Raw genomic sequence first — 113,295 nt, 5'->3', positions numbered from 1 at the left:
GGGTGTGGAAGTGCGCTATGTAGCGTTCCCGCGTCAGGGCCTGGGTTCGCCGGGTGACGAACAGCTGCAGGCAGTCTGGTGTTCGGCGGACAAGAAAGCCGCCATGGACAAGATGGTCGACGGCAAGGAAATCAAGGCCGCCAAGTGCGATAACCCGGTGTCCAAGCAATTCGCCCTGGGTCAGTCGATCGGCGTCAATGGCACGCCGGCCATCGTCCTGGCTGATGGCCAAGTCATTCCCGGCTACCAGCCGGCACCGCAGATCGCCAAACTGGCCCTGGGTGCGAAATAATCCTGCATCGTCACGCTAGCCTTTGACGATCATGCTCCTCCGGTTGCAACCGAAGGGGCATTAATAGAGAGCCGTGCTGTTTGCGGCTGTTTTCCACGGCCGGCCTTGAGTCGGCCGTTTTATGGGGAGTTCAGAGTGAATCCGGTCAAAGTAGGCATCTGTGGGCTGGGTACTGTCGGTGGCGGTACCCTAAACGTACTTCAGCGCAACGCCGAGGAGATTGCCCGCCGTGCCGGGCGTGGAATCGAAGTAGCGCAAATTGCTACCCGTACGCCAAAGCCTCAGTTCCAGACGACCGGTATTGCGATTACCAACGATGTCTTCGCCGTGGCCACCAACCCTGAAATCGATATCGTTATCGAGCTGGTGGGCGGCTATACCGTGGCCCGTGAGTTGGTGCTCAAGGCCATCGAGAATGGCAAGCATGTGGTTACCGCGAACAAGGCGCTGATTGCCGTCCACGGTAACGAGATTTTCGCCAAGGCCCAGGAGAAGGGCGTGATCGTGGCCTTCGAAGCCGCCGTGGCCGGTGGCATTCCGGTGATCAAGGCAATCCGCGAAGGGCTCTCGGCCAACCGCATCAACTGGCTGGCGGGGATCATCAACGGCACCGGCAACTTCATCCTCTCGGAAATGCGCGAGAAGGGCCGTACCTTCGAAGACGTGCTGGCTGAAGCCCAGGCCCTGGGTTATGCCGAAGCCGATCCGACCTTCGACGTTGAAGGCATCGACGCCGCGCACAAGCTGACCATCCTGGCGTCCATCGCCTTTGGTATTCCGCTGCAGTTCGACAAGGCCTACACCGAAGGCATCACCAAGCTGACCACGGCCGACGTGAACTACGCCGAAGCCCTGGGCTACCGCATCAAGCACCTGGGTGTGGCGCGCCGCACCGAGGCCGGCATCGAGCTGCGAGTGCACCCGACCCTGATCCCGGCCGACCGCCTGATCGCCAACGTCAACGGCGTGATGAACGCGGTGATGGTCAATGGCGACGCTGCCGGTTCGACCCTGTTCTACGGCGCTGGCGCCGGCATGGAGCCGACCGCTTCGTCGGTGGTGGCCGATCTGGTGGATGTGGTTCGCGCCATGACCAGCGATCCGGAAAACCGCGTGCCGCACCTGGCCTTCCAGCCTGATTCCCTGTCCGATCACCCGATCCTGCCGATCGAGTCCTGCGAAAGCGCCTACTACCTGCGCATCCAGGCCAAGGATCACCCGGGCGTACTGGCCCAGGTGGCGAGCATTCTTTCCGAGCGCGGCATCAACATCGAATCGATCATGCAGAAGGAAGTGGAAGAACAGGATGGCCTGGTGCCGATGATCCTGCTGACCCACCGCGTTCTGGAGCAGCACATCAACGATGCGATTACCGCGCTGGAGGCCCTGCAGGGCGTTGTCGGCCCAGTGGTCCGTATCCGCGTCGAACATTTGAATTAATGAAGCAGCCGCAAGTGGCGAGCGGCAAGCGCCAAGTCAGAAGCTGATGTGCTTTGACTTGAGGCTTGAAGCTTGCGGCTTGAGGCTCAAACCGAAGGTTTGTCCCCATGCGCTATATCAGTACTCGTGGCCAGGCACCGGCCCTGAATTTCGAAGATGTGCTGCTGGCCGGTCTGGCCAGTGATGGCGGTCTCTATGTGCCGGAGAACCTGCCGCGCTTTACCCAGGAAGAAATCGCTTCCTGGGCCGGCCTGCCGTATCACGAGCTGGCGTTCCGGGTCATGCGCCCGTTCGTCACCGGCAGCATTCCGGATGCCGACTTCAAGAAGATCCTGGAAGAAACCTACGCGGCCTTCTCACACAACGCCATTGCCCCGCTGCGTCAGCTGAACGGCAATGAGTGGGTGCTGGAGCTGTTCCACGGCCCGACCCTGGCGTTCAAGGACTTCGCCCTGCAACTGCTGGGGCGCCTGCTGGACTACGTGCTGGAGAAGCGCGGCGAGCGCGTGGTGATCATTGGCGCCACTTCCGGTGACACCGGTTCGGCGGCCATTGAAGGCTGCAAGCGTTGCGACAACGTCGATATCTTCATCCTGCATCCGCACAACCGTGTCTCGGAAGTGCAGCGCCGGCAGATGACCACCATCCTCGGCGAGAACATCCACAACATCGCCATCGAAGGCAACTTCGACGACTGCCAGGAAATGGTCAAGGCCAGCTTCGCCGACCAGGGCTTCCTCAAGGGCACCCGTCTGGTGGCGGTGAACTCGATCAACTGGGCGCGGATCATGGCCCAGATCGTCTACTACTTCCACGCGGCCCTGCAGTTGGGCGGCCCGGCGCGCTCCATCGCGTTCTCGGTGCCCACCGGCAACTTCGGTGACATCTTCGCCGGCTACCTGGCACGCAACATGGGCCTGCCCATCAGCCAGCTGATCGTCGCCACCAACCGCAACGACATCCTGCACCGCTTCATGAGCGGCAATCAGTACGTCAAGGAAACCCTGCACGCGACCCTGTCGCCGTCCATGGACATCATGGTCTCGTCGAACTTCGAGCGCCTGCTGTTCGACCTGCACGGTCGCAATGGCGCGGCGCTGGCGGGGTTGATGGAGAGCTTCAAGCAAGGCGGCGGTTTCAGCGTCGAAGAAGATCGCTGGAGCGAAGCGCGCAAGCTGTTCGACTCCCTGGCGGTGAACGACGAGCAGACCTGCGAGACCATCGCCGAAGTCTTCGAGCAGACCGGCGAGGTGCTCGACCCGCATACCGCGATTGGCGTCAAGGCCGCCCGTGAGTGCCGTCGCAGCCTGGATACACCGATGGTGATCCTGGGCACGGCGCACCCGGTCAAGTTCCCGGACGCGGTGGAGAAGGCCGGTGTCGGCAAGGCTCTGGAACTGCCGGCACACTTGTCCGACCTGTTCCAGCGCGAAGAACGCTGCACGGTCCTGGCCAATGACCTGAAAGCGGTGCAGGCTTTTGTCAGCCAGCACGGCAATCGTGGCAAGCCACTCTGATCCCTTGGTCTTGTCGTCCACGAAGCCCGTCTCCTGACGGGCTTTGTTTTTTCATGCGCAAGCTTGGCCCGTCAGGGGCAGGGAGGCCCGGATGATGCTTCGTCAAACGTACAGGGTAGGGCGCGTCCTGGGCCTGCTAGTGGCGGGCCTGCTGGCCTGGGCCGTGCTCTGGGGTGTCGCGCTGGCCGGCACGGCGAAGAACCTGCCCTTCAAGCTGGTGCCGGCGTTCGCCGATCTGCAGCCTCTGGCCTTGGCGCCTGCCGAACAGCAATGGTTGGCGAGGCATCCGCGCCTGAGGGTGGGGATCGCCATTGATGACTACCAGCCCATCGACATCACCCGTGACCGCAATCGCTATCAGGGCATCAGCGCCGATTACCTCGGTCTGGTGGGCGAGCGATTGGATGTGACAATGGAAGTCCTGGGGTTTTCCGAGCGCGAGCAGGCGGTCGAAGCGCTGCGTAACGGCACCATCGATGTGCTGACCAGCGCCAATGGCTATGAGCGCGGCCTTTCGGGGCTGCGCTTCACCAGCGACTACATGCCCGACAGGGCGGTGGTGGTGGTGCGCCGCGACGGGTCGAGCCCCAGTGATGATCTGGCCGGCAAGAAACTGGTGTTGTTGGACGGTTATGCCAACGCCGAACAGGTGCATGCGGCGTATCCGAACAGTCAGATCATGCTCTCGCCCAATCTTTACAGCGGCCTGGAGGCATTGAACCAGGGCGACGCCGACGCCTTCATCGGCAATGAGATCATCGTGCGTGCCTACAAGGCCCTGCGCCCTTACCTGGCGGTGCGGATTCAGGATGAAAGCCGTTTGCCGCCGACGGGCTTCGCTTTTGCCACCCGTGATGACAACGCCCTGCTGGCAGGCCTGCTGGAGCAGGCACTGCAGAGCATTGACGAATCCCTGCAGCGGGAAATACAGGCGCGCTGGACCACCGGCCTGGGGGCGAATATCTCCGGTGAGCGGATCGAGCTCAGTGCCGAGGAGCAGGCCTGGATTCTTCAGCATCCCCACGTGATGGTGGCGTCCCAGCAGTACCCGCCTCATGTGTTCAAGGACAAGGAGGGGCGCTGGGCCGGTCTGAACATCGACCTGCTCAACCGTATCTCGCGCATGACCGGCCTGCATTTCGTGCACAAGGAGAGCCTTTCCACAGCACAGACCCTGGAGTGGCTGGAGAGTGGGCAGGCGCAGATGACTTCTACCCTCACGGCCAGTGAGGACCGGCGGTTGTTCCTGAATTTCTCCCATGCCTTCGGTGGTGCCGCCTGGGTCTTTGTCGTGCGTCCCGAGGATCGCCGCCTGAGCAGTCTGGAGCAGATGGCCGGTGAGGTGCTGGTGTTGCCGGCGCGGCACACCCTTGAGAGCTACATCCGGCGCTACTATCCCGATATTCGGCTGCGCAGTGTCGACAGCTATGAGCAAGCCCGGGCCCTGGTCAGCAGTGGTGAAGCCATGGCCACCATTCAGAACGAGGTCCAGGTCCAGGCGCTGGGGTTGGGGCCCGCTGACGATGGATTGCGGGTGGGACGCAGCGTTGAAGGTACCTGGTCGGCCGACGAGTTTTCCGTGCGCAAGGATCAACCCGAGCTGCTGAGTATCCTCAACAAGTCGCTGGAGGCGCTGCCCGTGGCGGAGCTTAGCGCCATCCGTCTCAAGTGGCTGGGGGCCACGCCGGTGCCGATGCCGGTCTGGCAGCGAGTGCCGACCTGGGTGTACTGGGCCATTTCCACCGCGCTGCTGTTCGGTCTGATTTCCCTGGCCTGGAGCAGTCGGCTCAAGCTGCAGATTCAGCAGCGATTGCAAGCCGAGCAACGGCTCAACGATCAATTGGTGTTCATGCGGGCCCTGCTTGACGGCATTCCCAACCCGATCTTTGTCCGTGATCTGCAAGGGCGCCTGATCACCTGCAACAAGAGTTATGAACAGCAGTTGGGGACGAGCCTGGAACAGATTCGGGGGCGACAACTGACAGAGCTGGATCTGCTGCCTGCAGCCACCGCGCGCCAGTTGCATGGCGAGATCATGCAGTTGCTGGCGTCCGAGGAGTCGGTATTCGCCGACCGCCAGGTGCAGACGCGCAACGGATCGATCCACGCCTATCAATGGACGGTGCCGTTCTACAGTGCCGAGGGCCGTCTGCAGGGCTTGCTGGGTGGCTGGATCGATATCACCGAGCGCAAGCGTCTGGAGAACCAGTTGGTACAAGCGCGTCAGTCCGCCGACCAGGCCAATGCCGCCAAGAGCGCTTTTCTCTCCACCATGAGTCATGAGATTCGCACGCCAATGACCGCCATCGTTGGCTTGCTGGAACTGGAGAAAGAGCAGGCCAGGGTGCGTGGCGCGCCTTTTTCCGAGGCTCTGCGGGTGGCTTATCAGTCTGCCCAGGAGTTGATCAGCCTGATGGGGGACAGTCTTGATCTGGCCAAGATCGAGGCCGGCCATATGCAACTGGTGCCGCAGGTCACCGCCCTCAAGCCTTTTTTCGACAGCGTCCGGCAGCTCTTCGAGGTGACTGCGCGCAACCAGGGCGTGCATTTGCAACTGGTCTTCCACGAGGAAGCCCGGGGGCGTTATCTCTTTGATCCGTTGCGCTTGCGCCAGGTGCTGCACAACCTGTTGAGCAACGCCTTGAAGTTCACCGCTGAAGGTGAAGTGCGGGTGACGGTGGAGCGCCAGCCGGATGAGTCCGGTATCCCGTGTCTGCGTATCAGCGTCGCGGATACCGGCCCGGGAATCAGTGCCGAGCAGCAAGCGAGGATATTCACGCCCTTTGTCCAGGCCGATGCCATGACCTCTTCAACCTATGGCGGCACCGGGCTGGGTCTGAGCATCTGCCGGCAGTTGATCGAGTTGATGGGCGGGCGCATTCACCTGCTGAGTGAGCCAGGAGCCGGAACCGTTGTTGTCATCGAGCTGTATCTGGAGCGGGTCAGCGAGGATCTCGATCCGCAAGTCTCGCCGCCTGCCGAGCGTCCGCCGAGCCGCAGCATCGAAGTGCTGGTGGTGGATGACTTGAGCGCCAACCGCATGGTCCTGAGCCAGCAGCTGATGTTTCTCGGGCATCGGGTCGTGGCCTGTGACAACGCCCGTGAGGCGTTGCAGCGCTGGCGCTCCGGGACCTTTGATGTGCTGATGACCGATTGCAACATGCCGGGCATGAGTGGCTACGCCCTGACCGAGGCCATCCGCCAGATCGAGGCGCAGGAAGGGCGTTCGCCCTGCCCGGTGATCGGTTGCACGGCCAACGCGTTCGAAGACGAGCGCGAGCGTTGTGAGCGCGCCGGCATGGATCAGTTGCTGGTCAAGCCGGTGACCCTGGATCAGTTGGCCCAGTCTCTGGCCCGTTTCCTTCCGTCGCCATCCTTCAACATCCAGACCTTGCGCGGCATGACCCAGGCCGACGAACACGTGTTGCAGCGCATGTTGCAGGAGCTGTTGCGCAACCTTGCCCAAGAGCAGCAAGCGCTGGAAGAGGCTTTGGCGGTGCTGGATTGGGAGCGCCTGAGAGGCACCTTGCATCGGCTCAAGGGTGTGTGCTGCCTGATCGACGCCTTGCCCCTGGCCAAGGCCTGTATCGAGCTGGAGGTGCTGGTCAAGGAGCGCCAGGAGCAGGCGCTGGGCCGTCAATGGCCGCTGCTGCTTGAGGTCATGGGGATTTTACGCAGCGATATTCAGATGGCTCTGGACGAATAAGACTTGTCCTATGTGTGATTAGGACTTGTCTGATTACCGTATCGGCCCGTAGTGGACTGTTCCCACCTGCGCCGATCGGAGGTTGCCCCCATGCATTCGCTAAAAGTGCTGATTCTCGAAGACAACTCGTTCCAATTGATGGCCTTGCACCAGATGCTCAACGCCAATGGTGTCTTCAACGTGCTGACCGCCGAGAACCAGCAGTCCGCGCGGCGCTCGCTGGACAGCAAGGGGCCGGTGGATATCGCCATCTGCGATCTGTACCTGGAGCAGACCGATGGCCTGGAGTTGATCCGCGAACTGGCCCAGCAGCAACTGGCCAAGGCCCTGATCATTCTCAGCGACGCAGAGCCGGATGTCCTTGAAGGTACAGCCGGCATGGCTCGCGAGTTGGGCTTGAAAGTGCTCGCGTGCTTGCCCAAGCCGGCTTCGGCTGCTGTGCTCGGCGACTTGCTCTGTGCCTATCAACAGCACGCCAGGGCAGCCGGCCCCGAACTGAACCAGACATTGCTCCGGGACTTGCTGGGCCTTGAGCCCTTTGTCTTCGAGGACGTGACTCAGGATGAGGGGCTTGCGGCGGTGCTGGGTTGTGGGGTTGCGCATTTTCAGCCGGTCATCCATGAGCATGGCGAGCTTCAAGGTGTCGAGGCGCTAGCACGCTGGCAGCATCCTGAGCGGGGCCTGCTGATGCCCGGCGAATTTCTTCCGCTGATCGAGTTCGCCGGCCTGCAAGAGGTCTTCACCTGGCACATGCTGGAGCAGGCACTGGAACTGGTGGCCGGGGTGAAACTGGTGCTGGGCTACTGGCTGCCGGTTGCCGTGAACATTCCCACCGGCATCCTCGAGCGGCCGTTGTTCCCCCGTCAGTTGGAGGCGTTGCTGAGGCGCTTCGAAGTGCCGGCCCGGATGCTGACCCTGGAAGTCATCGACACCACGCAACTGCAGACCGATACCGCCCATGTGGAGGCGCTGCTGCGCCTGCGGATGATTGGTTGCAAGTTGTCCATCGGCGATTTCGGCACCGGTGGAACCAGCCTGCAGCGCTTGCTGGAGTTGCCGTTCACCGAGCTGAAGATCCCTCCGGTGTTTGTCGCCGGCATGGCCGCGGATGAGCGCAAGCGGGCGCTGGTCGGCGGTGCGATGAACATGGCGCGACGCATGTCCCTGGGGGTGGTGGTGACCGGTATCGAGACCGAGTCCGACTGTGTGGCGGCCAGGGGCCTGGGGGCGGCTCATCTGCAGGGTTGTTTCATCGCCCCGCCGATGAGCGCCGTCCAGATGCGCCAATGGCTGGCCGAGACCCCAGGCGTGGGCAGCAATGGCCTGGATGGGCAGGCCGCCGGTCTGTGTGCTTAAGGTCGCTGCCCGTAGCGCCTAGGACAGCCCGTGTTCCTGGACATAGATGTACAGCGCGGCTTCGCTGGCCAGGCCCAGTTTGCGCATGGCGCTGACTTTCTGCGCGCTGACCGTCTGTTTGCTGCGGTTGAGCTGAGTGGCGATGGTTCCCACTGCATGGCCGGCGGCCAGCAGGCGGATCACTTCCAGTTCCCGGGGCGACAACTGATCCTTGGAGACCAGTCGATCCGGTCCCACTTCACCGGCAAGGCTCAATGCTCGCTTGATGGCCTGGGCCACATAGCGTTTGTGCTGTCGCGCATGGGCAATGGCTGACGGCAGTTCATCGGCCAGGCTGGCCTTGCTCAGCAACCCCATCACCCCCAGGTCGAGGATCGAGCGAAACAGCCCGGCGTGATTGAGCATGGTCACCACCACGATGGGCAGGTCGGGATGATGCCGGCGCAATTGCTCGATCAGGCGCAGGCCGTCGTTCTGCTGCTCCTCGGGCATCATGAAGTCCGTGACCAGCACGTCGCACTCGACTTCCTGCATCAGCTGGCTCAGGGCAGAAGGCGAGCGGGCTTCACCGACAATGGCCAGGCTGTCGTCCTGCTCCAGCACGGCACGCAAGCCAATCAGGAAGATCGGATGATCGTCGGCAAGGATGATGCGCAATTTGTTGTTCGACATTGCTTTCAAAGCTTGGGCTCCAATGCAACGGCGGCGTGGTTTGCGCCTGGTCGGCCGTTTTATATCTGTCATGTTACCCGTGCATGCTCGAATGACTCAGGTCGGCAGCAGTAGGTGTGGCGAACTTTCTTCTCTGAGCGATGGTCACTTGAATGTCAGAAAGCTACCGGCATTTTTGTTTTCGAACCTCTAATTCGAGCTATTGAGTGGTGATCTAGATGGAAAGTATCAGTCTTTTGTTGAGCGAGTCGCTGAGTCCGTACCAGGTCACACTGACGCCTTGCGGCGGCCATGGCGAATGCCTGGTGACCCTGAAGAACGCGGCTGGCGCCATGGTCTTGGAGCGTGAGGTCAATCAGGCCCAGCTCACCGACAAGCGCCTGCTTACCGACGTAGTCGATGGTCTGCACCGTGACGTGCTGATCGCCGAAGGCCGGCTGGAACCCTGTGTGATCGCCGCGTTGCGCCATGCAGCTGAAGGCAAGGTGTTCGATCAGCGCAACTGATGCAAATTTTTGCGGAACCTTCCTGTCACCCGGTCAGTCAGACTCAGTATCAGCAGGATCAGGCATTGTGCTCCGGTGCTTGTAGCCGGCTGATACCGGTCGTCAAAGACCGCGTTTAACCCCGAGTCGTCTCCCCACTTCTCGGGGTTTCTTTTTGCCCGGGATTTGTCAGTGGTCGTGCAGATCGCGGAAATAGGCCCGGGCGTCGGCACGGTATGGGGCGCGCATCTCCGGCTCCAGCCAGGCGGCATACAGCTCAACCAGGCGATCCTCACGCAGCTTGAGCAGGGCCTGGTTGATCCGGGCTATGGCTTGTCGCCCTTGGGCGGTCTTGCTGCAGCCGATATGGATCTCCTGATACTGCTGGGTGCCCTGGATCGGATAGAACTCCAGCTCCTGCGGGTCCATGCCTTGCTGCATTGCCTGGTAGCGAATTTCCGGCCAGTAGCCCAGCAACACACGCAGGCGCCCCAGGCGCTGCATCTGCAACAGGCTGCCCAGGGCGTCGTTGCCGTGGTGGGCATTGACCGAGTCCGCGGGGGCTGCTTGCAGCAGGTTATCGACTTGCTGGCCATAGCTGCGCTCGGCAACCACTCCGACTTTTTCCTGGCCGCTGGCGAGCAGGGCGCGCAGATCGACCTTGCCCTCCCGGACGAACGGGGTCAGGTGTTCATGGTCGGCGCGGCGGATCACCAGGCCATTGCTCAGGACTCGGAAGCTGGTGATGGAGAAGGTCACCCACTGTTCGCGCTCCTTGTTCATGATCAGCGACGGGTCGCAGACGAAGGTCGGCTCGCGCAGCATCTGCAAGCCCCGGGCGCGATTGACCCGCACTATCTGTTGTGGGTACTCCGGCAGGCTGGCGATCAGTTGCGGCATCAGCAGGTCGATGACCCCTTGTCCTTTCTGCTCACCCTCGAAAATGCTCAGCGGCGGCAGGTCTCGCAGCAGCCAGAGCAGCGTCTCCTTGGGTTCGCTGAAGGCGTTCGGCAGCCACAGCAGGGCGAGCAGAAACGTCACGCAGCACCTAAGGCGACGGCGTAGGAAGGGTGGATGGGCGCCGGACAGGGCGCTGATGGAAAACCGGCTTTTCAGCTTAGATCGCCCCAGAGTTGCGCAAGTGTTGGATCTGTTCGCTGCTGTAGCCCAGGCTCGCCAGGACTTCTGTCGAATGCTCGCCGAGCTCGGGGCCGACCCAGTCCGCGGAGCCGGGCGTCTCAGAGAGTTTCGGCACGATGCCGGGCATCTTGAAGGGCTTGCCGTCGGGCAGTTTGGCCTGGAGGAACATTTCCCGAGCGAGGAACTGCGGGTCGTGGAACATGTCCTCGGCGCTGAAGATCCGGCTCGCCGGGACGTCAGCCTGATTCAGCTGCTGCAGTACCTGGTCCAGGGGCAGGGAGGCCACCCAGCGGTCGATCACGCCATAGAGTTCATCGCGGCGGGTATCGCGTCCGTCGTTGCTGGCCAGGGCGGGATCGTTGGCCAGGTCGTCGCGACCGATAAGCAGCATGAAGCGCTTGAAGATCGCATCGCCGTTGGCGCCGATCTGCACATGCTTGCCATCGGCGCTGGTGTGGATCGAAGACGGGGTAATGCCGGGCATGATGTTGCCGCTGCGCTCGCGGATAAAACCGAACACATCGAACTCCGGAACCATGCTTTCCATCATGGCGAAGATCGCCTCATACAGCGCCACGTCCACCACTTGCCCCTGGCCGCCGTTGACCTCGCGATGACGCAGGGCCATCAGCGCGCCGATCACGCCCCACAGGGCCGCGATGGAGTCGCCAATGGAAATCCCGGTGCGTACCGGCGGACGATCCTCGAAGCCGGTGATATAGCGCAGGCCGCCCATGGATTCGCCCACGGCGCCGAAGCCCGGCTGGTCCTTCATCGGGCCGGTCTGGCCGAAGCCCGACAGGCGCACCATCACCAGTTTCGGGTTGAGGGCGTGCAACACGTCCCAGCCCAGGCCGAGCTTCTCCAGGACCCCGGGGCGGAAGTTTTCGATCAGGATGTCGGCTTCGGCCAGCAGTTGCTTGAGCACCGCCAAGCCTTCGGGATGCTTGAGGTTCAGGGTCAGGGATTTCTTGTTGCGGGCCTGGACGAACCACCACAGCGAAGTGCCTTCATACAGCTTGCGCCACTTGCGCAGCGGATCGCCGCCGTCCGGAGACTCGACCTTGATCACCTCGGCACCAAACTCGGCGCAGATACGCGAGGCGAATGGGCCGGCGATCAGGGTGCCGAGTTCGATCACTTTCAATCCGGCGAGGGGCTTGCTGAGGCTGTTCATGGGGCATCCGCTGGGCAGGAAAATCCGCCTAGCCTAGACCATTGGTTGCCATTAAGGCAGCGCTGGACGGTGGCCTTCATTCATTATTTTCAGGTCGATGGCGGGATAATTGTGCTTCTCATTCTCTTGGGTGGCGGGTTTAATGGCGCCTTTCATGAGAAGGGCGGTTGCAAATCCTTCGATCTGGTCTATGCCCCGTGACAGGTTCGACGTTTTGTTCCGAGTGGATTGATAGAAAACTATTGTTACAAATACCCCATTAAAAAATTACATGTGATGAATTGAAAGTCTTACATGTGATGCTCTAGTCTGTGCGCCATGGAAAACAAATCCTCAGCCCATTACCAACGTTTATTCCGCCAGCGCCTGCGTGATCAGGGCTTGGTGAAAAAGGAAGTCTGGATACTGCCCGAGAACGCCCAGGCGTTGCTGGCGGTTGAACGCAAACTGCGTCAGCCCTTTGACGGGCTGGCTCCTGTGGAAAAGGATGGAGAAATGAGCATGCCGCAGATCTGGAATGCCCGATCGCTGTGCCAGGCCCTGATGGCCACCGAGTTGTTCAGCAGCGGCGAAGCCAGCATTGAACTGCTTGAAGGCGCCGAACCGAGCTTGCACGTGACCATGCGCGAATACGGCGACCTGCCGCTGTTTGTCGCCCTGTCCGGCGAGCAGATCCTGGTCGAAGCCCTGCTCTGGCCGCAAAGCGAAGTCACCGATGTGCAAGCCTTCAATGAAGAAGTGCTGCTCAGCCGCCAGTTGTTCCCGCTGTCGAGCATCGGCCTGGAAACCGGCTTGGGCGGCGAGCGCTTCTACATGATGTTCGGTGCGCTCAGCGCCACCTCGATCCTCTCCAACGTGCTTTACGAGATCGAAACCCTGGCCAGCAACGTGATCAGGGCTACCGAGGCCTATGAAGGCTACCTGAAGGCTCAGGCCTGACCTGGAGGAATGCACATGAACGTATGGAGCAAGTTGCTTACCGCCCTGCGCGGTGGCGCCAATGAGGCGGGCGAAGCCATGGTGGACAGCCAGGCCCTGAGGATTCTCGATCAGGAAATCCGCGACGCCGACCAGGAACTGCGCAAGTCCAAGGAAGCCCTGGCCGAAATCATGGCCCGGCAGAAACTCGCCGCCGAGCGCGCCAACGGCAGCGCGGCGAAGATCGCCGAGTATGAAAGCTACGCCCTCAAGGCCCTGGAAGCGGGTAATGAAAATCTTGCCCAGGAAGTGGCGCAGAAGATCGCCAATCTGGAAAATGACCTGGCGGTCGAGCGCGAGCAGGCCGATGGCTTTGCCGCCAGCGTGGTCCAATTGCGCAAAGCCGTGACCCAGGCCGAAGGCAATATCAAACATCTGAAACAACAGGTGGATACCGTCAAGGCCACCGAGAGCGTGCAGAAGGCCCAGCAGGCCGTGGCCCAGCGCTATGGCGGCTCGCAGAGCAAGCTGCACACCGCGGTGGAGTCCCTGGAGCGGATCAAGCAGAAGCAGGCCGAGCGTGCGGCGAAGATGGAAGCCGCAGCGGAGCTGGCCAGCACCAGCAACCCCGACGATGCCCTGGACGCCAAGTTGCGCGAGGCCGGGATCGTCGCCGGCAGCACCAGCGCCGACAGCGTGCTGGCGCGCCTCAAGGATCGCAACAAGTCCTGATTCATCGTCGAGTTGTAAGGGCGGGGCCGATGGGCCTTGCCCGGCTTTTTCAGGGATAGGAAAGCAATGGAAATCTTCCTGCAGACAGTGTTGTCGTTCCCCACAGTGCTGTTCAGCTTCATGCTCTGCCTGGCGGTAATCTACTGGGCCGTGGTGGCCATGGGCATGCTCGAGGTCGATCTGCTGGACTTCGAGGCTGATTCGCTGCTCGAAGGCGCCCATGCCACTGAAGGCCTGGCCGGGCTGCTGATCAAGTTCAAGCTCAACGGGGTGCCGGTCACCCTGGTGCTGACCCTGCTGATGTTCTTCAGCTGGTTTTTGACCTATTTCGCCGAACTCTACGTCCTCAGCCACCTGCCCCTGGGTTGGTTGCGTTATCCCCTGGGCCTGTTGCTGGCTGTGGTTGCGCTGTTTCTGGCGGCCCCCATCAGCGCGGCCATCTGCCGTCCGCTGCGTCCGCTGTTTCACAAGATGGAAGCCACCAGCAGCCAGTCGGTGCTGGGGCAGACCGCCGTGGTACGCAGCGGCAGAGTCACCCTGGAACACGGCGAAGCCGTGCTCGAGAACGGCGGCGCGGGCCTGATCCTGCGTGTGCGTGCCGATGAGGCGCGAGCTTTCAAACGCGGCGATCGCGTCGTGTTACTGGAGTATCTGGAGGCGCAACACGCCTATCGGGTCATTACCGAGGACGAGTTTCGCGGCCTCTGAGCCCGGGCTTCCTCAGAATCAAAGGAGATTGATTGCATGAATTTACCGTCGCTGCTGCCCATCCTGCTCGGGATCGGCCTCGTCGTCCTGGTGGTCTTCGGCCTGCTGGCCCTGTTCAAGGCCTTCTATATCAAGGTCCCCCAAGGCACGGCGCTGATCGTCAACGACATGTCCTCGACGCCCAAGGTGCACTTCACCGGCGCCCTGGTGTACCCGGTCATCCACCTCAAGGAGTTCATGCGGATCTCGCTGATCACCCTGGAAGTCGACCGTCGGGCCAAGGATGGTCTGATCTGCCGCGACAACATGCGCGCCGACATCACCGTGGCTTTCTACCTGCGGGTCAATGAAACCCAGGAAGACGTGCTCAAGGTGGCCAAGGCCATCGGTGTCGACCGTGCCTCCGACCGCGCTGCGGTCAACGAGCTGTTCAACGCCAAGTTCTCCGAAGCGCTGAAAACCGTGGGCAAGCAGTTCGACTTCGTCCAGCTGTTCGAAAACCGCCAGGACTTCCGCGACCGCATCATCGAGATCATCGGCAACGACCTCAACGGCTATGTGCTGGAAGACGTGGCCATCGACTACCTGGAGCAGACCGCCAAGCATTCCCTGGACCCGAGCAACATCCTCGACGCCGAAGGTATCCGCAAGATCACCGAGCTGACCGCGGCGCAGAACGTCATCACCAACGAACTGGAGCGCAACCAGGAACTGGCGATCCAGAAGAAGAACGTCGAGACCCGCGAAGCCTCGCTGTCGCTGGAACGCCAGCAGGCCGACGCCGAAGCGCGGCAGAAGCGCGAGATCGAAACCATCCGCGCCCGCGAGGAAGCCGAGACCGCCAAGGTCAAGGAAGAAGAGCGCCTGAAGGCCGAGCAAGCACGCATTCAGTCGCAGCAGGAAATCGACGTGCGCACCGAGAACCATCAGCGCGAAGTCGAAGTGGCCCAGCAGAACCGTCAGCGTGCGGTGGTCATCGAAGTGGAGAAAGTCACCCGCGCCAAGGACCTGGAAGTAGTGGCCCGCGAGCGTGAAGTGGAACTGCAGCGCATCGAGAAAGAAAAGGCTCTGGAAGAGCAGCGCAAGAACATCGCCACCGTGATCCGTGAGCGGGTAGCGGTCGAGAAGACCGTGGCCCAGGAAGAAGAGCGGATCAAGGAAGTACGCGAAATTTCCGAAGCCGAACGCGCCAAGCAAGTGGTGGTGATCCAGGCCCAGGCCGAAGCCGAGCAGGATCTGGTGCGTCAGGTCAAACAGGCCGAAGCCGACGAGACTCGCTCCAAGCACAAGGCCGTGGAGATCAACAACCTGGCCCAGGCCGAACTGGAAGCGGCGGCCAAACAGGCCGAAGCCAAGAAGCGCCTGGCCGAAGGCCTGGAAGCCGAGCGCGCCGCGCCTGGTCTGGCCGATGCCCGCGTGCTGGAAATCACCGCAGCGGCCCAGGAAAAAGAAGGCCTGGCGCAAGCCCGCGTCCGCACCGAGCAGTTGATTGCCGAAGCTCGCGGCGAGCAGGAAAAAGGCCTGGCCGACGCCCGCGTCATGGAAGCCCAGGCGGCTGCCAAAGAGAAGGACGGCCTGGCCGAAGCCAAGGTCATGGAAGAGAAGCTCGGTGCTCAAGCCCGTGGCGAAGAGCAACTGGGCGCGGCCAAGGCCAAGGCCACCAAGGACCTGGGTTCGGCCGAAGCCGAAGTGCTGCTGCAGCGTCTGAACGCCGAAGCCGAAGGCCTGGGCAAGAAGTTCGGTGCCCTGGATTCCCTCAGCGACAGCGCTCGCCAGCACGAAGAGTTCCGCATGCAACTGGAGAAGAACTTCGAGGAAGCGATGGCCGCCATCGCCGCCAACAAGGACATCGCCAAGGACCAGGCCGAAGTGCTGTCCGCCGCCCTCAGCAAGGCCAAGATCGAGATCGTCGGCGGCGAAGGCGACTTCTTCAATTCCTTCGCCAAATCGCTGTCGGTGGGCAAGGCCATCGAGGGCGTGGTGGGCAAGAGCCCGGTGGTCCAGGACGTCCTGGCACGCCTGCTCAACGGCAAGGGCGCACCGGCCGTTGCCGCTGAACTGGCCGCTGCTGCCGTCTCGCGCAAGGCCGAGGCGCCGTCTGCCGAAGCCTGACCCACACCTGACACACCTGTAGCCGCTGCCGAAGGCTGCGACCGACTCCGTAGGAGGCGCAGCCCTTGAGGGCCTTCGGGCCCTCAAGCACGCACCCAGCCCGCGGCAGCGGCTACCGGCCTTGTGTCGGGTACCGGGCTCCAGGTTTGAGGAGCCCGCTTTTTTTGCACACCGCCGTAGATCCAGGAAGGCCACGATGTCGGACGCTCAAGTCGCAACTCCCCCGCAGGACGTATTGGACAAGGCCGTCGCCGAAGGCGGCGCCTATGAGGTGCTGCACAAGCGCCTGCTGGACCAGGGCCAGCGCCTGCGGGCCACCACCGACGACCTCAACCAGAGGCGTCTCGACGAGTTCGGCAACAGCCGCATGGAAGTGGTCGGGCGGGTGCGCATCCGTACCGAGAACAACTGCATCGCCCGGGACATCGTCCAGGTCGGCGACTGCCTGTTGTTCGGCTACAACGTGTTCATCGGCCTGAAGAAGGAAACCAGCGTCGCCGACGTGTTTTCCCTCTATCGGCTGGTGGAAGAGGGCGAAGGCTACGAAGCCGAGCCCGTGCCCCTGGAAGGCAGCTTCCTGGCGGCCCAGGGCTTCCTCAACGATTTCAACGAGCTCTACACCTATTACAAGAACACCCGCCTGCTGCAACTGGCGATCCGTGACGGCAAGCTGCTGGCGAGTTTCCAGATTGGCGAGCGCGTCACCGATGTGCGGGTGTTCCGCTGGTCGATCTCGGTGGACGGACGGGATGTCCGGTACATCGACAACCGCGGCGAGCGGGATATCGCCCTGCCGGCGCCCTTCGATTTCGAATGGAAGAAGGCCACCCGCGAGATGGTGGTCGAAGGCCGCTTCCCGCACCTGAACATCCTCGACACGGTGTTCGTCGAAACCATCGGCGGCGACCTGACCATCAAGGTCGAGAACAACACCGAGTCGGGCCTGGGCATCTACCGCGAAGAGGTGCTGGACAAGACCCAGTCCCTGGACGATTCGCAGATCGAATTCGCCCGCCTGGGCAGCCTGATCCTGCTCAAGGTCCTGCCGTACCGCGAAGAGCAGTGGCGCTACCTGGTGTTCAACAGCCTGACTCGCCAGGTGGAGCGCATCGACGCCATCGGCCTGGCTTGCGTGCAACTGCCGGAAGACCACGGGATCATCTTCCCCGGTGGCTATTACCTGCAGAGCGGCGAGTACAAGACCTTCGAACAGTCCATGGAAGGCATGCGCTTCAAGCGCTCGGTACGCTCGCCCAACGGTGAAGATGTGCAGTACATCTTCTACCACCCGGAGCAGGGCCGCTCGGTGCTGCTGACCTACAACATGATCAACCGCCAGTTGCAGAACCCGTTGTTCGGCCACGGTTACGCGCGCCTGGAAGACGGGCGCATGGTGATCTTCGCCGCCGAAGGCGACGAGCCGACCCGGGTCCACCCGATGCAGGTCTGGCAGACGCCGTTCTTCACCGAGGAATACGCCGCGCGGCAACCGACCCGCAGCGGTTTCCTGGGGCGCATTGGCAATGCCGAACTGGTGCGCAGCGTTTCCGATCTCTACGACCTGTGCCGCGAGATCGACACCCCGGCGGTGTCGGTGCAGCGCTATTCGTTGCTGTGCCAGAACACCCGGCGCCTGTTCGATGTGTATCACTGGCTGGGCAGCGCCGAGCTCGAAGGCCTGGCCCCATTGCTGCGCGAGGTGGCCTCGACCTCGGAGCTGGTGCTGGATGAATACGAGAAAGTCGAAAGCATCCGCCGCCAGTCGGACCAGGCCATGGTGGCCGCCGAGGCCAAGCAGAAAGCCCTGCTCGACAGCCTGCTGGTGGACAGCTGGGACCAGGTGCAGAGCTTCGTCGATGCGCTCAACGGCATCACTGCCCAGCGCGGCCTGCTGCTGACCATTCGCGACTACCGCTACATCGACGTGGCGCGCATCGACGCCATGGAAGCCGATTTGCTCAAGGCCCAGGAGCGCACCGCCGCCGGCACCGCGACCTTCCTGGCCAGCGATCAGGCTCTGCAGCCCTTCGTCACCCAGCTGGAAACCCTCGACGCCCAGGCGCAGAAAGCCGAGACCGTGGCTCAGCTCAGCGAGCCCTTGGGGGCCTTGCAAGCCATGGCTGGCGATCTGGACATGCTGTCGAGCCTGATGGCCTCGTTGCAGATCGAAGACGCCACCCAGCGCACCCGGATCATCGAATCCATCTCGCAGATCTACGCCCGCCTGAACCAGGCCAAGGCCCGCGCCGAACAGCGGCGCAAGGGCCTGGGCTCGACCGAGACCGTGGCCCAGTTCGGGGCCCAGTTCAAACTCTTCAGCCAGGGCATCACCAATGCCCTGGCCCAGGCCCAGGACCCCGAGCGCTGCGACGAGCAACTGTCGCGCTTGTTGGTGCAGTTGGAGGAGTTGGAGAGCCGTTTCGGCGATCACGAACAGTTTCTCGGCGACATCCTCGGCAAGCGTGAGGAGTTGCTGGAAACCTTCGAGGCCCACAAGCAATCGCTGCTCGACGAGCGCCAGCGCAAGGCCCAGGGCCTGCTGGATGCGGCGCGGCGGATTCTCGACAGCCTCGGCCGGCGCACCGCCAAGTTCACCCAGGCCGAGGAGCTCAATGCGTTCTTCGCCGCCGACCCGCTGATCCTCAAGCTGCGGGAGCTGGCCGAGCGCCTGCGCGAGCTCAAGGACAGCGTCAAGGCTGACGACGTCGAGTCGCGCCTCAAGGGCGCCCGGGATCAGGCCGTTCGGGCCCTGCGCGACAAGACCGAGCTGTTCGAAGAGGGCGGCAACGTCATCAAGCTGGGGCCGCGTCATCGCTTCAGCGTCAACACCCAGGAGCTGGACCTGACCCTGATGCCCCGGGGCGACGAACTGCACCTGCACCTCACCGGCACGGATTTCCTCGAACCTCTGCGCGACCCCGAGCTGGAAGCCCTGCGCGACTTCTGGCAGGTGGCCCTGGAGTCGGAATCGGCCCAGCTGTACCGCGCTGAGTACCTGGCCGGGCAAGTGCTGGACGCCGCCGACCGGGGCGTGGAAGGGCTGAGCCTGGAAAGCCTGAAACCCTTGCTGGCGCAGCCTGAGGAATTGGCGCGGGTGATCCGCGACTTCGCCGCGCCGCGCTACAAGGAAGGCTACGAAAAGGGCATTCACGACCACGATGCGGCGGCGATTCTGTTGCAGTTGCTACCGCTGCGCGACAGCGCCGGCCTGCTGCGCTTCGGCGCGGCGGCGCGGGCCTTTGCCACGCTGTTCTGGGGCCGCCAGCAGCACCAGCCGCAACCGCAGCAATGGGTCGAGCGGGCCCGCACCAGCCGGCATATTCAGCAGCTGTTCGGGCGTCGAGAAGGCTTGCTGCAGTTGCAGGAGGAAATCCTCGCGGCACTGAGTGACTGGCATCAGCAGCACGCCTTCACCCTGGCCGCCGAGCTGTTGCCCGAAGCCGCCGAGTACCTGGTTCAGGAACTGGCCGCAGAACGCATCGAATTCACCTTCAGCAAATACGCCAAGCAACTGCAGGAAGCCCTGACCTTGCGTCTGCAGGGCGCGCGGATGTGGGACGACTACCAGCAGGCCTTGGCGCGGCTGGTGGAGCGGCCTGCTGCACAGTGGGCATTGACCGAGAACTGGCTCTCGGCCCTGTGCGCCGAGGGCGAGTTCGCCGAGTGGAGCGACTACGTACCCGAGGCGGTGGCCCTGTCGCTGCTGCGGGAAGACTTTGCCAAGCGCATCACTGAAGTCGACCTGCGGTTCAGCGTCGGCAACCTGATGGGCGAACACCCGCGCATTCACGAGCGCAGCCTGTCTCTCACCGTGGATGGTTTCTTCGCTCGCCTGCGGGCCCACCGCGAGCAGTTCCTGCCCGGCCTGCAGCGCTACCAGGCGCTGCGCCAGGGCATCATCAGTCGTGAGCGCTCGGCCCTGCGCCTGAGCGAATTCAAGCCGCGGCCGCTGAGCTCGTTCGTTCGCAACAAGCTGATCAACGATGTGTACCTGGGCTTTATCGGCGACAACCTGGCCAAGCAGATGGGCACCGTGGGCGAGAACAAGCGCACCGACCTGATGGGCCTGTTGATGCTGATTTCGCCACCGGGCTACGGCAAGACCACCCTGATGGAATACGTGGCGCACCGCCTGGGCCTGATCTTCATGAAGATCAACGGCCCGGCCCTGGGTCACCAGGTGCGTTCCCTGGACCCGGCCCAGGCGCCGGACGCTACTTCGCGCCAGGAACTGGAGAAACTCAACCTGGCCCTGGAGATGGGCAACAACGTGATGCTCTATGTCGACGACATCCAGCACACCCATCCGGAATTCCTGCAGAAATTCATCTCGCTGTGCGACGGCACCCGGCGCATCGAAGGCGTGTGGAAAGGTCGCACCAAGACCTACGACATGCGCGGCAAGAAGTTCTGTGTGGTGATGTCGGGCAACCCGTACACCGAGTCCGGCGAGGTGTTCAAGATCCCTGACATGCTGGCCAACCGGGCCGACATCTATAACCTCGGCGACACCCTGGGCGGCATGCAGGAAGCCTTCGCCCTGAGTTACATCGAGAACGGCCTGACCTCCAACCCGGTGCTGGCGCCCCTGGCCACCCGCGATATGGCGGATGTCTACCGCTTCGTCGCCAAGGCCGAAGGCAAGGCCTTCTCCAGCAACGAACTGAGCCATAGCTACAGCGGCGCCGAGATCAACGAAATCACCACCACGCTGCAACGCCTGATGCAGGTGCGCGACGTGGTGCTGCGGGTCAACCAGCAGTACATCGCCAGCGCCGCCCAGGCCGACCAGTACCGCAGCGAGCCGCCGTTCAAGCTGCAGGGCAGCTACCGCAACATGAACAAGATGGCCGAGAAGATCTCGGCGGTGATGAACGACGCCGAGCTGCTGCAACTCTTGGCCGACCACTACCAGGGCGAATCCCAGTTGCTGACCACCGGCGCCGAGGAAAACCTGCTCAAGCTCGCCGAGCTGCGCGGCAACCAGACCCCGGAACAGAGTGAACGCTGGGCGCAGATCAAGCGCGACTTCGTGCGCAACCGCTCCATGGGCGGCAGCGACAGCGATGTCGGCACCCGGGTCGTGGCCCAGCTCAACGATCTGGTGGAAGGCGTACGCGGCCTGGCCCGGCCCGCGCAGCAGCATGACCTGCGCGCGGTGCTGGAAAACCTCTCCGAGCACCTGGAGAACAGCTTCCTGCCGCTGATCAAGGTCATGCACAAGAAGATCGACGTCGATCTGCACAGCCACCAGCGCATTGGCGACATCGCCACGCGGGTGGACGAATTGAGCCGCATGCTCAGCCACGGTGATGTGCCCACCCTCAAGGACTCCCAATAGTAGGAGCCGGCTTTGCCGGCGAACAGCCAAGGATCACGACATGGATTTTGCCCACCTGGACCAGCAGCTGCGCGACAGCCTGCTGGACCTGAAACTGAGCAACGAAGAACGGGACGAACTGCGCCAACTGGGCAGCGAACTCAGTGCCGATCAGGTGCGTTACCTGCGCAATCGAGCTTTCGATCTGGTACGGGAACTGAGCCTGGCAGACAGCGCCAATGTGCTGCCGGCGTTGAAATGGCTGGAGCAGGTGGTCAAGACCCTGGACGCCAACAGCGCCCCGGTGCGCGACATGGCCAGCGCCCACTTCAGCCCCGGTGAAGACTGCCGGCGCAAGATCCGCGACCTGTGCCGCCAGGCCCGGATCTCGGTGGATATCTGCGTGTTCACCATTTCTGACGATCAACTGAGCGACGAAATCCGCGCCTGCCACCAGCGCGGCGTGGCCGTGCGGGTGATCAGCGACAGTGAAAAGCAGTTCGATGTCGGCAGCGATATCGCCGGGCTACGCGAGGCCGGGGTGCCGGTGCGGATCGACGACACGCCGTTCCACATGCACCACAAGTTCGCCGTGTTCGATGGCCGGACCCTGCTCAACGGCAGCTTCAACTGGACCCGCAGCGCCACCACCGGCAACGAGGAAAACCTGCTGGTGATCGACCATCCGCAACTGGTGGCCAGTTACCTCAAGGAGTTCAACGAACTCTGGGCCCGCTACGCACCGCGTTAAGGCGTGCAGCGGCGGGCCAGTACTCGGCCTCAGGCGGCGCTCGGCTGACTCCAGAGGCTGTTCTCGGCCAGCCTGTCGAGGAGTTTCTGGCGCAACTTATGGGCCTGTTCGGGGGCGCTCTGGCTCAGGGTTTCCAGGGCCAGGTGCAACTGCTGCAGCGGGTTTTCGCTGTTAAACAGGCTGCCCAGTTCCAGGCCGGCAATGGCTTCTTCGAAACGTTGCTGGCGGATATGGTTCAGCAGCGTGGCGTGGCTCAACTGGTTGGCATAGGACAGGTTCTGTTCCAGGCGGCTCTTGAGCTCGGCGGCCTTTGCCTGCTCGTCGATGTAGAGGTAGACCAGTGCCAGCTGTGCCAGGTGGTAGTTTTTTTCCGCTGGGTCCAGCGCCGCAGTCTGAGCTTCGTCGTCGAGCGCTTGCACGGTCTGGTCCAGCAGTTCGATGGCTGGCCGGGTCTGTTCCAGGTCGTGCAGCAATTTGGCCTGTGCTGCCTGTTTCACCGGGCGATCGGCGTATTCGAGCTGGGTGTTGAGGTGCGCCACTTCCTCAAGGCCGTTGCGGATCAGCTCGCTGTCGCGGCGCTCGGGCGCCAGGGCAGCTTGCACCCACAACTGGGTTTCCACGATCAGCAGGCGATGCCACGGCCATTGCTCAGCGCCACGCCAGGTCTCCAGTGTCAGCAGGGCCTGCTCCAGCAGGTGGGCGCACCAATGCGGGTGCTCCTCGAAGTAGGTGCGCCACACAGAGAGCAGGCACCAGAGACGCTGCGAGGGCGCGACCGCGCAGGCCTGCAAGGCCGCCTCGGCCTCGGTCAGCTCATGGCGCGCGACATGCCAGTGCAACAGGCTCAGCAGCATCTCGCTGGCGTGTCTCACCGGCACCTGGGCGATCAGCTGTGCCGCCAGATCCGGGCGGCTGGCGTCCAGGATCAGCTTGAGCAGCGGTGGGTAGCCGCAGTAGTCCTCGGGCTCGGGGTTCTGCGCCAGCAGTTCGAATCCGGCGTCGAATTCCCCGGCTTGTATCAGCAAGACCACGACGATGATCTGGGCCGACGCGGGCAATTGCGCGGCCATGGCCGGGAACTGCGCGTCCTGCCCCTGGGCACGGTACTCGCGCAGGGTCTGTTCCACTTCATACGGGTCCAGTTCGTCGGTCGGTTGTTTGAGCAGCAGTTGCCAGGCCAGGCCGAGGCTGATGGCGGCTTGCTCGGGCAGGCCCACACTGCGTTGCAGGGTCGCCAACTTTCGGTGCTCACTGGCAGAGCCCTGGTTCAGCTGCTCGACACCGAAGGTCACCAGCAAGGCGCGGGCCTGCTCAAGTTCACCGCTGGCCAGCAACAGCGGGATGCGCAGCAGGGGCGCTGACGGCAGGGGCTGATGCAGGCGCTCCAACAGGCTCAGCACCGCCTGTGGGCCGTCCTTGTCGAGCAGGGTTTCGAGCAGTCGGTACAGCGCCATGGGCTGGTAGGTTTCATCGAGCTCGGCCAGGACTTCCAGGGCCTGGGCCTGGTTGCCTTGCCGGTACAGTGCGGCGGGTATCTGCAGCAGCCCCTGTTGCCGGGCTTTGCCCGTCAGGCGCTGGGCCAGTTGCAGGGCCACCTGCGGTTCGACGGCGCTCAGGTACGCCGCGCGATAGATCTGCGCCTCCTCGTCCAGGTTGATGTCCAGGCTGCTGCCCTGGTCATTGCTGCTGCCCTTGTGGGCATAGACCACCAGCAGCGAGATCACGCCGGTGATGAGCAGCAGGATGATAAACACTTCCATGATTCGGTTTTCCTTGGGGGCGAGAACTGAGCCTGGCGGACCGCGGCAATGTGCTGCCGGCATTGAAACGGCTGGAGCCGATGGTCAAGCCCTTGGACGCCAATGGCGCCCCGTTGGTGGGGGCGCAAAAGGCCGCTGGGTCAGTTCGCCTGGAAGGCGCGCCAGGCCATCCCGCTGCTGAATCGCTCCAGCAGCTGTTGCTGGAGTTCGCTGGCCCGCTCGGGGGCCCGTTGCTGCAGCTCCTCAAGGGCCTGATACAGGCGTGACAGAGGCTTCTTGTCGCTGAGCAAGACGCTCAGGGTCAGGGCCTCGATGGCCTGGGCGTAACGCTGGTGCTCGATGTGATTGAGCAGCAGGTCCTCTTCCAGGTCGCGACTACCGGCCTCCAGGCTGTGCAATCGATCCTGCAGGGCCTGGGCCTGCTCTGCTTCGTCGATGCTCAGGTAGGCGCTGGCGATGTCCTCCAGATAGAAGGTTTTGTCCATCTCATCGACCTCCGGCAGGCTGTCGCTGTCCAGCAATGCCAAGGCTTGCTCCAGCAGGGTCCTGGCCTGGGCGGTCTGACCCAGGTCGTGCAGCAGCTGGGTCTGCTCGCGAATGCACAGCAATTGCTGTTCGCCGTCTTGTTGCTGGTGCAGGCGGTGCAACTCCTCAAGGCCGCTGCGTACCAGCCAGCTGTCCCGACGATGGGCCGGCAGTCGGCTTTGCAGCTGTAGCTGGGTTCGCAGCGCCTGGATGCGCATGCCGCTCCAGAACTCATGGTCATGCTTGTAACCGTCGATCTGTTGCAGCGCCTTGGCCAGCAGTGCCTCGGCCCATTGCGGCTGCGTGGCGTGGTGCTGTTCACAGAGGCTGAGCATCAGGCCGGGATGCTGGCTCGGTTCAGGTTCCAGGGTCAGTAACAGAGCTTCGGCTTCAGCGGTCTGGCCTTGTGTCGCCATGTGGTTCAGCAGGCTCAGCAGCAGGCTGTAGCGATGCAGGTCGGGGGCCTTCTCCAACAGGCGCAGGGCGTTGTCGATCGGCGGCAGGGCCAGGGTCAGGTCCATCAGTTCGCTGTGCGTGGTGGAGTAGAGCGCGTCGCTGATGGGGGCCAGCAGGTTGAGGGCTGAGTCCAGCTGAGCGGCCTTGATCAGGGCGGCGACTGCCTGGGCCTGTTCTTCTGCCGGCAATGGCGCGGCCCGGGTCAGGATCGTGTCGAACTGACCCAGGGTTGCGCAGGCTTCGAACAGGCTGCGCAGCGTCGACTGGCGATGGCCCTCTTCGGTTTCTTCAAACGCCGACCATGCCTGTTCGACGCTGGCCAGCGCCGCGTCCTGCATCCCGGCCTGATGCTGCAGGCGCGCCAGGATCAGCAGGTTGCCGATGCTCTGGCGTTCCTGGGCGGCCGCTTGGCGCGGGTCGCTCAGTTCGCCCAGCACGGCCAGGGCCTGGTCCTGTTCGCCGCGGGCCTGAAGGATACGCACTTGCAGCAGCGGCCAGCTGGGCAGGGCTTCACCCCAGTTATCCAGGAGTTCCAGGCAGGCTTGGGTATCGTCGGAATCGAGCAGGGTTTCGATCAGGGTATTGAGCACGTAGTCCCGGGCGTGGGGCGGCAGTTGCTGGTAGATCGCCAGAGCCTGGGCCTTGTGTCCTGCCAGGTAGAGCTCGCTGGCCACCAACTGCAAGGCCAGTTCCCGGGCCTCGCCGGGAAGTGTCTCTGCCAGTTTCAGCGCCAGCAGCGGCTCGGCCTTGCTCAACAGCAGGGTCTGATTGATCTGGGCGGTGAGGTTGCTGGTCATTACCAGACCCTCGCTCTGTTCGGCGATTTTTCGGCGGGAGTACAGAATCAGTGCGATGAACACCAGCACGATGACAAGCAGGATGACAAAGAGGGTCATGGACGTCCTTTTCTATTGAACTGCGGCGTTGGCGCGTTACGCGCCAGCCGGTTTGCGCGGGGTTATAAAGCCATGGCTACAGGCTGGCAACCGACTTTACCCAGCCAATGCGTTTCAGCGGATGTCACCCAGAGCAGGGTTGGCCCGGTCAGTGGTCGGGCAGGGCGGCAGGTTTCGGGTTAGACTTGCCGCCTTTTCGCACACTCAAGAAGCCCGCACATGGCCCAGCCGTCCACCACCTACAAATTCGAACTGAACCTGACCGACCTCGACCGCGGGGTCTATGAAAGCGTCAAGCAGACCATCGCCCGTCACCCTTCGGAAACTGAAGAACGCATGACAGTGCGGCTGCTGGCCTACGCCTTCTGGTACAACGAGCACCTGTCGTTCGGTCGGGGTCTGTCGGATGTGGACGAGCCCGCCCTGTGGGAAAAGAGCCTGGACGACCGCGTCCTGCACTGGATCGAAGTCGGCCAGCCGGACGCCGATCGCCTGACCTGGTGCTCGCGCCGCACCGAGCGCACCAGCCTGCTGGCCTACGGCAGCCTGCGGGTCTGGCAGACCCGGGTGCTGGACGCGGTGAAGAACCTGAAGAACCTCAATATCGCCGGCGTGCCCCAGGACGTCCTTGAGACCCTGGCCAAGGACATGCCGCGGGTCATCAAGTGGGACGTGATGATCAGCGAAGGCACGATCTTCGTCACCGACGATCGCGGCCAGCACGAAGTGCAGCTGGAATGGCTGCTGGGCGAGCGCGGCTGATCGCCCGCTCTGCCCCTGAACGATCCACCGTCCCCCCAGAGAAGTTGCTGTTAGCCCATGCGTATCGAACCCCGTGAGTTGCCCGCCGTCCTGCCCTTTCTTGGCGATCTGCCGCCACTGCTGACCCGCCTTTATGCCGCCCGTGGCGTGCAATCGGTGGAGGAGCTGGACAAGAGCCTGGCGCGGCTGATCCCGTATCAGCAACTCAAGGGCATCGACGCCGCGGTGGACCTGCTGGTGACCGCTCTGGACCAGCGCCAGCGCATCCTCATCGTCGGCGACTTCGACGCCGACGGCGCCACCGCCAGCACCGTGGGCGTGCTGGGCCTGCGCCTGCTGGGCGCGGCCCACGTCGATTACCTGGTGCCCAACCGCTTCGAATACGGCTACGGCCTGACCCCGGAAATCGTCGCCGTGGCCCTGCAGCGTGAGCCGCAGCTGCTGATCACCGTGGACAACGGCATCTCCAGCGTCGAAGGCGTGGCCGCAGCCAAGGCCGCAGGCTTGCAAGTGCTGGTCACCGACCACCACTTGCCCGGCCATGAACTGCCGGCGGCGGACGCCATCGTCAACCCCAACCAGCCGGGCTGCGAATTCCCCAGCAAGGCCCTGGCCGGGGTCGGGGTGATCTTCTATGTGCTGATGGCCCTGCGTGCGCGCCTGCGCAGCCTGGGTCGCTATGAAACCCGGCCGCAGCCGAACATTGGCGAGCTGCTGGACCTGGTGGCCCTGGGCAGCGTGGCGGACGTGGTGCCCCTGGACGCCAACAACCGCATCCTGGTGCATCAGGGCCTGGAGCGGATTCGCGCCGGTCGCGCGCGGCCGGGGCTCAAGGCGATTCTCGAAGTGGCCAAGCGCGATCACTCGCGCATCACCTCCACCGACCTGGGCTTTATTCTCGGCCCGCGGCTCAACGCCGCCGGGCGCCTGGACGACATGAGCCTGGGCATCGAGTGCCTGCTCAGCGACGACGTCTCGGCGGCCCGGGCCATGGCCGCCCAGCTCGACGAGCTGAACCAGGACCGCAAATCCATCGAGCAGGGCATGCAGCGCGAGGCCCTGGCCCAGCTCAAGGAACTGCCGGTGGAGTCCATGCCGTTCGGCCTGTGCCTGTTCGATGCCGACTGGCACCAGGGGGTGATCGGGATTCTCGCTTCGCGCCTGAAAGAGCGTTATCACCGGCCGACCATCGCCTTTGCCGATGCCGGCGAGGGCATGCTCAAGGGCTCGGCCCGTTCGGTGCCGGGCTTTCATATCCGCGACGCCCTGGACGCCGTGGCCGCGCGCCATCCGCAACTGATCAGCAAGTTCGGCGGCCACGCCATGGCCGCCGGCCTGTCCCTGCCGGAGCAGAACTTCCCGGCCTTTGCCGAGGCCTTCGACGCAGAAGTGCGGCGCCAGCTGCGCGAAGAAGACCTCACCGGGCGCCTGCTGTCGGACGGCACCCTGGCGGTGGAAGAGTTCCACCTGGAACTGGCCCGCGCCCTGCGCCATGCCGGCCCCTGGGGCCAGCACTTCCCCGAGCCGATGTTCCACGGGGTGTTCGAACTGGTGGAGCAACGCATCGTTGGCGAGCGTCACCTGAAAGTGGTGCTGCGCAGCGAATGCGGCTCGCTGAAGCTGGACGGCATCGCCTTCGGCATCGACCGCGAAGTCTGGCCCAACCCGACCATCCGCTGGGTGGAACTGGCCTACAAGCTTGACCTCAACGAGTTCCGTGGCCAGGAAACCGTACAGTTGATGATTGCCCATATCGAACCGCGCTAACCTGCAAAAGGGCCGCCGAGCCGTGCCCGGCGCCCTCCCGCCGCCCCTGTAGCCGCTGTCGAGCCTATGGCAAGGCTGCGAAAAGGCCCGCCGAGCTTTGCCCGGCGCTCTCCCGCCGCCCCCTGTAGCCGCTGTCGAGCTTATGGCGAGGCTGCGAAAAGGCCCGTCGAGCTTTGCCCGGCGCTCTCCCGCCGCCCCCTGTAGCCGCTGTCGAGCCTATGGCGAGGCTGCGAAAAGGCCCGCCGAGCTTTGCCCGGCGATCTCCCGCCGCCCCTGTAGCCGCTGTCGAGCTTATGGCGAGGCTGCGAAAAGGCCCGCAGGGCCTTGCCTGGCGATCTCCCGCCGAACCTCTGGCAGCCTTCAAATCCCGCGACTGCTGCGTCGGAATGCCGCCCAAGCCGGTCGCAGCCTGCGGCAGCGGCTACAGGGGCCGGTGGGGCAGTTTTTTGCTCGGGCACTCTGTCGGCGGCAGTGTTGTCGACTAGTCTCTAAGCACTGTCTGATTGGCCTTGTGACCTTTTGTCATTCTTCTACCCGCGGGGGCGGGCGCTTCACTTCGCAGTCACTCGTCGACCGTTCAAACAGAACCCTGGAGCCTGACCATTGATCGAGAGGTGCCCCATGAGTCTGCTGCTTGAACCCTATACCGTGCGTCAACTGACCCTGCTCAACCGCATCGCCGTGTCGCCCATGTGCCAGTACTCGTCGGTGGACGGGCTGGCCAATGACTGGCATCTGGTGCACCTGGGCAGCCGTGCCGTCGGCGGCGCCGGTTTGATCTTCACCGAGGCCACGGCGGTCACCGCCGAGGGCCGGATCACCGCCCAGGACCTGGGCCTGTGGAACGACGCCCAGATCGAACCCTTGCAGCGCATCACCCGCTTCATCACCGCCCAGGGCGCGGTGGCGGGTATCCAGTTGGCCCATGCCGGGCGCAAGGCCAGTACCCATCGGCCCTGGCTGGGCAAGTCCGGCAGCGTCAAGCCCGAGGACGGCGGCTGGGTGCCGGTGGGGCCATCGCGGATTGCCTTCGATCCGCAGCACACGCCGCCCACACAACTGGACCAAGGGCAGATCGACGAGATCATCCAGGCCTTCGTCGCGGCCGCCAAGCGGGCCCTGGTGGCCGGCTTCAAGGTGGTGGAGGTGCATGCCGCCCACGGCTACCTGCTGCACCAGTTCCTCTCGCCCTTGAGCAATCAGCGTCAGGACCTGTACGGCGGTTCGTTCGAAAATCGCATTCGCCTGGTGTTGCAAGTGACCGAGGCGGTACGAAAAGTCTGGCCCGAAGAGCTACCGCTGTTTGTGCGGGTGTCGGCTACCGATTGGGTGGAGGACGGCTGGAACCCGGACGAGACCGTGGAGTTGGCGCGGCGCCTCAAGGATCTGGGGGTGGATTTGATCGATGTGTCGTCCGGCGGCACCGCGGCCAATGCCGAGATTCCCACCGGGCCGGGTTATCAGACGCGCTTTGCCGAGCGAGTGCGCAAGGAGTCGGGCATGGCCACCGGCACCGTGGGACTGATCACGGAACCGGCCCAGGCCGAGCACATTCTGCGCACCTGTCAGGCGGACATCATCTTCCTCGCCCGGGAGCTGCTGCGCGATCCTTACTGGCCACTGCATGCCGATGATGACCTGGGCGGGCGCAAGGCAATCTGGCCGGCGCAGTATCAGCGGGCGACCCACAGGGACCAGCCGATTCATGAGTCGGACTTGCGCGATTAAGGTTGTGTCGATGTAAAAAAAACCGGCCCGTGTGGGCCGGTTTTTTTGTGTCTGACTGCTGGCCGCCTTCGCGGGCAAGCCCGCTCCTGCGGAGGCGGTGCGATCTGTAGGAGCCGGCTTGCCGGCGAAGAGGCCCCTGGGGTGTGCCGGGGGCTGTCAGCCGATCAGGGGTATTTGCGCTTGTCCGGCGCCGGGGGGAAGTACTGGTACAGCCAGGTTTCGCTCAGGGTGCGGTCGTGGGTGCGGATGAACAGCCGCAGTTCCACCGGATCGACGCTGTCGTTGGTCGGGTACCAGTCGAAGAGGATGCGGTAGCCCTTGATCTCGTCCAGCACCAGGATGCTGAAGTCCTTGACCTCGCCGTTGGAGGCGGTGACCACCGGTTCGATGCCAGTGCCAGCGGGCAGACGATCGAGGCCGCCGCCAGTGAAGTCCACGGCAAAGCGTCGGGCCCAGACTGGCGGGTAGTGCTCGCCCGGGGCCCAGCCTTCGACGAAGCCGCCCATGCCGGAACGGGTGGCGTGGACCCGGGCCAGTGGCGTGCCGACCGGCGGCAGGGCGCTCCAGTAGAGCTTGTAGCCGTAGTTCAGGGAGTCGCCGGCGGCCACGGGTTTTTTCGGGGTCCAGAAGGCCACGATGTTGTCCATGGTTTCGCCGGTGGTGGGGATTTCCAGCAGGTCGATGCTGCCTTCGCCCCAGGCGGTGGTGGGCTCGACCCACAGGCTCGGACGACGACTGTACCAGTCCACGGTGTCCTGGTAGCTGGCGAACTCGTGGTCGGTCTGCACCAGGCCGAAGCCCTTCGGGTCCTTGTCGGCGAAAGCGTTGAACTGCAGGTTGGCCGGGTTGTTCAACGGGCGGCAGATCCATTCGCCATTGCCGCGCCACATGGCCAGGCGGTCGGAGTCGTGGATCTGCGGGTGGATGGTGTCGCACATGCGCCGTTCATGGGTGCCGCAGCTGAACATGCTGGTCATGGGGGCGATGCCCAGTTGTTCGATGGCGGTACGGGCATTGATGTGGGCGTCGATTTCCATCACCACGCGCTCGGCCTGGCAGTCGATGTCGAAGCGGTAGGCACCGGTGGCGCTTGGCGAGTCCAGCAGGGCGTAGACCACGAAGCGGGTGCTGTCCTTGTCCGGGGTCTCGAACCAGAACTGGGTGAAGTCGGGGAATTCCTCGCGACGTTTGGCGTAGGTGTCGATGGCCAGGCCCCGGGCCGACAGGCCGTACTGGCCGGTGGCGTCCACCGCACGGAAATAGCTGGCGCCGAGGAAGGACACCACGTCATGCCTGTCCAGTTCCGGTGCCTTGAACAGCTTGAAGCCGGCAAAGCCCAGGTCGCCCTTGAGCTGGGCGGTGTCGACGCTGGTGTTCTGGTAGTTGAACAGCGCGGGACGGAAGTGCACTTCCCGCGCCTGGCGGGTCTTGGGGTCGACGCTGTGCATGCGCACCGGTTGCTTGAAGCCCATGCCCACATGGAAGAACTGCACATCCAGCTGGCCGTTCAGGTCATTCCACAGCGAGTGCTGGCTGTCGTACTGGATGGCGTTGAAGTTCTGCGGCGTCATCTGCGCCAGGGTCGGTGGCAGCACCTGCTTGGTGTCCACGTATTGCTGGCTGGCCAGTTGCTTGGCCTGGGCCTTGAGACGCTCGAAGTCGAATGCCTGGGCTTGGCCATCAGCGGCGCCTGCCCAGGCCCTGGCTGCCAGCAGACCGCTGGCCGAGAGGCCGGTGTAGGCCGCCAGGGCCATGGAGGCTTTGAGGAGATTCCTGCGGTGCATAGGTGAACCTTATACGGGGAAAGATCCCCAGCCGTTCCTGGCTGTATGAGGGGATCGCGAGGTGAGGTTCGGTCATGCCATCGGCCAAACGCAACTGAATGTAAACAGACGGCGGATAGAATAAACGGTTCGCCAGGGGCAGAAAAATGATTAGCTTGTGTCCATTGGTAACCACTGATCAGCTCCAGGAACCTGTCCCATGCTGCACCCGCGCCTGCTCACCGACGACGATATCCAACGGCTCAAATTGATCGACCGCGCCGAGGTCATCGATGAGTTCTACCGCCTGCAGGAGGGCGTTCTGCTGCGTTATGCCCAGCATGAAGTGGTGGAGGGCTGGCCGGAGGGCGAGGCCGAGCATGACGCGCTGATCTTGCAGCAGTGTTACCAGCGCGGCGGCTGGTTGTACGGGGTGTTCGATGGCCCGGCTCTGGTGGCCGCGGCGGTGGTGGATTGCCTGCCCATCGAGGCTGCCGGGCTGGATTTGCGGCAGTTGAAGTTCCTGCATGTGAGCCGGGCTTATCGCGGCCTTGGCCTGGGCCGGCAACTCTTCGCCCTGGCTCGGGAGCAGGCCCTGATCATGGGCGCCCAGGGCTTGTATGTGTCGGCTACGCCGTCGCGGCACACCGTGGATTTTTACACCGGCCTGGGCTGTGAGCTGCTGGCCATCCCGGACCCGGAGCTGCTGCGCCTGGAGCCCGAGGATATCCACCTCTATCTGCGTCTGGTTTAAGCCTGGAGGGGCTTGCGCCAGTTCGGCCAGGCACCGATGGTCAGCGCCCGCAGCAGCCACTCGCAAGGGCCGTACTGATGAGTACGCAGCCACAGGGCGCTGAGTTGCATCTGCAGCCAGTAGATGGCGATGACCAGGACGGGCATCCACAGCGGCGACAGATGGTTGATCAGCCCCAGTCCGTAGCCGGTGAACAGCAGGCAGAGGATCAGTGATTGCAGCAGGTAGTTGCTCAGGGACATCCGGCCCAGAGGGGCCAGGCGTTGGCACAGACGCTGGCCCAGAGGGGAATGAAAGGCCCTGAGCAGCAGTATGGCGTAACTGGCCGAGAGCAGCGGCGCGGTCAGTTGGCTGATGCTGTAGCCGATGACTTCCAGACCACCACCGGGGGCGTAGGCTGCCCAGTATCCGTAAAGCAGGGCGCCGCCCAGACCCAGGGGCAGGGTCAGGGCCAGCAGCCCTGGCAGCCTGCGTTCAAAGCGGTAAGGCGCCGCCAGCAGGCCTTTGCGCCCGGCGACATAGCCCAGCAGGAACATCGCCAGGGTGCTGGGGCCCTGCAGTAGCCACAGGGCAGAAGCGGTCTCCAGCAGGTGAGAGGCGTTGTAGGCCAGGGTATCCAGGGCATCGCCCCCCAGGGCCATGTCCTTGAGCACCGCTGCGCCGTCGGTGGCGCCGGTGTAGAGACCGGCGCTCAGCAGTTGGACACCCAACAGCAGGATCAGCACGGCGGTTCCCGTGATCAGCACCAGCGCCAGGGTCGCGGCCCACCTTGCCGACAACCCGCGCAACGCCAGCAGCACCAGGCCCAGCAGCGCGTACAGGGTGAGGATCTCGCCGTAGAACAGCAGGGCACCGTGCACCAGGCCGATGGCCAGCAAGGCCAGTTGCCGCCGCAGCATGCGCGGCACGAAGCGTTCGCCCGCTCGCTCGGCGGAGGCCATCTGCAGGGTGAAGCTGTAGCCGAACAGGAAGGAGAACAGCAGGTAGAACTTGGCCTCGAACAGCACCGACACCAGCCAGCGGATCAGGTGGTCGAGGTCGCTGGCGTAGGCCGGGTTGCTGACCGGCGAGGCGTAGTAGGGGTCGGCGAAAGACCAGATGTTCACCGCCAGGATGCCCAGCAGCGCGAAGCCGCGCAGGGCATCGACCTGCTGCAGGCGCGCGGCCTGGCGCGGTAATGGCGCGTTCATTTCCGGGACCTGGGCTGCGGGGCGTGTTCCAGAGCGGCGAGGTGCATGGGCGGGCCTGTCGGTGAACGGAGTGAAGGCTCAATTAACGCGATCAGGCGGTGTGCGGGCAATCAAACTCTTGTGAAAAAAAGTCAACAAACCTGAGGCGCCGTGTCCGCCCCGGGGCCCGCACGCCGCTCCGGGGTCAGCTCCCCGCCGGCGCCGTGGCTGGCAGGCACTGGGCTCCACCGGCGGGTGTTTGGCCTTTTTTCGTCCACCAGGTCAGGGGCCGGATGCTGTTCAGGTCGCCGCGCTTGATCGCTTCTTGGTAGCAGGCCAGGGCCCGGGGGCCATCGGTGGTGCCCCACTTGCCCTCGGCGTAGCCGCTGCCCAGGTAGTAGTAGGCGTCGGCCGAGTCCAGTTCCCGGGCGGTGCGCTGCACCAGCTCTTCGGACTTGCGCGGTTGCTGGCATTCATTGACGGAGCCATCGCCGCGGGGGTCGCAGTAGTACATCGACAGCATCAACGCCGCCTCGGCATCGGTCTGGGCGTAAGGCAGCAGCAGTTCTTCCGGCTCCCCGGGCTTGAGCTCCGGTGCCATGCCCGAGTAACCCAGGCTCACGGCCCGCACCGCCGCCGTGGCCGAGCCATGCCGGGCGGCGTCCAGCAGAAGCTGCTGGCCCAGCTCGAAGAAGTACTGGGTCAACAGGTACTGCTCGCGACCGCCGTAGCCCAGGAATAGATCGGCCTTGCGCATCTGCCGCTGCAGGGCGGTTTCATTGGCCGGAGCATCCTGGTTGAGCAGGCCGTCCATGGACCACTGCTCCACCCGCACCAGTTGCCAGCAGGCGCCCTGTTGAAAGACGAAGGCCTGGACCACGTCGCCCAGCGGATCATGCACCACCAGGGTCTGGCTCTCCCAGAAGGCTTGCAGTCCGGCCCGAGCCTGGGCCTGTGGATCGAGCAGGGTCAGCAGGTGGCGGGTATCGCCCGTCAGCTTGTGCCGGGTGGTGATCTCGCGGCCGTACTCGTCATGGCTCGGGCGCTGTTCAATCAGCGGCGAGTCGGTGAACGCTTGCTGCAGCTCCGGGCTGCTGGCAAAGGCCTTGAGGAAGGTCGGCAGGTCGCTGGACGGGCAGGCGGGGGCAGCGGCCTGTGCCGCCTGGGTGGCGGCGCCAAGCAACAGGGCGGCGAGCAACGGGCGCAAGAGATGACGAAGGGCGGGCATCGGCGAACTCATCGAGGTTGGAGGCGGAGCGTCGGTCATGGTGTGTCCGGCGGGGGTGTCGGTACGCAGCAGCGGCACAGCCACTGCGCCAGCCAGATTGCCAGCAGCAGCGGCACGCTCATCAGGAAGCAATAGACGTAGCCACGTATCGGATGGTCGGGAAACATCGCCCAGGCGGTGAACAGCACCAGGGCGCCGACCAGGCCCAGCTTGGCCTTCAGGTTGGGCACCAGGGCCACCAGCACGCTGACGAGGATCAGCAATTGGAGCAGGAGTTCCACCATCATTCCCAGGCCAAAGCCCTTGGCGATGGAACCGAAGTGGCTGCGATACACCGATATGCCCCAGACATGTGCCAGATAGAACAGCGGCGCCGGCAGCGAAAGGGGCACGAGGCCGGTGATGATGCGTATCAGGTGATAACGGCCTACGGCGTCCAGGCTCATGGGCGGCACTCGTGGGCGGTGGCGCAGTTCTGTCGGGGCATGGGCGCATCCTTGCTGCCGGAAGGTCTTCAGCGATTCCGGTCGGTGGCGCCGGGTTTTTTCAGGCGGGCGATAGTGCCGTAACTCGGGGCGCTAATCCAGTCTGGCAGCCTGGGTGGGTACTGATCGAGGGCCCTTGATGCAGGCATTTCGCGCGCGTGGGGGGGCTTCGTTGGCAAGCCGGCTCCTGCAAGGGGATCTTGGTCGTGGTGCAGGTCATGTGTCTGGCCTGTTGTCCGGTCCTGTGTCCGGTTCCTGGGAAAGCAACATTCAGAAGCACTATCGTCCCCCTGAACCTGGGCACTTCTCTCTAGGCTTACGGCCTTATGTGTCGATGTGACACCCAATTTTCCGGAGGCGGCAGATGAACACCCGTGGATTGCTCGATCAATTACTCAGGTCCGGTCAGGAGTTGCTGCAGAACAAGGCAGGCGCGGCGCCAACGGACAAGGCCCGGCCCGACTCCAGTGGCCTTGGCGGCTTGCTCGGCGGCAAGGCCGGCGGCCTGGGTGGACTGCTGTCCGGAGCGGGCGGCGGGGCCCTGGCAGCTGGCGCCATGGGCTTGCTGCTGGGCAACAAGAAGGCCCGCAAGTTTGGCGGCAAGGCCCTGACCTATGGCGGCCTGGCGGCTCTCGGAGTGCTGGCCTACAAAGCCTACGGCAATTGGCAAGCGCAACAGGGCACTGCTCCTCGCAACGAGCCGCAGACCCTTGACCGGCTGCCGGCGCAGCAGGTGGAGCAGCACAGCCAGGCGATCCTCAAGGCCCTGGTGGCGGCAGCCAAGGCCGATGGTCACGTGGACGAACGTGAGCGGGCACTGATCGAAGGCGAGTTCCGCAAGCTGGACAACGATCCGCAATTGCAGAACTGGCTGCACAGCGAGTTGAACAAACCCCTGGACCCGGCGGACGTGGCCCGTGCTGCCAGCACCCCGGAGATGGCGGCCGAGATGTACCTGGCCAGCGTGATGCTGGTGGATGAAGAACACTTCATGGAAAAGGCCTACCTGGACGAACTGGCGCGTCAGTTGAAACTGGCGCCGGGGCTCAAGGCCGAACTGGAAAGCCAGGTGCGCCAGAGCGTTCTCTGAAGCACCTGGGACTTGTCGTTTGCCAAGGATGGCGGTTCTGCCGGAAGGTATTGCCGAAATACCTTCTGCAAGCCTGAAAGTGCCCGCTAAGCCACCATCCAGAGCGGGTGCACAAAGATGCCGAAAGTGCCATTCGGGTTCTTAAACCACCCATAAAACCTGCATCGTCCTCGGCTATACTCCTCCCATTTTTGAATGGCTTCGAGGACTGACTGTGAAGAACTGGACGTTGCGCCAACGCATTTTGGCGAGCTTTGCGGTGATTATTGCCATCATGTTGTTGATGGTCGTCGTCTCGTACTCGCGCCTGTTGAAGATCGAAGCCGGTGAAGAGCGCATGCGCAATGACGCGGTGCCCGGGGTCTATTTCAGTTCCATGATCCGCAGTGCCTGGGTCGACACCTACCTGCAGACTCAGGAAATCATCGGCCTCAAGCAGAATCAGGACATCAGTTCCGAAGACAAGGCGGACTTCAAAGCCTTCGAAGAGCGTCTGCAGACCCAAATGGACAATTACAAGCAGACCATCAACAGTCGCCAGGACCAGACCGAGTTCGACGCCTTCGAGAAAGACCACCAGGATTTCAATCGCATCCAGGCCGCGGTACTCGACCTGCACCAGAAGCGCCAGGAAGCCGAGGCGATCCGCCTGTTCAACGAACAGCTCACCCCGGCCTGGATTGCCGGCCGCATGAAGCTCAACGACATCATCAGCGAGAACAAGGCCGTGGCCGACTCCGCCACCGCCGCCATCGACGATGCGGTGGCCGCGGCCAAGGTCAGCATGGGCGTGTCGTTGCTGGTGGCGATTTTCGTCGCTGGTCTATGTGGCCTGCTGTTGATGCGGGCGATCATGGCGCCGATGAATCGCATCGTGAGCATTCTTGAAATCATGCGCACCGGTGACCTCAGCGGCCGTTTGAACCTGGAGCGCAAGGACGAGTTCGGCGCGGTGGAAACCGGCTTCAACGACATGATGACCGAGCTCACCGCCCTGGTATCGCAGGCCCAGCGTTCGTCGGTGCAGGTCACCACGTCGGTGACCGAGATTGCCGCCACCTCCAAGCAGCAACAGGCCACCGCCACCGAGACCGCCGCCACCACCACGGAAATTGGTGCCACTTCGCGGGAAATCGCCGCAACATCCCGGGATCTGGTGCGCACCATGACTGAAGTATCCAGCGCCGCCGATCAGGCTTCGGTGCTTGCCGGTTCCGGCCAGCAAGGCCTGGCGCGCATGGAAGACACCATGCATTCGGTGATGGGCGCCGCGGACCTGGTGAACGCCAAGCTGGCGATCCTCAATGAGAAGGCCGGCAACATCAATCAGGTGGTGGTGACCATCGTCAAGGTTGCCGACCAGACCAACCTGCTGTCGTTGAACGCCGCCATCGAGGCGGAGAAAGCCGGCGAGTACGGTCGCGGCTTTGCCGTGGTGGCCACTGAAGTGCGACGTCTGGCGGATCAGACCGCCGTCGCCACCTACGACATTGAACAGATGGTCCGTGAGATCCAGTCGGCGGTGTCGGCGGGGGTCATGGGCATGGACAAGTTTTCCGAAGAGGTGCGTCGCGGCATGGCCGAGGTGCAGCAGGTGGGTGAGCAACTGTCGCAGATCATCCATCAGGTCCAGGCGCTGGCGCCTCGGGTGCTGATGGTCAATGAAGGGATGCAGGCCCAGGCCACCGGCGCCGAGCAGATCAACCATGCCCTGGTGCAACTGGGGGATGCCAGCAGCCAGACTGTCGAGTCCCTGCGCCAGGCCAGCTTTGCCATTGATGAGCTGAGCCAGGTGGCCGTGGGCCTGCGCAGCGGCGTCTCGCGTTTCAAAGTCTGATGGATGAGTTCGCGCACAAGCGCAGCGCCGCAGCCGGGGCGCGCAGTGCTCTGTTCCTGGTGTTCCGCATCGGTCAGGAGCGCTATGCACTACAGGCTGTTGACGTGGTGGAGGTGTTGCCGCGCCTGCAGCTCAAGCCCATTGCCCAGGCACCGTCCTGGGTCGCCGGGGTCTTTGCCTATCGCGGGGTGGTGGTGCCGGTCATCGACCTGTGCGAGCTGACGTTCGGGCGTGCGGCGCAGTTGCGTACCAGTACCCGTTTGGTGCTGGTGCACTACCGTGGCGACGGCTCCCAGCCACCCCGAGTGCTGGGTTTGTTGCTGGAGCAGGCCAACGACACGTTGCGCTGCGACCCCCAGGAATTCCAGCCCTATGGCCTGGACAACCGCCAGGCGCCGTATCTGGGGCCGGTGCGTGAAGACGCCCAGGGGCTTTTGCAATGGGTGCGGGTCGATGACTTGCTGAGCGCGCAGGTGCGGGAGTTGCTGTTTCCGGCCGAGCCTCTGGACCCGACGTCGCTTGAGGAGCCTCGATGAGCGACGAACAACGGTTTTTCGACTTTCTCAAAGAGCGAATCGGCCTGGACGTCGCCTCGGTGGGGCCGGCGATCATCGAACGCGCGGTGCGCCAGCGCAGCAATGCCCTGTATGCCCGCAGCAGCGATGAGTACTGGCAAAAGCTGCAAGGCTCGCGGGACGAACAGCAGGCCCTGATCGAGGCGGTGATCGTTCCGGAAACCTGGTTTTTCCGTTATCCGGAATCCTTCGCCACCCTGGTCAAGCTGGCCAAGGAACGTCTGTCACAGATCAAGGGCATGCGCGCCTTGCGCCTGTTGAGCCTGCCCTGTTCCACCGGTGAGGAGCCTTACTCGATTGCCATGGCTCTGCTGGATGGCGGCCTGGCTCCCCATCAGTTCAAGGTCGACGGCCTGGACGTCAGCCCGTTGTCAGTGGAGCGGGCCCGGGGGGCGGTCTATGGCAAGAATTCCTTTCGTGGCCAGAACACCGAGTTTCGCGAGCTGCACTTTTGTGCCGAGGGTGATCGTTATCGCTTGAGCGAGCGGGTTCGCGAGCAAGTACGGCTGCAGGTGGGCAATGTCCTGGATCCGGGCTTGCTGGCCAGCGAGCCGCCTTTCGACTTTGTCTTCTGTCGCAACCTGCTGATCTATTTCGACCAGCCGACCCAGCGTCAGGTGTTCGAGGTGCTCAAGCGCCTGACCCATGAAGAGGGGGTGCTGTTCATCGGGCCTGCAGAGGGCAGCCTGCTGGGGCGGCTGGGCATGCGTTCGATTGGCATTCCCCAGTCCTTTGCCTTCAGCCGGCACAGCGAGCCCGAGCCTGCACCGGCTCCCGTGGCCTTGCCTCAGCCCTTGTCCTTGCCCCTGCCGCCGCGCAGCTCGGTGCCTGCGGCGCCGCGCCAGCGCCCCTTTGCCGTCCGTGCAGCCCCGGCCCCGGTGGCCGAGAGCACGCCGCCGGACAGCGATGCCGCGAGCCTGCTGGCCAACATTGCCGCCTTGGCCAATGAGGGCAAGAGTGCGCAAGCCCGTGCCGCCTGCGAGCGCTATCTGCTGCAGCATGAACCTGTGGCCCAGGTGTTCTATTGGCTGGGGCTGCTCAGCGATGTGGCCGGCAACGCCATGGAAGCCCAGGGTTTCTACCGCAAGGCCCTGTACCTGGCTCCCCAGCACCCTGAAGCCCTGGCGCACCTGGCGGCGCTGCTGGCATCCCAGGGCGATGTCGCCGGAGCCCAACGATTGCAGGAGCGCGCTGCCCGCAGCACTCGCTCTGCCGACAGTGAGTTGAAACGATGAGCCATTCCTACTCATTGGACGTGACCCGTGAAGATGCGCAGGCCATCGACGATTGCTGGAACCGCATCGGCATCCACGGCGACAAGTCCTGCCCCTTGCTCGCCGAGCATATCCATTGCCGTAACTGCGCGGTCTACTCCGCCGCTGCTACGCGCCTGCTGGACCGCTATTCGTTGCGTCAGGAGGACCGGGAACACGCGCTGAACCTGGAGGCCGACAGCGATGTGGTCACCCGTTCGCTGCTGATGTTCCGTCTCGGCGAGGAGTGGCTGGGACTGGCGACCCGGTGCCTGCTGGAGGTGGCACCGCTGCAGGAAATCCATTCCTTGCCTCACCAGCGTTCCCGGGCGTTGCTGGGGGTGGCCAACGTGCGCGGGGCTCTGGTGGCCTGTCTGTCATTGACCGAACTGCTGGGCCTGGATGGCACACCGGTGGTCGCTGCTGCCGGGCGGGTCATGCCGCGGATGCTGATCATTGGGGCCGAGGGCGGCCCGGTGGTGGTGCCGGTGGATGAGGTGCATGGTATCCATGCCCTCGATGAACGCCTTCTCAACGCTGCCTCGCTCTCCGGAGAACAGGCCAATGCCAAGTACACCCGTGGCGTGCTGCAATGGCAGGGACGTAGCCTGCGCTTGCTGGATGAAGAGCAACTGCTCTTGGCCGTGACCCGGAGCCTGACATGACCCCCGATCAAATGCGCGATGCCTCGTTGCTGGAACTGTTCAGCCTGGAAGCCGAGGCCCAGACCCAGGTACTCAGTACCGGGCTGCTGGCCCTGGAGCGCAATCCGACCCAGGCCGACCAGTTGGAAGCCTGCATGCGTGCCGCCCACTCGCTCAAGGGCGCGGCGCGGATTGTCGGGGTCGATGCCGGGGTCAGCGTTGCCCATGTGATGGAGGATTGCCTGGTCAGTGCCCAGGAAGGGCGACTGTACCTGCAGCCCGAGCATATCGACGCCCTGTTGCAGGGCACTGACCTGTTGATGCGGATTGCCAGTCCCGGGGGCACCGAGACCGTGGCGCCGGATGTTCCGGGCTATGTGGCGTTGATGGAGCAGTTGCTGGCTCATGGACCGGGGGCGCCAAGCGTGCCGGCCCAGGCCAGCGCCGCGCCAGAGCCGCAGTTGGAAGCACCAGTGGCGCCCATGGCGCAGTTGCCGAGGGAACTGGAGCCCTTGCCGCCACCTAGCGATCCGGCCCTGGAGCCGGCAGTGAGCAGCGGGCGCCCAGGCAAGCGCATGACCGAAGGCGGCGAGCGGGTGCTGCGGGTGACCGCCGAGCGCCTCAACAGCTTGCTGGACCTGTCGAGCAAATCCCTGGTGGAAACCCAGCGGCTCAAGCCCTACCTGGTCACGATGCAGCGCCTCAAACGGATTCAGAGCAACAGCCTGACCGCCCTGGAAAATCTCAACCTGCACCTTAAGGAGCATGCGCTGAGCCTGGAGGCCCAGGAGGCACTGGCCGACGCGCGGCGCTTGCTGGCCGAGTCCCAGCAACTGTTGGCGTTGCAGACCGCCGAGCTCGATGAGTTCGGCTGGCAGGCCAGTCAACGGGCCCAGGTGCTTTATGACACGGCCCTGGCCTGTCGCATGCGGCCCTTTGCCGATGTCCTCACCGGTCAGGTGCGCATGGTCCGCGATCTGGGGCGCAGCCTGGGTAAACAGGTACGCCTGGAAGTTGAAGGCGAGAAAACCCAGGTCGACCGCGATGTGTTGGAGAAACTCGAAGCACCGCTGACTCACCTGCTGCGCAATGCCGTCGACCACGGCATCGAGCTGCCCGAGCAGCGCCTGCTGGCGGGCAAGCCGGCCGAAGGGGTGATTCGTCTGCGGGCCTCGCACCAGGCCGGTCTTCTGGTGCTGGAGCTCAGTGATGACGGTAACGGCGTGGATCTTGAGCGCTTGCGCCAGAGCATTGTCGAGCGTCAGCTGTCGCCGGCCCAGACCGCCGCCCAGCTCAGCGAGGAAGAATTGCTGACGTTCCTGTTCCTGCCGGGCTTCAGCCTGCGGGACAAGGTCACCGAGGTTTCCGGACGCGGCGTCGGCCTGGATGCGGTGCAGCATATGGTGCGGCAGCTGCGTGGCGCGGTGGAACTGGAGCAGACCAGCGGCCAGGGCAGCCGTTTCCACCTGGAAGTGCCCTTGACCCTGTCGGTGGTGCGCAGCCTGGTGGTGGAGGTCGGCGACGAGGCCTACGCCTTTCCGCTGGCCCATATCGAACGCATGTGCGACCTGGAGCCCGAGTCCATCGTCCAGGTGGAAGGGCGCCAGCATTTCTGGCACGAGGGGCGGCATGTAGGGCTGGTGGCCGCCAGTCAACTGTTGCAGCGGCCGGCGACCGAGACCAACGCGCCGACTCTCAAGGTGGTGGTGATTCGCGAGCGTGATGCGGTGTACGGGATCGCCGTGGAACGCTTTATCGGCGAGCGCACCCTGGTGGTGCTGCCGCTGGATGACCGCCTGGGCAAGATCCAGGATATTTCCGCCGGGGCCCTGCTCGATGATGGTCGGGTGGCGCTGATCGTGGATGTCGAGGACATGCTGCGTTCGGTGGACAAACTGCTCAATACCGGCCGCCTGGAGCGCATCGCACGTCATCATCAGCAGCATGCACAGGCTGCGCGCAAGCGTATTCTGGTGGTGGACGACTCACTGACGGTGCGAGAGTTGCAGCGCAAGCTATTGATCAATCGCGGCTACGATGTGGCCGTTGCAGTGGACGGCATGGATGGCTGGAATGCCTTGCGTTCGGAAAGCTTCGACTTGCTGATCACCGATATCGATATGCCGCGAATGGATGGAATTGAATTGGTCACACTCTTGCGTCGCGACAATCGCCTGCAGTCGCTGCCGGTGATGGTGGTGTCCTACAAGGATCGTGAGGAAGACCGGCGCCGTGGACTGGATGCCGGTGCCGACTACTATCTAGCCAAAGCCAGTTTCCATGACGACGCCCTGCTCGACGCAGTGGTTGAGCTGATTGGAGGAGCGCGGGCATGAAGATAGCGATAGTCAACGACATGCCCATGGCCGTGGAGGCGTTGCGCCGGGCCCTGGCCTTCGACCCCAGCCACGAGGTGGTGTGGGTGGCCACCAATGGCGCCGAGGCGGTGAAATACTGCGCCGAACTGACGCCGGACCTGATTCTCATGGACCTGATCATGCCGGTCATGGATGGTGTCGAGGCCACGCGGCGGATCATGGCCGAGTCGCCTTGCGCCATCGTGATCGTCACGGTCGACCGCCAGCAGAATGTGCACCGAGTGTTCGAGGCCATGGGCCATGGCGCCCTGGACGTGGTGGATACCCCGGCCCTGGGCGCGGGCAATGCCCAGGAGGCGGCGGCGCCGCTGCTGCGCAAGATCCTCAATATCGGCTGGCTGATCGGCCAGCGTGGCAGTCGGGTGCGCTCGGCGCCGGTGCCGCTGCGCAGTGGTGCGCCACGCCAGAGCCTGGTGGCCATTGGCTCCTCCGCTGGTGGCCCGGCGGCCCTGGAAGTGTTGCTCAAGGGCTTGCCAAAGGACTTTCCCGCCGCCATCGTGCTGGTCCAGCACGTTGATCAGGTGTTTGCCGCCGGCATGGCCGAGTGGCTCAGCAGCGCCTCCGGCCTGCAGGTACGGCTGGCCCGGGAGGGCGAGCCGCCGCAAAGCGGCACCGTATTGCTGGCAGGCACCAACCACCATATCCGCTTGTTGAAGAACGGCACCCTGGCCTACACCGCCGAACCGGTGAATGAAATCTACCGGCCCTCCATCGACGTGTTTTTCGAGAGTGTCGCCAGCTATTGGAATGGCGATGCGGTGGGGGTGCTGCTGACCGGCATGGGTCGCGATGGTGCCCAGGGCTTGAAGTTGATGCGCGATCAGGGTTATTTGACCATCGCTCAGGACCAGAACAGTAGCGCGGTGTATGGCATGCCCAAGGCGGCCGCTGCCATCGGTGCCGCCGCAGAGATTCGCCCACTGGACAAGATTGCTCCACGTTTGCTGGAGATATTTGCCAAATGACTGAAAAACGCAGCTGTCCTGGCCAGGTAGCAACTCAGGTGACAACCCATGAATGATTTACAGCTCGACGAATTCAAGACCGACGAAAACGCCGCGATGGTGTTGCTGGTGGATGACCAGGCCATGATCGGCGAGGCCGTTCGGCGTGGGTTGGCGAATGAGGAAAACATCGACTTCCACTTCTGCGCCGATCCTCACCAGGCCATCGCCCAGGCCATCCGCATCAAGCCCACGGTGATCCTCCAGGACCTGGTGATGCCAGGGCTGGATGGCCTGACCCTGGTGCGCGAGTACCGTAATCATCCGGCGACCCAGAACATCCCGATCATTGTCCTCTCGACCAAGGAAGACCCGCTGATCAAGAGTGCGGCCTTTGCCGCCGGGGCCAACGACTACCTGGTCAAGCTGCCGGACAACATCGAGTTGGTGGCGCGCATTCGCTATCACTCGCGCTCCTACATGACCCTGTTGCAGCGCGATGCGGCCTACCGTGCGTTGCGGGTCAGCCAGCAGCAATTGCTGGACACCAACCTGGTGCTGCAGCGACTGATGAACTCCGACGGCCTGACCGGGCTGTCCAACCGTCGGCACTTCGACGAATACCTGGAACTGGAATGGCGTCGGGCGATGCGTGAGCAGAGCCAGCTGTCGTTGTTGATGATCGACGTCGATTACTTCAAGACCTACAACGATACTTTCGGCCACCTGGAGGGGGATGAAGCCCTGCGTAAGGTGGCCACGGCGATTCGTGAAGCCAGCAGCCGGCCCTCGGACCTGCCGGCGCGCTACGGCGGCGAAGAGTTCGTGCTGGTGCTGCCCAATACCTCGCCGGGCGGGGCGCGACTGGTGGCGGAGAAGCTGCGCCAGACCGTGGAAGCCTTGAAAATCCCACATATCGTGCCGGTGGAGGGCGCCAGCCTGACCATCAGCATCGGTCTTTCCACGGTAACGCCGCAGCCCAACAGCCATTGTCGACAGTTGATTTCGGCGGCGGACAAGGGGCTGTACCTTGCGAAGAACAACGGTCGCAACCAGGTAGGGATCGAGTAGCGGCTCTGGGGGGCGGCTCATGGCCTGCGGGTAGCGGGCTGGCCCCGGCTGCGTTTCGGACCCGGGCGCAGGTGGATCAGGGCGGTAAAATGGCGCCTGCGCGCGAATCTCAGTGGTTCGCTCACTGAAATTAGATGGTCGATTGGCCTCTAAAGCCGCTAAGCGGGCTGCCGTGATTCGGTGATTCCGTTATAATCTCCGGCTTTCAAAAGTTCGCCAACGAGTGCCGCCCCCCATGGAAATCAACCCGATCCTGAACACCATCAAGGACCTGTCCGAGCGCTCCGAAACTATTCGGGGGTATCTTTGACTACGATCAAAAGCATGAGCGTCTGACCGAGGTCAATCGCGAGCTTGAAGATCCGAGTGTCTGGAACAAACCCGAATACGCCCAGGAACTGGGCCGCGAGCGCGCTGCGCTGGCACAGATCGTCGAGACCCTGGACGAGCTGAACGGCGGTCTGGCCGATTGCCGCGACCTGCTGGATATGGCGGTCGAAGAAAACGACGAAGGTGCGGTGGGCGATGTGGTCGCCGAACTGGCCCGTCTCGAGGAAAACCTCGCCAAACTAGAATTCCGCCGCATGTTCAGCCACGAAATGGACCCGAACAACGCCTACCTGGACATCCAGGCCGGTTCCGGCGGTACCGAGGCCCAGGACTGGGCCAACATCCTGCTGCGCATGTACTTGCGCTGGGCCGACAAGCGCGGTTTCGAAGCGACCATCATGGAGCTGTCGGCCGGTGAAGTCGCCGGGATCAAGGGCGCGACCGTGCACATCAAGGGCGAATACGCCTTCGGCTGGCTACGCACCGAGATCGGCGTGCACCGCCTGGTGCGCAAGAGCCCGTTCGACTCCGGCAACCGTCGCCATACCTCGTTCTCGGCAGTGTTCGTCTCGCCAGAGATCGATGACAAGGTGGAAATCGAGATCAACCCGGCCGACCTGCGGATCGATACCTATCGCTCCTCCGGTGCCGGTGGTCAGCACGTAAACACCACCGACTCGGCTGTGCGTATTACCCACGTACCGACCAACACCGTGGTCAGCTGCCAGAACGAACGCTCCCAGCACGCCAACAAGGACACCGCCATGAAAATGCTGCGGGCCAAGTTGTACGAGCAGGAAATGCAGAAGCGCAACGCGGCTTCCCAGGCCCTGGAAGACACCAAGTCGGACATCGGCTGGGGTCATCAGATTCGCTCGTACGTGCTCGACGCGTCGCGGATCAAGGACCTGCGCACCAACATCGAACGCAGCGACTGCGACAAGGTGCTCGACGGCGACATCGACGAGTACCTGGAAGCCAGCCTGAAGTCCGGCCTGTAAAACCCTGTAGGAGCCGGGGGGGACGAAGAGTCCTTCCCCGGCGCCCCCCGGCCGCAGGCCGGGGGCAACGAACCTGATGGAAAATTTAAAGACATGAGCGACCAACAACTCGACCCGCAAGCCCTGCAACAGGAAGAAAACTCCCTGATCGCCCTGCGCAAGGAAAAGCTTGCTGCCGAGCGCGCCAAGGGCAATGCCTTCCCGAACGACTTCCGCCGCGAAAACTACTGCGAAGATCTGCAGAAAAAGTACGCCGACAAGACCAAGGAAGAGCTGGCAGAGGCGGCGATCCCGGTCAAGGTTGCTGGTCGCATCATGCTCAACCGTGGCTCGTTCATGGTGATCCAGGACATGACCGGTCGCATCCAGGTCTACGTCAACCGCAAGACCCTGTCCGAAGAAACCCTGGCCGCGGTGAAAACCTGGGACATGGGCGACATCATTGCCGCCGAAGGCACCCTGGCCCGTTCCGGCAAGGGTGACCTGTACGTTGAAATGACCCACGTGCGCCTGCTGACCAAATCGCTGCGTCCGCTGCCGGACAAGCACCACGGTCTGACCGACACCGAGCAGCGCTACCGCCAGCGCTACGTTGACCTGATCGTCAACGAAGACGTGCGCCAGACTTTCCGCGTGCGTTCGCAAGTCATTGCCCACATCCGCAGCTTCCTGATGAAGCGCGACTTCCTCGAAGTCGAAACGCCGATGCTGCAAACCATTCCTGGCGGCGCCGCGGCCAAGCCGTTCGAGACTCACCACAACGCCCTGGACATGGAAATGTTCCTGCGCATCGCGCCTGAGCTGTACCTGAAGCGGCTGGTGGTTGGCGGGTTTGAAAAAGTGTTCGAGATCAACCGCAACTTCCGTAACGAAGGCGTTTCGACTCGTCACAACCCTGAATTCACCATGTTGGAGTTCTACCAGGCCTACGCCGACTACGAAGACAACATGGACCTGACCGAAGAGCTGTTCCGTGAACTGGCGCAGCTGGTGCTGGGCAGCACCGACGTGCCTTACGGCGACAAGGTGTTCCACTTCGGCGAGCCGTTCGCCCGTCTCTCGGTGTTCGATTCGATCCTCAAGTACAACCCTGAGCTGACGGCCGATGACCTGAATGACATCGACAAGGCTCGCGCCATCGCCAAGAAGGCCGGCGCCAAGGTGTTGGGCTTCGAAGGTCTGGGCAAGTTGCAGGTGATGATTTTCGAAGAGCTGGTGGAGCACAAGCTGGAACAGCCGCACTTCATCACCCAGTACCCGTTCGAGGTGTCGCCGCTGGCCCGTCGCAACGACGAGAACCCCAACGTCACCGACCGTTTCGAGCTGTTCATCGGCGGCCGCGAGATCGCCAATGCCTACTCCGAGCTCAATGACGCGGAAGATCAGGCCGAGCGCTTCATGGCCCAGGTGGCCGACAAGGACGCCGGTGACGACGAAGCCATGCACTACGACGCCGACTTCGTCCGTGCCCTGGAATACGGCATGCCGCCCACCGCCGGTGAAGGCATCGGTATCGACCGTCTGGTGATGCTGCTGACCAACTCGCCGTCGATTCGCGACGTGATCCTGTTCCCGCACATGCGGCCGCAAGCTTAAGTGTTGTGAATAAGAAGCCGCCTTTAACAGGCGGCTTTTTATTGTCTGGTTGGAACTGACGTACCGCTTCTAATTCTGTGTGATTTTCAAGAGGGAATATCTGTCGTGAACCGCGCAATTGCTCAAGAAGGTGCAGCCGGCATAGCCACTGCGGTGGCTGAAAGTGTTCAGTACCAGGGGCGCAAGGCCAGCCGGCAGGGCAGTGAGCAGCGTAGACAGGACATTCTTGATGCCGCCATGCGCATTGTGGTGCGTGACGGCGTGCGGGCCGTGCGCCATCGCGCGGTGGCCGCCGAAGCCGGTGTGCCCTTGTCGGCCACCACCTATTACTTCAAGGATATCGATGACCTGCTCACCGATACCTTCGCTCAGTATGTGGAACGCAGCGCGGCGTTCATGGGCAAGCTGTGGGCCAACAACGAAGGGTTGCTGCGGGAAATGGTCGCCTACGGTGATGGCAGTCCGGCGTCTCGCTCGCAGCTGGCCGACGACATCGCACGGCTGACCGCCGACTATGTGCAGCGCCAGTTGAGCACCCGCCGTGAGCACCTGATGGCCGAGCAGGCCTTCCGCCAGGAAGCCTTGCTCAACCCGCGCCTGGCGCAGCTGGTGCGTTCGCACCAGCAGATTCTGCTCCACGGCACCTGTCAGTTCTTTGAGGTCTTGGGCTCGCGGGAGCCGCAGCAGGATGCCAAGGTGTTGACGTCTATAATCGGCCGGATGGAGTATCAGGGCCTGCTCAACGGCGCTGAGCCGCTGGCGGAGGAAGAGATGCTCGGCATTCTCACCCGCTACATGCATCTGGTTCTGGCTTCGGTCTGACGCGCCCCACACGGCTGACTGGCTGCGGCCTGTCGGCCGGGGCCCACGCCAGGGGCTACAGTCATTCTGGTGTTCAAAGGAGAGTTGCATGCAAGCCTGGCGCATTCTGATTGCCCCGTCGTTCCTGCTGCTCAGCGGTTGCCAGATGCTCTTCAAGGACCCGCTGCCGGCTGAACAGACGGCGCCTGCCCAATTGCTGGGCAAGTGACCCCGCGCTACAGACCCATTCAATAGGAGTTTCGGGTGGACGATTACCAGCAGACGATACGCACTTTGTCCGATCGCATAGTGCTGGCCCAGACACCGATCCGGGTGCTGGATGCGGTGAAGTGGGACGAGAACATCCGCAAGGGCTTTCTCAAGGCCAAGGGCAAGGAAATGCCGGCGGTGGACCGCGCCTATTACGAAGGGCGACCGCTGTCCTTTGACTCTGGCGCGGTGAAACTGGAGTTCCAGAACATTGAGCGTGACATCACCCGCCAGTTGGGCCAGTTCAACCCGGTGGGGCAGATCATGCGCCGCATGTGCAAGGAATACCGCATGGTGGTGCGCATGCTCGAAGCCCGGGGGACCGCTGATTTCGGGCTGATTTCCCAGGAGCTTTACGGCGCCGCGTCCGACGCCTTCCACGCCGGTGATCCGACTCTGGCGGACCTCGGGCTGATGATGTCCGACTACCTGAACAACATCGACGGGCGTGGCGATCTCAAGGACGAACCCAAGACTCTCAGTGCCAAGGAAGCGGTGAGCCTGCTGCAAAGCCGGTTGAACAAAGTGTTCGGCGAGGCCGAGGAAACCATCCGCGTATTCGAGTCCGATGGCATTGTCGCCGACGCGGCAGCGGGCGCCGACTACATCAAGATCCGCAGCGATGCGATGTTCAACAACCGGGACGTGCGGGCGCTGGAAGTCCATGAGGGGTTGGTGCATGTGGGCACCACCCTCAACGGGTTGAACCAGCCGATCTGCACCTTCCTGGCCAAGGGCCCGCCGTCGTCCACGGTGACCCAGGAAGGCCTGGCGATCCTGATGGAGATCATCACCTTTGCCTCCTACCCCAGCCGCCTGCGCAAGCTGACCAACCGCACCCGAGCCATCCACATGGTGGAGGAGGGCGCGGACTTTCTGCAGGTGTTCGAGTTCTTCCGTGAGCAGGGTTTCGAGATGGCCGAGAGCTACGGCAACGCCAGCCGGGTGTTCCGCGGTTCGGTGCCCAACGGGCTGCCGTTTACCAAAGACTTGTCCTATCTCAAGGGCTTCATCATGGTTTACAACTACATTCAGCTGGCTGTGCGCAAGGGCAAGCTGGAACAGATCCCCTTGCTGTTCTGCGGCAAGACCACCCTGGAAGACATGCGAACCTTGCGCCAACTGGTGGATGAAGGCCTGGTGGTGCCACCCAAGTACCTGCCCGACCAGTTCCGCGACATGAATGCGCTGTCGGCGTGGATGTGTTTCTCCAACTTCCTCAACCACCTGAGCCTGGATCGGATCGAGGCGGACTACTCCAATATCCTTTGAATTTTTCCGGGGGCGCACATGGACGTATTCATAGATACACGGATGGGCCGATGATGCGTTTGTTGGCCGCCCTGACGTTGCTGCTGTGCCTCACCGGCTGCAGCTCGTTGCTGTTCTATCCCGAGCCCGGGCTGCCCTTTACCCCCGAACGGGCCAAGCTCGAATACCGTGACATTACCCTGACCACCGCCGACGGCCTCAAGCTGCACGGCTGGTGGCTGCCGGCCAAACCGGGGGTGACCGTCAAGGGCACGGTGCTGCACCTGCACGGCAACGGCGGCAACCTGGCCTGGCATCTGGGGGGCAGTTGGTGGTTGCCGGAGCAGGGCTATCAGGTGCTGCTGGTGGACTATCGCGGCTATGGCTTGTCCGAAGGTGCGCCGAGCCTGCCGGCGATCTACCAGGACGTCGATGCCGCGTTCAAGTGGCTGGACCAGGCCCCGGAGGTTCAAGGCAAACCCTTGATCGTCCTCGGACAAAGCCTTGGCGGTGCCCTGGCCATTCATTATCTGGTGGAGCGCCCCGAGCGTCAGGCCCAACTCAAGGCCATCGTCCTCGACGGCGTGCCGGCCAGCTACCGTGATGTCGGGCGTTATGCCTTGAGCACGTCCTGGCTGACCTGGCCCTTGCAGGTGCCTTTGTCGTGGCTGGTGCCAGACGCCGACAGCGCGGTTCACCTGCTGCCGCGCCTGACCGGGGTGCCGAAACTCATCTACCACAGCATCGATGATCCGATCGTGCCTCTTTCCAACGGCATCCGGGTGTATCAAGCTGCGCCGCCGCCGCGGGTCCTGCAACTGACCCGCGGCGGCCATGTGCAAACCTTTGCCGATCCGACCTGGCGCCGCGTGATGCTGCGCTACCTCGACGATCCGCAGCATTTCGACGGGTTGCGCCGCCTGGGGGAAATCCCCAACTACCCGGCGACGCCGAATTCAGCAGTTGAACCTCCAGAGAGTCCGCAATGAGTGAAGAACGCAACGCCATTCCCATGATCATCACCGGTATCTGCAGCATCATCGTTACCGTGGGCAGCCTGTGGTACTACGGCTACCTGCACTTCGCCAAACCGGAGGACGCGCTGCTGCTCAGCGACTTCACCATGCTCAAGACCGTGCCGGGCGAGGACTACAAGATCTCCCTGCAACCGGCCGATGAAGTGGCCCAGTGCATCGATGGCGTGCTGGTGTTGTTCGACACTCAGCAGAAGGGCTTGACCGGGGTGCTGGTGAACAAGAAGAAGCAAGCCGTGCGCTGCATGGGGCAAGAGACGCCGCAACTGCAGCAGTGATCGGTTTGCCGGCCAGCCGGTTCCCATCTGGATAACCGCATAAAAAAACGCCGCCGACCTGAAGAGGTCGGCGGCGTTTGGTTTTACCTGCCTATATAAGCAGGGCGCTCCATCAGTTGCGGCTGATGGCCGAACGTGGCGCTACCGGCTGGTTGTCGTTGGAAATGGTCACTTCCACACGACGGTTCATGGCACGACCGGAGACGCTGCCGTTATCGGCCACCGGATACTCCTTGCCGTAACCCTGGCTGACGATACGCGCCGGATCGACGCCCATGCGGATCAGGGCCATCTGCACCGAGCCGGCACGGCGCTCGGACAGTGACTGGTTGTAGGAGTCGCTGCCGGTGCTGTCGGTGTAGCCTTCGACGATCACCTTGCGGTCCGGGTTCTGCTGGAGGAATTGCGCCAGCTTGTTGATGTTCACCAGGCCGCTGGACTTCAGGTCGGACTTGTTGGTGGCGAACAGCACGTCACCAAAGGTCACCAGGGTGCCGCGATCGGTCTGCTTGGCGTTGAGGCTGTCCTGCAGTTGCTTGATCTGCGCGTCACGGGCTTCGAGGATGGCGCGGGCACGCTGGTCGCCGGCGTCCTTGAGCTTGGCTTCGGCGGTGCGCAGGGCAATGGTTTCCTTGGCCACTTCAACCCGCTGGTTGGTCAGATAGGCCAGTTGATCGACCTTCTTCTCGTCTTCCTTGTTCAGGTAGGCCTTGTCGGCCTTGTCCATCCAGTCGGCGGCGTCCTTGGTTTCCAGGGCCGCGACCTTGCTTGCCTGCGGGTTGGCTTGCAGGCCGGAGAAGTTGGTCCGGGCGTTTTCCAGGTTGGCGTTAGGCGGGGTGGAGCAGGCCGCCAGGGCTACGCTCATGGCCAACAGGGCAGGGATCATCACTTGTTTGCGCATAATGGTTCGTCCTTTCAATCAAATACGAGTACGTGGGAATCGGCGGCGGCTTACTGCACGCTGCGCATACCTTCCTGACGCAGTTCCTGAACGCCTTTCTGCGAATCTTTCAGCGCCTGTTCGGCCTTGGCGGCCTGGGCCTTGCGTTCGGCGACACGGGCATCCCACTCGGCTTGTTCAGCCAGGCGACGGGCTTCGTCGTACTTCTTGTCGTGCATGGCAATCTCGGCTTGCTTGAGCTTGTCCTGGGCCGACTTCATTTCCACGGCGGCGAATTCGGTGCCGCCTGCGCTCACTGCGCTGTTGACCGCAGATTGCGTGACCGCGTACTGCTCGGAAGGCGGGTTACCGGCACAACCGGCCAGTACCATGCTGCTACCGAGGGCCAGCGCGGCCAGTTTCAGCCCGCGCAGAGAGGTGAACGAGGATTTGGCAGTGCTGATCTTCATGGTCTTCAACTCCATTGGGTAACTCCTGAAAAACATCAATATCCATCCCGGTCCTGGCGCCGTGACGCTGAGTGACGGGCGCTGATGGCAAAATTTGAAACGGCCGTTCCAGTGATGGCTACTGGGTGTGACCCGAGGCTTTTTTGAATAGTTCAGAGAAAGATGGCGATTGGCCGGAAAAAAACTGACGACTCGGACAAGGCTCTAAATCGGGAACTTTTGCCGTGCAGCGGGGTATCCCCGGCCCTGTTCAGGGCCGGGGACGATGAAGTTCAACGGGAGTTGGAGAGGGCGCCGACTCAGTGTTTGGGCTTGTCGGACTGGCTGGCCATGAGCTGCAGATGCTGGCGTGACAGGGCCAGGAAACGCGGGGTCGGACCGATATCCTCGTAGAGCGGATCGCCTTCCTCGTCGGTGGCCACCACCTGCCGACCCTGAATGTAGGGGAAGCTGGCTTCCAGCTCTTCCAGGGCGGCGCCGATCAGTTCGCCGAGCAGTTCCTCGGTCTGGCGTTTGGGGTACATCTCGGAGAGGGCGGCCAGGCGGGCGGCGGCTTCCACGTCCAGGTGAATCCGGTAGGCGGTTTTGCTCAGGCGCCCCTTGGCGTTTTCTTCCCAATGTTGTGCCAGTTCACGGATTTTCATGTTGACCTCGATGAACGCCTGCTTGTGGCAGGTTGGGTTGAGTAACCGGCCGGAGCCGGTGCGTGGCCCTTGTGCGGCCTACCCTTGAGACTAGTCCCATCGGCCAGGGTTGGCCCGGGGTGAGGTTGCACGCTTGCTAAGGCAGGCGTGCAAGCGGCACTCTTGAGCCTTCCGTGCCGCCTTGAGTCTGCTGGAGAACACCTCGATGACCGATATTGATGCGCGCTTGCGCGAAGACGTTCACCTCTTGGGAGAACTGTTGGGCAATACCATCCGTGATCAGTACGGGGAGGCTTTCCTCGACAAGATCGAGCAGATTCGCAAGGGCGCCAAGGCCGATCGACGGGGCTCGCCCGGGGTCGAATTGAGTGCCAGCCTCGACCAGTTGAGCGAGGACGAACTGCTTCCGGTGGCCAGGGCCTTCAACCAGTTCCTCAACCTGGCGAACATTGCCGAGCAGTATCAGTTGATCCACCGCCGCGACGAGTCGCAGCCGGCGCCATTCGAGGCCCGGGTACTACCGGAGCTGCTGGCCCGGCTGCGGGCTGCAGGGCATTCTGCCGATGCTCTGGCCCGGCAGTTGGGGCGCCTGGAGATCGAGCTGGTGCTCACCGCTCACCCCACCGAAGTGGCGCGCCGCACCCTGATTCAGAAATACGATGCCATCGCCGGGCAACTGGCGGCCCAGGACCATCGCGATCTCACCAGCGCCGAGCGCGGGCAGATCCAGGAACGCCTGCAGCGCTTGATTGCCGAAGCCTGGCACACCGAGGAAATCCGCCGTACTCGGCCGACGCCGGTGGATGAGGCCAAATGGGGTTTTGCGGTGATCGAGCACTCCTTGTGGCAGGCCATTCCCAACTACCTGCGCAAGGCCGACAAGGCGTTGTTCGAGGCTACCGGGCTGCACCTGCCGTTGGAATCGGCACCGATCCGCTTCGCTTCGTGGATGGGCGGCGACCGGGACGGCAACCCCAATGTCACTGCCAGCGTGACCCGGGAGGTACTGTTGCTGGCGCGCTGGATGGCTGCCGACCTGTACTTGCGGGACGTCGATCACCTGGCCGCCGAACTGTCCATGCAACAGGCCAATGCGGCCTTGCTGGCCAGGGCCGGGGACAGTGCCGAGCCGTATCGGGCGTTGCTCAAGCAATTGCGCGAGCGTCTGCGGGCCACCCGTAACTGGGCGCACGCGGCGCTTGGCGCTCCGGTGCCGGCGGGGGCCGAGGTATTGCAGAACAACCGCGACCTGCTGGAGCCGCTGCAGCTGTGCTACCAGTCGCTGCATGAATGCGGGATGGGGGTGATCGCCGATGGCCCACTGCTCGATTGCTTGCGGCGGGCGGTGACGTTCGGCCTGTTCCTGGTGCGTCTCGATGTGCGTCAGGACTCCAGTCGGCACACCTCGGCCATGACCGAGATCACCGACTATCTGGGCCTGGGCCGCTATGAGGACTGGAGCGAGGAAGATCGCATCAGCTTCCTGATGCGCGAGCTGAGCAGTCGCCGTCCCTTGCTGCCGGGTTATTTCAAACCCTCGGCTGACACGGCGGAGGTGCTCGCTACCTGTCGCGAGATCGCCGTCGCCCCGGCGGCTTCCTTGGGTTCCTACGTGATTTCCATGGCGGGCGCGGCCTCCGATGTACTGGCGGTGCAGTTGCTACTCAAGGAGTCTGGGGTGCTGCGGCCGATGCGTGTGGTGCCGTTGTTCGAAACCCTGGCGGACCTGGACAACGCCGGGCCGGTGATGGAAAAACTGCTGCACATGCCGGGCTATCGCTCACGCCTGCAAGGGCCTCAGGAAGTGATGATCGGTTATTCCGACTCGGCCAAGGATGCCGGGACCACTGCTGCGGCCTGGGCGCAATATCGGGCGCAGGAACGACTGGTGGATATCTGCCGTGAGCAACAGGTGGAGCTGCTGTTGTTCCATGGTCGCGGCGGTACTGTGGGTCGCGGCGGCGGTCCGGCCCACGCGGCGATTCTGTCGCAGCCTCCGGGTTCGGTGGCGGGGCGCTTCCGCACCACTGAGCAGGGGGAAATGATCCGTTTCAAATTCGGCCTGCCGGACATTGCCGAGCAGAACCTCAACCTCTATCTGGCTGCGGTACTGGAAGCCACCTTGCTGCCGCCGCCGCCTCCGGAGCCAGCCTGGCGTCACCTGATGGACGAGCTGGCCAGCGACGGGGTCCAGGCCTATCGCGCGGTGGTGCGGGACAACCCGCAGTTTGTCGAGTACTTCCGCCAGTCCACCCCGGAGCAGGAGCTGGGACGCCTGCCCCTGGGCAGTCGACCGGCCAAGCGCCGGGCGGGTGGGATTGAAAGCCTGCGGGCTATCCCATGGATCTTCGGCTGGACTCAGACCCGCCTGATGCTGCCGGCGTGGCTCGGTTGGGAAGCGGCCTTGAGCAAGGCGCTGGCCCGAGGCGAGGGTGAGTTGCTGGGGCAGATGCGTGAGCAATGGCCGTTTTTCCGCACTCGCATCGACATGCTGGAGATGGTCCTGGCCAAGGCCGATGCCGATATTGCCCGTTCTTATGACGAGCGCCTGGTGGAAGCGGAACTGCTGCCATTGGGTGCGCATTTACGCGACCTATTGTCGCAGGCCTGCGCGGTGGTCCTGGGCCTGACCGGGCAGTCGCAACTGCTGGCCCACAGCCCCGACACCCTGGAGTTCATCCGCCTGCGCAATACCTACCTCGACCCGCTGCATCTGTTGCAGGCGGAGTTGCTGGCACGCTCGCGCAAACAGGAGGCGCCGCAAGGAAGCCCCCTGGAACAGGCGCTGCTGGTCTCCGTAGCGGGTATCGCCGCCGGTTTGCGCAATACCGGCTGAGGTTGCAGAGGGCTGTCGGCCTGCTTTGGCACGGCCCTGATCGGGACAATCCCAAGGTGTCGCTCAGATTCATCTGGCGACACTTTGTTATGGGGTTGCGACTTGTTCTACCGTGCCGATGGGGCACAAAAGGGCCGGGTTCCTCCGACTTTCGACTGCTTGTGTGCGCTGTGTCGGCTGTGTATCTTGATCAGCCTTTGGCCGTTTGGGCGGCCACTATCCTATTTTTGAGATTGGCCCCACGAGGCGAATCCGAGCGTTTCTAAATAAAAAATTGAGGAGCACATCGATGCGCGTAATTCTGCTGGGAGCTCCCGGGGCCGGTAAAGGTACTCAGGCAAAGTTCATCACCGAAAAGTTCGGCATTCCACAGATCTCCACCGGCGACATGCTGCGTGCTGCGGTCAAGGCCGGCACCGAGCTGGGCCTGAAGGCCAAGAGCGTGATGGACAGTGGTGGCCTGGTGTCCGATGACCTGATCATCAACCTGGTCAAGGAACGCATCAGCCAGGCCGACTGCGTTAATGGCTTCCTGTTCGACGGCTTCCCGCGCACCATTCCTCAGGCCGAAGCGTTGGTCAAAGCCGGTGTTGAGCTGGACAACGTAGTAGAAATCGCTGTTGACGACGAAGAGATCGTCCAGCGTATTGCCGGCCGCCGGGTGCACGAAGCTTCGGGCCGGGTCTACCACACCGTTTACAACCCGCCGAAGATTGCCGGCAAGGACGACATCACCGGTGAAGACCTGGTGCAGCGCAAGGACGACACCGAAGAAACCGTGCGTCATCGCCTGTCGGTCTATCACTCCCAGACCAAGCCGCTGGTGGAGTTCTACCAGCAACTGGCCGCGGCTCAAGGCAAACCGAAGTACAGCCATATCCCTGGCGTGGGTTCGGTGGAAGTGATCACCGCCAAGGTGCTCGAAGCCCTGAGCTGAGTTGCCTGATCGTTTGATCGTTCAACGGCCCGCTTGCGGGCCGTTGCTGTTTATAATGCGTCACTTTTTTCAATGCCGATGGAACCCCCGATGAGCACCTTGCTGGCCCTGGACACCGCGACTGAAGCTTGCTCCGTTGCTTTGCTGCATGACGGCAAGGTTACGAGCCATTACGAGGTGATTCCCCGCCTGCATGCGCAGAAGCTGTTGCCGATGATCCAGGAGCTGCTGGCCAATGCCGGCACTACCTTGCAGGCGGTGGATGCGATTGCCTTTGGCCGTGGCCCCGGTGCTTTCACCGGCGTGCGGATCGCCATTGGCGTGGTGCAGGGGCTGGCCTTCGCCCTGGAGCGTCCGGTGCTGCCGGTGTCCAACCTGGCGGTGCTGGCCCAGCGCGCCTTGCGTGAGCACGGTGCGACCCAGGTGGCCTCGGCCATCGATGCGCGCATGGATGAAGTCTATTGGGGCTGCTACCGGGAAACGGCTGGCGAGATGCGTCTGGTGGGCGCCGAAGCGGTGCTGCCGCCGGAAGTCGCGGCCTTGCCGGAAGGGGCCAGCGGCGACTGGTTCGGCGCGGGCACCGGCTGGGGTTATGGCGAGCGCATCGCGGTCCCTCTCAGTGGTCAGGACGCGGGCATGCTGCCCCACGCCGAAGACCTGCTGACCCTGGCGAAATTTGCCTGGGAGCGGGGCGAAGCGATAGTTGCCGACGACGCACAACCGGTCTATCTGCGCGACAAGGTGGCCACGCCCAAAGCCCGTTGAGGGTTGTCCAAGTGTTTGCGGGGGTTCAGATTTTTTCGGTGTAAACCGGCCAATCGTCTGGTTTTCGGAGTCGATTCTGCTCGGGTTTAAACCTTTTGGCTTTTCTGTGTTCTAGTTATCACTTGGGCATTTGCTAAGTCGAAGCGGTGCCGCTAAATTGCCATCATTGACCCCGGGCTTTTCAGTATGCGCATAGACGGCATCTCCTCTCAGTCCTACCCCATCAAGCGCAAGCCTCGTAAAGGCCCGGCGCTGGTAGACGAGTCTCTGGACGATGACGACGCCATTGAAGTCCAGTCAGAACCTTCGACTCAAAGCCGTTCCCAGGCATCTGCCCCCCGCACCGGTAATCTCCCCGCCCGTCCTCAGGACATGATCTTTCAGCGCGCGATGAAAAAGAGCGTGGCCAATGCCCTGGCCAGCTACCTGACCACCGCCGGCTTTGTCGATTGGGATCTGGAAGTGGTGGGGCTCGACCTGTACATTTGATGCTGCCTTATTTCCTGGGTTGTCCTTCCTGGAGCGAAAACGCCTGGCGTGAGTACCTGTACCCGGAGGATGCGCGACCCACTGATTTCCTTGGCCTGTACTCCCAGGTCTTCAATGCCGTTGAAGGCAACACCACCTTCTATGCACGGCCCGCGCCCGGCACTGTGCAGCGCTGGGCCCAGATCATGCCCGAGCACTTTCGTTTCACCGCCAAGTTTCCCGGTGACATCAGCCACGGCGGTGACCTGCGCGAACAACTGAGCGCTGCCCAGACCTTTATCCAGTTGCTCAGCCCCCTGGGGGAACGTGTGTCGCCCCTGTGGCTGCAATTGCCGGCCAGCTTCGCCCCGCAGCGTCTGGGGGAATTGGCGGGCTTTATCGAGGGCCTGGAGCGGCCGCTGGCGGTGGAGGTCCGGCATCCGGAGTTCTTTGCCAAGGGCGATGCGGAGCGCATGCTCAACCGACTGTTGCGTGAGCGTGGCGTCGAGCGTATCTGCCTTGATCCACGGGCCTTGTTCAGTTGCACGTCCACTGCTCCCGCGGTGCTGCACGCCCAGTCGAAAAAGCCCAAGGTGCCGCCGCGACCTGCGGCGTTCACCCAGTTTCCGCAAGTGCGCTTCATCGGTCATCCGGAGCTTGAGGCCAACGATCCATTTCTCGTGCCCTGGATCGACAAGGTCGCCGGCTGGATCGAAGAGGGGCGTACCCCTTATGTCTTCCTGCATACCTCGGACAACCGACTGGCCGCTGAACTGGCTCGCCGTTTTCATGGCCAGCTGATGCAACGTTTGCCTGGCTTGCCCGCGTTGCCTGAGTTATACAGAGAGCCCGCCGCGGAGCAGCTCGGCTTGCTCTGAGGCGTCTTTATTGCCTTCTTCCGGAGCGAGCAAATGGACGCGCAAACCCTTCGAGCCAATGCCTTCAAGGCCCTGCATGAACGTGCCGGCGCCTTTGTCATACCCAACCCCTGGGATGCCGGTTCCGCGAAGATGCTGGCCGGTCTCGGGTTCGAGGCCCTGGCCACCACCAGCGCCGGTTATGCCTTCTCCCTGGGGCGCCCGGATGCCGAGGGCGCCGTCAGCCTGGAAGACACCCTGGACAATGTTCGGGTCATAGTCGGTGCCAGCAGCCTGCCGGTGGCGGTGGACTTGGAAAACGGTTTTTCCGACAGTCCTGAAGGTTGCGCCCAAGCCCTGTTGTTGGCGGCAGCCAGTGGGGTGGTTGGAGGCTCGATCGAGGACGCCAGCGGTCGCGCCGACGACCCTATCTATGACTTCAACCTGGCGGTGGAGCGTATCGAGGCTTGTGCTGCCGCCGTGCGCAGCTTGCCATTCCCCTTCATCCTGACTGCCCGGGCGGAGAACCTGCTCCACGGTCGTGATGATCTGCCGGACACCATTCGCCGCTTGCAGGCCTTTGCCGAAGCCGGTGCCGATGTACTCTATGCTCCGGCCCTGCGCAGCGCCGAGGAGATTGTGCAGGTGGTACGGGCTGTGGCGCCCAAGCCGGTGAACGTGCTGATGTCTGGTGGCCTCAACCTGAGCGTGGCGCAACTGGCGGAGCTGGGGGTCAAGCGCATCAGTGTCGGTTCGGCCCTGGCCCGGGCCGCCTACGGTGCTTTCTACCGGGCTGCGGAGGATATCCGCGAGCATGGTCGCTTTGATTTTGCCGATCGTGCGATGCCGTTTCGGCAGATCAATCAATTGTTCAGACAGCCATAAAGCGGGACATTCTGTGCGGGTGGTGAGAATTCTGGGCGTCCTGTTGTTGCTGGGCGCCTTGTTGTTGATCGGTATACGCCTGGGCTGGGTGCCGCTGGCGGATGCCTGGAACCCTTGGGCGCCGCTGGATGTAAGGGCCAAGCCGAATCTGTTGACCCGCTTCAAGCTGGCGCGGCTGCGGGACGATCCGCAGCTGTGCGACGAGGTGCTTGGCCGCTCTGGCCTGCGCACCAGTCGCCAGCCCGACAGTCGTGGTGATGTGGCCTGCCCATTGAGCAATACCTTGCGCGTGCAAGGTGGTGATGTCGCCTTGAGCAGCAGCTTCCTTGCCAGTTGCCCACTGGCGGTGGCCTTTGCCCTTTATGAGCGCCACGGGCTGCAGCCTGCGGCACAGGCGGTGTATGGGCAGCGCGTGGCGCGGGTCGATCATCTGGGCAGTTTTGCCTGCCGCAACATGTACAGTCGTGAGAATGGTGCTCGCAGTCAGCACGCCAGTGCCAACGCCCTGGACATTGCCGGTTTTCGACTGGCGGACGGGCGCAGCATCAGTGTGCTCAAGGATTGGCCGAAGGACAGCGATGCGGGACGTTTTTTGCGGCTGGCCCGGGACGGTGCCTGCGATGCATTCAATGTGGTGCTGGGGCCGGATTACAACAGCGCCCATCGCAACCATTTTCATCTGGATGTAGGGCCTTGGTGGATATGTCGCTGAGGAGCCGGCTCAGGCGGCGATGCGCAGGTTCTGCAGAATCAGTGGACGTGCCCAGCCGATGTCGAAGTCCATCTGCCGCTGTTGCTCGATAAGCTCCTGCGGCGGGAACGGTTCGGCCGGTTTATCCAGCAGGTCCAGTTCGAATTCGGCGATGGGCAGGTGCAGCGGACGAGGTTCCGGCGCCGGGCCGGGGGCCGGCAGCGGCTGACCGGCATTGAGCACGATCGGGCGGACCCAGCCACTCTCAAAGTCCTGCTGACGTTGCTGGGCAACGATTTCTTCCGGCGGGAAGGGCGGAGCCGGCTTGTCCAGCAGTTCCATTTCGAATTCGGCGATCGGCAGGAACAGCGGTTCAGGGGGACGAATCTCGGTGTCCTGAATATCGCAATGGCGCTGGTTGACGATCTGCGTCAGTACATCGGTGCCGCCAACCGGTTCCACGGGACCATCGATGGCCACGGCGGGCAGCCCGTCAACGCTCGTGCCTTCTCCCTGTTGCTCGGCCAGGGCCTGGGCAAAGAAGTCCTGCCACAGATGGCTGACGCCGCTCAGTGCCTGGGAGTTGCGTAGGCCATAGTCGCCGTGGCGAGAGATATAACCTATCGATGTGCGTTGAATGTCTGACATTGCTCTCGGTCGACGCTGAGCTCTGGCAAAATGGCCGATAGTTCTGTTATCGGCAGTTTTTGCCGATCATTAATTTTTTGAGTGTGTTTTCAGATGAATGAGCAACCCGCGGCCTGCCGCATCAAAGTCGAGGCCCTGGACGCTGGATTCGCGCCGCAGGCTCAGCAATGGGCACAACGCCTGGGACTGCCGTTGCAGATCGACGAGGCCGAGTTTGCCCTGCAGGTGGGTGAGCAGGGGCTGCAATTGCAGCAGCTGGGCGCCGATGCACCAGGACCGGTGCGGGTGGACTTTGTTGAAGGCGGAGCGGCCCACCGGCGGCTGTACGGTGGTGGCAGCGGGCAGATGATTGCCAAGGCGGTGGGCGTTGCTCAGGGCGTGCGGCCACGGGTGCTGGATGCCACGGCAGGCTTGGGCAAGGACGGGTTTGTCCTGGCTACCCTCGGCTGTGAGATGAGTCTGATCGAGCGCCAGCCATTGATTGGTGCGCTGCTGGAGGACGGGTTGGCCCGGGGGGCGCTGGACGCCGAGGTGGCACCTATCGTTGCCCGCATGCGCTTGCTCAAGGGCAACTCTATCGAGCTGATGCGCAACTGGGAGGGCGAGCCGCCTCAGGTGATCTACCTCGATCCGATGTTTCCCCATCGGGAGAAAAGCGCCTTGGTGAAAAAGGAAATGCGTCTGTTCCGGCCGTTGGTGGGGGACGACAATGACGCTCCGGCACTGCTGGCCGCAGCCCTGGCCCTGGCCAGCCATCGAGTGGTGGTCAAGCGCCCGCGCAAGGCACCGTGCATTGAAGGGCCGAAGCCAAGCCATGGACTGGAAGGCAAATCCAGTCGCTACGATATCTACCCGAAGAAGGCCCTCAAGGCCTGAACCCGATGTAGGCGCCGGCTTGCTGGCAAAAGCGGTTTCAGGGGCGGGCTCCTGGTTGGAGGAGCCGGCTTGCCGGCGAAGGCGATCTCAGGCCTCTTCGCTGGCAAGCCAGCTCCTACACCAGCCTGCTCCCGCACATGCCGGTTTCTATGGCCGGTAGGCGCGCATGAACAGATCCACCACTTCTTGCACGTGCTCTTCCGCAGCGGGGCCTCTCAAGGGCTCGCCGCAACCATAGAGCAGGCGGAAGTTCGCCCCGCCCTTGAGCATGCAGAAGAAATGCTCGGCGGCATTGCGCGGCTTGTCGATGTGCAAGGTGCCCAACTGATTGATTCGCCCCAGCAGCCGTTCCATACCCTGCAGTACGCGTTCGGGGCCGGCCTCAATGAACATTTGCGAGAGCTTGGGATCCTGATTGCCCAGGGCCATGATCAAGCGATGCAGGTTCACCGACTCGTCGCTGTTGATCAACTGATGAAAGCCTCGTGCGATGTTCAACAGGACGCCTCGCACCGGTGTGTCGGGCGTCAGTTCGTAGATCAGCGTGGGCAGCTGCTCTTCGCACTTGGCCACCACGGCGGCGGTGAACAGGGTCTCTTTGTCGTTGAAATGGCTATAGACCGTGAGTTTTGAAACGCCGGCTTCGGCGGCGACCGCATCCATGCTGGTACTGGCGTAGCCATTGCTCAGAAACAGGTTTTTCGCTGCTTCGAGAATGGCCTGGCGCTTGGCCAGATCCTTGGGCCTGCCTGGCCCAACGTTTGCGGAGTGATTGTCGGACATTTTTTCGCTGTTAATACTGGACTGGTGAGTTTGCTATTAATAACATACCGGCCAGTATAATTATTCCAAGCACCATTAGCGAAAGGTCGCCGCCATGTTCCGCTATGCCTTGCCAGTCAGCCTGGCTTTTTTTCTGTCTGCTTGTGGGCACGAAGAGCCCGTTCAAATTGGCGTCCGACCGGCCATGGTGGTCCAGCCAGAGCCTTCGGCGCGGGTTTCGGACAGTTATCCGGGCGAGGTGCGAGCCCGCTACGAACCCGACCTGGCGTTTCGTATCGGTGGCAAGGTCAGTCGACGACTGGTGGAGGAGGGCGAGCGGGTCAAGGCCAATCAGCCCCTGGCCGAACTCGATCCCCAGGATGTTCGCCTGCAACTGGAGGCCACTCGGGCCCAGGTCACGGCGGCCACTGCCAACCTCAATCTGGTGCGCGCCGAGCGTGATCGCTACAAGACCCTGCTGGAGCGGCAGATGGTCAGCCATTCCCAATACGACAACGCCGAAAACCTCTACCGTGCTGGTGAAGCACGCCTGAAGCAGATCAAGGCCGAGTTCGACGTGGCCAACAACCAGGCCGGTTATGCCGTGCTGCGTGCCCCGCAGGATGGCGTGGTAGCCAAGCGCGCAGTGGAAGTGGGGCAAGTGGTGGCGGCCGGGCAGACGGTCTTTACCCTGGCCACTGACGGTGAGCGTGAGGTGCTGATCAGCTTCCCCGAGCAGAACTACGGTCGCTTCAAGGTCGGCCAGCCAGTCTCGGTGGAACTCTGGACCCAGCCGGGCCAACGTTTCGACGGGCGCATCCGCGAGCTGTCCCCGGCTGCCGATCCCAAGTCCCGGACCTTTGCCGCACGCATTGCCTTCAGTGCCGGCAAGGTTCCGGCGGAGTTGGGCCAGAGCGCCAGGGTGTTCATCCAGAGCGCTGATGCGCTGTCGCTGTCGGTGCCGTTGTCGGCGCTGACTGCCGAAGGGGGCGCGACCTACGTTTGGCGAGTCGATGCCAACAACACCTTGCACAAGACGCCGGTACGGGTCGGTGCCTTCGGTGAGAAGACAGTGCCGGTGCTCGAAGGTTTGAGCGCCAGCGATTGGGTGGTGGCAGCCGGGGTGCATGTGCTCCATGAGGGCTTGCAGGTGCGCCCGGTGGATCGCTCCAACCGTGTGGTCAATCTGGCGGTCAAGGAGTAGTCCCCGATGGGTTTCAACCTTTCTGCATGGGCGTTGCGCAATCGCCAGATCGTCCTGTTCCTGATGCTGTTGCTGGCCATTGTCGGTGCGCTGTCCTACACCAAGTTGGGCCAGAGCGAAGACCCGCCTTTCACCTTCAAGGCCATGGTGATCCGCACCAACTGGCCGGGGGCCACGGCCCAGGAAGTGTCGCGCCAGGTCACCGAGCGCATTGAAAAGAAACTCATGGAAACCGGCGAGTACGATCGCATCGTTTCCTTCTCCCGCCCCGGGGAATCCCAGGTGACCTTCATTGCCCGGGATTCGATGCACTCCAACGAGATTCCCGAACTCTGGTATCAGGTTCGCAAGAAGATCAGTGACATTCGCCAGTCCCTGCCGCCGGGCATCCAGGGACCCTTCTTCAACGATGAATTCGGTACGACCTTCGGCAATATCTATGCGCTGACAGGGCAGGGCTTCGACTACGCCGTGCTCAAGGACTATGCCGACCGTATCCAGATCCAGCTGCAGCGGGTCAAGGACGTGGGCAAGGTCGATCTGCTGGGCCTGCAGGACGAAAAGATCTGGATCGAGCTATCCAACGTCAAGCTGGCAACCCTGGGCCTGCCCCTGGCAGCGGTGCAAAAGGCGCTGGAGGAGCAGAACGCGGTGTCCACTGCGGGGTTCTTCGAGACCCCCAGCGAGCGGGTGCAATTGCGGGTATCCGGCAACTTCCAGACGGTGGAGCAGATCCGCAATTTCCCGATCCGGGTCGCCGATCGCACCTTCCGCATCGGTGATGTGGCGGATGTGCGTCGCGGCTTCAATGATCCACCGGCACCGCGCATGCGTTTCATGGGGGAAGATGCCATCGGCCTGGCCGTGGCGATGAAGGACGGCGGCGACATCCTGGTGTTGGGCAAGGCCCTGGAAGGCGAGTTCTCCCGCCTGCAGAAAAGCCTGCCGGCGGGGATGGAGTTGCGCAAGGTGTCCGATCAGCCGGCGGCGGTGAAAACCGGGGTCGGCGAGTTTGTCCGGGTGCTGGCCGAGGCCCTGATCATTGTCCTGCTGGTGAGTTTCTTCTCCCTGGGTGTGCGCACCGGCATGGTGGTGGCTCTGGCGATTCCCTTGGTGCTGGCGATCACGTTCGCCACCATGTACTACCTGGGGATAGGCTTGCACAAGATTTCCCTGGGCGCGCTGGTGCTGGCGTTAGGGCTGTTGGTGGATGACGCGATCATTGCGGTGGAGATGATGGCGATCAAGATGGAGCAGGGGTTCGACCGGATCAAGGCCGCCAGCTTTGCCTGGACCAGTACCGCCTTTCCCATGCTCACCGGCACCCTGATTACCGCAGCGGGCTTTTTGCCGATTGCCACGGCCCAGTCCGGCACCGGCGAGTACACCCGCTCGATCTTCCAGGTGGTGACCATTGCCCTGGTGGCGTCGTGGATTGCCGCCGTGGTCTTCGTTCCCTACCTGGGGGAAAAGCTCCTGCCGGACCTGGCCAAGATCCACGCCGCCAAGCACGGCGCCGAGTCCAATCCCCACGGCACGCCTTTCTACCAGCGCGTGCGCCGGGTGGTGGGCTGGTGCGTGGAGCGGCGCAAGACCGTGATCGTCCTGACCATCCTGGCGTTCGTCGGTTCGGTGATGCTGTTCCGTTTTGTCCCGCAGCAGTTCTTCCCGGCCTCGGGCCGCCTGGAATTGATGGTCGACCTGAAACTGGCCGAAGGTGCTTCCCTGAGCAACACCGCCGATGAGGTCAAGCGCCTGGAGGCGATGCTCAAGGACCACCCAGGCATCGACAACTACGTGGCTTACGTGGGGACCGGTTCGCCGCGTTTCTATCTGCCGCTGGACCAGCAACTGCCGGCCACCAGCTTTGCCCAGTTCGTGGTGCTGGCCAAGACCATCGAGGAGCGGGAGAGCCTGCGCAGTTGGCTGATCGCGACCCTCAATGAACAGTTCCCGGCCTTGCGCTCTCGGGTCACGCGCCTGGAGAACGGTCCGCCAGTGGGTTACCCGGTGCAGTTCCGGGTCACAGGTGAGCACATCGAGGAGGTTCGCGCCCTGGCGCGCAAGGTGGCGGCCAAGGTGCGGGAGAACCCCCATGTGGTCAACGTTCACCTGGACTGGGAGGAGCCGAGCAAGGTGGTCTACCTGAATATCGATCAGGACCGGGCTCGGGCGTTGGGTGTCAGCACCGCCAACCTGTCGAAGTTCCTGCAGAGCTCGCTGATCGGTTCCACCGTCAGCCAGTACCGTGAGGACAACGAACTGATCGAGATTCTCCTGCGCGGAACCCAGCAGGAGCGCACAGAGCTGGCCTTGCTGCCAAGCCTGGCAGTGCCCACCGACAACGGGCAGAGCGTGTCGCTGTCCCAGGTCGCGACCCTGGAGTACGGCTTCGAGGAAGGGGTGATCTGGCACCGCAATCGCCTGCCCAACGTCACTGTGCGTGCCGATATCTACGGCAAGGAACAACCGGCGACGTTGGTGCAGCAGATTCTGCCGACCCTGGAGCCGATCCGTGCCGAACTGCCGGACGGCTTCTTGCTGGAGGTGGGCGGCACTGTCGAGGATTCGGCCCGTGGCCAGAACTCGGTGAAGGCCGGCGTGCCGCTGTTCATCGTGGTAGTGCTGACCTTGCTGATGATTCAGCTGCGCAGTTTTTCGCGCACCGCCATGGTGTTCCTCACCGCGCCCCTGGGGCTGATCGGGGTCACCCTGTTCCTCCTGGTGTTCCGCCAGCCCTTCGGCTTTGTGGCCATGCTCGGCACCATTGCCCTGTCCGGGATGATCATGCGCAACTCGGTGATCCTGGTGGACCAGATCGAACAGGACATCAAGGCTGGCCTGCGTCCCTGGGATGCGATCATCGAAGCCACTGTGCGGCGTTTCCGTCCCATCGTGCTGACTGCCCTGGCGGCGGTACTGGCGATGATTCCGCTGTCGCGCAGTGTGTTCTTCGGGCCGATGGCGGTGGCCATCATGGGCGGCCTGATTATTGCCACGGTCTTGACCCTGCTGTTTCTGCCAGCGCTGTATGCGGCCTGGTTCCGGGTCAGGAAGGACTGATCCGGGCAACTCGCAAGGCATCAACCTGGGCCGGGTAGAGATTACCCGGCCTGGTTTTTCCGCAGTGCAGGTTTTCCAGCAATTGGGCAGCGTGCTCTTCGAACATCTGTTGCCTGGGACTTAGGGGGAGCAGGCCTGGAGCGCAAGGTCGTCAATGAACAGCAGGCCGCAGGGGGCGCCATGGCCGGACCGCCAGCTCTGGCATTTCATCCGGGGGCTGCCCCCTAGCCAGGGAGTCTGCCTTCAGTAGGAGCTGCGGGGCTTGCCCAAGAGTCAATGGGACCTGCACCGTCAGGGCAACCTGCTGTACTTTCGCCGACATTCGCGGCCTTGCCCGCTAAACAGTGGGCAAGGCCGTAGGGCGGATCAGAGGGTGCCGAAGACCTTCTTGGCCAGGCTGGTGGCCGCAGCGGCCGGGTTCTGGCGAATGGTTTCTTCCTGCTTGCCGATCATTTCGAACAGGCCATTGAGGGCTTGCTCGGTCACGTAGCTTTCGATGTTGGCGCTCTTGGCATCCAGCACACCCAGGGTCGCGGCCTGGCCGGCGAAGGAGTTGTACTGTTTGGCCAGGCCGACCTGATCGGTGGCTTGCTTGACGATAGGCAGGAACTTGGCGCGGATCTGTTCGCGGCTGCTCTTGTCCAGATACTGGGTGGCGGAGTCCTTGCCACCGGCGAGAATGCCCTTGGCGTCGGCCACGGTCATCTTCTTCACCGCGTCCACCAGCAGTGCCTGCGCTTGCGGCACGGCGGCCTCAGCGGCCTTGTTCATGCTGGTTTCCAGCTGATCGACCTGATCACCCATGCCGAACTGTTTCATTTTATTCGCGACTTTGCCGAGGTTGCCCGGCAGTTCGATACGCACATCAGGGTTGTTGCTGAACCCGCCGGGTGTTCCCAGCTGTTTGACGGCGATCTGTGCGCCTTGGGTCAGGGCGTCCTTGAGACCACCGCTGGCGTCACCCTGGGACAGGTCGCTCAGGGACAGGGCCAGGGCACTGGCGGAGATCAGCAGGCCAGCGCACAGGCTGGTGAAACGGAGCGAGGTACGGAGCATGGCGGCTTCCTTGGGCAATGAAAATTAACGTACAGCGTCGACACGGAGTTTCAACGGCTGGGGATCTTTGCCGTCGAGGTTGACCCCGTTGTGTTCGGTGGTGATGAACATCAGCTTGCCGTCCAGTTCGATCCGCGCACTGACCGCGTAGCGGTGGCCGGGCTTGACCTGGGCCGGGTCGTAGCTGAGGTGGAAGGGCAGCGGCACCTGGCCTTTGACCGGGCCACTCTGCTCGGCCAGGACCACCGCCGGAGCGTCCGCCAGGGAGACGTCCTGCAGGCTCACGCTCAAGGTGGCGGTAGGCGGCAGGGCGATGCGTTGCAGATAGAAGACTTCGCCGTCGAGGCTGGCCTTGGCTGCGGGTTGCATGGCCTGGCAGGCTCCAAGCAGCGCAGTGGCTGCCAGCAGGGTGAGTTTTTTCATGACGGATCTCCGTATCGAGGGCGCCGCAGGTTCTGCGGCGCCGATAAGAATCTAGTCGCTTTGCGCCGGTGCCGCGAGCTGGTCGGCGGCATCTTCGCTGCGGTGCAGGGCGACCTGGCGGATCGACAGGCGAATCTCCGCCGGCAGCACCCGTTTGGCTGCGCCCTCGGCCAGTTCCCCCAGCAGTGGGTGGTAGCTCAGCTTGCCGGCTTCGTCGCGGCGCAGCACGCCTTGATCCAGCAGGGTCTGGATGAAGTGGCGGAACAGGCTCTTGTCGAAGAACTCCGGGGCATTGAGGCCATGCAGGATCGACAGGCGCTGGGCCATGACCGTGCACAGGTCTTCCAGTTCTTCGGCGCTGATACTGTTCTGGCCGCTGTTGAGCAACAGGGAAATGGCCATGTAGAAGCGCTGCAGGGTCTGGGCGATGCTCTTGGACAGCAGGGTCAGCAGGACAAAATGCCGCGAGCTGGGCGCCGGGCGCAGGTACAGGTCTTTCTCGAAGCGCAGCAGGCCCTGTTCGACGAATGCCTCCAGCCATTGATCCACCACGCCGTCCAGTTCTTCCAGGGACCAGCGAATGAACAGCTCCGACTGCAGGTAGGGATACAGCGCGCGGGTGTAGCGCAGGATCTGTTCGCGGCTCATGCGCGACGAACTCTGGAAGAAGCTCGCCAGCAGTGCCGGCAGGGCGAAGATGTGCAGCACGTTGTTGCGGTAGTAGGTCATGAGGACGGCGTTCTGCTCGTCCAGGTAGAGGATCTTGCCCAGGGCGTCGTTCTGCTCGGCCAGCAGGTTCATGTCCTTGACGTGCTGGATCAGCGCCTGGCCGTCGCCTTCCGGCAAGGTGGTGTGGGGCGAGTAGGGCACGCGGCGCAACAGCGCCAGGTACAGGTCCAGGACTCGGGCCATGGCTCGGTCGTCCAGGGCCAGGCGGCTGGTGGACAGCAGGGCCAGGGCCACCAGGTTCACCGGGTTGATCGCCGCGGCTTCATTGAGGTGCTGGGCCACTCGCTCGCCCAGGCGGTTGGTGGTTTCGTTGAGCCAGGCCGGGCGGTATTGTGGGCCCAGCTCCTGGGTGCGCCAGTCCGGTTGTTCCTGGTCGAGGAATTCCGCCAGTTTGATCGGTTCGCCGAAGTTCACCGCCACCTGGCCAAAGCGCTGTTTGAGGGCCCCGATGACTTTGAAGATGTCGAAGATCGACTCCTTCTTCTTGCTCGCGCCGCGCAGTTCGCCCAGGTAGGTGCGGCCTTCCAGGACCCGCTCGTAGCCGATGTACACCGGCACGAAGACGATGGGCATGCGTGAGGAACGCAGGAAGCTGCGCAGGGTGATGGCCAGCATCCCGGTCTTGGGTTGCAGCATGCGCCCGGTGCGCGAGCGGCCGCCTTCGACGAAGTACTCCACCGGGAAACCCTTGGTGAACAGGGTGTGCAGGTACTCGTTGAACACCGAGGTGTACAGCGGGTTGCCCTTGAAGGTGCGGCGCATGAAGAAGGCCCCGCCGCGGCGCAGCAGGCTGCCGATTACCGGCATGTTGAGGTTGATCCCGGCGGCGATGTGCGGCGGCGTCAGGCCGTTGCGAAACAGCAGGTAGGACAGCAGCAGGTAGTCGATATGGCTGCGGTGGCAGGGCACGTAGATCACTTCGTGACCCTGGGCGATTTTCTGTACGCCTTCGAGGTGGTTGACCTTGATCCCGTCGTAGATCTTGTTCCAGAACCAGCTCAGCACCACTTCCAGGAAGCGAATTGCAGTGTAGGTGTAGTCCGAGGCGATCTCGTTGCCGTAGCGCAGGGCCTGGGCCTTGGCCTTTTCCGGGGAGATCTTCTCGCGCTCGGCCTCGTCGAGGATCGCCTGTTTCACCAGGGGCTGGTTGAGCAGGCCCTTGACCAGGTTGCGCCGGTGGGAAATGTCCGGGCCGATGACCGCGGCCTTGAGGTTGCGAAAGTGCACCCGCAGGATGCGCTGGGCCATGCGCACGGTGCGCTCGTGCCCCTTGTTGTGCTCGATCAGTTCCCGCAGGTTGATCGGCGCGGAGAACTGCACCCGGGTCTTGCGCCCCAGGATCATGATGCTCAGCAGCCGGCGCAGGCGCCCGGTGACTGCCCAACTGTCGGCGAACAGCAGTTTCCAGGGGCTGGACTCGCTGTCCGGGGACTGGCCCCAGAACACGCTGACCGGAATGATCTGCGCATCTTCGGCAGCGTTCTGGGTCAGGGCGCTGACCAGTCGGGTCAGGGTTGGCGGTGCGCCGCGTTTGTCCTGGCGACCGAGCCAGTCGGGTTCCGGGGTCAGGTAGAAGAACGCCGCGGGCTCCAGCAGGTTGCCCACCGACACCGGCAGTACCGGGCGTGGCAAGCCGGCCTTGGTGCATTCGGTATCGACCACGGCGAGGTCAGTCAGGGATGGGTTTTGCAGGACGTAGAACACCGGCCGGCTGCGGTCGAGGTCGAGGGTGAAGGACGACTGGTTGATGGTTTCCGAGCGCACCCAGAGGTACAGCAGGCGGCGCAAGGTGCCAAACACAAGACGACGGATCGGGGAGCGGGTCATACGGCTTCTGCGTGAGTGAATAAGAAATCAAAACCGAGCACCTGCTCGGGGCCGGTAGTGTGCCGGATTCGCCGAAAATCGGCAAAAAAGCACCCAAACAAGATTGAGTTGAGAGTTTTTACGCCTGTCATATACTCGGCCGACTCTCCCGCGGTCGTATTGCCTCCAGTCATAGAGAGGCAGCTCGAGGGAAAGTTCTCAAGGCAGGGTCGCAGTGCGCCCAGCCAATAATAAAAAAATGAGGTGTGGATTCATGACTACTCGTGAGACCGGCAACGTGAAGTGGTTCAACGACGCCAAGGGCTACGGCTTTATCCAGCGTGAAGGTGGGGCGGACGTGTTTGTCCATTACCGAGCGATCCGTGGCGAAGGCCACCGTTCGCTGACCGAAGGCCAGCAGGTGGAATACGCCGTGGTCGAAGGCCAGAAAGGTCTGCAAGCCGAAGACGTCGTCGGCCTGTAACCAACCCAGCAGGAGCTGGCTTGCCAGCGAAGGAGGCGCTGACGATGCAAGGCTCAGGAGCCTTTTCGCCGGCAAGCCGGCTCCTACCGGATTGCGCTGTTCAGGCAGTGCGCCAGGTAATCTCTTCTTCGCCGTCGGTGCTGATGCGAATCCAGCGATCGGCGGTCTCTTCACCTTCTTCCTCGACCCAACTGCCCGGTGCGCAGCGCACTTCCACATTCAGCGCGGCAAAGGCGGCGCGGGCACAGGCAATGTCGTCATCCCACGGAGTCTGGTCGCTTTCCAGGTACAGGCTGTTCCACTTGCCCACGGCCTTGGGCAGCCAGGTCACGGGTACTGAGCCTGCGGTGCATTTGTAGGTCTGGCCCTTTTGCACCCAGTCGCTGCACGGGCCGAGCACGGCGCCGAGCCAGGTGGCGATGGCCTTGTAGTCGACGTCGGCGTCTTTCAGGTAAATCTCGATATCGGGCTGGCGCATGGATGTCCTCATTGCCGGTCTGAAAAATCCATTCGCGGATTTCTTCGACCCCGGGCCCATGCCCGCGGTCGTTGGGTTAAGTAGGGTGTTATTGCAGCACGAAGTAATCGTAGCGCATCGACACGCTGACCTCGAAAGGCTCGGCCTGCTCGATCACTGCGGCCCGGCGTTCGGCGCTGGCGCGCCAGCCGTGGGGCGTCATGGCCAACAGGTTGGCGCGATCTTCCGGGCGTTCCAGGCGCAGCCTGAACTCCAGGGTTTCGCTGTGGGCCAGGGCCATGCCCTCCGGCACCAGGGCCAGGTGCTTGTCGTCGGTGTATTCACGCACTTCGTCGTACAGGCGTTCGCGCAGCTCCATCAGGTGGCCGCTGGTAGGGCCGACTTTCATCAGGCCGCCACCCGGGCTCAACAGGCGCTTGGCCTCTTGCCAGTCGAGGGGGCTGAAGACGCTGGCGAGAAACTGGCAGCTGGCATCGGCCAACGGGATGCGCGCCATGCTGGCGACCATCCAAGTCAGTTGCGGCGCGCGACGACAGGCGCGTTTCACGGCCTCCCGGGAAATATCCAGGGCGTAGCCGTCGGCGTCGGGCAGGGCGTCGGCCAACTGCGCGGTGTAGTAACCCTCGCCGCAGCCGATGTCGACCCAGCGCTGGGGCGTGCGTTCTGCCGCCAGCTCTGCCAGGCGCCGGGCCACCGGGGCGTAGTGCCCGGCGTTGAGAAAGTCGCGGCGGGCCTCGACCATGGCCTGGTTGTCGCCCGGGTCACGGCTGTTCTTGTGCTGCACCGGCAGCAGGTTCAGGTAGCCCTGGCGGGCACGGTCGAAGCGATGCCCGGCCGGGCAGACCACGCCGTTGTCCACGGCGTTCAGCGGTGCGTTGCAAAGAGGACAGGCAAGCATCAGGCAAGCAACTTGACGAGAGTCTGATAGTAGATCTCGGTCAGCACATCCAGGTCGCTGGCCAGGATCCGCTCGTTGACCTGGTGGATGGTGGCGTTGACCGGGCCCAATTCCACCACCTGGGTGCCCAGGGTGGCGATGAAGCGCCCGTCGGACGTGCCGCCGCTGGTGGACGCCTGGGTCTCGCGACCTGTGACTTGCTTGATGCTGGCCGAGACCGCGTCCAGCAGGGCGCCGGGTTCGGTGAGGAACGGCAGGCCGGACAGGGCCCAGTCCACGTGCCAGTCCAGGCCGTGCTTGTCGAGGATCGCTGCAACCCGTTGTTGCAGGCCTTCAACGGTGGATTCGGTGGAGAAGCGGAAGTTGAACACCGCCACCAGATCCCCCGGGATCACATTGGTGGCGCCGGTCCCGGAATTGAGGTTGGAAATCTGGAAGCTGGTGGGCGGGAAGAAGGCATTGCCGTCGTCCCAGTGTTCGGCCGCCAGTTCCGCCAAGGCCGGAGCTGCCAGGTGGATCGGGTTCTTGGCCAGGTGCGGGTAGGCCACGTGGCCCTGTACCCCGCGGACCGTGAGCTTGGCGCCGAGGGAGCCGCGGCGGCCGTTCTTGACCACATCGCCCACCAGGCTGGTGCTCGAAGGTTCACCGACGATGCACCAGTCCAGGCGCTCCTTGCGTGCCGCCAGGCGTTCCACCACCGCCTTGGTGCCGTGGTGCGCCGGGCCTTCTTCGTCGCTGGTGATCAGGAAGGCTACCGAGCCCTTGTGGTCCGGGTAGTCGGCGACAAAGCGCTCGGCGGCCACCAGCATGGCGGCCAGGCTGCCTTTCATGTCCGCCGCGCCACGGCCGCACAGCATGCCGTGTTCATCGATCAGGGCTTCGAACGGATCGTTCTGCCAGGCCTGGACCGGGCCGGTGGGCACCACGTCAGTGTGGCCGGCGAAGCACAGCACCGGGCCGTCATGCTGGCCATGGGTGGCCCAGAAGTTGTCCACGTCCTCGATGCGCATCGGTTCCAGCTTGAAGCCGGCATCCCCCAGGCGCTGCATCATCAGCTTCTGGCAGTCGGCGTCGATCGGCGTCACCGAGGGGCGACGGATCAGATCACAGGCAAGTTGCAGGGTCGGCGAAAGCTCGGCAGGGGCCGTCATGGGGAACTCCGGTGCAAGGCATTGTGTAGGAGCCGGCTGGCCGGCGATGGCGGTTTACTGGTTACACCGCGTCGCGTGGTTCGCTGGTCAGCCAGCGCCTACAGGGTTGGGCGGGGCGCGCAAAATGGCGGATATCTTAAAGCAAAACGGCGGCCTGAGGCCGCCGTTTAGTGCTTTGCATCGATTTAGGCGGCTGGAGCCGGCTCGGGGTGTTCCGCAGGTTTTGGCAGTGACGACAGGAACGCCATGATCAGTGCCGCCACATAGGGCAGCGACTGCACCAGAAGCATGGTCACCCAGAAGCGCATGTCGTTGCTGGGCAGGCCCTGCACCAGGAAGATCCCCAGCGCCGCGCCCCACAACAGCAGCATGATGAACAACTCTTCCCGGGCTTCCGAGATGGCTACCCAGAAGCCGTGGTTGTCGGCGTTCTTCGGGGTGCGGAAGAACGGGATGCTGCTGGTGAAGAAGCCGTACAGCACCGCCTTGGCGATGGTGTGGGACAAGGCCAGGCCGGCCAGGGCCGCGCAGAACGCATCCTTGAGGTTGACCCCCACGGCCCGGCGGTAGAGGAAGATGATCTTGCCGACCTTGAACACGAACAGCGCCAGCGGCGGGATCGCGAAGATCAGCAGCGGCGGGTCGACCCGTTGCGGCACGATGATCATCGCCGCCGACCACAGCAGGGCGCCGACGGTGAAGAAAATGTTCATGCCGTCCGCCACCCACGGCAGCCAACCCGCCAGGAAGTGGTAGCGCTGGCCACGGGTCAGCTCGGTGTCCTTGCCACGCAGCAGGCTGGCGGTGTGGCGCTTGATGATCTGGATCGCGCCATAGGCCCAGCGGAAGCGCTGCTTCTTGAAGTCGATGAAGGTGTCGGGCATCAGGCCCTTGCCGTAGCTTTCGTGGTGGTACGCCGCCGACAGGCCTTTCTCGAACACGCGCAGGCCCAGCTCGGCGTCTTCGCAGATGCACCAGTCGGCCCAGCCGAGTTCTTCCAGCACCGAACGCCGGGTCATGGTCATGGTGCCGTGCTGGATGATCGCGTCACGGTCGTTGCGGGTGACCATGCCGATATGGAAGAAGCCCTTGTACTCCGCGTAGCAGAGCTTCTTGAAGGTGCTTTCGTTCTGGTCACGGTAGTCCTGGGGCGACTGCACGATGGCGATCTTCGGATCGGCGAAGTGCGGCACCATGTGCTTGAGCCAGTTGCGGTCGACGCAGTAGTCGGAGTCAATCACCGCAATCACTTCGGCATCCTTGGCGGTGTGCGGCAGCAGGTAGTTCAGCGCACCGCCCTTGAAACCGGCCAATGGCGCGACGTGGAAGAACTTGAAGCGCGGGCCCAGGGTCTCGCAATAGGCCTGCACCGGCTCCCAGACCGCCGGATCCTTGGTGTTGTTGTCGATGATCAGGACTTCGAAGTCCGGGTAATCGAGGTTGGCCAGGGCATTGAGGGTCTGTTTGACCATCTCCGGCGGCTCGTTGTAGCACGGCACGTGGATCGAGACTTTCGGCCGGTAGCTGGAGTCGCCTTCCACCGGCAGGAACTCGCGCCGCCGCTTGTGGATCCACACCGCCTCGGCCAGCTCATGGGCCTCGGTGAGCAGCACGATGAACACCCCCAGCGCACCGAGCGCGAGGAGAAAGCCCACGGTCAGGCTGAACCAGGTGCTGTATTGCTGGCTGTAGTCGTAGCCGATCCACACCAGCACCGAACCGCAGAGGAAGGCGATGAAGGTCAGGAAGGTGCGGCCACGCTGGCGCAGGGCCGAGCCGTCGATCATCAGCAGGGTCAGCGACAGCAGCGCCAGCACCACCGAGCCGATGGCCAGCACCCGCCATTGCGGGATCGCCACTACCGGGCCTTCGAAGTTGAATTTCTGCTGGCGCGCGGCGTTAAACACGCCCCAGTAGGCGCCCACCGAACCTTCGTCGCTGGCCTTCCACGGCTGGTCGAAGGCTTCGATGACGAAGTAGTTGTAGCCCTGGCGGTTGAGCTTGTTGACCAGGGTGCGCAGGTAGATCGCCTGGTCCGCCGGACTGGCGTCGGCGCCACCGCGCATGCGGCCGTTGCTCGGCCAGCCCACTTCGGACAGCAGCAGCGGCTTTTTCGGGAACATCTTCTTCAGGTCGCGGGCGCGATCGAGGACGAACTGCTCGGCCTTGTCCACCGGGATGAACTCCCAGTACGGCAGGATGTGCGCGGCGATCAGGTCGACGTGCTTGGCCAGCTCCGGGTGTTCCTCCCAGACGTGCCACTGTTCCGAGGTGGTGACCGGGACTTTCACCGCAGCGCGGACCCGGTCGAGAATCACCGACAACTGGTCGGCGGTGATTTCCTTGCGGAAGATCGCTTCGTTGCCCACCACTACCCGCACCACGCTACGCGAGCTGTTGGCCAGTTCGATGGCGCGCATGATTTCCCGCTCGTTGCGCTCCAGGTCCGGGCTGATCCAGATCCCCAGGGTCACGCGCAGGCCGAACTCTTCCGCCAGCTTGGGAATATCCTGCAGGCTGCCGTCCACCGAATAGGTACGGATGTTGTCGGTCAGCTTGCTCATGATCTCCAGGTCACGACGCATTTCATCGTCGGACGGGTACTGCTCCTTCTGCGGGAACTGGCCCTGCTGGAAAGGCGAGTAGGAAAAACCGGAGATCTGTTCCGGCCAGTCGGGGGCCGAGACCGGGCGATTGATCAGCGCCCAGAAACCAGTGAACAGCGCGGCAATGGCCAGCACTATCACCAGATTGAGTCCAAATTTACGCGATGACATAGCTATTTCGGGTTCCAAAAGGTGTGGAACGAGGGAAGGGTTGGCAGGCGCCAAACGGCGGGCATCCTACACCGGCCCTCAACTGAGCGTACAGCGCACAGAGGAAAGCCAGACCTTGGGCACTGTATTCGGGTTTAAGTTCTTTACTTGTAGCTTCAAGGTTAAAACTTGTCGCCTTGAGGCCCTATAATGCGCGCCGGTTTTTTAGGTGATGGTCATGAGTACAGAAGATCCACGGTTTGCCGGCGTCGCCCGTTTGTATGGCATTGAAGGCCTGGAGCGGCTGCGGGCGGCCCATGTGGCGATCGTTGGCGTCGGCGGAGTCGGTTCCTGGGCGGCGGAAGCTATCGCCCGCTGCGGGGTGGGCGAGATCTCGCTGTTCGACCTCGACGATGTCTGCGTCAGCAACAGCAACCGGCAACTGCATGCCCTGGACAGCACCGTGGGCAAGCCCAAGGTCGAGGTCATGGCCGAGCGCCTGCGCGGCATCAATCCGGACTGCCGCGTGCATGCGGTGGCGGATTTCGTCACCCGCGAGACCATGGCCGAATACATCACCCCGAACATCGACTGCGTGATCGACTGCATCGATAGCGTGAATGCCAAGGCGGCGCTGATCGCCTGGTGCAAGCGGCGCAAGATCCAGATCATCACCACCGGCGGCGCCGGCGGGCAGATCGACCCGACGCTGATCCAGGTCTGCGACCTGAACCGCACCTTCAACGATCCATTGGCCTCCAAAGTGCGCTCCACGTTGCGCCGCGACTATGGTTTCTCGCGCACCGTGACCCGGCATTACAGCGTGCCCTGCGTGTTTTCTACTGAGCAACTGCGTTATCCGAAACCCGATGGCAGCATCTGCCTGCAGAAGAGCTTTGTCGGCGACGGGGTCAAGCTCGACTGCGCCGGCGGTTTTGGCGCGGTGATGATGGTGACCGCGACCTTTGGCATGGTGGCCGCGACCAAGGCGGTGGACAAGATCGTTGCCGGCGTGCGCCGCCCCTCGGAACGCAGCAAACCCTTGTAGCCGCTGCCGCAGGCTGCGAGCGGCCCGGCGGGCCGTGGGGGCTTGAGGCCGCTAGGGGGCTGGCGGGAGATCGCCAGGCAAGGTCCTGCGGACCTTTTCGCAGCCTCGCAGGCTCGGCAGCGGCTACAGGGCGCCGGCCAGTTCGTTCATGCGTTGCAAGACGGCGTTCAGGCCATTGCTGCGCGACGGCGAGAGCTGGCGCGACAGGCCCAGTTGGTTGAACCAGTCCGCCAGGTCCACTTCCTGCAATTGCTGCACCGTCAGGCCGTTGACCCGGGCCAGCAGCAAGGCCACCAAACCGCGAATCAGCCGTGCGTCGCTGGCGGCGGCAAACTGCCAATGACCATTGTCCAGGGCCGCCACCAGCCAGACCTGGCTTTCACAGCCATGGACTCGATTGGCGTCTACCTTGTCGTCCTCGCTCAGGGGCGGCAGGCGCTCGCCCCATTGCATCAGCAGGCGGGCCCGTTGTTCCCAGCCGGCAGCCCCCTGGAAAACTTCAAGGGCGGCTACCGCGTCCGCCGGCAGGCTCATCGCAGCAACTCCAGGGCCTGATCCAGGGCTTCGAAGAAACGCTCCAAGTCTTCGGAGTCGTTGTACAGCGCCAGGGATACGCGAATCGCCCCGGCGAGGCCGAAGCTTTTCATCAGCGGCATGGCGCAATGATGACCGGCCCGCACGGCAATGCCCTGTTCGGTCAGCAGGTGGGCCAGGTCGGCGTTGTGCACGCCATCGACGACGAAGCTGACCAGAGCCAGTTGCGGCGTGCCCAGCAGGCGGATGCCATTGCGTGCCTGCAAGCCCTGCAGCAGATAGGCATGCAGCGCGGCTTCGTGCGTGGCCACTGCCTGCTGATCCAGGCCAGCAAGGTAATCCAGGGTCGCCCCCAGGCCAATGACTCCGGCGATCGGCGGGGTGCCGGCCTCGAATCCCAGGGGCGCCGGGCGAAAGCTGGCGTGCTGGTAGTCGGCGTCCTGGACCATTTCTCCGCCGAACTGCCAATGACGCAGGTGCTTGAGCGCGGCATGACGGCCGAACAGCACGCCGACGCCGTCCGGACCATAGAGTTTATGGCTGGAGAACACATAGAAGTCGCAGCCCAGGGCCTGCACATCGTGACGGCCATGGACCACGCCCTGGGCGCCGTCGATCACCGTCAGTGCGCCCTGGGCCTTGGCCATGGCCAGCAGTGGCGTCAAGGGTTGCCAGGCGCCGAGCACATTGGACAACTGGCTCACTGCCAGCAGGCGAGTGCGAGGGCCAATCAGACGGCTTGCCGCATCAATATCGATCAGTCCGTCGGCATCCAGGGGCAGGATCAGCAGCTTGAGGTCGCGACGTAGGGCCAACTGTTGCCAGGGCAGCAGGTTGGCATGGTGTTCAAGGGCGCTGATGACGATCTCATCGCCGCTTTCAAATTGCTGCTCCAGGCCATAAGCCAGGAGATTCAGCGCACTGGTGGCGCCGTGGGTGAAGATGATCTGTCCGCTGTCACCGGCACTGAGCCATTGGCCGACCTTGCTGCGACTGTCCTCGAAGGCCTGGGTGGCATGGGCGCCGGGCAGGTGCTGCGCGCGATGCACATTGGCCGCGCCATTGGCGTAGTAGTGGGCCAGGGCGTCCAGCAGGGCTTGGGGTTTTTGCGTGGTGGCGGCGTTGTCCAGGTAGGTCTGGTCCTGGCGATGTAGGGCGGCGATGGCCGGGAAGTCGGCGCGCCAGGGGGAGGTTACAAGCATGGTGGCAGAACTCGTTTGAACAGGCCGGGCGCCGATGATAAGCGCCCGGCAGGTTCCGATGAAACCGAATCTCTGCTTCGGCGCTGCAGGAAAACTGCCTGCGCTTCGAGCATTCGGCGCGCTGGGCGCCTTCGGCGTTACGCAGAAGCAGGCTCGGAAGGCTCATGTAGGTCCCTACACTGCGCTTCCTCGCCTGCTTTTGCCTGCCTGATCGTTGCTCGGCGAGTTTTCCTACAGGCCTAGTTGTGAGCGTGCAGCGCTTCGTTCAGCTCGATGGCCGACTTGTGGGTCTTGCACTCCACGGCGCCGGTTTCCGAGTTGCGGCGGAACAGCAGGTCCGGCTGGCCAGCCAGTTCACGGGCCTTGAGCACCTTGACCAGCTGGTTGTTTTCGTCCAGCAGCGCCACCTTGGTGCCAGCGGTCACGTACAGACCCGACTCCACGGTGTTGCGGTCGCCCAGGGGAATGCCGATACCGGCGTTGGCGCCGATCAGGCAGCCTTCGCCGACCTTGATCACGATGTTGCCGCCACCCGACAGGGTGCCCATGGTGGAGCAGCCGCCACCCAGGTCCGAACCTTTGCCGACGAACACGCCCGCCGACACACGGCCTTCGATCATGCCCGGGCCTTCGGTGCCGGCGTTGAAGTTGACGAAGCCTTCGTGCATCACGGTGGTGCCTTCGCCGATGTAGGCGCCCAGGCGAATCCGCGCGCTGTCAGCGATACGCACGCCGCTCGGCACCACGTAGTCGGTCATTTTCGGGAACTTGTCCACCGAGAACACTTCCAGCAGCTCGCCGCGCAGGCGGGCTTCCAGTTGCCGCTCGGCCAACTCGCCCAGATCGATGGCGCCCTGGCTGGTCCAGGCCACGTTCGGCAGCAGGGGGAACACCCCGGCCAGGCTCAGGCCATGTGGCTTGACCAAACGGTGGGACAGCAGGTGCAGCTTCAGGTAAGCCTCTGGGGTGGAGGTCAATTGAGCGTCTTCGGCCAGCAGGGTGGCTACCAGCGGCTTGTGGCTTTCGGCCAGGCGGGTCAGCAGGGCAGCCTGGGTGGCGTCGATGCCTTTCAGCGCGTCGGCCATTTGCGCGGCCTGGGCGGTGGTGAAGGTGATGGCCTGGTTGCCTTCGCTGTAGCCGAGGATCGGTGCGACAGCGGCAACGATTTCGGCGGCAGGATTGAGCAGTGGCGATGCGTAGAACACTTCCAGCCAGGCGCCTTGACGATTTTGGGTGCCGACACCGAATGCCAGGCTGAACAGAGTAGTGGACATGCAGTTACCTCTTGCGAAATAGAGTGAGCAGGCTTACTTGAGCGCCGCTGCGTAAAGGTCTGGCTTGAAGCCAATCAGGGTCTTGTCTCCGAGGTCGAGCACCGGGCGCTTGATCATCGAAGGTTGCGCGAGCATCAGTTCAACGGCTTTCGCCTGGTCGAGATCGGCTTTGCTTTCGTCATCGAGTTTGCGAAAGGTTGTGCCCGCGCGGTTCAACACCACCTGCCAGCCGTGCTCGTTGCACCACTGGTTCAGGTGCTCACGGTCAATGCCGGAGGTTTTGTAATCATGGAAGTCATAGCTGACAGCGTGTTCATCGAGCCAGGTGCGCGCCTTTTTCATGGTGTCACAGGCTTTGATGCCGAAAAGGTGCAACGTTTTGCTTGAAGCGGTCAAGGAATTGCCCCCTTTGGAGATGCTGGAGATGAAAGGTCACGGATTATGCCACGACCGCAGCGCTTCAGCGTCGGCCTGAAATCGGCTTTGTCGCAGGTTGTTGCATGGCAGGTCATGGGGCTTGCGACTTTTGTGCAGCGGTCAGTACCGAGTTTAAGCGGCTAATATGGCACTTCGTCGGCGATTCTCAGCTGAGATGCGTACGATTTTTCCTGTTGAGCCTTGGATTTTCGCTTTATGCAAACCGCCTATACCGTCCTCATCCTGCTGATGCTGGTGAGTCTTTCGCGACTGGTCGGACGGGTGATTCCGCTGCCCTTGCCTCTGGTACAGATCGCCGCCGGAGCCCTGTTGGCCTGGCCGACCCTGGGTTTGCATGTGGCCCTGGACCCGGAATTGTTTCTTTTCCTGTTCCTGCCGCCGTTGCTGTTTTCCGACGGTTGGCGCATGCCCAAGCGCGAGTTCTGGCGCTTGCGTGGCCCGATCCTGACCCTGGCGGTGGGCCTGGTGCTGTTCACCGTGGTCGGGGCCGGGTATTTCATTCATTGGCTGCTGCCGACCATCCCGTTGCCGGTGGCTTTCGCCCTGGCCGCGGTGCTGTCGCCCACCGACGCCGTCGCGGTGTCGGCCATTTCCCAGAACCGCCTGCCAACCCCGCTGATGCACATGCTCCAGGGCGAGAGTCTTTACCGCCTATGTAACCTATGGACAGACACCACCAAACCCCCGGTTTACTTGAGTCTGGTGTAAAGGAGGAGTGTCCATCTCGTCGCAGCTGTGAATGGACACGATCAATATCCGCTTAATTAATTGCTGATTAGGCTAGAGAGCTCCGACATAAGCTAGGGGCGGATCGCGTCTCGGCAAGTAACGCTGAGAGCAGATATCAGTCACTCAACTTCTGCCGCCACAATCGACGCACCGTCGACTCTGGAATCCCCAGCTGCCTCGAAGCCTCGGCTTGGCTAAAGCCGGCCACTTTCAGCTCCTGAACAGCCACCCATCTCTTCCTTGCATCCGATACGTTTAAGCGCGTTGTCGTCTGCGGCCCTGCAGGTAATGGCGCGTCGGCCAGACCCAATGCCTCTATCTCAGCCAGAGAAGCAAGGAGTGTCTCCCGTGGCGAGCTTTGATCGTAGGAAGCCATCGTCAGAGCGAGAAGCGTTGTGGGGCTCACCCCTAGTGCTGCTGCCAATGCATAACTTGTGTCTACCGATACAGAGCTCTTCGCTAGCTCAACCTTGCTGACGGTTCTCTGATCCACACCCCCCGACATACCGGCCTGAGATAGCCCTTTCCGAATACGCAGCAATTGCAGCACTGCCGCGAAGGAATAGCGGAGCGACATTACAGATCCCCAAAAACCGTAAGTTATGCCGTGTTTGCCTGCCGCCAAACAAACGTCTATAGTTGTGTTTGTGGCGGTTTAGCTGCAAATCTAGTAATTTGAGGATATTGCCGAGTGGGTATGCATTGATGGAAAGCTCTTTGGACGGCAGCCTGCTGGGCGATCCCGCTGTCAGCTTGATGGGTTCTGGTTTGGGTCTCGAAGCCGTGATGGCTGCTGCTAGAAAACGCTACAAATGGATGCCCCTCTGCGCCGTGCAGGAGTGGATTATCCTAGACGCCATCGTCACAGACGAAGAGCGAGCGAAAGTAACCGCTGCAGGCTGCCAGCCAATGTTCATGTTTGCCCACAAAGTTGTGGACGATGAGCAGAGGCGTTTCGAACCAGGCCATTGGGTGAGGTCGAGTATGGGTACTGCGTTCAACGACGGCTTTCTGTTCGAAACTCGGAATAGCGTCTACGTGTTGCTTGGGCCAGGCCATCGTAAGTCTGCTTCTATCGAAGCGATTTTTTCCCTCTTCTGATTACCCACCGGTTCTGCTGAGCAACTGACGTGCTCCAGCAGCTTGAGGCGACACATGTTCAGAACCTTAGACAACGACCTGATAGGCGTCCCAGGAATGTTCGGGGAGGGCGTGTCCCATTGGCGCGGAGTCTCAAGGCTGCTCCGAACTCCTTGGTATCACTTAACCCTTAGCGTCGAAAACGAGGGTCGGCTCAGCGAGTGCGCGTTGATGATTGACGACACCCACCAGCTTCAAAAAATGTTGGTAAGCCAAGGTGCGGATTTAGCTATCACCGAGATTATGGCTGTGACGCCATCTTGGATGAATAAGTCTGGAGGCTGGCAGATGGAGCGGTTAACCAGAGTAACCGTAGGTGAGGACAGGTCTGGTTCTGAGGTTTGTTTGCTGGAAGTAGCTAAGGGGGCGGTGTATCACACCTCACACCAGCGAGACTTCCAGATTGAAGCGCTGGCCAACCTGAGGCCTGTCTTTCTCTCAAACATGATTCGATCAGCCTGAAATTTACCAAGAATCCCCCACGGTACCAGCGCGCCTGGTTGCGTGTGCAATTCTTGGTAACTCCATACAGACCGCAACCGGAGCGCAATGATGCTCGACACCATTGATGTCAATTTTCACGGAAAGCGCCATACAGATTTTGATCTCAAGCGAATTATAAAAGCTCAGGAGCAAGGCTTTGATGTGCCGGTTACCGCTTACCTTTGCGGAGTATCTATCAGGGCGCGCGCAGGCATCGGTGTGGTGTTTGGCCACAAGCGCAAAGACCAGTACGGTCGGTATGGCGATGGTCATCTGATCCGTACATCTGACGTTTTGAAAGTCGAACGCGAGGGCAGATTTTGGGTTATGACAACCTTGAATTCGCGTTATGTGCTCGCTACGTTCCAGCGGAACAATGGACGTGCAAGCCTTCGCCAGTATCTGCGACTTTCTAATGGTCAGCATCATCTGTCACCGCACCTTCTGCAATAAAGACGTGCCTACCGTTACCGGACTATGCCTGAAGGATCCGGAGATTGTATGTCCAGCATGTTCATGAGATCGGTCGAAACGACCTATGTCGCATTAGGGGTCTATAAAGGGTACGACAGAGCTGGCCTTTTCATCGTCGTGCGAGACTTCGATCTCGATGCATTTGTAGGTCAGGCCAAGGTTGTTCTTAAGGAGCCATGAAAAGCGTCGGAGCTCCTCGCTATCAGATAACCCGGCCTACGTTGAAGGTTCAGTGCTTTGACTGAAATCGCCTAAGCTTCGAAGAGTTCGCCAATAATGACGCGAAAATGAAGGTTTAGCTTGAGCGGCTCCGGCCTGCAGTCACCGGTAAAGAGCGGCCCACTCGCTACCTCCAAGCATGGACTTGAGCGAACCATCCAAAACACTACAAAACTATTAGTTCATCCGATACAAAAGGAAGCTATATGGAATTTACTTTTTACGACCGAAACGGACGACCTTATTGCTATTGTCAGGATGAGGAGCACCTTTATACCTTTGGAGGGCAGCCGGTTGCTTATCTGCATGATGAGTCGGTTTACTCGTTCTCCGGGCGACACTTAGGTTGGTTTCTGAACGGTTGGATATACGATTCAAGTGGTCATCCTCTTCTTTTTTCTGAACACGCCACTGGCGGGCCCGGGAAGCCAGGACGAGCTGGTAGACCTGGGAAAGCAGGAAGGGCTGGACGTCCCGGTAAGGGCGGTCGCGCAGGGCGTCCGGGGCGTCCCGGCTTAAGCGGAAGCTGGTCTACTGTCACAGTAGAATCATTCTTCAGTGGCATCTAACCATTGTCCAAATCATTCGCTATATTTACAGGGGCCGGCTAATGCTATCCCTTGTAGAGTTTTTTGATCCGAATCTGTTTCAGCTGATCGATTGGTATTGTCCCTGAATAGTCGGCCACTATTTCCCGCCTACGTAGAATGCCGTCAGCTTATCCCGGCCCGCTATCTAGCCTCGACCGTCCACAATTGATCTGCCTTAGTCATGTATCCAAAACCACTGGGGTCAAATCTAGAGGTCGCGAGCATCGGAAGCACTGCAACAGTGCAACGTTTTATGATTGGCTTTGGGCCCAAAAACAAAATTATGCTGGTTTGCCAGACTTACCCACAAGTGACGGGCTGTTCGTCGACAATGCCACCGAGTTGATTCAGATAGAGAACAGAATGAAGAGGGGGCTTGCTCGCGAGATATAAAATATCTTCCTAAGCAAACGACGTGATAACTCATGAGCCCAGATACATTTTCTACATCGATTTAACCGATAACACTTCCACGTACTTGTACTTCTTCCGGGCAGCCTTCACAGCCTCCTGCTCGGCAAGCAACGAGCTCAACGTATCAGCCTCGTGAATCAACTCGATCATTTTTCCCTCAAACTCGTTTCCAACACGTAACGTGACCCTTAGCCTGGGCGTAAATGCTTTCGCCACTTTCTTCTTCACTTGGGGAGCTTCTGCTGGCTTTGTAGGTACTATTTTTGGCTCAGGCTCCTGTGCTTGAGGCGCAGACACCTGGTCTTCGGGCTGAGGCGTACCGAATAGGGCACGACGCATTTCTTCTTCAGTTAATTCAGAGCTCATAGAACATCTCAAAGGGGGGGGGGTAGGGTTTTACTATCAGGTCGAAGAGCGCGAGGATTTCGTTATTCACGAAAACTTCAATTTATTTGTTTTTCTTTAGAGACTTCTGACTTGGCCGCCATCGTTGCGCTGGATAGCAGAAAACGACCGGGCCGTGACCCTGCTAATTTTTGCTAAGCATCAGTGGGTACTAGCTGTCAGTGCCTATTGCTTCAGCCTTCGAAATTTTCCATAGATAGGTCATAGGTAGCATCACCGGAGTTAGCTTCGCAGAGACGTAGTTATTCGCTGAAAACGAACTTTCGGTAGTCCTCAGTGAAATGCATAATTCCTAGCTCAGATCCAAAATGCCTAGCAGTGCTGATGTCAGGATAAATTTTATCCCAAATTGTAATGATCTCTCTAGAGTACAACTTGAATTCGGGGCGCTGTAAAAAACCTTTTACAAATAGGTGGATAGTCTCTTCCGTTCCTGTCGATCTCTTGTAGTTGCAAAAGAATGATCCTAGGTCTGCTGCTTGCTTTGTCATGCTGACCAATCTATTGCGACCCCTGTCAAAGCCGGTTGCTTTTAAAAGTATTTCGGAAAATTCATAAATGTGGGGTGCCGCAACCTCTAGTCTATAGATGGGGTTAGGGTGAGAGCCCGTTACAGGGATTTCAGCGCAGGCAGTAGATCCCGCATTGAACCTGTAAAAAATGCAAGCCAGGCTGCATGTCAGAAGGTATACGTTACCAATAAATACTTCAGCACCATCGCTTTCGTCTACCAGCGGCCCCCTCAGAAAGTGTTGGGCGGACGCCATTAAACATTGGGTAGTGGCCTCAAAATCAGCGGCTAGCTCTGTTGCATGAGAAATCGAGGCCTGTAGACCAGTTAAGATGTTAGCGGCATGAGCATCCAGCTCTTGGATGGTGTATTTGTCCGGGGTTGGGGAACCTCTAACTCTCCCATGTTCTTGCATGAGGTGTCCAAGCTCATGAAAATAAACCCAAGTCAATGAGGCAAGAAACATGTTGTTGATACAGTCATCTAAAGTGAAACATTCAGGTAATGGGTCGGTTGCGTTATCTCCGAAGGTCGTGTTGATGAGGTGTTCTGTCTGGCTATCGAGCGCGAATGTGCAAAAGCCCTCTGCATCGCGGTAAAGAATACGAGCGAGTTCGTAATGCAAAAAGATTTTGTGTTGAGGCGGGCCGCCAACAAATGTTTTAGATTCCGCCCATGCATTGAATTTTGGTGCGGTTGCCCAACCGAATGACAAAGTGCCATTCAATCTTTTATAAAGTCCATTTGACATTTTTTCTGTTATGTCAGTAAGAACTCTGTTCGCTAGTTCATAAATTTCATGGTCTGTCCGGCTCAGCAAAATCAACTCATCCTTTTAATAATTACTTCTTATTTAGTTGTCACCGTACTTTGTAAAAATAGTTACGGTGGCAGAGGGTTTTTTCGAAGAAATCAAGAAAAGCCGGTCACCGCATGAGGTACATATCGGGCCTCTAGGCGTTTTGATTTCATCGTCGGTTAACATCATCTCCAGCGCTGCAATTGTGTCTCCAGTTAAGATGCCTTGGTCGGAACGAGTTACGCGCCTTCTGTTACCAAGGTTGGCCGAGCGCCCGATCATCGCGTTCGCGGGCGGGAACGCAAGATACCTGCGATTCTTGCTGCACTACGCGGGCGCAGGATATCAGGTCTGATTACCGATCAGCGGACAGCGCAGCAACTCGCGACGCTGTAAACCACCAAAGTTTTGCGTACCAGTGAGCAGGGTGAATCAGTGCTCGCGGGGATAAGCGTCCTTGCTCGTCGCGACCAGTTAGAATGGGATATCCAGTTTTTTCTGCACCGCAAATTCGCTTGGGGCTTTACCCCGCTCGAAGGCGATCAGGTATGACATCTGCACAGTCAGAGGCTTCGTTTCTGAATGTTGGTCAGTAACCTTCAGGTGTACCTTGCGAGTCGCAAATTGGATTGCCACCTCAAGTTGCTGCAGTTCATCGATCAGCTCCTGCATCTCGTCGTACACAACAAATTTGGCGCTTTCTGAGTAATTGCTGGCACAATCTTTGTAGTCGCGGAAGTAGTCCACCAGCGACGCAAAGATCTCCTGAGCATCACGCTTCATTTCAAATCCAGGTTGGGAGATATCCACGGTCGAGCTTTCCGCAAGCGTAGCGAGTTGGCGTCCAGTCGACAGAGGGATTGCCGGTAAGGTGATGTAGTCGCGTTCAATACGGGCCTTCTCTGCCTTCAGCTCCTCTTCTGTAGGAATGGCGAAAGGCTTGTTGAAGGCGTCAATGTCCTCGATTTCGAAAGCGACTGCGAGCGCGCGTCGAGTATCAATGCTTGCCGACTTCGCATTCTCAACGCGCTGTACTGTTCGTACGTTCAAGCCTGCGAGCTCGGCCAAAGTCTCCTGCGACCATTGAAACGCCTCCCGCATTTTGCGGATAAGAGTGGCGAACTCTTCGAGACTCAACATACGAGGTTGGCCAGACGTGGTGCTCGAATTCATTTTAAGCTCCATCAGATGTTTGGAAAGGCTCATGATGAAGAAGGTGCCGAGGGCACAACACGACAGGTACACGACAGAGAAGCGACAAGGCCTGAGATTCCCGGTTGGCGAGGTTACGATGAATTACAAACAGATGCATACTTGAACCTCCGGACTCACCTGCCATGATCGATGCCTTGTCGGTCGCGAGACAGGGAAGAGGCTGGAACGGCTTACTGCCCCCTCATCGCTGTGTTGATGAGCTGACTCGTCCCGTTTGGTTGACGTAGGCCGCAATTTACATGCCGAAGGAGCTTCCTACTTTTGATAATGCCAAGCACAAGAATCCATCAGGAAATGTATTCGTCTGAAGCTGGCATATGGTTTATACCAACTACAGACGGTGCATCAGTTCTGATCAAGGCCCCCATCAGCAGCCTCAAGGCTTTATCGGTGGGCTGTTCATTCGAAGTCGGTATAGGTGTGTTAGAAAATAAAGTCTGCGTTGCAGGGATTATTCACGACGCTCCAGACACACCACTCATTGTTTCTCGACCTCAGGCACATGCTGAAGAACACCAAGCACTCATAGAGGTCTTGAGTCGTGGTGACGTGAATTTTTTTCTGTTTAATGAGATGGATCACTGCGTCGGCTGGTCGCCAGGATCTCTTGCCCCGGACGATTCTGAACAAGCTTCCGAACACCTTCAGCCTATCACTAGGCTTTACACCGGAAGCGTTCTAGAGTTTGGTGAAAGTCTTCTAGATATCTTCAATGACGCAATGCACGACAACAGTGCGGGGGCGAAAAATCCTGAGTTAGCTGCTGTGAAAGTCCCCGTAAAACTTGTCGACTGGCATCCCAATTTTTTGTCGTACGTGGGAATGGGCACATATCAAACTGTCCAGGTTGATCATCCAGATGAGGGGGGGATGCTTGAAAATTCAGTGTGGGCGGCACTCTCCTCCGTTTACCCAGCACAACTGTATAAGAGCCCTGCCGTAGAAAATGGTGAGAAAACCAGAGAGCTGACGGACGTGCTGGCCCTTTCCAACCAAGGGAATATTCTCATTGAAACTAAAGATCTCGCGATGCTTGCCTCAAAGGGCTCCAGGGCGCATGCAAGGCGGGTTTCTGGAGTAAAGAAGCAGGCTCTTAAAGGGGTAACGCAGCTTGTAGGTGCGGCCAAAGCGCTTCGACGAAACTGCAAGATCAGCTCAAGCGAGGGCAACGTCCTAAACGTGGATCTGTCCGATAAATTGCATTGTGTGGTGATCGTTTCAGAGCTATTTGCTGAAAACTGGGATGAGGTATATGAGGCAGCTGTTGCTGCAATGCGCGAAACCGGTGATCTATTTCACGTAATTGATTATCGTGAATTAGTCGCTGTCCTGAAAATTGCTAGGGGCCGTGACGGGGCGCTCCAGATGGTTTTGACAAAGCGTCTAGAGCATGTGCTTCGTCAGCAAACGTTGAATGTGAGAAGCCGGCAGGCTCCTGACTCTTCTGCGTAACGGAGACAGAACGCAATGGCGCTACAACGGGCGCCATTGCCTAATGCCTAGATTCAGAAGATATCTTCGCCAACGGCTTCCTGCGGTGCAGGTAACGATGATTCTCGAGCTTTATGGTGTCGCAGATATCGTGGGCAACCTGGTGCTGGCCAAACGCGTTCCTAACCCCCTAGACGCCTTGTTCAAGCGTCTACTCTTGGTTTTGGCCGGATCACTGGCAGCTATCACTTTACTAGGCAATGAGATGTGGCTCCTCTCGCTCGCAGTAGCTGCAGTGGGTTGCTGCCACGCGACGACCGGGTTGTTGATGGGTATCGATGTCTTGCGAAGAGCGGGCAGCAGCGCTCAACTGGTCGGCGCAGTGAACGTTACCGCGATCAATCTGGGAATCATGCTGAGAGCTCTGGCCGGAGGCTTTTTGATCGACCACATCGATCTGAGATATATCGGTCTGCTGGGGGGACGCTTTGTGCTGCTGGGTGGATCGCTCGTACCCGATTAAAACCGCTACCTCGCATAAGCTAAACCTCGGGGCGCCGCCGAGGCTGTCCTGACCGATGTCTAGCTGAACATCTCGTTGACCTCCGTAGGAGCACGGCACAGCGACTTCATCGAGATGCTTCCGGCGTCATTTTCACTGACGTACCAGAGCGCAAATTTCGGCAGGTTTAGCCAGGCCGGTGGCTGTGTCACCACTGGGTAAGCTGAGCGGGTTTCGTAGGTGGCGGTACCATTTATTATCGAAACCAGAGCGATACCGTGGGCTGTTGCATATTTTATTGCTCCGGATTGAAACCCTGTAGTGGTGAACAACATCCCTTTATGAGCGCCGACGGATCTCACCTTGTCGTGCAGTACCTGAACCAACTCCCGCTCGACTGCGTTCCGGTATTTTTTGCACTCAATCAGCACGATGAATTCGGCCCCTGCAAAAGCTTGGAATTTCGCCAGCACGTCGATCTGGTAGGTTGAGTCGTAGGCCTCGACCTTCACGTCGTGCTTGACCTCCAGGGATGTCAGTTCACCTCCCTGTTTGAGGATCCAGTCTCTGACCAAGAACTCGAATTCAGTGGCGGTAATTTCGAGGTTGGGATTCGCCATTGGTGGGAACATTCTTTTCCTTATCGTTCAGTCGAATTGGCAGTGTGCGATAGGTGCGCAGGGCTCGGTGTAGCAGCACCTAAGACTGTCGAATCCTCAAAGTGCAATCGGTGATGGCTTGAGCATTTGCGTCCAGCGCTTCCATGGCCGACATCGCATGAGCGGCGACGCTTCCCACGCCATTTTCTGAAAGCCACTTGGTTATTTCTTCTATTGCTGCACCTAGTGCGTGCTGGTTATGCAGCAGCAATGTCAGGGCGTCCGCCGTGGCGATCTTGTAGTTCGAATTATCTGGCATGGTGGTCTTCCGTGGGATGATGCGCAGAGCCTAGTTCATCTCACTGCTGGCTCAAACGGCGCGGGTAGTCTCATAGGTTTTCCCGATGTTTTGGCAGAGCACGACCTGAGCTGACAGGGGGCCAGAAGGCTGCACTCACCGTCTCTGCTTGCCCGCCTTGCTCGGTCTGTGGAGCACGCGATGGGTAATACTTATCTACCCGAGCTTCAGGTTTGCTTACGGAGCCAAGCTTCCACCTTTTGCAATCTACCAACCTCGGAAAGCTTTGACTTTCCTGTATCTAGAATCTCAAGCATTCGCTGTCTTTCAGCTCTAGAGGAGAACCAATCATCAATCTCGACGCTGCAGTGGAGGGACTCGCTCAATGCCATCTCACGATCATGTCCGCAGCGGCTCTGTAGTGATCTGCCATGAACAGGCGATGGCCATCCATAGACCAGCCGCGCTCCGCTAGCTCATCGGTCACGTCAATGACGCCAAGATCGCCAAAGTAGGCTGTGGTGTCAGGATAATGGATACCTGCCAACGAAACCTTGGCCACGCCGGACTCCCGATCAAAATAGGAAAGGAAATGCCACCCGCCCGTAGTGCTTCCAGGATGGGGGAAATTGATGGCGGCTTTCCCTGTTATATAGTGCTGATGCGTGACACGTTTGAGGTCAAGGTCGAAGAGCGGCTGGGCCATGAGGGCTTTCCTGAATTTTTGAGCGCCGATTCGGTTAAGCGAAGCACACCCCCAGTTCGTGGTGTAGCGCCCCATCGAAGGGTGGAGGATCGCGCTGTTCTAGTTGATGTAAATCATAACCGTATTAAAGCGCGTGGCATATCTCTACGCATTGAGAAGAATGCTGCGAAAGAACAGGTAACGCTCGAAAAATACCAGTGAAAAAATATTTTAGTTTCGCTAAGGAATTAGTGAGTGCCGCCGATGATATATGTTCACTAATTAGCTAAGGGTCTGTGCGTGTCTGACGGTATATTTTCTGTGATCAAGAGTGTTTTTCCCACGTTCGTGGCTGGAGCTAAAGATCTACAGCGTTCTATAATTACTCCGACCGAATTTTTCAAAGATATGAAGCTGCGTTATTACTGGTGTGCGCAAGCCAGCGTGATCGGGCTCGTAATGGCCGTTGCGTTATCACTACTAAGCTTTCCATCGCTGAAAGGGATTGGGATAGAGCTCAGTAAGGACTTTGTATCCGTCATGGTTGTCCTGAATTGCATGTTCCTGATCCTCTATGGAGCTTGCTTTTGGTTTGGCGCACGTTTCATGTTTGGAAAAGGATCGCTGTTTTCTACGATCAACTCATTTTTTTATATCTCGATTTGCCTAGTCTTCATGAAGATCGCTGAGATGCCAGCGCTGGGTTCGAGAATGACCGCTTTAGCGCATAGCTGTGAGCTTGGGGAATTTGGAGCGAATGTCACTGCAGCGATATCCGCAAGTTCTGTTTCGAGGACGTCGAACTTTTTGATCGGCGTATTTTACCTTGCATTTACCGTCTGCTCGGTAAAACTCCAGCGAGGCGTCAATGACTTCGGTATCGTAAGGGGAGTGGTGTCCGCGATTTTTGGGATGATATTCCTAAGTTTAGCCGTTATTTATATCCAAGAACCTGCAGTTTATGCAGTGGTCTGCGGCTACTTAGGCGAAAATTAAATAGCTATGTTTTGATTGGTTGGCTAGCTAGCGTTACCTCGCTGTAGATCAGCGATTAAGATGGCTCATAACTGTACCATGGCTGGATGTTTCTTTGCGTCAACAGCCATGGCACCATTATTGAGGGTTCAGAACAGCGGGTGTGGCCCGAATTCTTCATCAATTCTTTCACCCCATCCTGAGTTTTCTGGTTTGTTAGCGGCCCCTCCTACTATTTTAATAGCGTATGCGCGGCACACTTCCAGAAGCGAGGGAGGGATGTATTCCAGTAGCCCTTTGTATTCTTTTTCGTCCCCGTCACGGTACTGGTACAAATCAGCGCACCAAAGATCGTAGACCCAGTCACTGATTTCCTCCTCGCTTTGCGGAAGGGCAACTAATTCTTTGACGAACTTGTTCAGGTGCTGACGCTCCCTCTTGGAAAAGCCTCGGGTGGTTAGGCTAAAAAACTTCAAAGCCTTTATAGCTGGTCTGACTTGCCAGGTGAGCGAGTCAATGGAGTCTGGAGCTCGCATCAGCGGGACTAGCTGATACGGATTGAGCAACTCGCCGGTATCTGTTGCCACGGAATGCACTATACGGTCAAGGTGGAAGCTTCTACGCTCACTGCGCATGTGGCAAAAGGCATCAATGGTTTTATCAGTTTCCTTGCAGGGATCCGATATATCCCTTTCTGTGATATTACCTGCGCCATCCTGGTACTTAATGCGTATGCGCACTGTTGCTCCTGAAATTCTGTACTGGGCTGTAAAATGTCACTGTTCATCTATTGTCGGGCGGGGAGCGAGTCTCGGAGGCGCGGCTCTTATCTATCCCCCACACTGCTTTAGCTACTTCTTCAATTTTCGCGACAAATTTATCGACGTTGAGCCCTGCGATGAAAGCTAGCGCGAAGAAACCAATTTCACTCGCGTCAGCTTTAGAGCTGGATTCCAATACCAGCAAGCCCGCTTTGAGGAAAAGATAACTAACGGCACCAGCAATCACGCTCGTAATGGGACGGATGAAGTACCACGCATACCAGTCCGTATCCCACCTTTTGTGGACGCATTTGTTCAAGTACACAGCCCTGAGGCAGTAAAGGCAGCCCCCCACGCAACCAATTGCACCACACATCAACGGAATCCGTAGCACCTCATAAGGTTGTGCAAGCCAACCTAGCGCCATTGCGCCTATCGAGTAGGTCGCGATGAACAGCAACAGCACAAGATAGCCTACGATCAGAAGCAGCACTTAATAGTCCTTCAATTGATCGGAGCACGTTCCGATAGTAACTGTGCAATCAGTTTCGCCCATGATGAACATGACAACTGGCAGGCCATCGTTGGCCATGGTCAGGGCCAAGGAAGCTAGTAGATTCATGTCGTCGGAGCTCGGGCGTGACGAGTGCTTGGGCGGATGCGAATGCCAGTCACCGATGTAGTCGACGATCCCGGCTGTTCTCCGACGCGTATCAAGAAGCACTTCTTCCTGGCCCTCGTACCCTCGAATGAAGGAGGTGGGTGTAGAGACGCTATCTGGAGGGGCAGGCATTCCTTTGACTATATTGATAGTTTTCAACTGATGGTCAGTGTATCCAAGCAATATTCCACCTGTTTCATTAGGTAGCGCCTGGCTTCTCAGGCTGCGGATTTGTTCAATGAATCCTTGATCCCACCGGACTGTCCAGCCGTCTGACCGTGCTTCCTTTGATTCAGAAATGGCTATTTCATGCGCTGCGACGCCGCCGGTTTCATCGTTTACATCCCATACACACGCTCGCGCGCCTGATTTGGCTTGGCTCAGCCTTACCTGCCGGCTGAGGAGTGATGCGTGGAGGCGAATCAGTTCGACGGAAAGCCTGAGGGAAATATCTCTGCACCCGTTCCCGACCCATTCACCTTTGCTGTGTCCATCAAGATGAAGTTCTCCCCACGGCGACTCAAGGATTGCACGGTAGTATTGGGCTTCGATGCTCGATATCCGAACGCCCCTGTCGCGGTCTTCGAGAAGCAATACTGAGCTTCTACCTGAAGGTGTGAGGAATACGCTTGCAGTACGGGGTGTTCCATCACGCTCACCTAATTCCCTCGGTACATGCAACGTCGTCGTGGCGTCCACTACTAAGCTTGCGTTGCTTAGTGCCGCCGAGACATTCACATCTTCGTCGACAACGCTCGCGTCAATCGCCATATGCGGTGGTTGTTCGGGGAATATTTGATCCAGAATGCTTTTAACGGCTCTGACTTTCGGGGATCCGATAGCAGAATCCGAAATGATGTGCCGTGCCAGGTTGTGAGGCATAGCTTGGTCAGGATCTATCAAAGTCCACTCACCCCAAGACTCTCTCGTCCACGTTTCCACCATGGAGCTGCCGAGAGCACCTACCCCAGCGATCACCCCTTCGAAATCCGAATCTGCAGATTCCAGGCACGACAATGACCGGATGAGTGGCTTGTCCAGCTTATATCGAAGCTGGGTTGGCAAAATTGAAATAGCTTTCCATCGCTCCTCTAGCGTTTGGCCTATGAGCTCAACGGGGCTCCAGCTTCCTCGGTATTCATCATAAAAAAGCAACCCGCAGGCTTCACCCAGATGGAGCAGGGAATTGGTAACCCAATAGGCGAGGTCGTCAACCTTGTCCACTGTCCCGTTCCTGAGTCTCGGAACCGATAGCAAAATAAGAACGCATTTTGGACGCTGTTCATTGGATGAAAGATCAGTGACCGAAATCAACTGCTTGATTGCTTTGGTAAGCTCGTCAAAAAATGAACCGCCACGAATCGCCACCCATTGGTCAAGGTCTCCCAGGGTCGCCGGGAAGCGCTCGACGCGCGAGCTTTCGACAGGCGGCAAATTAACGCGAAGGGTAGGGATACCTTTCATCCCACATGCTGTTGCTGCATTCGCATCTACATAGTAGCCAAGGTAAGTGGTGACCTCAGTGCTACCGGACTCGGCTTCAACAAGAACCAAACGGCGAGCAGGGTTTAAAGATTCCTGAGCGTGTTTGGCGGGCAAGATAATTTGGAACGCTGTGTTGAAAAATAATTGCTCCAAAGGCTGATCGCCGAGATGAAGCGAATTTTCGGCTGATTCCCGCAACCACCAGAGCACCCTCGCGAGAAACTTTTGAGGAGTCCAGGAGCGCTGAATCTCTGACCATGTGCTGTTGTACAAGCATAAGGAAAGTGGCTCGGCGGTACGGGTGTAATTTTGATGGCCTAGAACAGGGAACTCACTTCTTAAAGCCCTCACCCCAACAGGTGGGTCTTCCTCCGCGTTTACAGTGAGTGCTAACCACTCCTTGCGCAAGATACCGTTTGGGTTGTGGGCCCCAACCGACCCGTCTCCGGCCTTCACCACAATTATCTCGGTCAGGCCTGTGCCGTCTGATAGCGACCGGACTTCCTGGATATGGAAGTATTCATGCCTTTCGCATGCTCGATAGATCTCGACCGACAAGGGAAGTGTCAGTGCCTGCGCTCCATCTTCGAGTGGGCTGCCCCACTCGATGAGACTGAGGCTCATTTCTTGGCTCCTGCCCGAAGAGCCGCCGCTGCCACAGCGCTGCTCGCTGCCGCGATCCCTACAGCTGCTCTCACCAAACCCGATGATGTGACCTCAAACCGTATCGTTTCTGGTTTGGCCTTGTCGCCGACACATAGAAAAATCCCGTTGACATCATCCAGAATGGACTCGTACTCCCGCTTAGCTCGAATGCAAGGTGGGTCGTTTTTGTCATCGACCACCTTTTTGCTGCTGGCGACAATGATCGCGCCCTGACGAGCTTGACCCAACGCAGATCTTGCACCCTCGGATACCTCTGCATCTTCCCCATAAGTCGACCAGCTGTGGTGCGAAAGTGCGTGCCACGAACAGTGGTGCGGAGCCTGGAGCAGATCGTATTCCAGCACTTCAGGAGTTTCTTTGTAACGTTCCCAGATTCGCTCCCAGATAGAGGTATGGGCATCGCCACCAGTCAGAAAGCGAGTTTTATTTCGGCTGAATGACGACGGGGCCAACTCGATACTCAAAATCACACTTGAGTGATTTTTCGAAAGAGTCTCTTCTGTCTCGTCATCCTGCTTGGGCATAGGTGCCAAGAGTTTTGCGCTGAAGAAGTCACCGTAGGTATGCCCGCCAATGGTCGAGAACGTCTCCCCTGTCTTCACTAGGATGGGTTGGATGTTGTCGGTTTTACCTCCTTCATCCTCACCGAAAACTCGAACCCCATTACCAACCACTGCGTAGCCAAGCTCCTTCCAGCGAAGGACTCGGCGCCTTGCTTCAACGTGAAAGGCGTGGGCGTCGTCACACAGTGTTAGGCCGAGCGAGTTACGTCGCCGAAAAATCATAGGAGACGACCACATCTCACGAATCACGATTCGCTTTTCAGCTTGCGGCTTTTTATCATCTGGGTAGTCCTCAATCGGCCCAAGCCAAAAATGCTTGCGCACGCCAAGGCAGTGATCTTCGTCAGGATGGCTGAGAAGGAACGCATCCACGTAGGGGCGTTGGTCAGCATCTGTCAGCAACTGCTTCCTCAGTTCCCCCGCAACATCCGGCGTCTCATCCTCAGGATCATCTGCCGCTTGGCGAATCCGGACGTCAATGATGATGGTAGTGGCATCGGCGTTAGCCAGTCGCACCATGGTCATGTCGCCGTTACCCACCGGGAAAAACGCAATTTGTCCAGCCATGGTGCACACCCCCAAAAGAAGACGCGAATCGTCGTGATGGCAATACGGTACTCATAAAAATTAGATGAGTCTAGTTTTTAGTAGTGTTACAATCGCGCCATTCATTGCACTAGGCTCAACAGATGACTGACCACCCACCAAAAAAGGCAGGCCGCTGGGGCCAGATGCGCCGTTTGGAGTTCATTGACTTCAGGCTTTTGTGGGAAGGACGGGTAAATCGGGCTGATCTGCTCGATTTCTTCGGAATTTCTGCTCCGCAGGCTTCTTTAGACTTCGCTAGCTACTTGGAGCAGGCGCCAGGAAATGCAGTCTATGACAAGACCGTAAAGGCCTATGTGTCCACGGACACGTTCACCCCGAAATTTGCTCCTGACGACGGTTTGCGCTATTTGGACGAGCTTCTCGCACGGGAGATGGGCGTGATTGATGAAGCAGAAAGCTTCATCGGTTGGGCGCCTCCGATGGATTCGGTGCCCAACCCTATCCGTCTAGTCGATAAGCCGGCGCTTATAAAAATTCTTCGAGCTATTCAGCGGCAGGAAGCGCTTGAGATTAATTACCAATCGATGAGTGGGCCAGATCCAACCATCAGGACTGTCGCGCCACATGCTTTAGGGTTCGATGGCTACAGATGGCATGTGCGGGCCTATTGTTTTAGACGTAACCAACACATAGATTTTGTTCTCGCAAGAATACTTTCGTTGGTTCCGAAAGACCTGCCGTCTACACCGCCTTACGATAAGTTATGGCATACCTATGTACAGGTGGTAATTGGAGCTAACCCTGAGTTGGACGAAGGGCGTCGTCGTGCCATTGAGTTGGATTACGGTATGCAGGATGGCCAAAGTACGTTGACCACCCGTCAATCTCAGCTTTGGTATCTTCTACAAAAGCTTGGTCTCAGGAACCACAATCCTGATCCTAAAGCACAGCAACTGGTACTTCTCAATCAGCCAGAGTGCCAACGATGGTTAGGTGAGTAATCTAGCTCGTGCACAGTGATTCAGGCCGATATTTGCAAATCTACTGATGGATTAAACATGGTTGCGATATTAGAGTTGGTGAAAGATCCCTACGAGCGAAAGGCTAGAGTGATACCAGGGCTTCTGGTTTCACTGCCGCTGCTTGTGCCCTTACTGTGCGTTTATGGTGCTAAACATCCCGTACTTACCAGTGTCATTGGACTGCTGGGTGGATGTGGTGCGATCTACGCGTTGGCGAGCGTTGCTCGTGGTCGAGGAAAAAAGCTGGAAGAAAAGCTGCTAAAGAGATGGGGAGGAATGCCTACGACTTTAGCCTTGCGGCACAGTGATAAATTCCTGGATAGCGTCAGTAAGCAGAGATATCACCAACAGATATCGTCAAAGCTGGGAATTGATATGCCGAGTGAAAAGGATGAAAAATCGGATCCTGCTAAAGCTGATGATATCTATATTGGCGCGACTAAGCGCCTCAGGGAATTAACTCGTGGCAATAAAAATCTCCTACTGAAAGAAAATATCGCCTATGGCTTTCATCGTAATATGCTCGCGATGAAGGCTGTAGGAATTCTGTCTTGCCTTTGCGGATTAGGGTATGGCGGACTGATTGCGGGAGTAATTCGAGTCAAGCCGCCTCATTTTGAGCCGATTCATTTGGCAGATCCAGGGCTTGCAGCAGGGCTCACAATTCTTATTTCTGGGTCACTTTTGATGGCTTGGTTATTTTATTTCGACAAGGATGCTGTAAGGCGGATGGGTTTTGTCTATGCGGAACGCCTGTTCGAGTGCCTTGGTTCCCTACCCAATCCGAGGTCAAGAAAGAAACCAGCCTAAGTCCAGGTGGAGCCATAGGAGCCCTAGGCTCATACGGATTTATCTTTAGAAGCAGTAACCAGTTATAATTGTGCAGGGAGGCAAAATGCCTACGATAAAAAGCTTATCCGTTGGTAACGGCGATATGTTCTACATCCTTCATGGTGGTGATAATTTCACTATGATTGATTGTAATCTGAATGCTGAAAATTCTGATGAGATTATCGCCGAGCTCAAGGAAGTATCGAAAACCAAAAGTATGCGACGCTTTATCTGCACTCATCCGGATGAGGATCACTTCAAAGGCATCGAGAAGCTCGATAAAAAGTTCCCTATAGCGAATTTTTATTGTGTAAAAAACAAGGCTCAAAAACCGGATCTAACGGATTCGTTTCTTCATTATTGTGCCTTGAGAGACGGAGGTAAGGCTTTTTTCCTTGAGAAAGGTTCAAAGCGGAAGTGGCTTAATCAAGGTGATGAAGAGCGCGGATCCTCCGGCTTGCAGATCCTTTGGCCGGACACCTCTCATGCCGATTTTAAGGAAGCTCTGCGTAAGTGTGATGCTGGTGAAAGTTTCAATAATGTCTCATGCGTATTGAGATACTCTGTCAGTGGCGGGGCGAGTTTCCTTTGGTTGGGTGATCTAGAAACCGACTTTATGGAAAGTATTGTTGATGACATCGAACTAACAAAAACAACCGTCGTATTTGCCTCTCACCATGGTAGAGCCTCCGGAAAAATTCCTGACTCCTGGCTTGAAAAGCTTGACCCTCAAATTATTGTAATTGGTGAGGCTCCATCCCGGCATCTTCACTATTACACTGGCTATAATGTGATTACTCAAAACAAAGCTGGTCATATCACGATGGATTGCGTAGATAACATGGTTGATATCTATGTAACGAACGAAGAGTATGAGCGCGATTATCTTGAGGATCAGGGTAAGCGAGCTTACCCAGGATATATTGGCTCATTAGAGGTCGAGACTGAGTACACACTTTGATTCATTGGGCTACGGGGGTATCCGCTGAATTTGACTGCACCCTTTGATTCCAGCTGTAAGGCGACTGGAGCCCAGATATCCAGTCTCTGCGGGCCAAGCGCATCGGATGACCGCTGGTTTTTTCGGAGGATCTCGGGAGGGGCTGCCGGCGGGAGTTTGCTTGCCTGAGGGGCCTCGTGCGCTAAAGCTAATCAAACCTGCTGTTATAGGAGTTTGTGGGGCGGAGTACATCTGTACTCACCGGCAATCGATGCCTCTCAAAGTCTAGCTAAATGGACGTGGTGATAGCACTGAGCTATGTTCGTGCTTACGATTAAGCGCGGAACCGCGCAATGACCCAGGAAAGGACTCGGTGCGATGATTTACCAATGCAATGGATGCAGCAGGACTACCTTCGAGGTCGCGTGCCCGTGGTGCATAGGTTCTCAAGTTTCACCGTCATCAGAGCTCACGTTGCGACACCTCACGCCACTGGATCCTTCCTTTTATCCCGACTTTCAATACCGATCCAAAGGCTTGATCCAAGACTTCTTCGGGAAGAAAAAAGAGCAAGCCCAGCTCAACGATCTTTTGAATAACGTTTTGAGAAAGTACGCAGAGCTGAAGCAGCCATACTTCACAAACTTTATTCACACCACTCGCGAAAGCGCAGGTAGTAGCGATGACGCGGGCGTGCCTGGGCCACGATTGGATGGTGTGTACAGCGAGAGGGAATTGTTCAGGGAAGTCTTGATTCGCAAAGGCTTTGACGAGCTTGAAGGTCTTCCATCCCTCTTGGACAAGCTGTTGCAGACCACAGCCTTTAACTCTGCCTATCTGGGTTTCTCCAGAGAACTGACCCGCCACATTCGAAATGACCTTGCCGACACCTTACGTTCTTGGATTGAAGAAGCAGGGACGACCTTCAGGTCTGACTTGGCTTTGTTCTATTACTATCTGTGGGAAAATGACGTTGCGTTCCCCAATGTGCAATTCAATCCTCAAGCTGCTTCGACGTCTGGTGTGCCACTCCTCCCGATACAGGTTTTCCGGAATGGCCTGAGCCTCTGCGAGGAGATCTATTTCGACATTCTCGTCGAGCGGCTGGGATCTCAGCTCGAGCATTTCAATCCGAATCAGTTCATCACCATGTATCTGGTGGATGCTATGGACGGATTTCAGTTTGAAGCTTTCCTGGTTGAGATCTTCCAGACCATTGGCTATGACGTTAAGGAAACCAAGAAAACTGCAGATCAGGGCGCCGATCTTTTCGTTACCCGGTTCGGTAAAAACATGGTCATCCAGGCTAAGAACTATTCGGGCTCCGTAGGCAACGCGGCTGTGCAGCAGGCCATCTCTGCTAAAGCCTTTTACGGGTGTGACGAGGCGATGGTCGTAACGAACTCTTACTACACGAAATCAGCGAAGGAGTTGGCCAGCACGGCGGGCGTGCGGCTAATCGACCGTGATGGGCTTCAGAGCTACCTTGATGACTACAATCAGAAGCTCATTGAGATATTCCAAGCTGAAGAGGAAGGCGCCTAACCTTAATTTGATGGGGGGCAGCCATTGATCAAGTCTCAAAAAAACAATGCAACGGAGATGCGCTATGACAGCAGATGCTTTTTGGAAACCATTTGAGGTAGAAATAAATGACTTCAACGGATTAGTGCACGTGATTAACCAGGTGATGGATAAAGCGGTAGAAAAAGATATAAGTTTCGCTTGGCGCGGACAAGTCGACGCCAGTTGGGCACTACATAGTTCTCTTTATCGCAGAATGAACATTACTCGAGGAAAGACCCTTCCAGAGGCTGATATTGAAAAAGCAGAAGGGGAAATACTCATTGAATTACATAGGTGGGGTCTCCACTCATCCCCTCATGGTGGGAGGCTATCAGTGCTAAAGCAGCTCGCTATGCTGCAGCACTATGGCGCGCCTACGAGGTTAATTGACATCACATTCAATGCTTGGGTTGGTGTATGGTTCGCTGTTGAACAAAAATGGAGTAACGGTGTTCTAAATGAAGACGTTGATGCCAGGCTTTTTGCATTCGATGTTACGGACAGATTGATTAACGAGAAGGCAGAGTTTAGGCCTTGGGAAGATTCCTATCATCGACCATGGAAGAGTGGTGCTATCGATGATCTAGATAGAAAGGAGTGGACTACCTCGGTTTACGCATGGAAGCCTTCGAGTCTGGATGCACGAATTGCAGCTCAAAATGGAGGCTTCCTTTTTGGAGGTGTTCCTGCCAGCAGCAAACCGGATAATAAAAAATTTCAGTTCCCCAAATCTCCAAATTTTAACGATGGTTGGTGGTCGATTGAGGAGGGGCGAAAAGCATGTTGTATCGCTGCCAGGCCTCATGTTTTTGAGCCAGCCAAAGGTAAACGCCCTGGGCCGGGCGCACTTTATACCTTCAGGATTAAGGCCGCTGCCAAAGCCGACATAAGACAGCGACTGGAAAAACTTTTCGGATATAAACATTCGACTATATACCCTGACTTTTCTGGTTTTTCCTCGTTCGCTGTCCCCCATATAAAAAACTACTAAGTTTTTTCATAGCTCATCTACCTATACTCTGCGCGCTTGACAAGTATGCACAAAAAAATTCCATTCACTCCACCTTTAGAAAGCGGAGCGCGCAGGCCATTATGGTCAGACCCTAACACGTGTTGGGCCTAATACGGCACCCGGACAAAGCTTGGATCTGCGCGACGCAATATCACCGCGTTTGTTCTGGACGTTCCATGGGGCTAATGACGCGGTGCTAAAGTGTCCGCACAAGGTTTTGGAGATTAAGGGAAGGATGCGATATGTCAGGGGTACGGCAGCACTTCATTCCAAAGTTTTTGCAGAAAGGGTTCAGATCTCCAGGTAACGGCAAAATCGTCCGATGCTGGGTATACGAACAGAATAAGCCCCCCAGATCTGCAAATATTCAAGATGTAGGGCTTGAAAGGCATTTTTATGCTATCGACGGCGAGCCGGATCTGGACGATAAAATCACCGACGAAGAGCGTGATGTTTACGTACCTTTGATAGACAGCCTACGTGCTGGCAACCTGAGCGAGGCGGTGGTCGAGAGGATTCCAGCGCTGTTAGCTCACCTAGAAATCAGAAGCCGCCATGTTCGCCAGAATATGCAGTCGATGGTTGATGAGTGTGCCACTGGCATTCTTGGGTATCTCTCAGATCCCGCTACCCTCCGTGCGTTGACTCAAGGTCATTTCAGACCAGGTTCCCCTGTCTTTGACAGTGCCTTGGCAAAGCAGGATGTTAGCCCGCAGCAGCTTCAGGCTTTGCTCACTATGGATGAATCACTCCTCGACCAAATCATCGAGCCGCTCGTCGCGATATTTGCAGCCCAGATGCCTGCCCTGTTGACGCGTATTAAGTCTTCAATACCCGACATGATAAAAGCCAGTCATGTCCGCATGCTCAACGAGTCTGTATCGCCAGCTGCCCGCGCCCTGCGTTTCAGCGCGCTCCATTATTCGGTTCAAAGATTTGAGTCAGGCGATCTGCCTCTAGGGGATTCAGTCGTACATGTTCCATGTGAGAGGCGAGCGCTCTTTCAAGCCTTTCATGGATAAGGATGATGAGCTTGTCCACGTAATTCTGCCGCTGTCGTCGGATCTGTATCTTCTTGGGGAGACGGATATCTCTCACCCACCGCTTTCCCAAAATCTGCCGCTTGAAATCGCGCGATGCTCTATGAAGTATTTCATCTGCTCCCACCAGAGTGATCGTGCTGTAGATTTTCAAGCGCAGATAGGACGCAATGCTAGTTGGCTTTCGGCACGTGAAATGAGCGTATTACTTGGAGAAGTGCTTTCGGGGCTGATGGGGCAGAAGCTAACTTGACGCGCAACAGTCAAGACGAGGTTACACGAAGGGATCTTTCTGAGATGGTTCGTCGAGATGTATCCTCATCATAACGCCTTCAGAAGCCGCTCTAGTGTCTGATGCTCCCATGTGCTAAGCAGAGCTATAGGGTCAGTCCCGTATCGATCACCCGAGTCGAACGACCAACGCCGTCCATCGGTGCTGACGCATGCTTCGCAGTAATCGAGCTCATCACAGTCGTTGAAGATCGTCATGCTCCATCCCTCGACGTCGACCATGAACATCCCGGCATAGAGCTCGTCCCAAGTCTGAGCACATGCTTTGATCATCGTGCGTCGCCCAAAGATCGCATCGCGCAGTACCTGGCAAGCCTCTCTTGCTGTGAGCGCAGGCGTAGGTTCGTCAGGGCAATAGGTTAAAGTCATAAAAGAAACCAGTCGGCTTTGGTCGTTTTGCCAAAGGTACACCGGCATGCATGAACCAGGTACTCACAGGTAGGAGAGGATGAAGCTATTTTTAGACTGTGAGTTCACTCGGCTCAACCGAGACACGAAGTTGATTTCGCTGGCACTCGTGTCCGAAGCCGGGCACGAATACTACGTCGAGCTCACAGACACGTACGTGACTCAGGACTGCAGCGACTTTGTGATTCAAAATGTCCTGCCACAGCTCAACCTGGCTGCGCATGGGCAAACCTTGGTCGAAGCTCAATCCTCACTACTTGCTTTCCTGAGCAACCTGAAAGGCCCCCTCGAGGTTTGCACCGATGCTCCAGAATGGGATTGGGATTTCTTCTGCCAACTAGCCTACGTAGATCATCGTTGGCCAGGTAACGTTGCCAATCGCGCGACTAACCTGATCCTGCTATTCAGGCATCTCGAAGCGGATGATATCGGCGACTTGGTGCTGCCAGAACTTCCACATCACGCGCTGCTGGATGCTCGCCTCTTAGCCGACCTTTATCGTCGACTGACTGCCGGTTCCAATCGAGGCACTGAACATGGCTGATGATCTTCGTACACGTGAGTCTGTCAGGCGCAAAGCTCTCTGGACACTGTCGCACTTGATACCGGGTGATCCAAAGGCTGCCGCGATTGTCGATGTTCTAGACGACATCGAAGGCCAGGAGCGCGTCGACCTGAACCATAGTTATCCAGACCTTGATATCGAAGCTGCCCGTAAAGCAGTTCAGATTGAGCGCCATAGCTCAGGCATCAACATTGTGAACGAGGCTAGTATTCCGCAGCCCTGGCGCGAGCGTTTTCTGCAAGCGAGCATTGGGTCGACGCGCTTGACCATTGGCCCGTACGCTCATGATTGGGAAAAATTCCTGGTTCAATGGCAGGTTGAAATGCGGCACCTGGATGCTCACAGGTCAGCAAGGTGAGCATCCAGCGTTTAGCCTCAGACGCACCTTCGATTGTCTACAGTTGACGGCGCTGACTATACTGCCACCACTGAATATCTGAGGTGCTCCATGTCCCGTCTTGCTGAATTCCGCGCGCTTGAGCAGCAGCTTGCTGCCCAATTGGCAGAGCTTGAAACATTGAAAAACGATGATGGGCTGAAGCGCGAGATCGAGTTTGAAAAGAAGCTCCGTGATCTCTTGGGCGAGTATGGCTACAGCTTGCGCAACATCGTCGCGATTCTCGACCCGCAATCTTCTAGCCGCCGCGCTCCTGCAGCCGCTGAAACCAAGGGCACCCGCAAGGCTCGCGCAGTTAAAGTTTACAAGAACCCTCATTCGGGCGAGGTCGTCGAGACGAAAGGCGGTAATCACAAGGTGTTGAAGGAGTGGAAAGCTGAATACGGTTCCGACAAGGTCGAGAGTTGGCTGGCTCAGTAAGATCGTTTGAGTACAAAAAAGGGCCTTCGACGGCCCTTTACTCAACTGCCGGAAGGCTTGCCATTAGGATTCTGTATGCATGTCAAGAGCGAAGAACTCAGTTTAATACGATTAGAGTTATCTACTGAAGACGCAGTGGATTTTCAGCGGATTGATGAGCTGTTCAGCCACGCAGCTATAAAAAATATCTTTATTAGTAGCTATCGACACCTCGCGGAAGTGATCAGCAACGTATATCAGCACGCCCAGTCTGATCGTGACGCCGTTGTGAATTGGGATTTGACCGTATCGAGGAGCGGCGATTTCATTGATATATTCATCTCTGATGATGGGCAGGGCGTGCTTGGCTCGATAATGAAGCGTCATCTGGAGGAACTCACCGATACTTCAGCGATGAAGCTCGCCTTGAGCTTGGGATCTCGCATCCAGCACCGTGGCAAGGGACTGGAAGCTGTAGTTCGGGCAGTTACCGATGGCCATCTACATTCGATGTCTATTCGGAGTGGCAGTTGCCTATTTTTTGCGACAGTTGAAGGACATCGGTATAGCGAAACCGCTCATCGGCAAGGCACTGAAGTGCGGCTTACCATTTCTTTAAATGGTGGCCTAGCATGACGTTGTTTATTCTTAAGCTTGCCGAGTATACAAAATATCCTTTTGCCCGCTACAGCGTTGATGGCCCGCACAGCGCAGAAGAATTTCGGACTGAATGGTTGATTCCAGCTCTCGAAAAAAATCATCAAATTATATTGGATTTGAATGATGTTACTGGATTTCCAGGATCTTGGACTGAAGAGGTATTCGGAGGTCTGATCCGGAGTCACGGCTACACAGCTACTGAACTTCGGGAGCGATTGAGTATCGATGTGCTGGACGAATTGATAGAGTATGAAATCTGGCACTATATCAAGAGTGCAGAGAAATGACTTTTGAGCCGGATCTGGTTAAGGCGATTATTGTCGCGGTCATTGGAGGCGTGTTCGGCGCATGGTTGACTTCCATTCGCTCGAAATGGACAGCTTTTTCAGCTGACTATTCAAAGCGACTTGAGCATGCTTTTGTTTTGATTGATCATTTTGCAGAGTGCTCATGCATTTGGTGGGAGGGTATCGATCCTTCTGATAAGTTGAAAGCCAGCCCTACATACATAATCGGCTTAAAAACTAGACTTTCGACGCTGATCACATCTATGGATCGGGATTACCCTGGATTTAATACAGAAGCCGTTAATAATGCGTATGTTGTACTCGGTAACGCTTGCACGGGTGGGGACTTTCCCTCCAAAGCTCCCGCTCAAAACTCTCGAGCAACAGAAATACTTAAATGTGCAGAGCTCCTTAAAGCGGAGTTGTTCGCAGTTCGCCGGCGAGACTACAGTATGCGGCTGACAATGAAAAAGTAGGCGCATAAGAATCGTTCCGCAGAGTGGCTAGGTGAGAGCGCTGGAGTTTCTGCGAGCTACATATGTCGTTGGAAAATGTTCTAACTGGGCACCTTGGATGGGGTGGGTCGGTTGGTTGCTGCAAGCGGACGCACAGGCCTGAGGGTGGAAGACCGCAGGGCCGAGACGTAGATTCGGTTCTCGACGGCCTCGCCCGAAGGACACGCAACAACCACAATTTCCGTGGAGAATCCGATGGGTATGACAAGGAATGACGACACAGTATGTTGCGACATTCAAATGCCCTTTGCGCAGGGTAGGAAGCTGCTGCAATTGGTGAGTAGAATGAGAGAATCAAATGCCCACCCGGCGCTCAACAGAGTCTTTGAGTGCATGCAGGATGAGCTCAGTACATCATTGATATCATTGAAAACCCACCGACCTGGGCCCAGGTTGTCACTAAGTCGAGCTTCGTAGGACACCTTTGTTTTGTAGTTTTGAAAAGGATGCTAGAGGGCTTAGGCTGAAAGCAGGTTGCCTGTTCACGACCTTTATTTTTGAACCAGGTCTTTGTATAGCTCTCGCGCCGCAAGGATCTGATCCCTGAGTTCCTCGGGGTCAATGCGCATGCCACCGCGAGGCGTTACCTGAAGCGTCTTTAGGCGGTTCGCAGCTTTAATGAATTCCCGTTCTTCCGCCTGAATCCACGCGGGGCGCTTGTCTTTCCAAAATAGCCAACCCATCTGCCCGGCCTCATCTTTGATCGGATGCTCAGCAGTATGTGGGAGCGGTAGCCAATGTCCAAGCAAGAAGGTGAGTCGGATCGCTCTGCAAGCGGAGCGCGCAGACCAGGAGGGTCGAAGGGCATGAGGATGGAAGCCCGAAGGGCCAAGACCTGTCGTAGACAGGGCTTGGTTAACGACAGCAGTCCCTGCAAGGGCATGCCACGGCCACTGGTGCGTCAATAACTATCGAGAAGTACGCTGATCGAATGACCTGGGTACAACTCCCTGTGCGCAAAGATCGTATGTCCTGCGCAATGCCACCTCGTCACCAGAAGACACCCTCACGTGTGTGAAGATCGTCGACAGAAAGCGTTTCCTTTCGCCGTTGCCGAGCTCAGACCAAATCCTTGGCTGTCCTTGTGCATCAGGAATCGCCAAGCGGTCTAGGAAATACTCTTCCAGGCTGTGCAGACGTTGTTGGCCATCAATCAAAATTTCACTGTTTTCGGCTAATGCCCTGCTACCGATCACTGGCTCGTACCAGTCATTAGTGAGGTAGCTCCCCAGATCCGCGCCTGACCATACAGCAGAGATAAAGCGAGACTTCTGACCAAGGTTCCACTCCAGCCCGCGCGCCCAGGTTGGAACGGGCATGCCCATAACGAATCGCGCTGCCCATGGACAATGCTCATGAGCGGAGGAGGGGTCTACCAGATACTTTTCCCAATGGCCGACTAAGACCTCGAGGGGACAATGACTGACGGTCGTGGGCAGAAGCCGCTGCGGCATATGGATGTGCAGGTCTGATGTTCCGCCGTCGGCGTAGCGTCTAAATAAGGAAGTCATGGTTTTCTTGGGTAGCTCAAGTAGGTTGAAGTATTCGCGTCGGTACGGGTTTGTTTCCAGGCGTCCACCGTTTCGATGATTAAAAGGTCTCGTTCGATGGAACTGCCGATCTGGCTGTTATCGACCAGGGCGTGTGCATAGCCTTCGGCGTACGCCGCTGCTTTATCAAATGCTGAAAGGGTTTCGGACGATTTGATAGTGCTGATCAGCCGCTCCCATGTACGTCGTTGGCGATTGCCTAAGATCGTGCTGGGAAACGATATGGCGCTGGTCAGGCGCTGTGCAAAGTCATTTGTAGAAGGGATCAACGCCGTTGCTCAAAAAGGGGGGCTTACCTATGACAAACGGTTCATTTTGAAAATACTTGAGCCATTCGAAAAAAGTCGAGAGTTCCGACGATTGTCAGGTGCTTTGGGTCGCTATCCCTAAATTCATGTTGCTGAGAAGGAAGGCCATCAACGCTCAAGTTTACTGTGGTTGCATATCGAAATGAGCATCCGGGCACGATTCGTCTGAAGGAGTTTATCGGGATGGATATTTTGGTGTGTCGGGAAAGTTAATTGTTTGCGGTGTTGAGATTATATATATGTCAATTGATGATAAATTACCGATGTAAAGGTTGAGGGTATACTTTTTTATACTGTAAGTCATCCAAGAAAGTTCTTGTGAAAGTTGCGATTTCTGTCTAGGCTGCCAGCCGTTGAACCATGGCTCCGAATCAAGACGGCCTCGCAATAGGATGAAAGAACTAAATGATTGATTATGGATATCCAGTAGGTAGTTTATCTATTAAGAAGATTCCATTCTTCCCTATGCTGCAGCCTACATGTGATGAAGTTTTGCCAGAAGACTCGGAGCGCCAAGTAGAAGTAATGTTTCTAGGGCGCGATACTCTAGGCACTTTTCAACAAAACCAAAAATTCAAACCAATAGATCAGTGTCACAATGATCACTGTAATCATTTTCCTGCCTTATTAAGTGAAGATGGATCTCCTTGGGTTTTAGGTAATCTCTACCTCATGGAGTTAGCAAAAGGATATCCTCAGCCACACGATAATACTCTTTATAAGACGGCTCAAGCTCTCAAAGATTTCTGGAAAGTATTGAGCGCGGAAAATGTCGGGATGTTTGATTTTCCACTCAGACTTCGGAAGCGAGCCACTTATTGCTACAGCTACTACTGGAAGCGTCTGGTGGACGATGACCCTGAAGCTGAAGAAGGCGCGAATGAAAAGATATCCAAAGTCACAGATTTTTATAGATGGGCTGCGTTGGAAAAGTATTTCACTCCGGCCAATGCAATGTGGGTCGAATCGGAAAAGACTATAGTATTAAATAATCACTATGGCCGGGAGTTCACAAAAAAAATTCGCGTAACAGACCTCACTGTGAAAAGTGCAGGGGAGCGGCCCCCCAAGAAGCTAAAGCCCTATGGGGAAACTGATCAGATTGCAATAGAGCAAGCACTCAGAGCTATTGATAATACTGAGATGAATATTGCATTCGCTCTTTCACTCACTACTTCTGCGCGAAAGCAAACCGTTCTGACGCTTAAGTGTTCAGCATTTGATAGCTTCGATGGGCAAGAAACCTTCAGAGTAAATGTTGGCCACAATCAATATGCGGACACAAAAAAACAAAAGCAGTTTCCCATATTTATACCGGGATGGCTGGCCAGGCAAATTGTTATATATATAAGCTCTGAGCGATACCATACTCGCCTTACGCGAATGCGCCCTGGTTGTGACGCGGATTATCTTTTTATTACTCAAAGCGGTCTTCCATACTACGCTCGAAAAAATGACCCTGGTCGCCAAGTTTACCAAGCCGTCCCTGTAGGGAAGGCGCTTGACGCTTTCGTCCGTCAGCAACTTACTCCTCGCTTACGTGAAATGGGCTATGACACTCATGTGCGCTTTCATAATTTGCGAGCGACCTACGCGAATAATCTAGTTCGCGGAAACTTAAAGCTCATTGACTCCGGGGATATGAAAATGAAGGACTTGATTCTTCTAGTCATGGAAAGGCTAGGTCAATCTTCACCTGCAATTGCTGAAGAGTATATCGGTAGTATTCAAGCAGAAGAGCTATCTTACATTGCTCAAAATAGCATGGAGAAAAGGTTGCAGGCTGCATTGGAAAATGGCGATTGCAACGTCGACCAGGGTGATGTGTGATATGGAATTATTCAATCCCACAATCATAGACCTGGGCTTGCCTGAAAATTTTGGGATTTATTTCGAACCGCACTACCCTCATCTCTGCCAACTTGAGCTTAGACTTCTGGACTACACCAGGGTGAGGCGGATGCCAATTGGTTATTTGGCCTACACATCTCGGTTTTCCAAGGCGCCATTTAAAAAACGTTGGATAGATCCGGACTCATTAAGGGTGTCCAGGATGGAACCCTTGAGAGTATTCGCGTGCTCCCTTTCAGAAAAAAGCGCCTTTAAACTTTCGGCATCGGGTGTCCACGAAAACTATTCAATGTTTTCAGAGTTCGTGGGCTTTTGCGATGAGACAGGCTGTGAGGACGTCCTTGACAGCCCCGAGTGTTACCATATGGCACTCATCAAGTATTCATTGAAGATAAATCGGGATGTTGTCGAAACAGGTATAGGGAACCGGCCAAACCGAAAACTTGTTGTTGCCGTTGATGTAGGAGCCGAGCTTTTTCCAGGCGTACCCTACAATTTCAGAGTAGGAGTGCAGTTCCCCGGTTACAGTAAAGATGAGCAAAAGAACACCCGTGTGCCCGATGATGAAAAATTATTTTCTTTGTACCGGGTGGCGGATGCTGTATTCAAAGAAACACTAGAGTTTTTACGTGATCCTATAAAGCAGGCAAAGGCCGTAGAGAAATACGGTGAGCGTTATTGGTTTCTTCCGACCTATTATCCTCTTATTACCGAAACCGCAATCGTAGAAAATCAAAAGAAAAAATCTCGAGGTCTAGTTCTCACATTGATACGAAACCACGCGCTGAATTTAATAGAAACGTCTGAAGGTGAAATCACTCGATCTGAAGCGATTTCGACGATTGTCGGGAGGTTAGTCGCTGGTGAAACATTGGTCAATGATAACGCCACCAGTCGAGTAAATCTGGTTTCGCTGTTGCCTGAGTTCGAGCCGGAACATTTGCACAGATTGGCCATGCTAGCTCATGATTGTTTTTTGTTTATATTTATACTTAATACAAGCGCCAACGTCTCGGTAGCTGCAAATATTCTATGGGATGATGCGCTAAGTATTGAAGTAGAGGTGCAACGGCTACGCTCGATAAAACGTCGCGCTAAAAACATGACAGTAGATGTGATCTTCGGTGTGCGATTTCTTAAGCGTCTAAGAGATTACTTCGCTCTGCGATCCTATTTGCCGGGCGTTGAAACGCTGAGATATTTATTCGGCACTTTTGATCTGAACGGATCGCCGTTACAGATTGGCGATAATCCGGCGGCTAAC

At 59.6% G+C, this 113,295-nt stretch carries 103 protein-coding genes and 2 pseudogenes (2 of these 105 running past the window's edge); 67 read left to right on the top strand and 38 right to left on the bottom strand.

Annotated elements, in window-relative coordinates; genetic code table 11:
- The 5 genes from Q8O96_RS12995 to Q8O96_RS12975 all read left to right on the top strand — a co-directional run.
- On the top strand, window positions 1-292 hold the 3' portion of the coding sequence (locus Q8O96_RS12995; protein ID WP_102861304.1) for a thioredoxin fold domain-containing protein. 440 nt of this gene lie to the left of the window's left edge; 292 of the gene's 732 nt are visible here — the last part of the coding sequence; its start codon lies beyond the left edge, outside the window; the stop codon is at window positions 290-292.
- A 135-nt stretch (window positions 293-427) separates the two neighbouring features.
- Complete coding sequence (locus Q8O96_RS12990) at window positions 428-1,732, top strand: homoserine dehydrogenase (protein WP_060842565.1); 1,305 nt, start codon at window positions 428-430, stop codon at window positions 1,730-1,732.
- A gap of 107 nt (window positions 1,733-1,839) precedes the next feature.
- Window positions 1,840-3,249, top strand: coding sequence for a threonine synthase (gene thrC, locus Q8O96_RS12985; protein ID WP_115581671.1), 1,410 nt, complete (start codon window positions 1,840-1,842; stop codon window positions 3,247-3,249).
- Between the two features lie 91 nt (window positions 3,250-3,340).
- Entirely contained in the window at window positions 3,341-6,955 is a 3,615-nt protein-coding gene (locus Q8O96_RS12980) for an ATP-binding protein (RefSeq protein ID WP_305948914.1), read from the top strand.
- A 90-nt stretch (window positions 6,956-7,045) separates the two neighbouring features.
- Window positions 7,046-8,311 (top strand): EAL domain-containing protein, encoded by a 1,266-nt coding sequence (locus Q8O96_RS12975; RefSeq protein WP_305948913.1) that lies wholly within the window; start codon window positions 7,046-7,048, stop codon window positions 8,309-8,311.
- Between the two features lie 18 nt (window positions 8,312-8,329).
- Here Q8O96_RS12975 and Q8O96_RS12970 read toward each other — a convergent pair whose 3' ends face one another.
- Window positions 8,330-8,983 (bottom strand): response regulator transcription factor, encoded by a 654-nt coding sequence (locus Q8O96_RS12970; protein ID WP_180988524.1) that lies wholly within the window; start codon window positions 8,981-8,983, stop codon window positions 8,330-8,332.
- Window positions 8,984-9,201: 218 nt separating this feature from the next.
- Between Q8O96_RS12970 and Q8O96_RS12965 the strand changes: the two genes are divergently transcribed.
- Window positions 9,202-9,489 (top strand): DUF3509 domain-containing protein, encoded by a 288-nt coding sequence (locus tag Q8O96_RS12965; RefSeq protein ID WP_102861309.1) that lies wholly within the window; start codon window positions 9,202-9,204, stop codon window positions 9,487-9,489.
- Between the two features lie 168 nt (window positions 9,490-9,657).
- On the opposite strand, the gene Q8O96_RS12960 is transcribed toward Q8O96_RS12965, so the two are convergent.
- Both Q8O96_RS12960 and Q8O96_RS12955 read right to left on the bottom strand, forming a co-directional pair.
- Window positions 9,658-10,509, bottom strand: coding sequence for a TIGR02285 family protein (locus Q8O96_RS12960; RefSeq protein WP_371826177.1), 852 nt, complete (start codon window positions 10,507-10,509; stop codon window positions 9,658-9,660).
- A gap of 76 nt (window positions 10,510-10,585) precedes the next feature.
- On the bottom strand, window positions 10,586-11,785 hold the full coding sequence (locus Q8O96_RS12955; RefSeq protein WP_102861311.1) for a CaiB/BaiF CoA-transferase family protein: 1,200 nt from the start codon (window positions 11,783-11,785) through the stop codon (window positions 10,586-10,588).
- A gap of 318 nt (window positions 11,786-12,103) precedes the next feature.
- On the opposite strand from Q8O96_RS12955, the gene Q8O96_RS12950 reads away from it, so the two are divergent.
- The 6 genes from Q8O96_RS12950 (at window position 12,104) to Q8O96_RS12925 (ending at window position 22,326) form a co-directional block, all read left to right on the top strand.
- Complete coding sequence (locus Q8O96_RS12950) at window positions 12,104-12,724, top strand: YjfI family protein (RefSeq protein ID WP_102861312.1); 621 nt, start codon at window positions 12,104-12,106, stop codon at window positions 12,722-12,724.
- A 15-nt stretch (window positions 12,725-12,739) separates the two neighbouring features.
- Window positions 12,740-13,435, top strand: coding sequence for a PspA/IM30 family protein (locus Q8O96_RS12945; RefSeq protein ID WP_305948912.1), 696 nt, complete (start codon window positions 12,740-12,742; stop codon window positions 13,433-13,435).
- Between the two features lie 66 nt (window positions 13,436-13,501).
- A complete protein-coding gene (locus Q8O96_RS12940) occupies window positions 13,502-14,143 on the top strand; it encodes an OB-fold-containig protein (RefSeq protein ID WP_207167116.1) in 642 nt (213 codons plus the stop codon).
- A gap of 36 nt (window positions 14,144-14,179) precedes the next feature.
- Window positions 14,180-16,255, top strand: coding sequence for a flotillin family protein (locus tag Q8O96_RS12935; protein WP_102861315.1), 2,076 nt, complete (start codon window positions 14,180-14,182; stop codon window positions 16,253-16,255).
- A gap of 196 nt (window positions 16,256-16,451) precedes the next feature.
- Complete coding sequence (locus tag Q8O96_RS12930) at window positions 16,452-21,596, top strand: DNA repair ATPase (RefSeq protein ID WP_305948911.1); 5,145 nt, start codon at window positions 16,452-16,454, stop codon at window positions 21,594-21,596.
- Between the two features lie 40 nt (window positions 21,597-21,636).
- On the top strand, window positions 21,637-22,326 hold the full coding sequence (locus tag Q8O96_RS12925) for a phospholipase D-like domain-containing protein (protein ID WP_115581677.1): 690 nt from the start codon (window positions 21,637-21,639) through the stop codon (window positions 22,324-22,326).
- Between the two features lie 29 nt (window positions 22,327-22,355).
- Here Q8O96_RS12925 and Q8O96_RS12920 read toward each other — a convergent pair whose 3' ends face one another.
- On the bottom strand, window positions 22,356-24,086 hold the full coding sequence (locus Q8O96_RS12920) for a hypothetical protein (RefSeq protein ID WP_305948910.1): 1,731 nt from the start codon (window positions 24,084-24,086) through the stop codon (window positions 22,356-22,358).
- A gap of 140 nt (window positions 24,087-24,226) precedes the next feature.
- Window positions 24,227-25,963 (bottom strand): hypothetical protein, encoded by a 1,737-nt coding sequence (locus Q8O96_RS12915; protein WP_305948909.1) that lies wholly within the window; start codon window positions 25,961-25,963, stop codon window positions 24,227-24,229.
- A 219-nt stretch (window positions 25,964-26,182) separates the two neighbouring features.
- Between Q8O96_RS12915 and Q8O96_RS12910 the strand changes: the two genes are divergently transcribed.
- From Q8O96_RS12910 to Q8O96_RS12900, 3 genes are all read left to right on the top strand, one after another.
- Window positions 26,183-26,725, top strand: coding sequence for a YaeQ family protein (locus Q8O96_RS12910; RefSeq protein WP_041116152.1), 543 nt, complete (start codon window positions 26,183-26,185; stop codon window positions 26,723-26,725).
- A 57-nt stretch (window positions 26,726-26,782) separates the two neighbouring features.
- Window positions 26,783-28,492, top strand: a complete 1,710-nt coding sequence (gene recJ, locus Q8O96_RS12905) for a single-stranded-DNA-specific exonuclease RecJ (RefSeq protein WP_047301976.1) — start codon at window positions 26,783-26,785, stop codon at window positions 28,490-28,492.
- A 621-nt stretch (window positions 28,493-29,113) separates the two neighbouring features.
- Entirely contained in the window at window positions 29,114-30,220 is a 1,107-nt protein-coding gene (locus Q8O96_RS12900; RefSeq protein WP_102861321.1) for an NADH:flavin oxidoreductase/NADH oxidase, read from the top strand.
- 164 nt (window positions 30,221-30,384) lie between these two features.
- Here the strand turns inward: Q8O96_RS12900 and Q8O96_RS12895 are convergent, their stop codons facing one another.
- Window positions 30,385-32,004 carry a glucan biosynthesis protein D gene (locus tag Q8O96_RS12895; RefSeq protein ID WP_115581682.1) on the bottom strand — a complete coding sequence of 540 codons (1,620 nt, stop codon included), beginning with the start codon at window positions 32,002-32,004 and terminating at the stop codon, window positions 30,385-30,387.
- A gap of 199 nt (window positions 32,005-32,203) precedes the next feature.
- Here Q8O96_RS12895 and Q8O96_RS12890 point away from each other — a divergent pair, with 199 nt between their 5' ends.
- A complete protein-coding gene (locus Q8O96_RS12890; protein ID WP_207167122.1) occupies window positions 32,204-32,737 on the top strand; it encodes a GNAT family N-acetyltransferase in 534 nt (177 codons plus the stop codon).
- On the opposite strand, the gene Q8O96_RS12885 is transcribed toward Q8O96_RS12890, so the two are convergent.
- From Q8O96_RS12885 to Q8O96_RS12875, 3 genes are all read right to left on the bottom strand, one after another.
- The gene (locus Q8O96_RS12885; protein ID WP_305948908.1) at window positions 32,734-33,927 is read right to left on the bottom strand and encodes a DUF418 domain-containing protein; all 1,194 of its coding nucleotides are present in this window, start codon (window positions 33,925-33,927) and stop codon (window positions 32,734-32,736) included. The genes Q8O96_RS12890 and Q8O96_RS12885 overlap by 4 nt on opposite strands.
- A 184-nt stretch (window positions 33,928-34,111) precedes the next feature.
- Window positions 34,112-35,134, bottom strand: coding sequence for a hypothetical protein (locus Q8O96_RS12880; RefSeq protein ID WP_305948907.1), 1,023 nt, complete (start codon window positions 35,132-35,134; stop codon window positions 34,112-34,114).
- 35 nt (window positions 35,135-35,169) lie between these two features.
- Window positions 35,170-35,580: a hypothetical protein gene (locus tag Q8O96_RS12875; RefSeq protein ID WP_102878519.1), complete on the bottom strand. Its 411-nt coding sequence runs from the start codon at window positions 35,578-35,580 to the stop codon at window positions 35,170-35,172.
- Window positions 35,581-35,983: 403 nt separating this feature from the next.
- On the opposite strand from Q8O96_RS12875, the gene Q8O96_RS12870 reads away from it, so the two are divergent.
- The 14 genes from Q8O96_RS12870 to Q8O96_RS12805 all read left to right on the top strand — a co-directional run bounded on the left by Q8O96_RS12870 (window position 35,984) and on the right by Q8O96_RS12805 (window position 51,972).
- Entirely contained in the window at window positions 35,984-36,709 is a 726-nt protein-coding gene (locus Q8O96_RS12870; RefSeq protein ID WP_102861326.1) for a tellurite resistance TerB family protein, read from the top strand.
- Between the two features lie 214 nt (window positions 36,710-36,923).
- Window positions 36,924-38,546: a methyl-accepting chemotaxis protein gene (locus Q8O96_RS12865; RefSeq protein ID WP_305948906.1), complete on the top strand. Its 1,623-nt coding sequence runs from the start codon at window positions 36,924-36,926 to the stop codon at window positions 38,544-38,546.
- Window positions 38,546-39,082 carry a chemotaxis protein CheW gene (locus Q8O96_RS12860; protein ID WP_305948905.1) on the top strand — a complete coding sequence of 179 codons (537 nt, stop codon included), beginning with the start codon at window positions 38,546-38,548 and terminating at the stop codon, window positions 39,080-39,082. Before Q8O96_RS12865 ends, Q8O96_RS12860 begins: the two co-directional genes overlap by 1 nt.
- A complete protein-coding gene (locus Q8O96_RS12855; RefSeq protein WP_305948904.1) occupies window positions 39,079-40,356 on the top strand; it encodes a protein-glutamate O-methyltransferase CheR in 1,278 nt (425 codons plus the stop codon). Before Q8O96_RS12860 ends, Q8O96_RS12855 begins: the two co-directional genes overlap by 4 nt.
- On the top strand, window positions 40,353-41,039 hold the full coding sequence (locus tag Q8O96_RS12850) for a chemotaxis protein CheW (RefSeq protein ID WP_102861330.1): 687 nt from the start codon (window positions 40,353-40,355) through the stop codon (window positions 41,037-41,039). The genes Q8O96_RS12855 and Q8O96_RS12850 overlap by 4 nt, the downstream gene beginning before the upstream one ends.
- Entirely contained in the window at window positions 41,036-43,354 is a 2,319-nt protein-coding gene (locus Q8O96_RS12845) for a hybrid sensor histidine kinase/response regulator (RefSeq protein ID WP_207167125.1), read from the top strand. Before Q8O96_RS12850 ends, Q8O96_RS12845 begins: the two co-directional genes overlap by 4 nt.
- Window positions 43,351-44,361: a chemotaxis response regulator protein-glutamate methylesterase gene (locus Q8O96_RS12840; RefSeq protein WP_110652336.1), complete on the top strand. Its 1,011-nt coding sequence runs from the start codon at window positions 43,351-43,353 to the stop codon at window positions 44,359-44,361. The genes Q8O96_RS12845 and Q8O96_RS12840 overlap by 4 nt, the downstream gene beginning before the upstream one ends.
- A 48-nt stretch (window positions 44,362-44,409) precedes the next feature.
- Window positions 44,410-45,411 (top strand): PleD family two-component system response regulator, encoded by a 1,002-nt coding sequence (locus Q8O96_RS12835; RefSeq protein WP_102861333.1) that lies wholly within the window; start codon window positions 44,410-44,412, stop codon window positions 45,409-45,411.
- A gap of 235 nt (window positions 45,412-45,646) precedes the next feature.
- A protein-coding gene (gene prfB / locus Q8O96_RS12830) for a peptide chain release factor 2 (protein ID WP_102861334.1) occupies window positions 45,647-46,742 on the top strand; the annotation gives its coding sequence in 2 pieces (ribosomal slippage) (window positions 45,647-45,718 and window positions 45,720-46,742; 1,095 coding nt in all).
- Between the two features lie 93 nt (window positions 46,743-46,835).
- The gene (gene lysS / locus Q8O96_RS12825) at window positions 46,836-48,338 is read left to right on the top strand and encodes a lysine--tRNA ligase (RefSeq protein ID WP_102861335.1); all 1,503 of its coding nucleotides are present in this window, start codon (window positions 46,836-46,838) and stop codon (window positions 48,336-48,338) included.
- Window positions 48,339-48,443: 105 nt separating this feature from the next.
- Window positions 48,444-49,160 carry a TetR/AcrR family transcriptional regulator gene (locus tag Q8O96_RS12820; RefSeq protein WP_102861336.1) on the top strand — a complete coding sequence of 239 codons (717 nt, stop codon included), beginning with the start codon at window positions 48,444-48,446 and terminating at the stop codon, window positions 49,158-49,160.
- 243 nt (window positions 49,161-49,403) lie between these two features.
- On the top strand, window positions 49,404-50,681 hold the full coding sequence (locus Q8O96_RS12815) for a flavohemoglobin expression-modulating QEGLA motif protein (protein ID WP_102861337.1): 1,278 nt from the start codon (window positions 49,404-49,406) through the stop codon (window positions 50,679-50,681).
- 53 nt (window positions 50,682-50,734) lie between these two features.
- Window positions 50,735-51,649 (top strand): alpha/beta hydrolase, encoded by a 915-nt coding sequence (locus Q8O96_RS12810; RefSeq protein ID WP_305949025.1) that lies wholly within the window; start codon window positions 50,735-50,737, stop codon window positions 51,647-51,649.
- Entirely contained in the window at window positions 51,646-51,972 is a 327-nt protein-coding gene (locus tag Q8O96_RS12805) for a hypothetical protein (protein WP_016967760.1), read from the top strand. The genes Q8O96_RS12810 and Q8O96_RS12805 overlap by 4 nt, the downstream gene beginning before the upstream one ends.
- Window positions 51,973-52,084: 112 nt before the next feature.
- Here Q8O96_RS12805 and Q8O96_RS12800 read toward each other — a convergent pair whose 3' ends face one another.
- From Q8O96_RS12800 to Q8O96_RS12790, 3 genes are all read right to left on the bottom strand, one after another.
- Window positions 52,085-52,873, bottom strand: a complete 789-nt coding sequence (locus Q8O96_RS12800) for an OmpA family protein (protein ID WP_102861338.1) — start codon at window positions 52,871-52,873, stop codon at window positions 52,085-52,087.
- 50 nt (window positions 52,874-52,923) lie between these two features.
- Entirely contained in the window at window positions 52,924-53,337 is a 414-nt protein-coding gene (locus Q8O96_RS12795) for a DUF4398 domain-containing protein (RefSeq protein ID WP_016967758.1), read from the bottom strand.
- A gap of 284 nt (window positions 53,338-53,621) precedes the next feature.
- On the bottom strand, window positions 53,622-53,966 hold the full coding sequence (locus Q8O96_RS12790) for a hypothetical protein (RefSeq protein WP_060837735.1): 345 nt from the start codon (window positions 53,964-53,966) through the stop codon (window positions 53,622-53,624).
- Window positions 53,967-54,171: 205 nt separating this feature from the next.
- Between Q8O96_RS12790 and ppc the strand changes: the two genes are divergently transcribed.
- The 7 genes from ppc to Q8O96_RS12755 all read left to right on the top strand — a co-directional run bounded on the left by ppc (window position 54,172) and on the right by Q8O96_RS12755 (window position 61,426).
- Window positions 54,172-56,802, top strand: a complete 2,631-nt coding sequence (gene ppc, locus Q8O96_RS12785) for a phosphoenolpyruvate carboxylase (RefSeq protein WP_102861339.1) — start codon at window positions 54,172-54,174, stop codon at window positions 56,800-56,802.
- Between the two features lie 289 nt (window positions 56,803-57,091).
- Window positions 57,092-57,739, top strand: a complete 648-nt coding sequence (gene adk / locus Q8O96_RS12780) for an adenylate kinase (protein ID WP_102861340.1) — start codon at window positions 57,092-57,094, stop codon at window positions 57,737-57,739.
- Between the two features lie 90 nt (window positions 57,740-57,829).
- Window positions 57,830-58,504, top strand: coding sequence for a tRNA (adenosine(37)-N6)-threonylcarbamoyltransferase complex dimerization subunit type 1 TsaB (gene tsaB, locus Q8O96_RS12775; protein WP_102878531.1), 675 nt, complete (start codon window positions 57,830-57,832; stop codon window positions 58,502-58,504).
- 186 nt (window positions 58,505-58,690) lie between these two features.
- Window positions 58,691-58,993, top strand: coding sequence for a hypothetical protein (locus Q8O96_RS12770; RefSeq protein ID WP_102861342.1), 303 nt, complete (start codon window positions 58,691-58,693; stop codon window positions 58,991-58,993).
- A complete protein-coding gene (locus Q8O96_RS12765) occupies window positions 58,990-59,850 on the top strand; it encodes a DUF72 domain-containing protein (RefSeq protein ID WP_102861716.1) in 861 nt (286 codons plus the stop codon). The genes Q8O96_RS12770 and Q8O96_RS12765 overlap by 4 nt, the downstream gene beginning before the upstream one ends.
- Before the next feature lie 33 nt (window positions 59,851-59,883).
- The gene (locus Q8O96_RS12760; RefSeq protein ID WP_115581690.1) at window positions 59,884-60,714 is read left to right on the top strand and encodes an oxaloacetate decarboxylase; all 831 of its coding nucleotides are present in this window, start codon (window positions 59,884-59,886) and stop codon (window positions 60,712-60,714) included.
- A 13-nt stretch (window positions 60,715-60,727) separates the two neighbouring features.
- Window positions 60,728-61,426 carry an extensin family protein gene (locus Q8O96_RS12755; RefSeq protein WP_102878534.1) on the top strand — a complete coding sequence of 233 codons (699 nt, stop codon included), beginning with the start codon at window positions 60,728-60,730 and terminating at the stop codon, window positions 61,424-61,426.
- Window positions 61,427-61,435: 9 nt separating this feature from the next.
- On the opposite strand, the gene Q8O96_RS12750 is transcribed toward Q8O96_RS12755, so the two are convergent.
- Window positions 61,436-62,053, bottom strand: a complete 618-nt coding sequence (locus Q8O96_RS12750) for an energy transducer TonB (protein WP_207167130.1) — start codon at window positions 62,051-62,053, stop codon at window positions 61,436-61,438.
- Between the two features lie 93 nt (window positions 62,054-62,146).
- Between Q8O96_RS12750 and Q8O96_RS12745 the strand changes: the two genes are divergently transcribed.
- Window positions 62,147-62,929, top strand: coding sequence for a class I SAM-dependent methyltransferase (locus tag Q8O96_RS12745; protein WP_115581692.1), 783 nt, complete (start codon window positions 62,147-62,149; stop codon window positions 62,927-62,929).
- A 147-nt stretch (window positions 62,930-63,076) separates the two neighbouring features.
- On the opposite strand, the gene Q8O96_RS12740 is transcribed toward Q8O96_RS12745, so the two are convergent.
- Entirely contained in the window at window positions 63,077-63,712 is a 636-nt protein-coding gene (locus Q8O96_RS12740; protein ID WP_102861347.1) for a TetR/AcrR family transcriptional regulator, read from the bottom strand.
- 94 nt (window positions 63,713-63,806) lie between these two features.
- Here Q8O96_RS12740 and Q8O96_RS12735 point away from each other — a divergent pair, with 94 nt between their 5' ends.
- Both Q8O96_RS12735 and Q8O96_RS12730 read left to right on the top strand, forming a co-directional pair.
- Window positions 63,807-64,895 (top strand): efflux RND transporter periplasmic adaptor subunit, encoded by a 1,089-nt coding sequence (locus Q8O96_RS12735; RefSeq protein WP_102878537.1) that lies wholly within the window; start codon window positions 63,807-63,809, stop codon window positions 64,893-64,895.
- A 6-nt stretch (window positions 64,896-64,901) separates the two neighbouring features.
- Complete coding sequence (locus tag Q8O96_RS12730; protein WP_110596471.1) at window positions 64,902-67,958, top strand: efflux RND transporter permease subunit; 3,057 nt, start codon at window positions 64,902-64,904, stop codon at window positions 67,956-67,958.
- 366 nt (window positions 67,959-68,324) lie between these two features.
- Here the strand turns inward: Q8O96_RS12730 and Q8O96_RS12725 are convergent, their stop codons facing one another.
- From Q8O96_RS12725 to plsB, 3 genes are read right to left on the bottom strand one after another with little or no spacing between them, the layout of a single operon-like run.
- A complete protein-coding gene (locus tag Q8O96_RS12725) occupies window positions 68,325-69,014 on the bottom strand; it encodes a DUF4197 domain-containing protein (RefSeq protein WP_305948903.1) in 690 nt (229 codons plus the stop codon).
- Between the two features lie 24 nt (window positions 69,015-69,038).
- Window positions 69,039-69,437: a YbaY family lipoprotein gene (locus Q8O96_RS12720; protein WP_305948902.1), complete on the bottom strand. Its 399-nt coding sequence runs from the start codon at window positions 69,435-69,437 to the stop codon at window positions 69,039-69,041.
- A gap of 51 nt (window positions 69,438-69,488) precedes the next feature.
- Window positions 69,489-71,993: a glycerol-3-phosphate 1-O-acyltransferase PlsB gene (gene plsB / locus Q8O96_RS12715; RefSeq protein ID WP_102878541.1), complete on the bottom strand. Its 2,505-nt coding sequence runs from the start codon at window positions 71,991-71,993 to the stop codon at window positions 69,489-69,491.
- Between the two features lie 253 nt (window positions 71,994-72,246).
- Between plsB and Q8O96_RS12710 the strand changes: the two genes are divergently transcribed.
- Entirely contained in the window at window positions 72,247-72,456 is a 210-nt protein-coding gene (locus Q8O96_RS12710; protein WP_011059510.1) for a cold-shock protein, read from the top strand.
- 100 nt (window positions 72,457-72,556) lie between these two features.
- Here the strand turns inward: Q8O96_RS12710 and Q8O96_RS12705 are convergent, their stop codons facing one another.
- The 4 genes from Q8O96_RS12705 to Q8O96_RS12690 form a co-directional block, all read right to left on the bottom strand.
- Window positions 72,557-72,934: a hypothetical protein gene (locus tag Q8O96_RS12705; protein ID WP_102861352.1), complete on the bottom strand. Its 378-nt coding sequence runs from the start codon at window positions 72,932-72,934 to the stop codon at window positions 72,557-72,559.
- Between the two features lie 88 nt (window positions 72,935-73,022).
- Window positions 73,023-73,832 carry a putative RNA methyltransferase gene (locus Q8O96_RS12700; protein WP_102861353.1) on the bottom strand — a complete coding sequence of 270 codons (810 nt, stop codon included), beginning with the start codon at window positions 73,830-73,832 and terminating at the stop codon, window positions 73,023-73,025.
- Entirely contained in the window at window positions 73,832-74,983 is a 1,152-nt protein-coding gene (gene dapE / locus Q8O96_RS12695) for a succinyl-diaminopimelate desuccinylase (protein ID WP_305948901.1), read from the bottom strand. The genes Q8O96_RS12700 and dapE overlap by 1 nt, the downstream gene beginning before the upstream one ends.
- Before the next feature lie 185 nt (window positions 74,984-75,168).
- On the bottom strand, window positions 75,169-77,760 hold the full coding sequence (locus Q8O96_RS12690) for a glycosyltransferase (RefSeq protein WP_250329140.1): 2,592 nt from the start codon (window positions 77,758-77,760) through the stop codon (window positions 75,169-75,171).
- 211 nt (window positions 77,761-77,971) lie between these two features.
- On the opposite strand from Q8O96_RS12690, the gene tcdA reads away from it, so the two are divergent.
- Entirely contained in the window at window positions 77,972-78,787 is an 816-nt protein-coding gene (tcdA, locus tag Q8O96_RS12685) for a tRNA cyclic N6-threonylcarbamoyladenosine(37) synthase TcdA (RefSeq protein ID WP_082729180.1), read from the top strand.
- A gap of 123 nt (window positions 78,788-78,910) precedes the next feature.
- On the opposite strand, the gene Q8O96_RS12680 is transcribed toward tcdA, so the two are convergent.
- From Q8O96_RS12680 to Q8O96_RS12665, 4 genes are all read right to left on the bottom strand, one after another.
- On the bottom strand, window positions 78,911-79,321 hold the full coding sequence (locus tag Q8O96_RS12680; protein ID WP_102861356.1) for a SufE family protein: 411 nt from the start codon (window positions 79,319-79,321) through the stop codon (window positions 78,911-78,913).
- On the bottom strand, window positions 79,318-80,523 hold the full coding sequence (locus Q8O96_RS12675; protein ID WP_305948900.1) for an aminotransferase class V-fold PLP-dependent enzyme: 1,206 nt from the start codon (window positions 80,521-80,523) through the stop codon (window positions 79,318-79,320). Before Q8O96_RS12675 ends, Q8O96_RS12680 begins: the two co-directional genes overlap by 4 nt.
- Window positions 80,524-80,762: 239 nt before the next feature.
- A complete protein-coding gene (dapD, locus tag Q8O96_RS12670; RefSeq protein WP_102861358.1) occupies window positions 80,763-81,797 on the bottom strand; it encodes a 2,3,4,5-tetrahydropyridine-2,6-dicarboxylate N-succinyltransferase in 1,035 nt (344 codons plus the stop codon).
- A gap of 33 nt (window positions 81,798-81,830) precedes the next feature.
- Window positions 81,831-82,193, bottom strand: a complete 363-nt coding sequence (locus tag Q8O96_RS12665) for an ArsC family reductase (protein ID WP_102861359.1) — start codon at window positions 82,191-82,193, stop codon at window positions 81,831-81,833.
- A 237-nt stretch (window positions 82,194-82,430) separates the two neighbouring features.
- Between Q8O96_RS12665 and Q8O96_RS12660 the strand changes: the two are divergent.
- Window positions 82,431-82,880, top strand: a pseudogene (locus tag Q8O96_RS12660) (cation:proton antiporter); the annotation flags it as partial.
- 199 nt (window positions 82,881-83,079) lie between these two features.
- On the opposite strand, the gene Q8O96_RS12655 reads toward Q8O96_RS12660, so the two are convergent.
- Window positions 83,080-83,541: a helix-turn-helix domain-containing protein gene (locus Q8O96_RS12655; protein ID WP_305948899.1), complete on the bottom strand. Its 462-nt coding sequence runs from the start codon at window positions 83,539-83,541 to the stop codon at window positions 83,080-83,082.
- A gap of 128 nt (window positions 83,542-83,669) precedes the next feature.
- Between Q8O96_RS12655 and Q8O96_RS12650 the strand changes: the two genes are divergently transcribed.
- The 5 genes from Q8O96_RS12650 (at window position 83,670) to Q8O96_RS31255 (ending at window position 85,849) form a co-directional block, all read left to right on the top strand.
- A complete protein-coding gene (locus Q8O96_RS12650) occupies window positions 83,670-84,065 on the top strand; it encodes a hypothetical protein (protein WP_305948898.1) in 396 nt (131 codons plus the stop codon).
- A gap of 54 nt (window positions 84,066-84,119) precedes the next feature.
- Window positions 84,120-84,566, top strand: a complete 447-nt coding sequence (locus tag Q8O96_RS12645; protein WP_371826176.1) for a hypothetical protein — start codon at window positions 84,120-84,122, stop codon at window positions 84,564-84,566.
- A gap of 90 nt (window positions 84,567-84,656) precedes the next feature.
- The gene (locus Q8O96_RS12640; RefSeq protein WP_305948896.1) at window positions 84,657-85,040 is read left to right on the top strand and encodes a hypothetical protein; all 384 of its coding nucleotides are present in this window, start codon (window positions 84,657-84,659) and stop codon (window positions 85,038-85,040) included.
- Window positions 85,041-85,088: 48 nt separating this feature from the next.
- On the top strand, window positions 85,089-85,241 hold the full coding sequence (locus tag Q8O96_RS12635; protein WP_305948895.1) for a hypothetical protein: 153 nt from the start codon (window positions 85,089-85,091) through the stop codon (window positions 85,239-85,241).
- A 245-nt stretch (window positions 85,242-85,486) separates the two neighbouring features.
- Window positions 85,487-85,849 carry a collagen-like protein gene (locus tag Q8O96_RS31255; protein WP_371826175.1) on the top strand — a complete coding sequence of 121 codons (363 nt, stop codon included), beginning with the start codon at window positions 85,487-85,489 and terminating at the stop codon, window positions 85,847-85,849.
- 465 nt (window positions 85,850-86,314) lie between these two features.
- Here Q8O96_RS31255 and Q8O96_RS12630 read toward each other — a convergent pair whose 3' ends face one another.
- Both Q8O96_RS12630 and Q8O96_RS12625 read right to left on the bottom strand, forming a co-directional pair.
- A complete protein-coding gene (locus Q8O96_RS12630) occupies window positions 86,315-86,650 on the bottom strand; it encodes a hypothetical protein (RefSeq protein ID WP_305948894.1) in 336 nt (111 codons plus the stop codon).
- A gap of 281 nt (window positions 86,651-86,931) precedes the next feature.
- Window positions 86,932-88,026 carry a hypothetical protein gene (locus tag Q8O96_RS12625; protein ID WP_305948893.1) on the bottom strand — a complete coding sequence of 365 codons (1,095 nt, stop codon included), beginning with the start codon at window positions 88,024-88,026 and terminating at the stop codon, window positions 86,932-86,934.
- Window positions 88,027-88,224: 198 nt separating this feature from the next.
- Between Q8O96_RS12625 and Q8O96_RS31250 the strand changes: the two genes are divergently transcribed.
- Window positions 88,225-88,395 (top strand): sugar-binding domain-containing protein, encoded by a 171-nt coding sequence (locus Q8O96_RS31250; RefSeq protein WP_371826174.1) that lies wholly within the window; start codon window positions 88,225-88,227, stop codon window positions 88,393-88,395.
- Between the two features lie 78 nt (window positions 88,396-88,473).
- Here the strand turns inward: Q8O96_RS31250 and Q8O96_RS12620 are convergent, their stop codons facing one another.
- On the bottom strand, window positions 88,474-89,172 hold the full coding sequence (locus Q8O96_RS12620; RefSeq protein ID WP_305948892.1) for a helix-turn-helix domain-containing protein: 699 nt from the start codon (window positions 89,170-89,172) through the stop codon (window positions 88,474-88,476).
- 336 nt (window positions 89,173-89,508) lie between these two features.
- On the opposite strand from Q8O96_RS12620, the gene Q8O96_RS12615 reads away from it, so the two are divergent.
- Window positions 89,509-90,666, top strand: a complete 1,158-nt coding sequence (locus Q8O96_RS12615) for a hypothetical protein (protein ID WP_305948891.1) — start codon at window positions 89,509-89,511, stop codon at window positions 90,664-90,666.
- A gap of 97 nt (window positions 90,667-90,763) precedes the next feature.
- Window positions 90,764-91,168, top strand: a complete 405-nt coding sequence (locus Q8O96_RS12610) for a hypothetical protein (protein ID WP_305948890.1) — start codon at window positions 90,764-90,766, stop codon at window positions 91,166-91,168.
- A gap of 59 nt (window positions 91,169-91,227) precedes the next feature.
- On the opposite strand, the gene Q8O96_RS12605 is transcribed toward Q8O96_RS12610, so the two are convergent.
- The 3 genes and pseudogenes from Q8O96_RS12605 to Q8O96_RS12595 all read right to left on the bottom strand — a co-directional run bounded on the left by Q8O96_RS12605 (window position 91,228) and on the right by Q8O96_RS12595 (window position 92,750).
- On the bottom strand, window positions 91,228-91,779 hold the full coding sequence (locus Q8O96_RS12605) for a restriction endonuclease (protein WP_305948889.1): 552 nt from the start codon (window positions 91,777-91,779) through the stop codon (window positions 91,228-91,230).
- Between the two features lie 67 nt (window positions 91,780-91,846).
- On the bottom strand, window positions 91,847-92,065 hold the full coding sequence (locus Q8O96_RS12600; protein WP_305948888.1) for a hypothetical protein: 219 nt from the start codon (window positions 92,063-92,065) through the stop codon (window positions 91,847-91,849).
- Between the two features lie 206 nt (window positions 92,066-92,271).
- Window positions 92,272-92,750 (bottom strand): annotated as a pseudogene (locus Q8O96_RS12595) (hypothetical protein).
- 279 nt (window positions 92,751-93,029) lie between these two features.
- Between Q8O96_RS12595 and Q8O96_RS12590 the strand changes: the two are divergent.
- Complete coding sequence (locus tag Q8O96_RS12590) at window positions 93,030-93,725, top strand: hypothetical protein (RefSeq protein WP_305948887.1); 696 nt, start codon at window positions 93,030-93,032, stop codon at window positions 93,723-93,725.
- Between the two features lie 128 nt (window positions 93,726-93,853).
- Here Q8O96_RS12590 and Q8O96_RS12585 read toward each other — a convergent pair whose 3' ends face one another.
- From Q8O96_RS12585 to Q8O96_RS12570, 4 genes are read right to left on the bottom strand one after another with little or no spacing between them, the layout of a single operon-like run.
- The gene (locus Q8O96_RS12585) at window positions 93,854-94,444 is read right to left on the bottom strand and encodes a hypothetical protein (RefSeq protein ID WP_305948886.1); all 591 of its coding nucleotides are present in this window, start codon (window positions 94,442-94,444) and stop codon (window positions 93,854-93,856) included.
- 43 nt (window positions 94,445-94,487) lie between these two features.
- Window positions 94,488-94,958: a hypothetical protein gene (locus Q8O96_RS12580; RefSeq protein WP_305948885.1), complete on the bottom strand. Its 471-nt coding sequence runs from the start codon at window positions 94,956-94,958 to the stop codon at window positions 94,488-94,490.
- A complete protein-coding gene (locus Q8O96_RS12575) occupies window positions 94,959-97,235 on the bottom strand; it encodes a Mov34/MPN/PAD-1 family protein (RefSeq protein WP_305948884.1) in 2,277 nt (758 codons plus the stop codon). It lies immediately after the preceding gene.
- Window positions 97,232-98,407: a metallohydrolase gene (locus Q8O96_RS12570; protein ID WP_305948883.1), complete on the bottom strand. Its 1,176-nt coding sequence runs from the start codon at window positions 98,405-98,407 to the stop codon at window positions 97,232-97,234. The genes Q8O96_RS12575 and Q8O96_RS12570 overlap by 4 nt, the downstream gene beginning before the upstream one ends.
- Before the next feature lie 122 nt (window positions 98,408-98,529).
- Between Q8O96_RS12570 and Q8O96_RS12565 the strand changes: the two genes are divergently transcribed.
- The 13 genes from Q8O96_RS12565 (at window position 98,530) to Q8O96_RS12500 (ending at window position 108,283) form a co-directional block, all read left to right on the top strand.
- Window positions 98,530-99,390 carry a YafY family protein gene (locus Q8O96_RS12565; RefSeq protein ID WP_305948882.1) on the top strand — a complete coding sequence of 287 codons (861 nt, stop codon included), beginning with the start codon at window positions 98,530-98,532 and terminating at the stop codon, window positions 99,388-99,390.
- Window positions 99,391-99,447: 57 nt separating this feature from the next.
- Entirely contained in the window at window positions 99,448-100,221 is a 774-nt protein-coding gene (locus Q8O96_RS12560; protein WP_305948881.1) for a hypothetical protein, read from the top strand.
- A gap of 85 nt (window positions 100,222-100,306) precedes the next feature.
- Window positions 100,307-101,203 carry a ComEC/Rec2 family competence protein gene (locus Q8O96_RS12555; RefSeq protein WP_305948880.1) on the top strand — a complete coding sequence of 299 codons (897 nt, stop codon included), beginning with the start codon at window positions 100,307-100,309 and terminating at the stop codon, window positions 101,201-101,203.
- 357 nt (window positions 101,204-101,560) lie between these two features.
- Window positions 101,561-102,727, top strand: coding sequence for a restriction endonuclease (locus tag Q8O96_RS12550; RefSeq protein ID WP_305948879.1), 1,167 nt, complete (start codon window positions 101,561-101,563; stop codon window positions 102,725-102,727).
- Between the two features lie 64 nt (window positions 102,728-102,791).
- Window positions 102,792-103,739 (top strand): FRG domain-containing protein, encoded by a 948-nt coding sequence (locus Q8O96_RS12545; protein ID WP_305948878.1) that lies wholly within the window; start codon window positions 102,792-102,794, stop codon window positions 103,737-103,739.
- A gap of 263 nt (window positions 103,740-104,002) precedes the next feature.
- Window positions 104,003-104,782, top strand: coding sequence for a DUF4238 domain-containing protein (locus tag Q8O96_RS12540; RefSeq protein ID WP_305948877.1), 780 nt, complete (start codon window positions 104,003-104,005; stop codon window positions 104,780-104,782).
- The gene (locus Q8O96_RS12535; RefSeq protein ID WP_305948876.1) at window positions 104,775-105,053 is read left to right on the top strand and encodes a hypothetical protein; all 279 of its coding nucleotides are present in this window, start codon (window positions 104,775-104,777) and stop codon (window positions 105,051-105,053) included. Before Q8O96_RS12540 ends, Q8O96_RS12535 begins: the two co-directional genes overlap by 8 nt.
- Window positions 105,054-105,539: 486 nt before the next feature.
- Window positions 105,540-106,043: a 3'-5' exoribonuclease gene (locus tag Q8O96_RS12525; protein WP_305948875.1), complete on the top strand. Its 504-nt coding sequence runs from the start codon at window positions 105,540-105,542 to the stop codon at window positions 106,041-106,043.
- On the top strand, window positions 106,036-106,422 hold the full coding sequence (locus tag Q8O96_RS12520; protein ID WP_305948874.1) for a hypothetical protein: 387 nt from the start codon (window positions 106,036-106,038) through the stop codon (window positions 106,420-106,422). Before Q8O96_RS12525 ends, Q8O96_RS12520 begins: the two co-directional genes overlap by 8 nt.
- A gap of 90 nt (window positions 106,423-106,512) precedes the next feature.
- Window positions 106,513-106,881: a histone-like nucleoid-structuring protein, MvaT/MvaU family gene (locus Q8O96_RS12515; protein WP_305948873.1), complete on the top strand. Its 369-nt coding sequence runs from the start codon at window positions 106,513-106,515 to the stop codon at window positions 106,879-106,881.
- Between the two features lie 75 nt (window positions 106,882-106,956).
- Window positions 106,957-107,496, top strand: coding sequence for a hypothetical protein (locus Q8O96_RS12510; RefSeq protein ID WP_305948872.1), 540 nt, complete (start codon window positions 106,957-106,959; stop codon window positions 107,494-107,496).
- Window positions 107,493-107,807, top strand: a complete 315-nt coding sequence (locus Q8O96_RS12505; protein WP_305948871.1) for an STAS-like domain-containing protein — start codon at window positions 107,493-107,495, stop codon at window positions 107,805-107,807. Before Q8O96_RS12510 ends, Q8O96_RS12505 begins: the two co-directional genes overlap by 4 nt.
- Entirely contained in the window at window positions 107,804-108,283 is a 480-nt protein-coding gene (locus Q8O96_RS12500; RefSeq protein ID WP_305948870.1) for a hypothetical protein, read from the top strand. Before Q8O96_RS12505 ends, Q8O96_RS12500 begins: the two co-directional genes overlap by 4 nt.
- 947 nt (window positions 108,284-109,230) lie before the next feature.
- Here Q8O96_RS12500 and Q8O96_RS12495 read toward each other — a convergent pair.
- Window positions 109,231-109,833: a hypothetical protein gene (locus Q8O96_RS12495; RefSeq protein ID WP_305948869.1), complete on the bottom strand. Its 603-nt coding sequence runs from the start codon at window positions 109,831-109,833 to the stop codon at window positions 109,231-109,233.
- A complete protein-coding gene (locus tag Q8O96_RS12490; protein ID WP_305948868.1) occupies window positions 109,830-110,141 on the bottom strand; it encodes a hypothetical protein in 312 nt (103 codons plus the stop codon). Before Q8O96_RS12490 ends, Q8O96_RS12495 begins: the two co-directional genes overlap by 4 nt.
- 444 nt (window positions 110,142-110,585) lie before the next feature.
- On the opposite strand from Q8O96_RS12490, the gene Q8O96_RS12485 reads away from it, so the two are divergent.
- Window positions 110,586-112,010 carry a hypothetical protein gene (locus Q8O96_RS12485; RefSeq protein WP_305948867.1) on the top strand — a complete coding sequence of 475 codons (1,425 nt, stop codon included), beginning with the start codon at window positions 110,586-110,588 and terminating at the stop codon, window positions 112,008-112,010.
- Window position 112,011: 1 nt separating this feature from the next.
- A protein-coding gene (locus tag Q8O96_RS12480; protein WP_305948866.1) for a hypothetical protein crosses the window boundary here: on the top strand, window positions 112,012-113,295 show its 5' portion. The gene runs 633 nt beyond the window's last position; 1,284 of the gene's 1,917 nt are visible here — the first part of the coding sequence; it begins with the start codon at window positions 112,012-112,014; the stop codon falls past the right edge of the window.

The organism is Pseudomonas sp. LPH60 (assembly GCF_030718165.1).
GTDB classification, from domain to species: domain Bacteria; phylum Pseudomonadota; class Gammaproteobacteria; order Pseudomonadales; family Pseudomonadaceae; genus Aquipseudomonas; species Aquipseudomonas danubii.
The sequence above is the reverse complement of the archived record's forward strand: the minus strand, read 5'-3'. Positions and strand labels throughout refer to the sequence as shown.

What these genes read in the sequence shown, in the direction of transcription:
- adk (WP_102861340.1), top strand. Translation starts at nt 57,092, where the DNA reads ATGCGCGTAATTCTGCTGGGAGCTCCCGGGGCCGGTAAAGGTACTCAG.
- Q8O96_RS12930 (WP_305948911.1), top strand. Translation starts at nt 16,452, where the DNA reads ATGTCGGACGCTCAAGTCGCAACTCCCCCGCAGGACGTATTGGACAAG.
- Q8O96_RS12570 (WP_305948883.1), bottom strand. Translation starts at nt 98,407, where the DNA reads ATGGCTGGACAAATTGCGTTTTTCCCGGTGGGTAACGGCGACATGACC.
- Q8O96_RS12705 (WP_102861352.1), bottom strand. Translation starts at nt 72,934, where the DNA reads ATGCGCCAGCCCGATATCGAGATTTACCTGAAAGACGCCGACGTCGAC.
- Q8O96_RS12735 (WP_102878537.1), top strand. Translation starts at nt 63,807, where the DNA reads ATGTTCCGCTATGCCTTGCCAGTCAGCCTGGCTTTTTTTCTGTCTGCT.
- lysS (WP_102861335.1), top strand. Translation starts at nt 46,836, where the DNA reads ATGAGCGACCAACAACTCGACCCGCAAGCCCTGCAACAGGAAGAAAAC.
- Q8O96_RS12535 (WP_305948876.1), top strand. Translation starts at nt 104,775, where the DNA reads ATGGATAAGGATGATGAGCTTGTCCACGTAATTCTGCCGCTGTCGTCG.
- Q8O96_RS12915 (WP_305948909.1), bottom strand. Translation starts at nt 25,963, where the DNA reads ATGACCCTCTTTGTCATCCTGCTTGTCATCGTGCTGGTGTTCATCGCA.
- Q8O96_RS12965 (WP_102861309.1), top strand. Translation starts at nt 9,202, where the DNA reads ATGGAAAGTATCAGTCTTTTGTTGAGCGAGTCGCTGAGTCCGTACCAG.
- Q8O96_RS12890 (WP_207167122.1), top strand. Translation starts at nt 32,204, where the DNA reads ATGCTGCACCCGCGCCTGCTCACCGACGACGATATCCAACGGCTCAAA.
- Q8O96_RS12810 (WP_305949025.1), top strand. Translation starts at nt 50,735, where the DNA reads ATGCGTTTGTTGGCCGCCCTGACGTTGCTGCTGTGCCTCACCGGCTGC.
- Q8O96_RS12895 (WP_115581682.1), bottom strand. Translation starts at nt 32,004, where the DNA reads ATGCACCGCAGGAATCTCCTCAAAGCCTCCATGGCCCTGGCGGCCTAC.
- Q8O96_RS12885 (WP_305948908.1), bottom strand. Translation starts at nt 33,927, where the DNA reads ATGAACGCGCCATTACCGCGCCAGGCCGCGCGCCTGCAGCAGGTCGAT.
- Q8O96_RS12620 (WP_305948892.1), bottom strand. Translation starts at nt 89,172, where the DNA reads ATGAATTCGAGCACCACGTCTGGCCAACCTCGTATGTTGAGTCTCGAA.
- Q8O96_RS12645 (WP_371826176.1), top strand. Translation starts at nt 84,120, where the DNA reads ATGTTCAGAACCTTAGACAACGACCTGATAGGCGTCCCAGGAATGTTC.
- tsaB (WP_102878531.1), top strand. Translation starts at nt 57,830, where the DNA reads ATGAGCACCTTGCTGGCCCTGGACACCGCGACTGAAGCTTGCTCCGTT.
- Q8O96_RS12575 (WP_305948884.1), bottom strand. Translation starts at nt 97,235, where the DNA reads ATGAGCCTCAGTCTCATCGAGTGGGGCAGCCCACTCGAAGATGGAGCG.
- plsB (WP_102878541.1), bottom strand. Translation starts at nt 71,993, where the DNA reads ATGACCCGCTCCCCGATCCGTCGTCTTGTGTTTGGCACCTTGCGCCGC.
- Q8O96_RS12600 (WP_305948888.1), bottom strand. Translation starts at nt 92,065, where the DNA reads ATGCCAGATAATTCGAACTACAAGATCGCCACGGCGGACGCCCTGACA.
- Q8O96_RS12740 (WP_102861347.1), bottom strand. Translation starts at nt 63,712, where the DNA reads ATGTCCGACAATCACTCCGCAAACGTTGGGCCAGGCAGGCCCAAGGAT.
- Q8O96_RS12610 (WP_305948890.1), top strand. Translation starts at nt 90,764, where the DNA reads ATGATTCTCGAGCTTTATGGTGTCGCAGATATCGTGGGCAACCTGGTG.
- Q8O96_RS12750 (WP_207167130.1), bottom strand. Translation starts at nt 62,053, where the DNA reads ATGTCAGACATTCAACGCACATCGATAGGTTATATCTCTCGCCACGGC.
- Q8O96_RS12540 (WP_305948877.1), top strand. Translation starts at nt 104,003, where the DNA reads ATGTCAGGGGTACGGCAGCACTTCATTCCAAAGTTTTTGCAGAAAGGG.
- Q8O96_RS12555 (WP_305948880.1), top strand. Translation starts at nt 100,307, where the DNA reads ATGCCTACGATAAAAAGCTTATCCGTTGGTAACGGCGATATGTTCTAC.
- Q8O96_RS12910 (WP_041116152.1), top strand. Translation starts at nt 26,183, where the DNA reads ATGGCCCAGCCGTCCACCACCTACAAATTCGAACTGAACCTGACCGAC.
- Q8O96_RS12800 (WP_102861338.1), bottom strand. Translation starts at nt 52,873, where the DNA reads ATGCGCAAACAAGTGATGATCCCTGCCCTGTTGGCCATGAGCGTAGCC.
- Q8O96_RS12710 (WP_011059510.1), top strand. Translation starts at nt 72,247, where the DNA reads ATGACTACTCGTGAGACCGGCAACGTGAAGTGGTTCAACGACGCCAAG.
- Q8O96_RS12900 (WP_102861321.1), top strand. Translation starts at nt 29,114, where the DNA reads ATGAGTCTGCTGCTTGAACCCTATACCGTGCGTCAACTGACCCTGCTC.
- Q8O96_RS12675 (WP_305948900.1), bottom strand. Translation starts at nt 80,523, where the DNA reads ATGCTTGTAACCTCCCCCTGGCGCGCCGACTTCCCGGCCATCGCCGCC.
- Q8O96_RS12970 (WP_180988524.1), bottom strand. Translation starts at nt 8,983, where the DNA reads ATGTCGAACAACAAATTGCGCATCATCCTTGCCGACGATCATCCGATC.
- Q8O96_RS12635 (WP_305948895.1), top strand. Translation starts at nt 85,089, where the DNA reads ATGTCCAGCATGTTCATGAGATCGGTCGAAACGACCTATGTCGCATTA.
- Q8O96_RS12760 (WP_115581690.1), top strand. Translation starts at nt 59,884, where the DNA reads ATGGACGCGCAAACCCTTCGAGCCAATGCCTTCAAGGCCCTGCATGAA.
- Q8O96_RS12525 (WP_305948875.1), top strand. Translation starts at nt 105,540, where the DNA reads ATGAAGCTATTTTTAGACTGTGAGTTCACTCGGCTCAACCGAGACACG.
- Q8O96_RS12655 (WP_305948899.1), bottom strand. Translation starts at nt 83,541, where the DNA reads ATGTCGCTCCGCTATTCCTTCGCGGCAGTGCTGCAATTGCTGCGTATT.
- Q8O96_RS12880 (WP_305948907.1), bottom strand. Translation starts at nt 35,134, where the DNA reads ATGCCCGCCCTTCGTCATCTCTTGCGCCCGTTGCTCGCCGCCCTGTTG.
- Q8O96_RS12745 (WP_115581692.1), top strand. Translation starts at nt 62,147, where the DNA reads ATGAATGAGCAACCCGCGGCCTGCCGCATCAAAGTCGAGGCCCTGGAC.
- Q8O96_RS12485 (WP_305948867.1), top strand. Translation starts at nt 110,586, where the DNA reads ATGATTGATTATGGATATCCAGTAGGTAGTTTATCTATTAAGAAGATT.
- Q8O96_RS12790 (WP_060837735.1), bottom strand. Translation starts at nt 53,966, where the DNA reads ATGAAAATCCGTGAACTGGCACAACATTGGGAAGAAAACGCCAAGGGG.
- Q8O96_RS12870 (WP_102861326.1), top strand. Translation starts at nt 35,984, where the DNA reads ATGAACACCCGTGGATTGCTCGATCAATTACTCAGGTCCGGTCAGGAG.
- Q8O96_RS12845 (WP_207167125.1), top strand. Translation starts at nt 41,036, where the DNA reads ATGACCCCCGATCAAATGCGCGATGCCTCGTTGCTGGAACTGTTCAGC.
- Q8O96_RS12615 (WP_305948891.1), top strand. Translation starts at nt 89,509, where the DNA reads ATGTATTCGTCTGAAGCTGGCATATGGTTTATACCAACTACAGACGGT.
- Q8O96_RS12725 (WP_305948903.1), bottom strand. Translation starts at nt 69,014, where the DNA reads ATGCTCCGTACCTCGCTCCGTTTCACCAGCCTGTGCGCTGGCCTGCTG.
- Q8O96_RS12495 (WP_305948869.1), bottom strand. Translation starts at nt 109,833, where the DNA reads ATGACTTCCTTATTTAGACGCTACGCCGACGGCGGAACATCAGACCTG.
- thrC (WP_115581671.1), top strand. Translation starts at nt 1,840, where the DNA reads ATGCGCTATATCAGTACTCGTGGCCAGGCACCGGCCCTGAATTTCGAA.
- Q8O96_RS12730 (WP_110596471.1), top strand. Translation starts at nt 64,902, where the DNA reads ATGGGTTTCAACCTTTCTGCATGGGCGTTGCGCAATCGCCAGATCGTC.
- Q8O96_RS12550 (WP_305948879.1), top strand. Translation starts at nt 101,561, where the DNA reads ATGATTTACCAATGCAATGGATGCAGCAGGACTACCTTCGAGGTCGCG.
- Q8O96_RS12500 (WP_305948870.1), top strand. Translation starts at nt 107,804, where the DNA reads ATGACTTTTGAGCCGGATCTGGTTAAGGCGATTATTGTCGCGGTCATT.
- Q8O96_RS12770 (WP_102861342.1), top strand. Translation starts at nt 58,691, where the DNA reads ATGCGCATAGACGGCATCTCCTCTCAGTCCTACCCCATCAAGCGCAAG.
- tcdA (WP_082729180.1), top strand. Translation starts at nt 77,972, where the DNA reads ATGGTCATGAGTACAGAAGATCCACGGTTTGCCGGCGTCGCCCGTTTG.
- Q8O96_RS12640 (WP_305948896.1), top strand. Translation starts at nt 84,657, where the DNA reads ATGCTCGACACCATTGATGTCAATTTTCACGGAAAGCGCCATACAGAT.
- recJ (WP_047301976.1), top strand. Translation starts at nt 26,783, where the DNA reads ATGCGTATCGAACCCCGTGAGTTGCCCGCCGTCCTGCCCTTTCTTGGC.
- Q8O96_RS12835 (WP_102861333.1), top strand. Translation starts at nt 44,410, where the DNA reads ATGAATGATTTACAGCTCGACGAATTCAAGACCGACGAAAACGCCGCG.
- dapE (WP_305948901.1), bottom strand. Translation starts at nt 74,983, where the DNA reads ATGACGGCCCCTGCCGAGCTTTCGCCGACCCTGCAACTTGCCTGTGAT.
- Q8O96_RS12935 (WP_102861315.1), top strand. Translation starts at nt 14,180, where the DNA reads ATGAATTTACCGTCGCTGCTGCCCATCCTGCTCGGGATCGGCCTCGTC.
- Q8O96_RS12720 (WP_305948902.1), bottom strand. Translation starts at nt 69,437, where the DNA reads ATGAAAAAACTCACCCTGCTGGCAGCCACTGCGCTGCTTGGAGCCTGC.
- Q8O96_RS12925 (WP_115581677.1), top strand. Translation starts at nt 21,637, where the DNA reads ATGGATTTTGCCCACCTGGACCAGCAGCTGCGCGACAGCCTGCTGGAC.
- Q8O96_RS12860 (WP_305948905.1), top strand. Translation starts at nt 38,546, where the DNA reads ATGGATGAGTTCGCGCACAAGCGCAGCGCCGCAGCCGGGGCGCGCAGT.
- Q8O96_RS12980 (WP_305948914.1), top strand. Translation starts at nt 3,341, where the DNA reads ATGATGCTTCGTCAAACGTACAGGGTAGGGCGCGTCCTGGGCCTGCTA.
- Q8O96_RS12945 (WP_305948912.1), top strand. Translation starts at nt 12,740, where the DNA reads ATGAACGTATGGAGCAAGTTGCTTACCGCCCTGCGCGGTGGCGCCAAT.
- Q8O96_RS12840 (WP_110652336.1), top strand. Translation starts at nt 43,351, where the DNA reads ATGAAGATAGCGATAGTCAACGACATGCCCATGGCCGTGGAGGCGTTG.
- Q8O96_RS12545 (WP_305948878.1), top strand. Translation starts at nt 102,792, where the DNA reads ATGACAGCAGATGCTTTTTGGAAACCATTTGAGGTAGAAATAAATGAC.
- Q8O96_RS12855 (WP_305948904.1), top strand. Translation starts at nt 39,079, where the DNA reads ATGAGCGACGAACAACGGTTTTTCGACTTTCTCAAAGAGCGAATCGGC.
- Q8O96_RS12700 (WP_102861353.1), bottom strand. Translation starts at nt 73,832, where the DNA reads ATGCTTGCCTGTCCTCTTTGCAACGCACCGCTGAACGCCGTGGACAAC.
- Q8O96_RS12515 (WP_305948873.1), top strand. Translation starts at nt 106,513, where the DNA reads ATGTCCCGTCTTGCTGAATTCCGCGCGCTTGAGCAGCAGCTTGCTGCC.
- Q8O96_RS12850 (WP_102861330.1), top strand. Translation starts at nt 40,353, where the DNA reads ATGAGCCATTCCTACTCATTGGACGTGACCCGTGAAGATGCGCAGGCC.
- Q8O96_RS12940 (WP_207167116.1), top strand. Translation starts at nt 13,502, where the DNA reads ATGGAAATCTTCCTGCAGACAGTGTTGTCGTTCCCCACAGTGCTGTTC.
- Q8O96_RS12650 (WP_305948898.1), top strand. Translation starts at nt 83,670, where the DNA reads ATGGAAAGCTCTTTGGACGGCAGCCTGCTGGGCGATCCCGCTGTCAGC.
- Q8O96_RS31255 (WP_371826175.1), top strand. Translation starts at nt 85,487, where the DNA reads ATGGAATTTACTTTTTACGACCGAAACGGACGACCTTATTGCTATTGT.
- Q8O96_RS12560 (WP_305948881.1), top strand. Translation starts at nt 99,448, where the DNA reads ATGGTTGCGATATTAGAGTTGGTGAAAGATCCCTACGAGCGAAAGGCT.
- Q8O96_RS12955 (WP_102861311.1), bottom strand. Translation starts at nt 11,785, where the DNA reads ATGAACAGCCTCAGCAAGCCCCTCGCCGGATTGAAAGTGATCGAACTC.
- Q8O96_RS12795 (WP_016967758.1), bottom strand. Translation starts at nt 53,337, where the DNA reads ATGGAGTTGAAGACCATGAAGATCAGCACTGCCAAATCCTCGTTCACC.
- Q8O96_RS12920 (WP_305948910.1), bottom strand. Translation starts at nt 24,086, where the DNA reads ATGGAAGTGTTTATCATCCTGCTGCTCATCACCGGCGTGATCTCGCTG.
- ppc (WP_102861339.1), top strand. Translation starts at nt 54,172, where the DNA reads ATGACCGATATTGATGCGCGCTTGCGCGAAGACGTTCACCTCTTGGGA.
- Q8O96_RS12605 (WP_305948889.1), bottom strand. Translation starts at nt 91,779, where the DNA reads ATGTTCCCACCAATGGCGAATCCCAACCTCGAAATTACCGCCACTGAA.
- dapD (WP_102861358.1), bottom strand. Translation starts at nt 81,797, where the DNA reads ATGTCCACTACTCTGTTCAGCCTGGCATTCGGTGTCGGCACCCAAAAT.
- Q8O96_RS12680 (WP_102861356.1), bottom strand. Translation starts at nt 79,321, where the DNA reads ATGAGCCTGCCGGCGGACGCGGTAGCCGCCCTTGAAGTTTTCCAGGGG.
- Q8O96_RS12565 (WP_305948882.1), top strand. Translation starts at nt 98,530, where the DNA reads ATGACTGACCACCCACCAAAAAAGGCAGGCCGCTGGGGCCAGATGCGC.
- Q8O96_RS12520 (WP_305948874.1), top strand. Translation starts at nt 106,036, where the DNA reads ATGGCTGATGATCTTCGTACACGTGAGTCTGTCAGGCGCAAAGCTCTC.
- Q8O96_RS12875 (WP_102878519.1), bottom strand. Translation starts at nt 35,580, where the DNA reads ATGAGCCTGGACGCCGTAGGCCGTTATCACCTGATACGCATCATCACC.
- Q8O96_RS12805 (WP_016967760.1), top strand. Translation starts at nt 51,646, where the DNA reads ATGAGTGAAGAACGCAACGCCATTCCCATGATCATCACCGGTATCTGC.
- Q8O96_RS12505 (WP_305948871.1), top strand. Translation starts at nt 107,493, where the DNA reads ATGACGTTGTTTATTCTTAAGCTTGCCGAGTATACAAAATATCCTTTT.
- Q8O96_RS12510 (WP_305948872.1), top strand. Translation starts at nt 106,957, where the DNA reads ATGCATGTCAAGAGCGAAGAACTCAGTTTAATACGATTAGAGTTATCT.
- Q8O96_RS12975 (WP_305948913.1), top strand. Translation starts at nt 7,046, where the DNA reads ATGCATTCGCTAAAAGTGCTGATTCTCGAAGACAACTCGTTCCAATTG.
- Q8O96_RS12690 (WP_250329140.1), bottom strand. Translation starts at nt 77,760, where the DNA reads ATGTCATCGCGTAAATTTGGACTCAATCTGGTGATAGTGCTGGCCATT.
- Q8O96_RS12950 (WP_102861312.1), top strand. Translation starts at nt 12,104, where the DNA reads ATGGAAAACAAATCCTCAGCCCATTACCAACGTTTATTCCGCCAGCGC.
- Q8O96_RS12630 (WP_305948894.1), bottom strand. Translation starts at nt 86,650, where the DNA reads ATGAGCTCTGAATTAACTGAAGAAGAAATGCGTCGTGCCCTATTCGGT.